Consider the following 98,046-nt stretch of genomic DNA (forward strand, 5'->3'; position numbering starts at 1 on the left):
GCGCCGGCGGCGGCGAGGGCTCCGACCAAGTACTGAGGATCATCTTCGCCACCCTGCTGCTCGTCGCCCTCCACCCCACGGCCGCCGTCGAGCGCCTGGGCCTGTGGTTCCTGGCCCTGCAGGCGTGCCTCGCCTACTTCGCCTCCGGCATCTACAAGGTCACCTCCCGCCCCTGGCAGGACGGCACCGCCCTGACCGGCATCCTGAGCACCCGCTGCTACGGCCACCCCGGCGTGGCGACCTGGCTGACGGCCCACCCGACGACGACCACGTGGCTGTCGCGCGGGCTGAGCGCCGCGGAAACCCTCTTCCCCCTCGTCCTCCTCGCCCCGGCACCCCTGGTCCCGCTCGCTCTCGCCGCCGGCGCCCTCTTCCACGTCGCGTGCGCGGCGGTCATGGGCCTCAACTGCTTCGTCTGGGCCTTCACGGCGCTCTACCCGGCGGTGGCGTGGGCGGCACTGGGGCAGTAGGGCGGGGGCGGAGGACTGTCAGTGGTCGCCGCTAGGTTCACCGCATGAGTTCCGCACTGAGCGTGTACCTGCTCGACCTGACGAAGACGCGAGCTTTCATCGGCTCGGGCGACGACCGGCTCCTCGACGTCATCCGCACCGAATTCGGCGACCACCTGGCCGCCGACGACCGCTACTTCGACAGCGAGATAGCGCAGGGCGCCCCCACGGCGTACGAAGCCCTGCACGCCGTGGTGCACGGAGGCCCCTTCAGCGAGAACAAGAACCACGGCTTCCAGTACGCCTACGCGTACAAGCGGCTGTGCGAGCTGACGGGCCACTTCCTCGACAACTCCAACTTCTGCCCCTTCCGCGGCGACTGGCTCTCGGTCGTCGACCAGGGCCTGACGGCACTCGGCATCACCGCGGTCTCCGTGGTCTCCTTCGACCTCGGCTCCCTCCCCGACCCCCTGCCGTGGACCTACACCCCGGGGTACGGCGAATGGACCCCGGAACAGTGCGCTCAGGCGCTGGAACAGTTCGAGGAGACCAAGCGCACGGGCCACGCCCCGCCGCTGGAACCGGAGGTGGTGGAGGCGGTGATGGACTGCATCGGCTGGATGCGCCACGCGGCGAGCCGCCCGGGCTACGGGATAGCGGGCTTCCGGTCCTAGCGGGCGGTGCGGTCCTCGTACGGGCTGTGCATCGTCAGGTAGCGGATCTCCAGGTCGCGTTCCAGGTAGTCCATGCGGCGCTCCCAGAAGTCCTGGAGGTGGGGGAGGGCCAGGTGGGCGTCGAGGTCCTCCTTGGTGCGCCAGGCCTCGTAGAAGACGAAGACGCCCGGCGTGTTGCTGTCCTCGTGGAAGTGGTACTCCAGGCAGCCGGGCTCCTGGCGGGTCGGTTCGACGAAGGAGAGCAGGAGTTCGCGGAGTTCGTCCACGCGCTCGGGCTTGGGGTGGGCCGTGCCGACGAGGGTGAAGGGCTGGGGCATGGGGGCTCCAAGGCGGTAGGTACGGTTTCTTTCGTACCTCGCGGACGGTAGTGGCCGGCGAGGTACGATGCAACTCGTACCTGGGAGGTGATGGTGATGCCCGACGAGGAAGGGCACCCCGACGTGGCGGAGATGGAGCTGGGTGCCGTCCTGGCGGCGCTCGCCGACCCGTTGCGGCGGCGCGTCGTTGCGGAGCTGGCGGCCGGGCCCGACGGCGAGGCGCGCACCTGCAGTTCCTTCGCGCTGCCGGTCAGCAAGGCGACCGTCACCCATCACTTCCGCGTGCTGCGCGAGGCCGGGCTGGTCCGGCAGGTCGACCGGGGCAACAGCCGGATGGCCACCCTGCGCCGGGCCGACATCGAGCAGCGCTTCCCCGGACTGCTGGCCCTGCTCGTCGCCGAGGGCTAGCCGCGGGTCTCCAGTGCCGCGCGCCATGCCGGGCTGTCGACGTAGTGGTTGTCGAAGCGCTCGGAGGAGTCCTTGATCTCCTGGGGGCTCGCCTCTCCGCGCAGGACGCGGTTCAGGAGGCGGAAGTAGTCGAAGCGGCCCAGGCCGGGCGTGAAGGTGCACAGGACGTCGGCGTCGTGGCCAGGGGCGGCGCGGAAGGCGTGCGTCGTGTGCGGCGGGACGAGGAGGAAGTCGCCCGCGGTCAGCGTGGTGATCTCCTCGCCCAGCAGGACCTCCAGGGCGCCGTCGAGGACGTGGAAGAGCTCGCTCGCGCGGGTGTGGAAGTGGGCCGGGGCGCCCACCGCGCCCTTCGTGAAGCGCGAGCGGTAGGTGGTCACCAGACCGCCGGTGGTGTCGGAGTCCGCGAGGAGCGTCATGGTGCTGCTCGGATCGCTGACGGTCTCGGCCTCGGCGGCGCGGACGACGAGGGCGGCGGTGGGGTGCGTGCTGTTCATGTCATCGACCCTAGGCAGCAGGGAGCCCCCGTGAGGGGTGCAATTCCGGGGGGTTTTCGTGGGCCACTTGCTCAGTGCCGTGCCGTCGGCAGGCCCAGGGTGCGGAAGGTGACGCGCTGGTCGAACCACAGCAGCGCCGTTCCCGTCGCCGCCATCACCACGGCCAGCGCCAGGTGGCCCGCGGTCGAGGTGATCTCGGCCCCGGCGAGGGCCAGCGCGCCGTGCAGGCACACGCGCAGGGCGATCAGGCCGGCGGTGATCCAGCGGGTGCGGGAGTTCTTGAGCATGGCCTTGACCAGCTTCGTCCTGCCGCGCAGCACGGTCAGGCCCACCACGAGGTTCACCAGGCCCATGGCCGCCAGGATCATCCAGGCGTTCTCCCACGCCTTGCACAGGTCGTACGCCGCGCCCATCGAGCCCTCGAAGGCGAAGAACCAGGCCGGGAGGGGCTTGACGGACGTCAGGTCCGGAGCCGTCGCAGGGGCCGTGGTCGTGGTCTCGGTGGCCGTGGCGGTGGTCATTTCGGGTCCCCCGGGGTGTCGTGGCGTCTTCCTTCAACACCCACGATCCTTCCGGCAAGCCGCCCCGCGCGGCAGATGCGCGCGTCACCGGTGCGACAGGACAAATGTCAGGTACGCAGCGCCGGGTCGAGGACGACCTCCGTGTCCCGCGCGATGGTCGGCGGCTCCGGGAAGTGGCAGGCGGACAGGTGGCCTTCGGCGCTGCCCGCCGCCCGTACCAGCGGGGGCTCCTCCGTCGCGCAGCGGTCCGCGGCCTTCCAGCAGCGGGTGCGGAAGCGGCAACCGGAGGGCGGGCTCACCGGGGACGGTACGTCGCCGGCCAGCCGGATGCGCTCGCGCACCGCTCCCTCGGGCGGGGCGTCGGCGGCCTCCAGCGGTTCCGGCACCGCCGACAGCAGGGCGTGGGTGTAGGGGTGACGGGGGTGGCGGTAGATGTCGTCCCGGCCGCCCACCTCCACGATCTTGCCGAGGTACATCACGGCGACCCGCTGGGAGAAGTGCCGTACGACGGCGAGGTCGTGGGCGATGAAGACGAAGGCGATGCCGAGCTCGCCCTGCAGGGTGCGCAGGAGGTTGACGACCTGGGCCTGGATGGAGACGTCCAGGGCGGAGACCGGTTCGTCCGCCACGATCACCTTCGGCTCCAGTGCCAGGGCGCGCGCGATGCCGATGCGCTGGCGCTGGCCGCCGGAGAACTCGTGCGGGAAGCGGTTGTAGTGCTCGGGGTTGAGGCCGACCACCTCCAGCAGCTCCCGGACGCGGGCCTCCCGCCCGCCGGGCGGCGTGATGCCGTTGATCTCCATCGGTCCGGAGACGATACGGCCCACGGTCTGCCGCGGGTTGAGGGACGCGTACGGGTCCTGGAAGATCATCTGGATCTCGGAGCGGATCGGAGCCAGCTCCTTGCGGCCCGCGTGCGTGATGTCCTCGCCGCGGTAGCGGATCCGGCCGGCCGTCGGCTCCAGCAGGCGCGTCAGCAGCCGGCCTGTCGTCGACTTCCCGCAGCCCGACTCGCCGACCAGGCCGAAGCTCTCCCCGGACCGGACGGCCAGGTCGATGCCGTCGACGGCCTGGACCGCGCCGATCCTGCGCTTGAAGGGGAAGCCGGCCATGAGGGGGAAGTGCTTGGTCAGGCCCTCGGCGACGAGGACGTCGTCGGTCATGCGCCTGCCTCCCCGGTCTCCCGCAGGTGGCAGGCCGCGCCGTGACCCGTTCCGGGCGGCAGGTCCGGGCGCTGCGTACGGCAGCGGTCGCCGCCCACCTCGGCCGGGTACGCGCACCGCGGATGGAACGGACAGCCCGGCGGAGGGGCCAGCAGGCTCGGCGGGGCACCGGGAATGGGCGTCAGCGGCCGGTCCACGTCGGAGGTCAGGCGCGGCATCGAGCCCAGCAGGCCCCACGTGTACGGGTGGTGCGGCTCGCGCAGCACCTCGCGGACGGTGCCGCGCTCGACGGCCCGGCCCGCGTACATCACCAGCACCTCGTCGACGGTGTGCGAGACCACGCCCAGGTCGTGCGTGATCAGGACGATCGCCGAACCCGTCTGCTGCTGCAGATCCTTCAGCAGATCCAGGATCTGCGCCTGCACGGTCACGTCCAGGGCCGTCGTCGGCTCGTCGGCGATCAGCAGCTCCGGATCGCAGACCAGCGCCATCGCGATCATCGCGCGCTGCCGCATGCCGCCGGAGAACTGGTGCGGATAGTCGTCCACGCGCAGGGCCGGATTCGGGATGCCGACGCGGTGCAGCATCTCGATCGCCCGGAGGCGGGCGTCACGGCGCGAGGCGCCGGTGTGCTTGCGGAACGGCTCCGCGATCTGACGGCCGACGGAGTAGTACGGGGAGAGGGCGGTCAGCGAATCCTGGAAGATCATCGCCATCTTGTTGCCGCGCAGCTTTTCGAGGACGGACTCGGGGGCGGTGGTGATGTCCTCACCGTCGAGAACGATCTCACCGCGGGTCGTCGTCGTCCGCGGATCGTGCAGGCCGAGCACGGCGAGGCTGGTGACGGACTTGCCGGAACCGGACTCGCCGACGATGCCGAGGGTGCGGCCGCGGGGGAGGGAGAGGTCCAGGCCGTCGACGGCCTTGACGGTGCCGTCCTCGGTGGCGAAGTGGACGTGCAGGTCGCGGATGGAGAGGAAGGGGGCTGGGGCTGTCACGGGTGGCTCCCGGCGGGTCGGGGTGCGGGTGGTGCGCCTGCGGCGGGCCGAGCCCCGGTCCCGCCCTTTCACCGTTTCCGAGCGGGGCTGCGCCCCCTCGCACCCCCGGACCGGGCTTCGCCCGGTGTCCTCAAACGCCGGACGGGCTGAAAGCCCGCCGCGGGCGTGGGGGTTGCTCATGCCAGCCTCACCCTCGGGTCGATGAGGGCGTATGCCGCGTCCACGACGATGTTGGCGATCACGATCGCCGTGCAGCCCACCAGCATCACCGCCATCAGCGTCGGCAGGTCCGTCTCGCTGACGGAGGAGACCGCGAGGCGGCCCAGGCCGTGGAGGCTGAAGGTGGTTTCGGTGATGATGGCGCCGCCGAAGAGGGAGCCGAGGTCGATGCCGAAGATGGTGACGATGGGGGCGAGGGCGCCACGCCAGGCGTAGCGGAAGAAGACGGTGCGGCGGGAGAGGCCCTTGGCGCGGGCGGTGCGGACGTGGTCCTCGGCGAGTTGCTCGATCATCTGGGAGCGGGTCATCCGGCTGTAGTTGGCGATGAAGATGATGGAGAGCACCAGCCAGGGGATGAGCATGCCGGTGAACCACTTCACCGGGTCCTCGGTGATGGGGTGGTAGGCGGGGTTGTCCATCCAGTGCAGGCCGCTGACGAGGACGGCGAGGGCGATGACGCCGACGAAGTAGATCTGCAGGGCGTTGCCGAGGAGCGACAGGGAGCTGAAGAACTTGTCGATCCACGTGCCCCGGAAGGCTGCGGCGAGCATGCCGATGCCGACGCCGACGGTGAGGAAGACGACGGCACCGCCGAGGGTGATGGACAGCGTGGTCGGGAAGCGGTCGACGATGGTGTCCCAGACGGGTTGCTGGTTGGAGAAGGAGTAGCCGAAGCAGGGGGCCGGGCAGTGGCCGACGGAGAAGTCGCGGCCGGCGAAGATGCCGGCCATGTAGTGCCAGTACTGGACGGGCACCGGCCGGTCGAGGCCCAGGTTCTTGTTGATGACGGCCAGCGCGTCGGGGGTGCAGTTCTTGCCGCAGGACATCAGGGCGGGCTCGGAGGGCAGCGCGAAGAAGAGGAAGAAGGTGATCGCGCTGATGAGCACGGTGATGACGGCGGCCCCCAGGATGCGGCGGGCCAGGAATCTCAGCACGGTCGGTCCCCCTGCCCGCCGACTACTTCACGAAGACCGCGGTCGGGTCCACGGTTCCGTACACCGGGTGGTACTTCACGCCGCCGAGGTTCGAGCCCCACAGGGAGAACTGCCGGTTGTAGAAGGTGGGCACGCCGGCGACGTCCTCGGTGAGGATGCGGTCGGCGAGCTTCTGCCACTCGGGGGCGGCCATCTTCACGTCCGGGATGGCGGAGATGCGGTCGTCCTCCGCGTTGACCTTGGGGTTGTCGAGGTGGACGTAGTTCTGTGAACCGTCGGCGATCTGCCGGCCGTCGAAGAGCGGCGGTACGACGGTGGAGCTGATGGGCCAGTCGGCGCCCCACGAGTAGCGGTAGATGTCGAACTTGTTCTTCACCTCGGCGATGGCCGTGCGCCAGATGTTCGCGTCCACCTCCTTCTTCTGCACCTTGAAGCCGGCCCGCTCCAGGGCCTGGGTGACCACGACGGAGACCTTCTGCTGCACGTCGGTGTTGGCGTAGGCGTAGACGATCTCCTGGCCCAGCTTGCCGGCCTCCTTGAGCAGTTCCTTGGCCTTCTCCGGGTCGCCGGCGGGCTTGGCCTTCTTGCCGAAGGGGTCGGTGGGCCGGTAGCCGTCCATGGCGGGGGAGAGGTAGTTGGTGGCGACGACGCCGGCCGTGGAGCCGCCGTTCTGCTGCAGGATCTGGCCGTTGGGCATGGCGTACGCGAGCGCCTTGCGGACGCGGACGTCGGTGAGGCGGCTGGTGTTGAAGGCCATGTAGTCGACGTAGGGCTGGATCTCCAGCAGGCGCCGGGCCTTGGTGTCGGCCTGGGCGAGGACCTTCTCGGTCATCTCGGGTGCCACGGCGTTGGTGAAGGACAGCGCGTTCTTGTCGCCGCCCTGGTCGGCGAGGAAGCGGCGGGTGGAGTCCGCGTACTGGTGGCCGAAGCTGATCTCGAACCGGTCGGCGTACTGGTGGCGCACCGGGTCCGTCTTCGGATCCCAGTTCTCGTTGCGGACGAGGGTGAGCGACTTGCCCACCTTGTAGTCGCCGACCTTGTACGGGCCGCTGGAGAAGGGCGCGTTGTCGTACTTCTGCTTGGTGTCCTTCGCCGCCTTCACCGGCCCCATGTTGGGCATCGCGGTGGCGTACGGGGTGTCCGCGTGCGGCTGGCGGAAGTGGAAGACGACGGTCTTGTCGTCGGGGGTGTCCAGGACGGACGCCGGCAGGTGCTGCCCGTTGTACGGGCCGTCGGGCAGCGCCTTGCGGAAGTCGTTGGCCTCGCCGGAGAGCCACTGCGGGATGTACAGGGGGCCGTCGGTCTCGAAGGAGGCGTACAGGCGCTCGATGCCCCAGCGGACGTCCTGCGAGGTGATGGGCGAGCCGTCCTCGAACTTCAGCCCGTCCTTGAGGGTGAACCGCCACGTCTTCCCGCCGTCGGACGCCGTGCCCGCGTCGGTGGCCAGATCGCCGACGATCTTCACCCGGCCCTTGTCGTCGATCTTGTACGAGGTGAGGGTGCGGTTGTAGAGCATCTGGTTGGTCAGGGTGTCCGCGTAATAAATCTGACCGGGGTCCAAGTGGTTGAAGGCGTCTCGCTGCAGGACGGCGACCGTCCCGCCCTTCTTCGCGCCCGGCACCTCGGGCGCGGGGCCGGTGGAGTCGGCCTGGGTCCCGATCGAGTAGTTGCCCGAGACCGTCTTGTCCTCGCCCGCCTGCTGGCTCTCGCCGCCCTGCCCGCCGCCACCCCCTCCGCTGCTGCACGCGGTGAGCACCAGGGCCCCCGTGGCCAGGAAAGCGGCGATGCGCGCTCTCGGCGGAGCCGGACGGTGGCACGGGCGAATGGGCGTCATGGTCGAAGCACCTGCCTGTCGGTCGTCATCGTCTCGTCCTTGGGTCGAAGGCGTCCCGCACCGAGTCCCCGAGCAGGTTGAAGGCGACGACGAACGCGATCATCGCCAGCCCGGGGAAGAAGATGTAGGTGATGTCGCTCTCGTAGTAGCGGGCGCCATTGGCGAACATGCGGCCCCAGTCCGGGGTGGGCTCCAGGATCCCGACGCCGATGAAGGACAGACCAGCCTCTACGGTCACCATCGAAGGCAGCATCAGCGTCGTCTGGACGAGGATCGGCGTCCACAGGTTGGGCAGCAGCTCCCGGGAGATGATCCGCCACGGCGAGGCCCCGGTCACGCGCGCCGCCTCGACGAACTCCCGCTCCCGCAGGCTGAGCACCTGCCCGCGCAGCAACCGCGCCAGCCCCATCCAGCCCAGCACCCACAGCACGAGGATCAGGGTGACGACGCGCAGGGAGGTCGGCGTCTCCTTCTCCGGGCTCACGAAGAGCGCGTACACGACCGGGGTGAAGGCGATGAACGACAACTGCGCCGGGAAGGCGAGCAGCAGATCGATGAAACGACCCAGGAAGTAGTCCGTCCGACCGCCTGCGTAGCCGGCGGTCACCCCGACGAGGACGCCCGTCAGGACACACAGCACCGTCGCGGCGGTCGCGATCAGCAGGGAGGTGCGGATGCCGTAGGCGAGCTGGGTGAGCACGTCCCGGCCCAGCGTCGGCTCGATGCCGAACCAGAAGTCGGACGAGATGCCGCCGTTGGGGCGGACGGGATAGCCGTACTGGTTGAGCAGACCGGGGTCGTTCAGGCCGTAGGTGGTGGTGGGGTCCTTGCCGTACAGGGCGGAGATCAGGGGCGCGGCGAGGGCGACGAGGAAGAAGACGGCGACGACGTAGGCGGAGACCACGCCGGAGCGGTCGCGCTTGAAACGGCGCCACATGAGCTGGCCGGGTGAGCGGCCGACGAGCGCGTTGTCCATCGCCAAGTCCCCCGCGGATGCGTGTTGTTGCTGCGGACTGTGGCAACGGATGAATGCTGCAGTCAAGGGGGCGGGGGCAGGGGGTCCTGCCTCCGCCCCCTGCGACTACTTCCCCGCCGGCGGCAGCGAACGCCGCAGGAAGTCGACCTGCAGGAGCAGAAGGTTCTCCGCCACCTGTTCCTGCGGGGTCATGTGGGTGACGCCGGACAGGGGGAGGACCTCGTGGGGGTGGCCCGCGGCCAGGAGGGCCGAGGACAGGCGCAGGGTGTGGGCCGCCACCACGTTGTCGTCCGCCAGGCCGTGGATGATCATCAGCGGCCGGGCGGGGGCGATGGGGGCCGACAGGCCGGCGTCCGTGACGAGGGAGTTTCGGGCGTAGACCTCCGGGCGCTCCTGCGGCTGCCCCAGGTAGCGCTCGGTGTAGTGCGTGTCGTACAGCCGCCAGTCGGTGACCGGCGCCCCCGCCACCGCCGCGTGGAAGACGTCGGGGCGGCGCAGGACGGCGAGGGCCGCGAGGTAGCCGCCGTAGGACCAGCCGCGGATGCCGACCCGGCCGAGGTCGAGCGGGTACTGCCCGGCCAGCGCCTGCAGGGCCTCGACCTGGTCGTCGAGGGTGGCGCCGGCGAAGTCCTCGTGGATCGACTTCTCCCACTCCGGCGAGGTGTGCGGGGTGCCCCGGCCGTCGGCGACGATCACCGCGAAGCCCTGGTCGGCGAACCACTGGGAGGTCAGGTGCGCGTTGTGGGCGGCGACCACGCGCGGGCCGTGGGGGCCGCCGTAGGGGTCCATGAGCACCGGCAGCGGGCCGTCGGCCTCGCGGTAGCCGGTCGGCAGGAGCACGGCCGCGGGGATGCGGCGGGCGCCGGCGCGGGTCAGGCGCGGCCGGGCGGTCAGGACGGGGGTCTCGGCGTGGGAGACGACGGTGGCGACCTGCTTGCCGTCGCGCAGCACCCGCACCGCGGCGCCCGGTTCGCCGAGGGAGGCGGAGACCAGGACGGTGACGTCCCCGCTGCGGACGGCGGAGTTGCGGCCGCCGTCCGTGAGCCGCTCCACGAGGCCGTCGGCGACGCGGTAGACGTGGGACTCGCCGGTCGCGGCGTCGTTCTCGCCGGCGGCGGGCCCGGCGGAGGCGGCGACGAGCACGTCCTCGTCCGCGATGTCGAGAACGGCCTGGACGTGCAGCTCGGGACCGGTCAGGGCCCGGTCGCCGACGAGCAGGACGCGGGCGCCGTCGCGATCGGCGATGCGCACGAGTCGTCCGTCCGGTGTCCATGCGGGCACACCGTCGAACAGTTCAAGCCACTTCGGATCCTCTTCCGTCAGCAGCACATCCGTGGCACCAGTGGCCGGATCCAGGGTGAGGTACGCCTGTGCGCGCTGGTCGCGCGTCTGTACGAGCAGCAGCGGGCGGCCGCCGTCCGACCAGTGGACGCGCGCGAGGTAGGGGTAGCGCTCGCGGTCCCACTCGACGTCGGTGCGCGAGCCGTCCAGGCCCAGCACGGCCAGCGACACCGTCGCGTTGGGCGTCCCGGCCGCCGGGTAGGCCACCTCGGCCGGGGCGCTGCCGGGGTTGGCCGGGTCGGCGATCCACCAGCGCCCGACGGGCGCGTCGTCCGCGCGGGCCGCCAGCAGCGCGCTGCTGTCCGGCGCCCACCAGAAGCCGCGCATCCGGCTCATCTCCTCCGCGGCGATGAACTCCGCCAGGCCCCAGGTGACCGTCGCCGCCTCCGGCTCGGCCAGCGCCCGGTCGCCGCCGCCCTCGGCGTCCACCACCCGCAGGGCACCGCCCGCCACGTACGCCACGTGGCGGCCGTCGGGAGAGGGGCGCGGGTCGATGACCGGGCCCGGCACGGGCAGTTCGCGGGCCGTGCCGCTGCGCAGCTCGGCCACGAACAGCCGGCCGGACAGCGCGAAGGCCGCCAACTCCGCCGTGGCGTCCGTCGCGTATCCCACGACGCCCGCCGAGCCCTCCCGGACCCGCTCGCGGCGGGCCCGCTCCTCGGCCGACAGCTCCTCCTCGGAACCGCCCAGGAGCACGTGCGGGTCGGCGGCCGGGTACTCCCGGCCCTCGTCCAGGTCGAGCACCCACAGGACGTTGGCCCGGTCGGTGCCGGCGCGCGAGCGCAGGAACGCGACACGCGCGCCGTCCGGGGAGACGGTGAAGGCCCGCGGCGCGCCCAGCGAGAACCGCTGGGTGCGGGCGTACTGACGGGGGAAGGAGGCCGGTTCGCGGTGCTGTGCGGTCATGCGCGCGAGCCTACGTCCCCTACCATCCGGTTCACCCAGGTCGGCGAGAACTCGCCGTGCGCCCCGTGTTTGCTCCCGTGCTCCGAGTCATGCGCACACACGGAAAGTTATGATCGCTCGCGCATAGTGGGCACGGTTGTGGGTGTCCGGGTGCCCCCGGGCATTCGTATGTCTTTTGCCGTGCCGCCCGCGTAGTTCGCTGTGTGCTGTTCGCTGTTCCGCTGTACTCGTTGCCGAACCGTCCCGACCGCGCGTCCCTGGAGGTGAGCCGCTGTGGCGCTCTCGATTTCGGCGGTGGTGCTGCTGGCGATCATCGTCTTCCTGCTCGTCCGGAAGTCCGGACTGAAGCTGGGGCACGCGGTCGTCTGCATGCTGCTGGGCTTCTATCTCGCGAGCTCGTCCATGGGCCCGACCATCCACCAGCTCACCTCGAGCGTGACCGCGATGGTCAGCAACATCAAGTTCTGACCGGCGGCCCCGGCGGTCGGACCCCGGTCCGTACGACTCGTAGGCTGGTCCCATGACGGATCTTCCCGGCCGCCGGCTGCTCCTGGTGCACGCGCACCCGGACGACGAGTCGATCAACAACGGCGCGACCATGGCCATGTACGCCGCCGAGGGTGCCCACGTCACGCTCGTCACGTGCACGCTCGGCGAGGAGGGCGAGGTCATCCCGCCCGAACTGGCCCATCTCACCGCGGACCGGGACGACACCCTCGGCACCCACCGCGCGCAGGAACTCGCGGCCGCGATGCGGGAGCTCGGCGTCACCGACCACCGCCTCCTCGGCGGCCCCGGCCGCTACCGCGACTCCGGTATGACCGGTGCGCCCCAGAACGACGACCCGCGCAGCTTCTGGCAGGCCGACACCGACGAGGCCGCCACGTCCCTCGTGGAGGTGATCCGCCAGGTACGCCCCCAGGTCCTCGTCACCTACGACGCCGACGGCGGCTACGGCCACCCCGACCACATCAAGGCCAACCGGGTGGCCATGCGCGCCGCCGAACTCGCCGCCGAACCGGTCTTCCGGCGCGACCTCGGCGACCCCCACGAGATCGCCAAGATCTACTGGAACTGCGTACCGGCCTCCGCCGTCGACGCCGGCTTCGCACAGCTGCACGCACAGGAGGACCGGCACCCGGCCTTCACCGGCGTCGCCGCGCCCACCGACGTACCCGGCGTCGTCCCCGACGACGAGGTCACCGCCGTGCTCGACACCACCCGCCACGGCGACCGCAAGGCCGCCGCCATGCGCGCCCACGCCACCCAGGTCGTCGTCGACGGCGACTTCTTCGCCCTCTCCAACGGCCTCGGACAGCCGCTCTTCACCACCGAGTACTACCGCCTCGTCCGCGGCACGCCCGGCGGGCCCCTGCCCGAGAACGACCTCTTCGCGGGGGTGACGCAGTGAACGACGGCCTGCTCCGCCTGCCCGGCCCCGGACGCCTCGCCGCCTACCTCGGCCTCGCCGTACTCGGCTTCGCCGTCGGCGTCGCCGGAGCCCTCGTCCAAGGCGGCTGGTTCCCCACCGGATTGCTGCTGGCCCTGGCCGCCACCGGCGCCGTGTGCTGGGGCGCCGTCCTCCTCACCGGCGCCCGCGGCGGCGGCTACGCCGCCGGCCTCGGCTGGCTCGCCGCCGTCATGGTGCTCGCCGCCAACAGACCCGAGGGCGACTTCCTCTTCGGAGCCGGCATCGGCTCCTGGGGCTACCTGATCGGCGGAATGACCGCCGCTGTGATCTGTGCCACGGTTCCGAAGACGGCGCAACCGGACGGGCCTTCGGCCCGACTTGGCAAGTGACGTGACGATTTCTCCCCGACCGCCGTCCGGCCGGTCGGGGGAGTCCGCCAGCGGACGTCAATGACCGGCACGCGGTGCCCAGTATGGTGGTGCGCGCCGCCGAGCCTCCCCTGGCCTCCGGCAATGGGCGACCCCGAGCGAGGTCAACGAGGGCGGCAAAGAGTAACCGGGAGATCCTGCTTTGAGCCGTGCATCTGACAGTTCGTCCTCCGGGCCCAAGGGCCGCGGTGGCGCCTCGTACCCCTCGGGCACCCAGCCGTACGGGACCCCGACCGGGGAGGAAGCGGCCACTGGCGCCGCACCCGCATCGCCGGCTTCGGCGCCCGCCCAGGGCGAACCGAAGACCGAGACCACACTGACGACGCGGATCCGCATCAACATCCCGGGCTCACGGCCCATCCCTCCCGTCGTCATGCGCACGCCCGTCGGTGACGAGGCGGCCCCCGCCGACCCGGCCGCCGCGCCCGCGTCCGCGCCCGCCCCGGCGCCCGGCGGCGAGCCGCCGCGCAGCCGGGCGGGACTGCCGACGCGGCCCAAGCCGACGAAGAAGACCCCCGCCGCCGCGGCCGGCGCAGCGGCCGCGGCCGCATCCGACGGGACGCCCGCCGCCGGTGGTGCCGGCGGTGCCGGTGGCGAGAAGACCAGTGACTGGTTCGCCCCGCGCAAGTCGTCGGGCGCCCCGTCCGCGCCGCGCCGCCAGCCCCCGCTGCCGCGCCGCGACCCCGCGGGACGCCTGCCCCAGAGCGGCACGCCCACGGGTGCGGAGGCCGGTGCCGGTGCCGACGCCGGTTGGCAGGGTGACGTGCCGTCGACCGGCACGCCGGCCTGGACGGACACGGCGCAGGCTCCGACCGGTGCGGGCAAGAAGCAGCCTGCGGGCCGCAAGCCCGCGGCGGCTGACGCCGCGTCGACGGGTACGGGTGCCGGTGCCGCGTGGGACACCGGCCGGACTCCGGCCGGTACGGACGCCTGGGCGAACGGCGCCGCGCCGACCGGCACGGGCGCCGGCGTCGGCAGCGGTACGGACGCGTGGGCGAACGCCCAGGGCCAGAGCCAGGGCCAGGGCCAGGCCGCGGGCGGCAACGCCTGGGCCGGCGGCGCCGGCGCGGACGCGTGGGCGAATGGCCAGGGTCAGGGTCCGGCTGGTGTCGGGAAGAAGCAGTCTGCGGGTCGTAAGGCTCGTGGTGCGGCTGGGGCGCAGGCCGGTGGTGCTGCTCCTGCCGGTGGTGGCGCCGGTGCGTGGGCCGGCGGTCAGGGCCCGGCCGGTGCCGGTTCCGCGGCCGGTGTGGGCAGTGGTGCGGACGCGTGGGCGAACGGCCAGGGTCAGGGTCAGGGTCCGGCCGGTGCGGGGAAGAAGCAGCCTGCGGGTCGCAAGGCTCGTGGTGCGGCTGGGGCTCAGGCCGGTGGTGCTGCTCCTGCCGGTGGTGGCGCCGGTGCGTGGGCCGGTGGCCAGGGCCCGGCCGGTGCGGGTTCCGCGGCCGGTGTGGGCAGCGGTGCGGACGCGTGGGCCAATGGCCCGGCGCAAGCCGGTGGTCCGGCCGGCAGTGGCATGGGCCAGGGCCCGGCCGGTGGCGGCAGTGGTGCGGACGCGTGGGCGAACGGCCAGGGTCAGGGTCCGGCCGGTGGCGGTAGTGGTGCCGACGCGTGGGGCAATGGCCAGGCGCCCGCCGGGTGGGCCGATGACCCCGCGCAGGCGGGTGGGCAGAAGGCCAACCGTGGCAAGGGATGGGTGCGCGACACCGCGCAGCAGCCGCAGACCCGGCCCCCGGCCCAGCCGCAGGCTCCCGCGGCTCCGGGTGCTCAGACCACGCAGCAGTTCCCCGCCCCCAGCATCGGTGGGGTGCCCGCCGGTGGGGCCGCGTTCGCGGCCGGGCGGACGGACACGCCGCGTGAGGGCGTACCGGTCGTGCAGCAGCAGGCGCAGACGCAGGCGCAGGCCAAGCCCAAGGGCAAGAAGAAGGGCGGCGGGCAGAAGCCCGCCGGTGCCACCGCTCCGGCGCCCGTGCCGAACCCCGCGGGCGAGGCGCTGGTCAGCGGCGTGCCGCCGGTGCCGCCGGCGGGTGGCCCGGGTGGCAGGCCCGTGGACGGCGGTGCGCCCCGCGTCGCCGTGCCCAAGCCCAAGGGCGCCGTACCGGCCCCCGCTGCGGCCAAGCCGGCCGCCGGCAAGGCCGCGGCGAAGGCGAAGCCGGCACCCAAGAAGAAGGGCCGTTCGAAGCTCGTGCTCCTCGGCGGTGGCCTGGTGGGCCTGGTCGCCGTGGCGTACGGCGCGGGACTGCTGCTGGACCACGCCGACGTGCCCAACGGCACGACCGTGCTGGGCGTCGACATCGGCGGCAAGTCCAAGGACGAGGCCGTCAAGAAGCTGGACGCGGCGCTGGGCGGCCGGGCGTCGGCGCCGCTGAAGGTGTCGATCGGCGGCAAGTCGGCCGAGCTCAAGCCGTCGGTGGCGGGTCTGGCCATCGACACGCAGGAGACCGTGCGCGCGGCGGCCGGCCGGGACTACAACCCGGTCACCGTCCTCGGTTCGCTGGTCGGCAGCACGCATGCCGCCGAGCCGGCCGTGACCGTGGACGAGGAGAAGGTCGCGGCGGCGCTGAAGACGCTGGCCGGCGAGACGGGTGCGGCGAAGGACGGCACGATCAAGTTCGAGCCGGGCAAGGCGGTGGCGGTCTACGGTCAGCCGTACGAGGGCCTGGACGTGGACAAGTCGGTGCAGGCCGTCGCCAAGGCGTACCGCGACCGTGCGGCGAGCGGGCAGGACCGGCCGGTGACGCTGACCACCTCGGCCCAGCAGCCGAAGGTCAGCAATGCCGAGGTGGACCGGATGATGAAGGAGTTCGCGGTGCCCGCGATGTCCGGACTCGTCACGGTGCAGACGGACCCCGCGCACAGCATCCAGTTCGGTCCGGAGCGCTCCCTGCCGAAGATCCTCTCGGTCCGGGAGGTGGGCGGCAAGCTCGTCGAGACCTACGACCTCGAAGCGCTCAAGGAGCTGTACGGCACCAAGTTCAACGGTGTGCTCATCCAGCGCGGCGACGGCACCAAGAAGCCCGTCACCCCGCAGGACGTCGCCGGTGCGCTCGGCAAGGCGCTGCGCGCCAAGGGCGCGGCCCGCGTGGGGGTCATCCCGCTGAGCTGATGCCGCAGGGCACCCGACCGGTCCCCGTCGCCACCTGGGCGGCGGGGACCGGTCGTTTTCGGCCGTTCCGGGCAGGGTCACGGGGGCACCCATGACATCTGTCATGCCTGCCTGACGACGGCTGACACTGCCCGAAGCCGTGTTCGGCTTGGGATGATTCTTGCCATGACCACTACTGCAGGCACGTACACGGGGGAAGGGCGCCGCACGGGCGCTCCCGTGGTCAGCTTTTCGAATGTGAGCAAGAGCTACGGCACTGTGCGCGCCGTCGCCGACCTGAACCTCGACCTCTACCCGGGTGAGACCGTCGCCCTGCTCGGCCCCAACGGCGCCGGCAAGTCCTCGACGCTCGACCTGCTGCTGGGGCTGCGCAACCCCGACGCGGGCCGGGTGGAGGTCTTCGGCACCACGCCCGGGCAGGCCATCGCCCAGGGCCGGGTCGGCGCGATGCTGCAGTCCGGTGGTCTGATGGAGGAGGTCAAGGTCCGCGAGCTGGTCAAGCTCGCCTGCGACCTGCACCCCAAGGCCTTCCCCGTGGAGCAGGTGCTCGAAGCGGCCGACCTGACCTCCATAGCCGACCGCATGGTCAACAAGCTCTCCGGCGGCCAGGAGCAGCGCGTGCGCTTCGCGATGGCGACGGCCGGCGCCAACGACCTGATCATCCTGGACGAGCCGACCACGGGCATGGACGTCTCGGCCCGCCAGGCGTTCTGGAGCGTCATGCGCGAGCAGACGCGCCTGGGGCGTACGGTCCTGTTCGCCACCCACTACCTCGAAGAGGCCGACGCGATCGCCGACCGCGTGGTCGTGCTGCGCCAGGGCCGCGTCCTCGCGGACGGCTCCGCCGCCGAGATCAAGGCGCGGGCCGGCGGCCGCCGGATCGTCTTCGACCTCGACCGGCCGATCGGCGAGGGCGCGCTGCGCGAGCTGCCGTTCGTCAGCTCCCTGGAGGTCAACGGGCGCACCGTGCGCATCCAGTCCCAGGACGCCGACGCCACCGTCCACGCCCTGTACGGGCTCGGTCTCTACCCGCGCAACCTCGAGGTCGCGGGCCTCGGCCTGGAGCAGGCCTTCCTCGCCATCAACGACGCCGCGACCGCCGAGGAGGCGGCCCGATGAAGACTCTCATCAAGCTCGAAATCACGCGCACCCTGCGCAACAAGAAGTTCATGTTCTTCTCCGTGCTCTACCCCGCGCTGCTCTTCCTGGTCATCGCCGGTGGCGCCAGCGAGAAGCAGCTCGTCGAGGGCACGGACCTCACCCTGCCGCTGCTGATGATGGTCTCCATGGCCTCCTTCGGCGCCATCACCGCCGTCCTCGTGGGCGCCAGCGAGCGCATCGCCAAGGAGCGCGAGAAGGGCTGGGTGCGCCAGCTGCGCCTGACCGCCCTGCCGGGCCGCGGCTACGTGGGCGCCAAGGTCGCCTCCGCCGCCGTGGTCTCCCTGCCCTCCATCGTGGTCGTCTTCGCCGTCGCCGCGATCGTCAAGCACGTGCGGCTCGACGCCTGGCAGTGGGGCGCCCTCACGGGCGCCATCTGGGCCGGCAGCATCGTCTTCGCCGCGCTCGGCGTGGCCCTGGGCTACCTCGTCACCGGCGACGCCGTCCGCCCCGTGACGTTCATCGTCTACTTCGCCCTGTCCATCCTGGGCGGCCTGTGGATGCCCACCGCGACCTTCCCGGACTGGCTGCAGAGCATCGCCAAGTGGACGCCCACCCACGCGTACGCCGCACTGGGCCAGGCCATCGAGGTCGGCGACGCCCCGCACCTGAAGGACGTCTCGCTGCTGGCCGTCTACCTCGTGCTGTTCGCCGGTGCGGCCGCGATGCTGTACCGCAAGGACACCCACAAGTCCTGAACGGACGAGGCGAGCGAGGCGAGCGAGGAGAGACGGCCGTGGCCGCAGCCGAACGGCTCCGCACCGCGTGGCGGACCCTGATGGAGACGCAGGACACCCCGTCCTACGACAACACCATCGGGCAGGCACCGGAGAACCGGCGCCAGATGGTGATCAAGCTGATGTGGATCGGCATCTGGTTCGCCTACCTCGCCGCCCCCGCGGAGGACGTGCTCGGCCACCACCACGGCACCGCCGGCACGGCCGTCGGCGCCGTGGGCCTGCTGTCCTTCGTCGCCGCCTACCTCGTCCTGGTCTTCCGGCACATGGGCCGGGCCCTGCGGCGGCCCGTCGTCCTCTTCTGGCTGTGCGTGCTGCTCGCGCACGGCATGGCGCTCTCGCTGACGCTGGGCAGCCGGTGGCTGGTGCTCTTCGTCTTCACGAGCATCGCCTGCGGGGCCGTCCTGCCCGCCAAGCTCGCCCGCACGGCGATTCCACTGGTCACGGGGGTACTGGTGGCCGTCGCCATGGGCGCGCCCACCGCCGAGGGAACGCCGGGAACCTGGGGTGAACTCATCGTCGCCCTCGTCTTCCCGGCGCTCCTCGGCGGCTTCGCCATGGTCGGCGTGCGCCAGATGGCCCTGACCACCCGCGCCCTGCGCGAGGCCCGGGCCACCGTCGCCCACCTGGCCGCCAACGAGGAACGCCTGCGGCTCGCCCGCGACCTGCACGACCTCCTCGGGCACTCCCTCTCCCTCATCACCCTCAAGAGCGAACTGGCCGGGCGCATGCTGCCCGACCGGCCCGAGGCCGCCGCCCAGCAGGTCGCCGACATCGAACGCGTCAGCCGGCAGGCCCTCGTCGACGTCCGGGAGGCCGTCAGCGGCTTCCGCCGACCCACCCTCGACGCCGAACTCGCCGGCGCCCGCACCGCCCTCGCCGCCGCCGGCATCGCCGCCGACCTCACCCGCGCCCCCGGCAGCGGCCACCCCGACCTGCCCCCCGACGCCGAAGGCGCACTCGCCTGGGCCCTGCGCGAAGCCGTCACCAACGTCGTACGGCACAGCAGCGCCGGCCGCTGCGAAGTCGTCCTGGAGGAAGCCGGCGACACCATGTGCCTGACCGTCACCGACAACGGCAGCGGCGCGCCCGCCGGCACGTACGGCAACGGCCTGACCGGGCTGTCCGAACGGCTCGCCCTCGCCGACGGCCGCCTCACCACCGGCCCCGCCCCCGGCGGCGGCTTCCGCCTGCAGGCATCCGTCCCGCTGTCACGCCGGGCGGACACGCAGGACCCTACGCTGTCGCTGTGATACGAGTACTGCTTGCCGAGGACCAGTCGATGGTCCGGGAGGCCCTGGCCGCGCTCCTGGGACTGGAAGAGGACATCGAAGTCGTCGTCCAGGTCGCCCGCGGGGACGAAGTCCTGGACGCCGCCCGGCGCACGCCCGTCGACGTCGCGCTGCTGGACATCGAGATGCCCGGCATGACCGGACTGGACGTGGCGGGCCTCCTGCGGCGCGAGTTGCCGCAGCTCAAAGTCGTCATCCTCACCACCTTCGGCCGGCCCGGCTACCTGCGCCGCGCCATGGAATCCGGGGCGGACGCCTTCCTCGTCAAGGACGCGCCGGCAGCACAGCTGGCCGACGCGGTGCGCAGGGTCCTGCGGGGGGAACGCGTCATCGACCCCACCCTCGCCGCGGCCGCCCTGGCCGAGGGCGCCAACCCCCTCACCGACCGCGAACGGGCCGTGCTCACGGCCTCGGCGGACGGCTCGACGAACGCGGAACTGGCGAAGGGGCTGAGCCTGTCGCCGGGGACGGTGCGCAATTACCTGTCGACGGCGATCCAGAAGACGGGCGCGCGCAACCGCGCGGAGGCGGTGCGCATCGCGCGCGACAAGGGGTGGCTCTGACCTTCCGCGGCAAAGCCGCGGCCGTCAGTTCAGCATCGCCCGCGCCGCCAGGGCGCGATGGCGGACCGATTCCGCCGCTGCCGGTTCGACCGGGGCGATGACCTCCGCGTACTCCTCCATCTCGCGCGCCCCGCGCGCGAAGTCGCCGCGCTCCACCAGCAGCTCCGCCCGTTCGTAGCGCAGGCGCGCCGGGTGGGTGGGCAGCAGGAGGGAGAGTTCGACGGCCCACAGCTGGACGTCGCTGCGTTCGGGGCGGGCCGCCGCCCAGGCGCGGATGTTGTTGAGCATCCGCAGGATGATCTCCAGGGGTTCCGCCGGGGAGAAGGCCGCAGCGTCCAGGGGGGTGCCGGTGGCGCCGGCGACCAGGAGCCGGGCGTCGTCCTCGGACAGGACGCGTCCGCCGTCGAAGGGATCGGCCAGGACGTGGCGGCCCCACGGGTCGCCGAAGCCGACGACGAAGTGGCCGGGCAGGGCCACCCCGTACACGGGGGCGCCGGCGCGGCGGGCGACCTCCAGCCAGACCACGGACAGCAGGATCGGCAGGCCGCGGCGCCGCCTGAGGACCTCATGGAGCAGGGAGGACTCCAGGCGGCGGTACTCGGCGGGGGTGCCGTGGAAGCCGCAGCGGTCGCCGAGGAGCCGGGCGAGGGCGTCCGCCCACTGCCGGGGGTCGGCCGAGCGGCCGAGGGCGGGCAGCAGCCCGGCGAGCCGGTCCAGCTCGATCTGTGCGGCGTCGAGGTCGGCCTCCGGCAGCCCGTCCGCCGCCTCGGCGGAGATCAGCAGGCACAGCTGCGCCAGGTCGGGCCGGTCCTCGCGGGCCTCGGCGGCGAAGCAGCGCCGCCGGTCGGTGGTCTCGTCGTACATACCTGCCAGCGTCCTACTGCACCGGCCCGCGCCGGTAGTGGTAGCCGTGGTGAGTGGTGAAACCGAGCTCGTCGTAGAGGCCGGCGGCCGCGCCGTTGTCGCTCTCGACCTGCAGGTACGCCGCGGAGGCGCCCTCGTCGAGGGCGGTGCGGGCGAGGGCGGCCATGACCAGCGTGCCCAGGCCCTGCCGGCGCCGGGCGGGGCTGACGTGGAGGGCGGCGAAGCCGGCCCAGCGGCCGTCCACCACGCAGCGCGCTATGGCCGCCGGCCCCTCGCCTGCCTCCTCGCCGGGGACGGTCGCGAACCACACCGACGGCCCGCCCGTGAGCACGGCCAGGGCGGCGGCGGGGTCGCCGGTGCGTCCGTACGCCTCCAGCCAGGTGGCGTCCGGTTCGCGGCTCAGGCGTACGGCCGCGGCCTCGGCGGCCGGGACGGCGTCGGCGACGGGGGCCAGGGCCGCGGTGCGCAGCAGGGCGTGCCGTTCCGCGGTCCAGCCGTGGGCGGCCAGCTCCGCGTCCAGCCGCTCGTCGGCCGCGGCGTCCCCGGTGCTGACCTGGACGCACGGGGCGAGAGCACGTTCGGCGTACCAGGCGGTAATCCGTTCGAGGGCCTGCGGCAGGGGCAGGCCGCAGTCGCCGAGGGGCAGGACGGAGTTCGCCCGGTGGGTGAAGCCGCCGGCGGCGCGCAGGGTCCAGGCGCCCAGCCGGCCGGTGTCCGGGGCCGGCCAGCCGCGGGCGGCGACCTCGACGAGCTCACGGCGCCCGGCGGCCGGGCCCCGGCGCCGCGCGGGGGCCTGCGGAATCACCTTCGCCGCGACGAGCGTGGATTCCGCGACTTCCACGACCTCCCCGGAACGCCGTGTGATGCACAGCACACCCGCTGTCCACGAAGTGAGCACACCGACCGTGTCGGTGAATCGCTCGGGGGAACTCCCGGGGTCGTTCAGGCGCCGGATCGAGACCCTTTTTCCCACATCTGTGGCGCTGATCCGCACCGCCGGCCCTCCGCCCGTGGTGAATTCCACAGCTCTGCTCGCCCCTCTTGTTCGTCAGGTGCTCCGGGAGGGAGATACTAGGTGTGGGCATCGACGACGCCGCGCTCCCGCGCGAGATGAGCCCTACCGAGGAGGAACGACAGCGTGACCTACGTCATCGCGCAGCCTTGTGTCGACGTCAAGGACAAGGCATGCATCGAGGAGTGCCCCGTCGACTGCATCTACGAGGGCCAGCGGTCCTTGTACATCCACCCGGACGAATGCGTCGACTGCGGCGCCTGTGAGCCGGTGTGCCCGGTCGAGGCGATCTTCTACGAGGACGACACTCCCGAGGAGTGGAAGGACTACTACAAGGCGAACGTCGAGTTCTTCGAGGAGCTCGGTTCGCCCGGCGGCGCCTCGAAGCTGGGCCTGATCGAGCGCGACCACCCCTTCGTCGCCTCGCTCCCGGCGGACATCAACCCCGCCCACTGACCAGCGGAAGCCACCGGGCCCCGTACGGCCGAGCCGCCGTGCGGGGCTCCGGCGTTTCCCGGTGTTCCCCCCACTGCACCTGACGCACCAGCGCACGAGAGCGAGCCCATGAGCGCAGTCTCCTCCCGCCTCCCCGTCTTCCCCTGGGACCGGCTCGAGCCGTACAAGGCCACCGCCGCCGCCCACCCGGACGGCATCGTCGACCTGTCGGTGGGCACGCCCGTCGACCCGGTCCCGGCCCTGATCCGGCAGGCGCTGACCGACGCCGCGGACAGCCCCGGCTACCCCACGGTGTGGGGCACCGCCGCCCTGCGCGACGCGCTCACCGGCTGGGTGGAGCGCCGGCTGGGCGCCCGCGGCGTGGCGCACACGAACGTGCTGCCCGTCGTCGGCTCCAAGGAGCTGGTGGCCTGGCTGCCCACCCAGCTGGGCCTGGGCCCCGGCGACAAGGTCGCCTTCCCGCGGCTGGCCTACCCCACGTACGCGGTGGGCGCCCGGCTGGCGGGCGCCGAGCCCGTCGAGTACGACGAGCCGTGGGAGCTGGACCCGGCCGGGCTGAAGCTGCTGTGGCTGAACTCGCCGTCCAACCCCACCGGCCGGGTGCTGTCCAAGGAGGAGCTGCGCCGCGCCGTGGTCTGGGCGCGCGAGCACGGGGTGCTGCTGCTGAGCGACGAGTGCTACCTGGAGCTGGGCTGGGAGGCCGACCCCGTCTCCGTGCTGCACCCGGACGTGTGCGGGGGTACGTACGAGGGCATCGTCGCCGTCCACTCGCTGTCCAAGCGCTCGAACCTGGCGGGCTACCGCGCGGCCTTCGTCGCCGGTGACGCGGCGGTGCTGGGCGAGCTGCTGCAGATCCGCAAGCACGGCGGCATGATGGTCGCCGCGCCCGTGCAGGCCGCCACCGTCGCGGCCCTGGGCGACTCGGCGCACGTCGCCGAGCAGCGGGCCCGCTACGCCGCCCGCCGCACCGCGCTGCGCACCGCCTTCGAGGGCGCCGGCTTCCGCATCGAGCACAGCGAGGCGTCGCTGTACCTGTGGGCGACGCGCGAGGAGTCCTGCTGGGAGACGGTGGGCGAGCTGGCGCAGCGGGGCATCCTCGTCGCGCCGGGCGACTTCTACGGCGAGGCGGGGGAGCGGTTCGTACGGATCGCCTTCACCGCCACCGACGAGAGGGTGGAGGCGGCGGTCCGCCGTCTGGCCGAGTAGAGCTACGCACCGGCGTACGCGCCGAGGGTGCGGGGACCGCGCAAAGGGGGCCCGGAAGGTCATGTTCCAGGGCCCCCTTCGCGCGTATCGCGCGCCGGATCAGCCGAGGGGAAGCCCCTGGGTCGGCAGGCCCTGGGTGGGCAGGCCGGTCTTGGTGACGCTCTTGGCCGTCTCGCCCACGGCCTTGCCGGCGCCGCCCGCGACCTGGCCGACGGCCTTCTGCGCGGCCGGCACGTGCTCCTTGGTCGCCTTGCCGACCGTGCTGGTGGTGGTGTGGACGGCCTTGGCACCGACGCCCTGCGCCACGGACCCGGCCTGGTGGGAGGTCGAGTCGAGGTTGTTGCCCAGGTTGGCGCTGTCCACCGAGCTCAGGCCACCGAGGGCGTCGGGGGCCTTGACGAGGTCCGCGGCGCTCGCAGAGCCGGCCGCACCGACGACGGGAGCGGCACCCGCTGCGACGAGCAGGGCGACCCGGGCGATCCGACGCGTGAGGGGGAGGGACATGTTGCTCCTTTGACGGAGTGATGAGGTCGGTTGTGTCCGGCGTGCGGACGCAGTGACTACCGCGTGAGCCCCTCGAAGGTTGCGGTGGACCAAGGTAAAGAGTGGGCAATGCATCGCATTATCCACCCCCTCCCAACCCCGTCATACCGGGCAGGTCGTCAATCGATACGGAAGGCTGAAAAGCCTTTGAACGCAGGGAAGTTGCGGGCGGATCGAGAATGCGTACGGGTGTGACCGAGGGAGGCAACTCCGGTGGATCCGGCGTACTCCCGGAGAGGGGATCGTCGTACTCCTGAGCGGCTGCCGAATGCCTACCGGATGCCTGCCGAATGCCTACCGGACGGTGGAGATGCGCACCGCCGGCGAGCCGAACGTCTGCGCCGCCTCCGCCGATTTCCGCCAGCCGTCCGCGGAATTCTTCGCCGTCCACACGCGGCCGTCGAAGGAAACGCGGTCGATGCGCAGCTCCGCCGCGTGCGCCACCGCCCACGACGCCAGCGCCCAACCCAGGTGCGTCCCGTCCTGCGGCCCGGCCCCCAGGCCCGTCCCCTGCCCCACCGGCACCGTCAGCGTGCCCGCCCCGCCGGCGGCCCCCGACCGGCCGTCCGCGCCCGTGCCGCCCGTCACCGACGGCCGCACCAGCGCACCGAACTCGCGCACCAGCTTCGTGCGCACCGCGCCCGCGTCGCCCGCCTTGCCGTCCCCCGGACTGGTCGTGCAGCTGAACGACGCCGCCACCCGGCCGGTGAGCGCCGACGACAGCAGCGAGGCGTCCGGCTCGTGCTTGGCGTACGCCTGCGGGAAGCCGCTGCGCTGCACCCGCTGCGCCGCCACCGTCAGCGGCAGCCGCGAGTAGCCCGGCACCTCCACCAGGTGGTCGTAGAACTTGCCCGCCGCGTACACCGGGTCCGTGATCTGCGCCGCCGTGCCCCAGCCCTGGGTCGGCCGCTGCTGGAACAGCCCCAGCGAATCGCGGTCCCCGTGGTGGATGTTGCGCAGCCCCGACTCCTGCATCGCCGTGGCCAGCGCGATCGTCACCGCCCGCTCCGGCAGCCCGCGCGAGGAGCCCACCGCCGAGATCGTCGCCGCGTTCACGGCCTGCTCGGGCGACATCCCGTACGACTCCCCGTCCGCCCGCACGGTGCACCGCGGGGCGCCCGGCCCGCCCGTCACCAGTTGGACCACGAGATAGCCGATCAGCGCCAGCAGCACGGCGCAGGCGGCCACGGTTCGCAGCAGTCGGCCACGGCGGGTGACGGTGATCCGGGACATGCGGGTCACGTTACTTCAGAGACCGACCACCGGCCGCCCCCGGCGTCACCGGCGGCCGCGTTAGGCTCGCGGCATGGATCACACCGCACTGGACCTGTCCCTCGACGCCGCCGCCCTCACCGCACGGCTCGTCGACTTCCGTTCCGAAAGCGGTGCCGAGAAGGACCTCGCCGACGCCATCGAGCAGGCACTGCGCGCCCTGCCGCACCTGACCGTCGACCGGCACGGCAACAACGTCGTCGCCCGGACGAACCTCGGGCACACCGAGCGCGTCGTCCTCGCCGGCCACATCGACACCGTCCCCATCGCCGACAACGTGCCCTCGCGGCTCGACGAGAACGGCATCCTGTGGGGCTGCGGCACCAGCGACATGAAGTCCGGCGTCGCCGTCCAGCTGCGCATCGCCGCCACCGTGCCCGCCCCCAACCGCGACCTGACCTTCGTCTTCTACGACAACGAAGAGGTCGCCGCCCACCTCAACGGGCTCGGGCACGTCGCCGAGGCCCACCCCGACTGGCTCGCCGGGGACTTCGCCGTCCTCCTGGAGCCCACCGACGGCCAGGTCGAGGGCGGCTGCCAGGGCACCCTGCGCGTGCACCTGCGCACCACCGGCGAGCGGGCCCACTCCGCGCGCAGCTGGATGGGCTCCAACGCCGTCCACGCCGCCGCGCCCATCCTCGCCCGCCTCGCCGCCTACGAGCCCCGCCGCCCCGTCGTCGACGGTCTGCAGTACCACGAGGGCCTCAACGCCGTGCGCATCGAGGGCGGCGTCGCCACCAACGTCATCCCCGACGAGTGCACCGTGACGGTGAACTTCCGGTACGCCCCCGACCGCACCGAGGAGGAGGCCCTCGCCCACGTGCGCGAGGTCTTCGCCGACTGCGGGGTGAGCGAACTCGTCGTCGACGACCACTCGCCCGGCGCCCGCCCCGGCCTCACCCACCCCGCCGCACAGGCCTTCATGGCGGCCGTCGGCGGCACGGCCCGGCCCAAGTTCGGCTGGACGGACGTCTCCCGCTTCAGCGCCCTCGGCGTACCCGCCGTCAACTACGGCCCCGGCGACGCCCTCTACGCCCACAAGCGGGACGAACACGTGCGCACCGAACGGATTCTCCACTGCGAGGAGCGGCTGCGCACCTGGCTGACCGGCTGACACACCCCACCGGGGGCCTAGGCTGGAATGCCAACGATCTCTGCAGCGGAGGGAGCTCGGCATGGTCAGTTCCGAGGAGATGCGGGCACTGCGGGAGCAGCGCCGCGGGCCGGTCGTACGGCGCCAGAGCCAGATGCAGGCGGGCACCACCGACCAGCACCTGCTCGACACCCGCGGCACGGCGGACTGGGTGCACGAGGACCCCTTCCGGGTCCTGCGCATCCAGTCGGAGTTCGTCGAGGGCTTCGGCGCCCTCGCCGAACTTCCCCCCGCCATCAGCGTCTTCGGCTCCGCCCGCACCCACCCGGGCAGCGCCGAGTACGAGGCGGGCGTCGCCATCGGCCGCGGCCTGGTCGAGGCCGGCTTCGCCGTCATCACAGGCGGCGGACCCGGCGCGATGGAGGCCGCCAACAGAGGCGCCATGGAGGCCGGCGGCGTCTCCGTCGGCCTGGGCATCGAGCTGCCCTTCGAACAGGGGCTCAACCGGTACGTCAATCTCGGCGTCGACTTCCGCTACTTCTTCGTGCGCAAGACGATGTTCGTGAAGTACGCGAGCGGCTTCGTGGTGCTGCCGGGCGGCCTGGGCACCCTGGACGAGCTCTTCGAAGCGCTCACGCTCGTCCAGACCAAGAAGGTCACCCGCTTCCCGATCGTCCTCTTCGGCTCCGCGTACTGGCAGGGCCTGGTCGACTGGCTCAAGGGCACGCTCGTGACCGAGGGCAAGGTCGGCCTGCACGACCTGGAGCTCTTCCACGTCACCGACGACGTCGACGAGGCGGTGACCCTGGTGACGAAGGAGGCGGGCGCGTAGCGCCTGTCCGGCGCCCGGTAGGGGCGCGGGGAACTGCGCGACGAGCCACGACGCGCCCGTAGTGGGCCCCGGGTGGTGCGTCGACTGCGGGCCGTCGGTGGCCGATCGCGCCCACGCGGCGGCAGCCGCGGATCGATACCGCCCCGCGCCCCTCACGGGGCGCTAGGCCAGGCCGCGGCGGGCCACCGCAGGGGCGCGGTGGCCGGCGATGGAGGCGACCATGTCCAGCACCTGCTTCGTTTCCGCCACCTCGTGGACGCGGTAGACCTGTGCGCCCAGCCACGCCGACACCGCCGTCGTGGCCAGGGTGCCCAGCAGCCGCTCCTTGACCGGCCGGGCCAGGGTCTCCCCGACGAAGTCCTTGTTCGACAGGGAGACCAGCACCGGCCACCCCGTCCGCGTCATCTCCTCCAGCCGCCGCGTCGCCTCCAGCGAGTGGCGGGTGTTCTTGCCGAAGTCGTGGCCGGGGTCGATCAGGATGCCGTCGCGCCGCACGCCCAGCGCCGCCGCGCGCTCGGCCAGCCCCACCGTGACGCGCAGGATGTCCGCCATCACGTCCTCGTACTCCACCCGGTGCGGGCGGGTGCGCGGCTCCACGCCGCCCGCGTGCGTGCACACCAGGCCCGCGCCGTGCCGGGCCGCCACCTCGGCCAGCTTCGGGTCCACCCCGCCCCAGGCGTCGTTGAGCAGGTCGGCGCCCGCCTCGCACACCGCCTCGCCGACCTCGTGCCGCCAGGTGTCCACGCTGATCACCACGTCCGGGTGGCGGCGGCGCACCTCCGCCACGAAGCCCACCGTCCGGCGGGCCTCCTGCTCGGCCGTCACCTCTTCGCCCGGGCCCGCCTTGACCCCGCCGATGTCGATGATCGCGGCACCCTCGGCCACCGCCTGCTCCACGCGGGCCAGTGCCGGTTCGTCGCTGAAGGTGGCGCCCTGGTCGTAGAAGGAGTCCGGCGTGCGGTTCACGATCGCCATGATCACCGGTTCGTGGTCGGCGAACTCGCGCCGTCCCAGCCTCAGCATGTCCCCAGCTTCCTCTCCGTGGTCCGGCAGCGACCTTAACTGTCGGTGGGGCATGGCACGATCGGGGTGGACGGTTTGGCTGACGGATGACTGACGGGGAGACGGCCGTGTTCTGGTTCCTGCTCATCGCGCTGGTCGTGGTGGTCGCCGCGGTCACGCTCGCCGTGGCCGGCGGCGGCGACCGCGGCGTGCTGCCCGAGGCGGCGCCCGAGCGCATGGCCTGGCCCCTGCCCGGCAGCCGCCCGGTCGCCCGCGCCGACGTCGAGGCGCTGCGCCTGCCGCTCGCCCTGCGCGGCTACCGCATGGCCGAGACCGACGACGCCCTCGACCGCCTCGGCGCCGAGCTCGCCGAGCGCGACGCCCGCATCGCCGAGCTGGAGGCCGCCCTCGCCGGCGCGCAGGCCGCGGCGATAGGGGTGCGGGGGCTGCTGGACAAGGAGACGCGGGGCCCCGAGGGCCACGAGGAGGGGGCGTCATGAGCACCGCGAGCGCTGTCGTCGTCGGCCCGGACGGGCTGGCCCGCTGCCCCTGGGGCGGCCTGGACACCGAGTCCGGGGCGGACTACCGCGTCTACCACGACACCGAGTGGGGCCACGCGGTGCACGGCGACGACGCGCTGTTCGAGCGGATATGCCTGGAGGCGTTCCAGTCGGGCCTGTCGTGGCTGACGATCCTGCGGCGGCGCGAGGGCTTCCGGACGGCCTTCGCCGGCTTCTCCATCGCGAAGGTGGCCGCCTTCGGCGACGCGGACGTCGAGCGGCTGCTCGCCGACACCGGCATCATCCGCAACCGGGCGAAGATCACCGCGTCGATCGCGAACGCCCGGGCCGCGGCGGAGCTCGGCCCGGGGGAGCTGGACGCCCTCGTGTGGTCCTTCGCCCCCTCGCCGGGCCGCCCGGCGCCCAGGACGGCGGCGGACGTACCGGCGATCACGCCGGAGTCGACGGCGCTGGCGAAGGAGCTCAAGCGACGCGGCTTCCGCTTCGTGGGGCCGACGACGGCGTACGCGCTGATGCAGGCGTGCGGGCTGGTGAACGACCACCTGGCGGACTGCCACGCGCGCTAGCGCGCGTGGCAGTCAGGGGGATCTTCGTCGCGGGGCACCACGGCGCCCCTACGGGGCGCTGCGGCGTGACGGAGATCCGCTCGGCGCCGGCCTCAGCGGCCCGTGAAGCGGGGGCGCTCCTTGGCGAGGAAGGCGGCCACGGCGATGCCGTGGTCCTCCGTCGTGGCCGCGGCCCGCTGCAGCCGCTCCTCCGTGCCCAGGGTCTCCACCAGCCCGTGCGCGGCCCCGTACGCCAGGGACTCCTTGATCGCCGCGTAGGCGCCCGTGGGGCCCTCCGCCAGCTTCCGGGCCACGGTGCGCGCCCGCTCCGCGAGGTCCTGCGCCGGGACGATCTCGTTCGCGATGCCCAGGTCGTACGCCTCCTGCGCCGGCACGTTCCGGGGGAAGAGCAGCAGGCCGGCGGCGCGGCCGTGGCCGATGAGGCGGGGCAGGGTCCACGAGACCCCGGAGTCGGCGGTCAGCGCGACCCCGGCGAAGGACGTGTTGAAGGACGCGGTGTCCGCCACGACCCGGTAGTCCGCTGCGAAGGCGAAGCCCGCACCGGCTCCCGCCGCGACCCCGTTGACCCCGGCGACGACGGGCTTGGGCATGCCGGCGATCGCGGTGACGATCGGGTTGTAGTGCTCCTCGACCGTGTTCATGGCGTCGCGCGTGCCGTGCTCCCGGTCCGCGGCGAGTGCGCCGACGTGCTCCTTGAGGTCCTGGCCGACGCAGAAGGCCCGCCCGGTGGCGGTCAGCAGCACCGCCCGTACGGCCGTGTCCCCGGCGGCCTGCCGCAGGCAGTCGCGCAGGGCGACCTTGGTCTCGGTGTTCATCGCGTTCATCGCGTCGGGACGGTTCAGCGTGATCGTCGCGAGCCCGTCGGTCACCTCGTACAGCACGGCGTCCGCCATGTGCGGCCCCTCCTCCGTCGGCTCCGGATGGGGTGGCCCCCATACCGTTCTGGTTACGGGGGCCAGGATGCCGGAGATCATCCGCAGCCGATATGTGACCTGCGTCAAAGAATCGGCCACCGTGAGGGCCCCGAGAGGGACCCGCGAATACCGCGCGATCGCCGAATTGAGTGGTTTTGCGGCAGCGTGTTGCCGAAGGATTGCGGACCGATGTTGGTCATTGGGTCGCGCGATGCGGGATAATGGCCTGGAAGCAATGTGTTCGATGCCGGTGACACCTGGGTTGTCGGCTGCGACAAGCTGGTTTCAGGAAGGGGAACGAGCATGGCGGCCATGAAGCCGCGGACGGGCGACGGCCCGCTCGAGGTGACCAAGGAGGGGCGGGGCATCGTCATGCGGGTTCCGCTTGAGGGCGGCGGTCGTCTCGTCGTCGAGCTGACCCCGGATGAGGCCAAGGCTCTCGGCGAGGCCCTGGAGAAGGTCGCCGTCTGACGCACAGGCGCACAGGCCATTGAATGTCCCACCGCCCCGGTGGCCGGTTCCGTCCGGCCCCGGGGCGGTGGCATGCCCGGGGCCCGGTCGTACGGCGCCGTACGCGCCCCCCGCGCCGCCGCCGGGTCAGCCGCGCCGGACGGCGCACAGCAGGCCGTCCCCCACCGGCAGCAGCGACGGCACCAGCGCCGCCGACTCGCGCACCGTGCGCAGCAGTTCGCGCAGGTGCTGGACCTCGGCCGGCGGGAGGGACGCGTCGACGGTGCGGCCGTCGGCGAAGACCCCCTCGAAGCACACCAGCCCGCCCGGCCGCAGCAGGCGCAACGATTCGGCTAGGTAGTCCAGGCACTCCAGCCGGTCCCCGTCGCAGAAGACCAGGTCGTAGCCCCCGTCCGCCAGGCGCGGCAGCACCTCCAGGGCCGGGCCGGGGATGAAACGGGCCCGGTTGGCGGCGAAGCCGGCGGCGCGGAAGGCCTGCCGGGCGAACTGCTGGCACTCGGGGTCGCTGTCCACCGTGGTGAGCACGCCGTCGGGGCGCATGCCGTGCAGGAGGTGGATGCCGGAGACGCCCGTGCCCGTGCCGATCTCGGCGACGGCCTTGGCGTCCACCGCGGCGGCGAGCAGGCGCAGCGCCGCGCCGGTGCCGTTCGACACCGAGCGGAGCCCTGCGTCGTAGGCCCGCTCCCGGGCCCAGCGCAGCGCCTCGTCCTCGGCGACGAACACATCGGCGAACGCCCAGCTGGTCTGCTGGTTGCCGGTAATGGCCCTCTCCTGTCCCCGTAGTCGACGCAACGGTGACTGTATCCGCTGCCCCCGGGAACCCGCAGATGGGACCGGGCGTTGAGGGGGCAGGAGAGCACGGGCGCAGCCGGAACCGCCCGGGCCCGGAAGGGCGTCCACGAATCCGGTGGATCAAGGACAAAATCCGGGTCAAAAATGCTTATCCGGAGCTAACGGGCGAGGTGGATATGGTAGGGGCTCCACTGGACACCACCAGAGCCGACAGGGGAGGTGCGGCTGCGGTCGGCGACCGCCGCGGGTTGCTCCGGCTCCTGCGTCCGAGGTCCGCCGCCGAGCCGAAATCCGTGACCTACACCGCTGACCGTTCCACCGCCGCCGACGCCGCAACCACCGCGACCTTCGCCACCGATGCGGATCCGCAGGCCTGGACTCCCCCCAGCTGGGAGGAGATCGTCAGCACGCACAGCGCCAGGGTCTACCGCCTCGCCTACCGCCTGACGGGCAATCAGCACGACGCGGAGGACCTGACGCAGGAGGTCTTCGTCCGCGTCTTCCGCTCCCTGTCGACCTACACCCCCGGCACCTTCGAGGGGTGGCTGCACCGCATCACCACCAACCTCTTCCTCGACATGGTCCGGCGCAGGCAGCGCATCCGCTTCGACGCGCTCGGCGAGGACGCCGCCGAGCGGCTGCCCAGCCGCGAGCCCTCCCCGCAGCAGCACTTCAACGACACCCACTTCGACGCGGACGTCCAGCAGGCGCTGGACACCCTCGCCCCGGAGTTCCGCGCCGCCGTCGTCCTGTGCGACATCGAGGGCCTCTCCTACGAGGAGATCGCCGCAACCCTCAACGTCAAGCTCGGCACCGTGCGCAGCCGCATCCACCGCGGCCGCTCGCACCTGCGCAAGGCCCTGCAGCACCGCTCGCCCGCCGCCCGGTCCGAGCAGCGCGCCGTGGCCGCCGTCGCCACGGGTGGGGAGGTCGGACTCGCGTGACCACCTCCGGCGGTCAGTCCCCCGCCGAGCACCACCTCGGCGACCGCCTCGCTGCCCTCGTCGACGGGGAGTTGGGGCACGAATCGCGGGAGCGGGTGCTCGCCCACCTCGCCACCTGCTGGAAATGCAAAGCCGAAGCCGACGCGCAGCGCCGGCTCAAGAACGTGTTCGCGCAGTCCGCACCACCCCCCCTGTCCGACTCACTGCTCGCCAGGCTCCAGAGCCTGCCCGTCGCGGACCTCGGCCGGGAGGACGGTGACGGCCCGTCGGGCCCACCCGGCGGCGTCGCCGTCCTCCCGCTCGACCGCGGCTTCCGCATCCACCCCGTGCGCAACCCTGACGCACACTGCGAGACGGCGGACGCGGCAGCCGTCCGCGCCGCCTCCCGGGGGCGCCGCTTCGCCTTCGCCGCCGCCGGAGCCGTCTCGCTCGCCGCGATCGCCCTGGCCGGAGCACAGCCGCTGCAGACCGCCGTCGCACCGCCCCAGAGCCGCGGCGGCGGGCCCGGCACGGCCGCCAACACCCTCGCCGTCACCCCCGGCTACGCGGGCAACGAACGCGACCTCGCCCGCCGGGCCGGCAGCGAGCGGCAACAGCCCGCCAGGAGCGTCTCGCTGCTGCGGCCCTCCCCGGCCCCGGCCCTGCCACCCCTGGCCCGCGCCGGCCTCGCGGGGCCGGCCGCCACCGCTCCCTGAGGCCGCCCACCTCCCCTCCGCGTACGCGCGGGGACCTGGTGTAATCGTCCGTGGAGCGCGCCCGCCGCGCCCCACGGACGAACGGGGAGAGCCATGAGCATGGGCATGGACGACGGTCAGGCGCGCGCGTCCGCGCCGACGAAGCGCCGCCACTGGTGGAACCGCGGCCCCGCCGCCCCGACGCCCCACGCCACCCCCGAGCCGACGGCACCCATGCCGCACGGCACGGCTGCGCCGGGCGGCTCGTACGGTGCCGGCGTCCCGGCGGCGACCGGCAGTGCTGCGCCGCACGGCGGCTCGTACGGGGCCGGCGCCCCGGCACCCGCCGCCGATGGAGCGGTGCTGCAGGGTGGCTCCTACGGCGCCGGCGTCCCGGCGCAGCCGACGGCGCCCGGCGCTGCGGGTCCGGTGCCGCAGGGCGGCTCGTACGGTGCCGGTGTCCCGGCGGCGACCGCGCCCGGCACTCCCGCCGCCGATGGGGTGGTGCTGCAGGGTGGCTCGTACGGGGCCGGTGTCCCGGCGCAGCCGACGGCGCCCGGCGCTGCGGGTCCGGTGCCGCAGGGCGGCTCGTACGGTGCCGGTGTCCCGGCGGCGACCGCGCCCGGCACTCCCGCCGCCGATGGGGCGGTGCTGCAGGGTGGCTCCTACGGCGCCGGCGTCCCGGCGCCCGCCGCGCAGTCGCAGCGCCCGCTGCACGCGCCCGACCCGTACAGCACGCCGCCGTACGGTGGCCCGGGCCCGTGGGCCCCGGCCCCGCCCGTCCAGCGCCCCACCCTGCCCCAGCTCCACGTCCCGGCCCAGCCGGCGCCTCCGGCGATGCCGCAGACGGCTCCGCCCTCCGCGGCTCCGGTACCGGGCGCCCCGGTGCAGGCTGCGGACGAGGCCGCACCGGTTCCGACCGGCGGGCCCGCTCCCGCGTCGACGGCCGCCCAGGGCGCCGCGCAGACGGATGGCGGCGCCTGCGACGCTGCACCGGCGGCTGCGGCCCGGCCGGGAGCCGCTCCCGCTGCCCCCGTGCGGCTGGACAAGGCCGCGCCGGCGCAGCCGGCAGGCACGCCCCCGGCAACGGCGGACGCCCCCGCCGGCGGGGCGGCCGCGGGCCTGCCCGCCGGGCCTCCGGCAACGGAGGACGACGCTCCCGCCGACGAGGCGGCCGACACGGCGCCCGCAGGCGTGCCCGCCGGGCCCCCGGCGACCGCCGCCGGCGTGCCGGCCGCGCCCGTGGACACGCCTGTCGCGCCCCCGGCGGCCGCCGTGCCCGCCGGGGAGGCCAGGGCCGGGTTCGCGCCCGACCCGGGTCGGCCGGCCGAAGGCACCGGCGTCCCGTCGGAGGCGCCGGCCTCGGGCGTCGCGCCCGTGGGCGCGCCGGCCGGGCACCTGGCGCCCGGCGCCGCCGCGCCGCCGGCGCGCGGCGTGTGGGCCTACGACCCGTGGGCCGCTGCCGCCGTCGGCGGGGGTGGCGCTCCGCCGTCCAAGGACGGCAACCGCAGCCGCGCGCGGCTGATCGCCGGGGCCGTCGGGGTGGCCCTCGTCGCCGGTGTGGTCGGTGGGGGCGTGGGCGTGTACCTGGAGCGCAACGGGGCCTTCGAGAGCGGTGTCGTGTTGCCGCAGGCGTCCGCCGGGGGCGGGGAGCGCGCGCCCGGGAGCATTGCCGGGATCGCCGCCCGGGCGCTGCCCGGGGTGGTGACCATTCACGTGCGCGGTGGTGGCGGCCAGAGCACCGGTACCGGGTTCGTGCTGGACAAGAAGGGGCACATCCTCACCAACAATCACGTGGTGCAGGCGGCTGCCTCCGGCAGCGGGTCCATATCCGTGACCTTCAACGGCGGGCAGAGCGCGAAGGCGACCCTCGTCGGCCGGGACGGCGGCTACGACCTGGCCGTCATCAAGGTGTCGGGGATCGCGGGCCTGAGCCCGCTCGCGCTCGGCAACTCCGACTCCGTCCGCGTCGGCGACTCGGTCGTGGCGATCGGTGCACCGTTCGACCTCGCCGGCACGGTGACCACCGGGATCATCAGCGCCAAGGACCGGCCGATCACCGCGGGCGGTCACAAGAAGGGCGACGACGAGGACAGCAGTGGCGGCAGCGACGTGAGCTACGTGAACGCGCTGCAGACGGACGCCCCCATCAACCCGGGCAACTCCGGGGGCCCGCTGATGGACGCGCAGGCCCGGGTCATCGGGATCAACAGCGCCATCCGCTCGGCGGGGGACGGCAACGGCGATTCCGGCCGCAGCCAGGGCGGCAGCATCGGCCTGGGCTTCGCGATACCGATCAACCAGGCCAGGCGCGTCGCCGAGGAGCTGATCCGTACCGGGCGGGCCACCCATCCGGTGATCGGCGTCTCGGTGGACATGGGCTACTCGGGCGACGGCGCACGGGTGAACACCGACAGTGCCGGCACTCCGGGCGTGAGCCCGGGCAGTCCCGCCGAGAAGGCGGGCATCCGGCCGGGCGACGTGATCACGAAGGTGGACGGCGTGCCCGTGCACAGCGGCCAGGAGCTGATCGTCAAGGTGCGCAGTCACCATCCCGGTGACGGTCTGGAGCTGACCGTCGAGCACGACGGGGCCCGGCGCACGGTGCGACTGGTGCTGGGCTCGGCCTCCTCGGGCTGACGTGTGTTCGTCCTTTATTGGCGGACGTGTCTCCCGGGGGGACCGCCCGGCCAGGTACCGTGATAGGCGGCCGACCCCCGGCCGCCGACCCTCAAGGAGCTGTGCAACGTGCTCGACATAGGAGGCCTCGAGCTGGTCACGCTCGTCGTCCTTGCCGTGCTCATCTTCGGCCCCGACAAGCTCCCGAAGCTGATCCAGGACGTGTCGCGCACCCTGCGCAGGATCCGGCAGTTCTCCGAGAACGCCAAGGAGGACATCCGCTCCGAGCTGGGTCCGGAGTTCAAGGACTTCGAGTTCGAGGACCTCAACCCCAAGACGTTCGTGCGCAAGCACGTGCTGGAGAAGGACGAGCTGGGGCTGAAGGAGATCCGCAACGGCTTCGACTTCAAGGGTGACATGGCCGAGGTCGCGGACGCGGTGCACGGCCGCACCCCGGAGCCGGCGGCGCCCTCGGCCGGCACTCCGGACCTCCTGAAGAAGCGCGAGAACCTCCAGCCGGGCGAGCGACCCCCCTACGACGCCGACGCCACCTGACCCGGGTATGCGGGTCCCCATTGACGGGGGTGGCTATTCTCCCTGTGTTTGGAGTGCAGCCGACCGTGACGGTCGGCGCGCCCATGACGAGGGGCTACGAGGAGGCGCCGCGCAGATGGAGACGACGGGTCGGGTTGGGGCGCACGGGGGCGGCACTGCCGCCGGTACGGCCGATGCGTCCGCCGTTCAGGCGCGGGAAGGGGTCCCGGGCGATCCCGGGGACCGGCGCTCGGTGGACGGCTATCTCCTGGCGTCGTTCCCGTGGTACGGCCTGGACGGGGCCTACACCGGGCCGCGCTGGCTGATGCAGGTGGGTGCCGCGGCGGACGGCACCGTGGAGCACGGTGCGACCGGGCACGGCGTGGAGCCGCAGCTGCGGATGGGCCGGGTCGAGCACGAGACGGCCACCCAGCGGTTCGCGGTCGTGGTGACGGTGGCCAGCAGGCCGGTGCGGCGCAGCGCGGACGGTACGGGCGTGCTGGAGGCCACCTCGGTCTCCTCGGCCGCCTGGCTCGCCGGTTCGGGCCTGCTGGCCTGCACCTGGCCGTCCCAGATGGAGCGGGCGCTGCGGCAGGACTGGCTGGACCAGCAGACGGCGCTGGCCTGGGAGCTGGCCGATCACCTGGACGAGGCGCCGTGGTCGACGCTGTCGCTGCCGGTCGACGGGGTGCCCACCGACTTCCGCTACCGGGAGTCGGAGTACGGCTGGGTGCTGGCCGGTTCGCCCGAGGAGGGCGGGGTGCACATCGGCGCGTACGGGCGCGGGATGAGCGCGTACGGCATGGGCTTCGCGGTGATCAAGAACATCACCGACTACCAGTGACGCCGCACGAGGAGACGCCGCACGGGTAAGGGGCTGTCCTCCATGGAGGACAGCCCCTTACCCGTGTTCCTTCTGCGGCTCAGAACTTGTTGCGCGGCGTGATGCCCAGCGACATGCCCGCCAGGCCGCGCTGGCGGCCGCCGAGCTTGCCGGCGATGGCCCGCAGCGCGCTGCCGGCGGGGGAGTCGGGGTCGGTCAGCACGACCGGCTTGCCCTCGTCGCCGCCCTCGCGCAGGCGTACGTCGATCGGGATCGAGCCCAGCACCGGCACAGTGGTGCCCGTGGTGCGGGAGAGGCCGTCCGCGACCAGCTGGCCGCCGCCGGTGCCGAAGACGTCGACCATCTCGTCGCAGTGCGGGCACGGCAGCCCGGACATGTTCTCGACGACGCCGACGATCTTCTGGTGGGTCTGCACGGCGATGGAGCCGGCCCGCTCGGCGACCTCGGCCGCGGCCTGCTGAGGCGTGGTGACGACGAGGATCTCGGCGTTGGGCACCAGCTGGGCGACGGAGATGGCGATGTCGCCGGTGCCCGGGGGCAGGTCCAGCAGCAGCACGTCCAGGTCGCCCCAGTAGACGTCGGCGAGGAACTGCTGCAGCGCGCGGTGCAGCATCGGGCCGCGCCAGACGACCGGCGCGTTGCCGGGGGTGAACATGCCGATCGAGATGACCTTCACCCCGTTGGCCGACGGCGGCATGATCATGTTCTCGACCTGGGTGGGACGCCCGTCCGCGCCCAGCATGCGCGGCACGGAGTGGCCGTAGATGTCGGCGTCGACGACGCCGACCTTCAGCCCGTCGGCCGCCATGGCCGCGGCCAGGTTGACCGTTACCGAGGACTTGCCGACGCCGCCCTTGCCGGAGGCCACCGCGTACACCCGGGTCAGCGAGCCGGGCTTGGCGAAGGGCACCTCGCGCTCGGCCTGGCCGCCGCGCAGGGAGGAGGCCAGCTCGCGGCGCTGCTCGTCGCTCATCACGTCCAGCTCGACGCTCACGCCCGCGACGCCCTCGACGCGCGAGACGGCCTCGGTCACCAGGGAGGTGATCTTGTCGCGCATGGGGCAGCCGGCGACCGTCAGATAGATGGCGACCGCGACCGTACCGTCCGCCGCGATCTCCACCGATTTGACCATCCCCAGGTCGGTGATGGGTCGCTGGATCTCGGGGTCGTTGACCGTCGCGAGCGCGGCGCGGATCGCCTCATCGCTCGGCGCGGCGGAGCCTGGGGGTACCTCCCAGGCCGAAGGCTCTGGGGGAGTGTCGGTAGCCATGCCCCGATGGTACGGCGCGGCGGCGGGCCCGGGGAAAGCCTCTCAGCGGTCGCCTTCCTCACTCTCCGGTGGGAATACCCCGCGCTCCTCCAGCTCCTTGACCAGCTCCTGGAACTCCGAGCGGATCCAGTCCCGCGTCGCCACCTCGCCCAGGCCCAGGCGCAGCGCCGCGATCTCCCGCGTCAGGTACTCGGTGTCGGCGATGGAGCGCTCGTTCTGCTTGCGGTCCTGCTCCAGGTTGACCCGGTCCCGGTCGTCCTGGCGGTTCTGCGCGAGGAGAATCAGCGGCGCCGCGTACGACGCCTGCAGGGACAGGGCGAGCGTCAGGAAGATGAACGGGTACTGGTCGAAGCGCAGTCGTCCGGGCGCCGAGACGTTCCACACCACCCACAGGATGATGACGACCGTCATCCAGACGATGAAGCGCCCCGTGCCCAGGAACCGGGCGATCTTCTCCGACAGCCGCCCGAACGCCTCCGGGTCGTACTCCGGCAGCCAGCCGCGCCGCTTGGCCCGCGGCAGGTCCAGCCGTACGCGCGGCGCCGCCCGCTCGTGCGGGTGGACGGCCGCCGACTGGGCCCGGGCCCGCTCGGCCGCCCGCTCGGTGCGGCTGTGCAGCCCGAAGTCGCGGCCGCCGCGGTCAGTCCCGGCCACGGGTCGCCTCCGGCAGGTCGGTCATCCCCGGGACCCCGTGGTGCAGTTCGGTCTCCCGCCAGTCCTCCGGCAGCAGGTGGTCCAGGACGTCGTCGACCGTGACCGCGCCCAGCAGCGAACCGCTCTCGTCCACCACCGGCACCGAGACCATGTTGTACGTGGCCAGGTAGCTGGTGAGCGCCGGCAGCGGCGTCGTCGGCGGCAGCGGCCGCAGATCGGTGTCCACCAGCGAGCCCACCAGGGTGAAGGGCGGGTCGCGCAGCAGCCGCTGGAAGTGCACGGTGCCCAGGTACTTCCCGGTCGGCGTCTCGTCCGGCGGCCGGCACACGTACACCTGGGCGGCCAGCGCGGGGGACAGGTCCGGGTTGCGCACCCGGGCCAGCGCGTCGGCCACCGTCGCGTCCGGCCGCAGCACGATCGGCTCGGTGGTCATCAGACCGCCCGCCGTGTGCTCCTCGTACGCCATCAGCCGGCGCACGTCCGCCGCGTCCCCCGGCTCCATCAGCGTCAGCAGCCGCTCCTTCTCCTCCTCCGGCAGCTCGGAGAGCAGGTCGGCGGCGTCGTCGGGGTCCATGGCCTCCAGCACGTCCGCGGCGCGTTCCTCCTTCAGCTTGCCGAGGATCTCGATCTGGTCGTCCTCCGGCAGCTCCTCCAGCACGTCGGCCAGCCGGTCGTCGTCGAGGGCGGCGGCGACCTCGGCACGCCGTTTGGGGGACAGGTGGTGCAGGACGTTCGCCAGGTCCGCCGGGCGCAGCCGCTCGAAGGTGGCCAGCAGGTTCGCCGCGCCCTGACCGTGCTCCTCCAGCGAGAAACCGGTGACCGCCGACCACTCCACGGTCAGCGTCTCGCCCTTGCGGCGCAGGGCGCCGCCCTTGCCGCGGCGGACGAAGACCTTGTCGATCTGCCAGTCGCGGCGGGCCGGCAGCTGGGTGATCGACACGTCGAGGACGGTCACCTCCTCGTCCGACTCCACCAGCCGCACCCGGCGGTCCAGCAGCTCCCCGAGCACCATCGTCTCCGTCGGGCGCTGCTCGAAGCGGCGCATGTTCACCACGCCCGTGGTGATGACCTGGCCCGACTCCACGCCGGTCACCCGGGTCATCGGCAGGAAGATCCGGCGGCGGCTGACGACCTCCACGACCAGGCCCAGCACGCGCGGCGGCCGGCCGCCCACCCGCAGCATCGCCACCAGGTCGCGGACGCGGCCCACCTGGTCGCCGTTGGGGTCGAAGACGGCCACGCCCGACAGGTGGGAGACGAACACCCGCGGCGCGCCTCCTGCCATGGCCGCGCACCTCCTCACGGTTTCGTCGGTCCGGTTCAGGCTAACGTGACCCGGTTTGCCCCGGCACGGGAGAGAGGGCCGTACGGACTGCCGCGATCCACCGCGGGGGCGGCGGGTACGCTGCCGTATCCACCGGTAAGCAGGAGGCAGGGGCTCAAGGTGCGAACCCGTAACGCGGCTCTCGTGGGAGCGCTGTGCGCCGGCCTGACGGCCGTCCTCACGGCCTGCGGCACCGGGGGCGAGGACCCCGACGCGGGCACCAACGGCGTCGGCAAGCTCGAACCCGCCGCCATCCAGGACAAGGCCCGCACCGCGGCGAACTCCGCCGACGCCGTGCACCTGTCCGGCAACGTCGTCACCCAGGGCCGCACCTACCGCATCGACATGCGCCTGAAGAAGGACGGCGGCATCGGCCGCGTCTCGGCCGGCCCCACCGCCTTCGAACTGCTGCGCGTCGGCGACGACCTCTACCTCAAGGCCCCCGCCGCCTTCTGGACGCGCGGCGCCACGTCCTCGCCGGCGGCGTCCGTCTCGGCGGGCAAACTCGACGACAAATACGTCAAGGTGCCCGGCGACGACCCCTCCTACCAGCGGCTCAAGGGCTTCACCGACAAGAACGTCCTGCTCGACGGGCTCATCGGCCTGCACGGCAAGCTGGCGCGCGGCGAACACGGAGCGGTGGGCGGCGTACGGACCGTCCGCGTCACGGGCGGCGGAGGCAGCGGCGGCACGCTCGACGTCTCGCTGAGCGGCGCGCCGTACCCCCTGCGGGTGCAGCGGGCCGGCGGGGCGGGGCAGCTGGAGCTGGACGGCTGGGGCAAGGACTTCGCGCTGACCGCACCGCAGAAGTCGCAGACAGTGGACTACGGCAAACAACTGCAGATCCCCGGCGGCGTCGGCAGCCCGGTCGGCGGCTGAGCCGGCGCCTGCCGGTGCGGCCCACCGGGCCGCACCAACCCGCCGCGTCAGCGGCGCCGGCCGCGCCGCAGCAGCCGCGGCAGCGCCGCCGGCATGGCGCGCCGCGTCGTCGCCGGGCTCGGCAGCGGCGTCGCCGCCAGCGAGCCGTCCGGCAGGTCGCCGACCGCCCCCGACGGAGTCAGCCGCAGGACGCGGCACTGCTGCGCCCACCGTTCCTCGATCCGCTCCGCGTCCGGCGCGTTGAGCCGCTTGCCCTTGAGCTCGGCCACGGCCGCGGTCCACGCCTCCCCGCCCGGAGGCAGTTCGGCGACGGCGGCCGTCCACGTCACGAGCCGGCCGCCCTTGTCCTTGCTGCGCACGGTCACCGTGGCGGTGGCGCCGTCGGCGAGTCCGAGGTCGGCCACGGGCTGTTCACCGGCGCCGCCGCCGATGACGTGGGCGGCCCCGTCGTGCCAGACGTGCCACAGTGCCCGGCTGGGCCCGGTGGGCCCCTGCACCCAGATGAGACCGGACTTCTTGGTGGCCTCTTCGATCAGTGCCCGCGACAGCGGCTCCGTCATCGTCATGCGCTCTACCTTATGCGGGGCCTTGGCGCGCGCCGCGGCCACGGCGCCCCGGCAGGGGCGCGGGGCAGCGCCCGATCTGCGGCTGCGCCACGTCGACTGCGGGCCGTCGGTGGCCGATCGCGCAGTTCCCCGCGCCCCTGACGGGGCACTGCCCCGGCCCACGGCGCCCCATAGGGGCGCGGGGAACTGCGCGACAAGCCACGGCGCGCCCGCGGACGGGGGACGTGTCGCGCCCACTGCTTGTCCGCCGGGCAGACCCTAGGCTGGTGGGGTGACTGCCGCCCCCGCCCGCCGTGCCGCCGTATCGACGACCGCGCAGGTCACGGCGCCGGATTCCGCGGCCGTCGGCCATGTCCGCCTGGAGTTGCTGCTCCTGGCCGTGGCGATCGCCGGTGTGTCCTTGTCGGCGCCGCTGATCGCGGCGACGGCGGCGCCGGCGCTGGCGATCGCGTTCTGGCGCAATGCCATGGCGGTGGGGGTGCTCAGCCCGCTGGTGCTGCTGCGGCACCGGGCGGAGCTGCGCGGCGCGGGCCGCCGGGCCGCCGTGCTGGCGGTGGCGGCGGGGGCCCTGCTGGCCCTGCACTTCGGCGTGTGGCTGCCGAGCCTGCAGATGACGTCGGTGGCCTCCTCGACGGCGCTGGTGACCACGACGCCCCTGTGGACGACGCTGCTGCTGCGCCTGCGCGGGCATCGGCCGCCCGCGCTGGTGTGGGCGGGTACGGCGGTGGCGTTCGCGGGGGTGCTGATGCTGACGGGTGTCGACCTGTCGTTGTCGGCGCGTGCGCTGACGGGGGACGCCCTGGCCCTGGCGGGCGGCATGGCGGGGGCCGGGTACGTCCTGCTGGGGGCGGAGGTGCGGCGGACGCTGAGCACGGTGGCGTACACGTACGTCTGCTACGCGACCACCACCGTGCTGCTGCTGGGCGCGTGCCTGGTGGGCGGGGTGCGCCTCGGTGGTTACGGCGGGGAGGCGTGGCTGAAGCTGGCGCTGCTGACCCTGACCGCGCAGCTGCTGGGGCACTCGTTGTTCAACCGGGTGGTGAAGGGTCTGGGCCCGTCGGTGACGTCGACGGCGATCCTGCTGGAGACGCCGGGTGCCGCGCTGATCGCGGCGGTGTGGCTGGGGCAGCGGCCGCCGGTCGTGGCGTACCCGGCGCTGGCGGTGATCCTGGCCGGGCTGGCCCTGGTGGTCATGGCCGACCGGCGGGCCGGGCCCGGGGCGTAGGGCCTGGTCCGGCGCCCCCGGGGGCCGGCCGCTACAGCCAGCCGTTGCGCTTGAAGCCGCGGTGGATCGTCACGCAGATGGCCACCGTGACGACCATGACCGCCGGGTAGCCGTACTTCCAGTGCAGCTCGGGCATGTGGTCGAAGTTCATGCCGTAGATGCCGGCGATCATCGTGGGGACGGCGAAGATGGCCGCCCACGAGGTGATCTTGCGCATGTCCTCGTTCTGGGCGACGGACGCCTGGGCGAGGTTGGCCTGGAGGATGGAGTTGAGCAGGTCGTCGAAGGAGACCACCTGCTCGTGGACGCGCGCGAGGTGGTCGGCGACGTCCCGGAAGTACTTCTGGATGTCCGGGTCGACCAGCCGCATCGGCCGCTCGCTCAGCAGCTGCATCGGCCGGATCAGCGGGGTCACGGCCCGCTTGAACTCCAGCACCTCGCGCTTGAGCTGGTAGATCCGCCCGGCGTCGCCGCCGCGCCGGCTGCCCTTGCTGGGCTCGGAGAAGACGTCGATCTCGACCTCGTCGATGTCGTCCTGCACGGCGTCGGCCACCGCTATGTAGCCGTCGACGACCTGGTCGGCGATGGCGTGCAGCACGGCCGAGGGCCCCTTGGCCAGCAGCTGGGGGTCCTCCTGGAGCCGGTGGCGCAGGGCGCGCAGCGAGCCCTGGCCGCCGTGCCGGACGGTGATGATGAAGTCCTCGCCGGTGAAGCACATCACCTCGCCGGTCTCCACGACCTCGCTGGTGGCGGTGAGTTCGGCGTGCTCGACGTAGTGGATGGTCTTGAAGACGGTGAAGAGCGTCTCGTCGTAGCGCTCCAGCTTGGGCCGCTGGTGGGCGTGGACGGCGTCCTCCACGGCCAGCGGGTGCAGGCCGAACTCCCGGGCTATGCCCGCGAACTCCTGCTCGGTGGGCTCGTGCAGGCCGATCCAGGCGAAGCCGCCCTCGGCGCGCACCCGGCGCATGGCCTCGGCCGGGGTGACGTGGTCGCTGGCGCGCTTGCCGTCGCGGTAGACGGCGCAGTCGACGACGGCGGTGCTGGCCGAGTGGTCGCGCGTGGGGTCGTAGCCGCCGCCTCCGCCGGTGGTGGGCACCCGGCGCAGGGCGGGGCGGACGGCGGCGCGCAGGTCACGGATCATCGACATGGGCTGGCTCCTTCACGGGCCGGCCGTCAGCGGGGGCGCAGGGCGCAACGCAGCCGGAATCGCAGGCGTGCAGTCCGGCCGGGAGCGGCCGGGACAAGCCGGACAAGGACGACGGGACGTCCGCGAATCGGGCGGCGCTTCGTGCAGTGCGTACGGGCTGACGGCAGTTCGCGGGGCACTTCGCGGGGAAGGGCTCCGGCGGCGAACACGGAACAAAGCGAACGAAGGGCGCTCTTCCGTCAAGTGCTGCGGCGTGAAAGGGCTTCCGGGCCGGCCTGCGCAGGCGCACGGCCCCGGCTCCGAAAACTCTCAGATCACTGCGGTACGGCGCGTCCGCGGCGGGCTGACGGGAGAACTGTCGGTACTGCACGGTCGACTAGGATCCATCGCAGCCCCACCTCCTCCGGCCGGTCCCCGCTGGGGGACGATCGTCAAACCCCCGGACCGCAGGCCGAGGCGAGACCAGGCTAGCAGTCGCCCGGAGCGTCAAGGCCCCCCTTTGCCTGTTCGATACGCGTTCTATGCTCACTGCATGTCAGATGTGCTCGCGCTGGCCGAGGCCAGACTGCTGACCGCACTGGGCGAGCCGGACGCCCGCGCCGCGGTGACCTTCCTCGGCACGGACCGGATCGAGGTCCTGCGCTTCCGCGCCGCGGACGACGACGGCAGCGGCGCCGGGGAGATCGTGCGCTACGCCACCCTCGGCATGTCCGCCCATCCCATGACCGACCCCACCGCCGCCTTCGCCGACCCGCTGCGCGGGCCGCGTGCCGAGCTGGTGCTCACCGTGCGCGCCGGCCGCGCGGACACGGACAAGGTGCTCCGCCCGCTCGCCGTGCTCGCCGCGACCCCGCAGGTCGAGGGCCTGATCGTGGCGCCCGGCGCCTCGCTCGACACCGGCGAGCCGCTGTGGCCGGGCGCGCCCTTCACCTCCGTCCTGGTCGCCGAGTCCGGCGGCCTGGTGCCGGATCTGGAGCTGGACGAGCCGATGGACCCGGTGCGCTTCCTGCCCCTGCTGCCGATGACGCCGAACGAGGCCGCCTGGAAGCGCGTGCACGGCGCGGCGGCCCTGCAGGAGCGGTGGCTGCGCAGCGGCACCGACCTGCGCGACCCGCTGCGCGCCGGCGTGCCGCTGGGGGAGTGAGCCGCACGGCGGCGCCGTGATGTCCGGAAGGGAGGTCGGGCGCCGACTCCGGACGGGTGATCGTCCTTGACGGGAGGGCGGCCCGGTAGGACCGTTGGAGGCTATGAGGGGCGAACCCAGTTGCCCGAGGTGCGGTGGCCGGGTGCGTGCGCCCGGACTCTTCGCCGACTCGTGGCAGTGTGCCGTGCACGGCACCGTGCACCCTCTGCAGCCCGTCGTCCCGCCGAGCGTCGAAGCGCTGTCCGTCGTGGTCGGGCGCGCCCGGGTGCCGGTGTGGATGCCCTGGCCCCTTCCCGTGGGCTGGCTGTTCACCGGCGTGATCTGCGCGGGTGACGACCGCAGCGGCGGCCGGGCCACCGCCGTCGCCTGCTCCGGGCCCAGCCCGCTGGGCGGCCCGGGCGAGCTGCTGCTGGTCGCCGAGGAGCTCGGTGTGGGGCTCGGCGCCCGCTACGCCGGCGTCGACGGCCCCGACCCCGGCCCCCGGCTGCGCGTCGACGGCCCGCCGGACGCCAAGGTGCACGCGGCCGGCCGCCCCACCCCCCTCTGGCACGTCGAGGGCACCCCCGGCGACCGGGCGGTCTTCGCGGGCGAGGCCCGCGGCCTGTGGCTGTGGGCGATCGTCTGGCCGGAGCAGTCCGGCCTGCTGATGTACGACGAGCTGGTGCTCACCGACCTGCGCGACGCGGGCGCCGAGGTCGACCTGCTGCCCTGCGGGGCGCTCTCGCCCCGCATCATCTCGCCCTGATCCCGCCCGGCGGCCGCGGTCGGTCGCTGCGCCGGGGCGGCCCCGGCCGACGGTTATCCTGAACCGGTCCTCGCCCGTTTCAGAGCCGCCGTTGGGAGCCGTGCCGTGCGCATCGACCTGCACACCCACTCCACGGCCTCGGACGGTACGGACACCCCCGCCGAGCTGGTCCGCAAGGCGGCCGCCGCCGGGCTGGACGTCGTCGCCCTGACCGACCACGACGGGGTCGGCGGCCATGCGGAGGCCGCGGCCGCCCTGCCCGCGGGCCTGACCCTGGTGCCGGGCGCCGAGCTCTCCTGCCGCTTCACCGGCGCCGACGGCTTCAGCGTCCACATGCTGGCGTACCTCTTCGACCCGGCCGAGCCGGAGCTCGCCCGCGAGCGCGAGCTCGTGCGCGACGACCGCGAGCCGCGCGCGCGGGCCATGGTGGCCAAGCTCAACGAGCTGGGCGTGCCGGTGCGCTGGGAGCGCGTCGCCGCCCTCGCGAACGGCGGCGCCGTCGGACGGCCCCACGTGGCCTCGGCGATGGTGGAGCTCGGTGTGATCGGCAGCGTCTCCGACGCCTTCACGCCCGAGTGGCTCGCCGGCGACGGCCGCGCCTACGTCGAGAAGCACGAGCTCGACCCCTTCGATGCGATCCGCCTGGTCAAGGCGGCCGGCGGGGTCACCGTCCTCGCGCACCCGCTCGCCCTCAAGCGCGGCGCCTGCGTCTCGGAAGGGCAGATAGCCGAGCTGGCCGCGGCCGGTCTGGACGGCATCGAGGTGGACCACATGGACCACGACGCCGCCACCCGGGCCAGGCTGCGGGGCCTCGCCGCGGATCTGCGCCTGCTGCCCACCGGCTCCAGCGACTACCACGGCAGCCGCAAGAGCTGCCGCCTGGGCGAGTTCACGACCGACCCCGAGATCTACGGCGAGATCACGCGCCGCGCGACGGGCGCCTTTCCCGTCCCGGGCGCCGGCGGCTGACCTCTCCGCGCGTCGGGTTCGTATCCCGCGTCCACCCGCGGTGGCCGCAGGCGTACGCCCCTGCCCGTACCCGTCCGCGCCCGCGCCTGCCGCGGCCGTACGAGACGGGTCGCTCCCCGCACCCCCCTGTACCCCCCGCACCCTCCTGCTCCAGATCGCTCTCCTGCAAGGCTCCCCTGTGTTCGACGTCGCTGTCTTCGGCTCCCTCTTCCTCACCCTGTTCGTGATCATGGACCCGCCCGGGATCACGCCGATCTTCCTCGCGCTCACGGCGGGCCGCCCCGCCAAGGTCCAAAAGCGCATGGCGTGGCAGGCTGCCACCGTCGCCTTCGGCGTGATCACCGTCTTCGGCATCTGCGGCCGCCAGATCCTGGACTACCTGCACATCACCACCCCGGCGCTGATGATCGCGGGCGGCCTCCTGCTGCTGCTCATCGCGCTCGACCTGCTGACGGGCAAGTCCGAGGAGCCCAAGCAGACCAAGGACGTCAACGTCGCCCTCGTGCCGCTCGGCATGCCGCTGCTGGCCGGCCCCGGTGCGATCGTCTCGGTCATCCTCGCGGTGCAGCGCGCCGACTCCCTCGCCGCGCAGGTCTCCGTGTGGTGCGCCATCGCCGCCATCCACGTCGTGCTGTGGCTGGTGATGCGCAACTCGCTGCACATCATCCGCGTGATCAAGGACGGCGGCGTGGTGCTGGTGACCCGGCTCGCCGGCATGATGCTCTCCGCCCTCGCCGTGCAGCAGATCATCAACGGCATCACCCAGGTGATCACCAAGCACTGAGGCGCTGCGGCGCGCAACACGCGAAACGCCCCCGTACGGACCGGTGCCGTACGGGGGCGTCGTGCGTACTCGGAGGTGACGCCGGGCGCTACCGGACCGAGGAATCTGCTGGGCGGATGTAGATGCGCTGGCCGATGGAGGCGGCCTGCTGCACGATCCGGTTGACGGAGGCGGCGTCCACGACGGTGCTGTCCACGGCGGTGCCGTCGACGTCGTCCAGGCGCATGATCTCGAAGCGCACGGCTTCTCCCTTCGTCTGATCCTCCTGAGGAGAACTGTAGGTTTCACCCTGTCCAACGGGTTGAGGGACTCAAACATTCCCTACGCTAAAGAAATTTTTCTGCTGTCTAACGACTGCAGTCGCGGCCGCGCGCCGGAGTGCGCTCGGGGAGTGCGAGTGGAACCCTGACAGTGGGGCGGTCGCCGCATGGCCGGACGGCCTCCTCGCCACCTGTGGCATACCCGGAACAGAAGCGAGGCGATCGGCCATGTCCGCCACGGAGCGCACGGGGCTCGGCCAGCCCTGCTGGGTGAGCCTGCTGACGGCCGACCTCCCCGCCGCGCAGGACTTCTACAGCGCCGTGCTCGGCTGGACCTACCGGCCCGGCTCCCTCGGGGAGGGCTTCATGGTGGCACTCTCCGACGGCCAGCCCGTCGCCGGCCTCAGCGACGCCGCCCGCGGCCTCGGCGTCGCCGTCAACTGGACCTGCTACTTCGCCGTCGGTGACGCCGACCTCGTCGCCTCCCGCGTCCGCGAACGCGGCGCCACCGTCGCCGTCGGACCGCTCACCGTCGGCCGCGGCCGCGTCGCCCTCGCCGCGGACCCCGCGGGCGCCGTCTTCGGCTTCTGGGAGGGCGAGAAGCTCTCCAGCTGGAGCATCGGCGCCGGCTCCGCCCCCGCCTGGCTCGAACTGCGCACCCGCGACGCCTTCGCCGCCGCCATGTTCTACGGCGAGATCTTCGAATGGGCCGTCGAACGCCCCGACCGCTGCGAGGTCCGCTACGAGGACGACGCCGTCACCGTCGAATCCCACGGCCGCACCGTCGCCTGCCTGCGCGGCGGAGCCGTCGAGGCCGACCCCGACCCCCGCATCCGGCCGCGCTGGCACGTGTACTTCCGCGTCGAGGACGTCGAGAAGGCCGTCGAGGCCGCGCTCGCCGCGGGCGGCGCACTCGTCTCCGAACCCGCCCACTCCCGCGCCGGGCGCGCGGCAACCCTGCGCGACCCCGAGGGCGGCCTCTTCACCATCACCGACCGCGACGAAACCGGCTGCGCCCCGTAGGGGCGCGGGGAACTGCGCGATCGGCCACCTGCGGCCTGCAGCCGACGTGCCGCCCCAGGGGCCCGGGCGCGGCCCGGCACTCCGTCTGCGGGCGCGTCGCGGCTTGTCGCGCCCACGCGGCGGAGCCGCAGATCGATACTGTCCCGCGCCCCTACGGGGCGCCTAGGCCGCGGTCCAGAAGTCCAGCAGCGCGCGCGCCGTCGCCGTCGGTTGCTCGGCGTTGGGGGAGTGGCCGGCACCCCGCACCACCGTGCGCACCGCGCCCAGTTCCTCGGCCATCGCATCGATGTGCGGCACCGGCCAGGCGTAGTCCAGCTCGCCGGAGATCACGTGCTTGGGCAGCGGCACCCGCGCCAGCTCCGCCGTGCGGTCCGGCTCCTCGGTCAACTGACGCCCGGTCACCAGTAGTTGCTCCGGCACCGTGCCCAGCCAGCGCCGGTGCAGGAACTCCGTCACGCCGGGCGCGGGGGCGGCCACGTCCGTGTCCTCGGGCGGGTTCGCGGTGTCCTCGCGCTGCATCTCCCGCCAGATGCTCTCCATGTCCAGCACCGGCAGCGCCTGCAGCAGACGCCGGGTACGGGCCTGCTGCGACGCGGAGATCGCCCCCGGGCCGCTGCTCATGACCGTCAGCGACCGGAACGGTGCCGCGTCCTTCAGGACGGCCGCCCGCGCGATCAATCCGCCCAGCGAATGCCCGAGCAGATGCACCCCGCCGCCGACCGCCTCCACCTGGGCCAGCACGTCGAGGGCCAGCTCCTGCTGGTCGTACGCCGCCTCGTCGCGCGGCCCCGGCGTCTCGTACTGCCCGCGCCCGTCCACGGCCACGGCCCGGAACCCGGCCTCCGCCAGGGGTGCGAGCAGGGCGATGAAGTCCTCCTTGCTCCCGGTGAACCCCGGCACGAGCAGCACGGTGCCGCGCACGTCACCGCCCCCGGGGCGGGCATCGTGCACGGCGAACTCACCGCGGGCGGTGCGGAGGCGGTACGCGGAGGCGCACCCGGGCAGGGCGAGGAACGGGGGCCGGCTCATGCGCCGAGGCTAGCGCGGCCCCGCAACGCACGGTGCCGGCCACCCCCGAGGGGGTGACCGGCACCGTCACGGCGTGGCGCGAACCTTACGCCTCGGCCTTCTTTGCGGCCGCGCGCGTCCGCCGCGGCTTCGGCACGGTGGCCTCGGCCGTCTCGACGGGGGCCGCGGCGGCCTTCTTGGCGACGCGGGTGCGCTTGGGCTTGGCCTCGGCGGCCTCCACCGTCTCGACGACGGCCTCGGCGGCCTTCTTGTTGGTGCGGGTCCGCTTGGGCTTCTCCTCGGCTGCCTCGACGGTCTCGACGGCCTTCTTGGCCCGGGTGCGCTTGGGCTTCTCCTCGACGACCTCGGCGGCCTCGACCACGGCCTCGGCAGCCTTCTTGGCGCGCGTCCGCTTCGGCTTCTCCTCGACGACCTCGGCCGTCTCGACGGGGGCCGCGGCGGCCTTCTTGGCGACGCGGGTGCGCTTCGGCTTGGCCTCGGTGGCCTCGGCGGTGTCCACGACGGTCTCGACGGCCTTCTTGGCCCGGGTGCGCTTGGGCTTCTCCTCGACGACCTCGGCGGCCTCGACCACGGCCTCGACGGCCTTCTTGGCGCGCGTCCGCTTCGGCTTCTCCTCGACGACCTCGGCCGTCTCGACGGGGGCCGCGGCGGCCTTCTTGGCGACGCGGGTGCGCTTGGGCTTGGCCTCGGCGGCCTCCACCGTCTCGACGACGGCCTCGGCGGCCTTCTTGGTGGTGCGGGTCCGCTTCGGCTTCTCCTCGACCACGGCCTCGGCCGCCTCGACGGCGACAGCAGCCTCCGGCGCCGGGCGCGTGGTGCGGGTGCGGCGGCGGCGCGGCGCGGCCGGGGTCTCCGGGGCCTCGGTGGGGACGGCCGCGACGGCCTCGACGGCCTCCGTGGCCGCCTCCGCCTCCGGTGCCGTGGCGAGCGGCGTCGCCGCCGTACCGGCCGTGCTCAGCCCGCCGCGGGTGCGGCGGCGCCGGCGCGGGCGGGCCGGGGTCTCGGGCGCGCCCGGTGCGGTCGCGGTGGTCTCGGCGACCGGCGTCGCGTCCGCGGCCCCGAGCGGGGCCCCGCCGCGGGTGCGGCGGCGCTGGCGGGTGCGGGTGCGGGCCGGCCGCTCCTCGGCCACCGCCTCGCGGCGGTCGCGGTCGCGGTCGCGGTCACGGCCGCGGCGGCCGCGGCCGCCGGGCTCGCCGAGGTCCTCGATCTCCTCGGCCGCGAGGCCGGCGAGGGTGCGCTCGGAGCGGGGCAGGATGCCCTTCGTGCCGGCGGGGATGCCCAGCGCCTCGTACAGGTGCGGGGACGTGGAGTACGTCTCCTCGGGCTCGTCGAACGGCAGTTCCAGAGCCTTGTTGATGAGCTTCCAGCGCGGGATGTCGTCCCAGTCGACCAGCGTGACGGCCGTGCCCGACTTGCCCGCGCGGCCGGTGCGGCCGATGCGGTGCAGGTAGGTCTTCTCGTCCTCGGGGGACTGGTAGTTGACCACGTGGGTGACGTCGTCGACGTCGATGCCGCGCGCGGCGACGTCGGTGCAGACCAGGACGTCGACCTTGCCGTTGCGGAAGGCGCGCAGCGCCTGCTCGCGGGCGCCCTGGCCGAGGTCGCCGTGGACGGCGCCCGCGGCGAAGCCGCGCCGGGTGAGCTGCTCGGCGATGTCGGCGGCGGTCCGCTTGGTGCGGCAGAAGATCATCGCGCGGTTGCGGCCCTCGGCCTGCAGGATGCGGGCGACCATCTCCGGCTTGTCCATGTTGTGGGCGCGGAAGACGTGCTGCGCGATGTTGGCGTGGGTCTGGCCCTCGTCGTCCGGCGCGGTGGCGCGGATGTGCGTGGGCTGCGACATGTAGCGGCGGGCCAGCGAGATGACCGCGCCCGGCATCGTGGCCGAGAACAGCATGGTCTGCCGCTTGGCCGGCAGCATGGTGATGATGCGCTCGACGTCGGGCAGGAAGCCCAGGTCGAGCATCTCGTCGGCCTCGTCGAGGACGAGGGACTTGACGTGGGCCAGGCTCAGCTTCTTCTGGCCGGCGAGGTCGAGCAGGCGGCCGGGGGTGCCGACGATGACGTCGACGCCCTTCTGCAGGGCCTCGATCTGCGGCTCGTAGGCACGGCCGCCGTAGATGGCCTGGACGCGGACGTTGCGCACCTTGCCGGCGGTGAGCAGGTCGTTGGTGACCTGCTGGCACAGCTCACGGGTGGGGACGACGACGAGCGCCTGGGGGGCGTCGGTGAGCTCCTCCGGGGCCGCGCGGCCGGCCTCGACGTCGGCGGGGACGACGACGCGCTCCAGCAGGGGGAGGCCGAAGCCCAGCGTCTTTCCGGTGCCGGTCTTGGCCTGGCCGATGACGTCGGAGCCGGAGAGGGCGACCGGGAGCGTCATTTCCTGGATGGGGAACGGATGCACGATGCCGACGGCCTCGAGGGCCTCGGCGGTTTCGGACAGAATCCCGAGTTCGCGGAAAGTGGACAGAATCTTGCCTCTTCTGTGAGACGCGGCGCGAGGCGGCGAAGGGGGTCGTACGCAAGGGACGTACGGACCGCGCCGGGGTGGCGCACCGGCCACGGGGGGCCGGGGTGGCGCGGGACCACTGCCTTCGCTCGTGCACACGAGCCGCGAGCGGACCCTCCTGGTGTGCGTACGCCTCGTACGCACCGCGGGGAGGGCGGTCGGTTGTGTGGAAGCCGATCGGGCCACCGACCGGGCATCCGCTGGAGCCCTGGAGACTCGCCTCCAGAAGACACAGCATGAGTTGGGCCGGCCGAATACTCGGCTGGCCTCTTAGCACTGTACCCCGGAATCGTGCATCCGTGTCGGGACGATCCCGTGTCCGGATCGGTGCGAACTGTCTGACCAGGGGCTTCGTCGTGGCGCGCGGCGGGCTATCGTTCGCTGCATGGACACGCCCGACACGCCAGAGAACGTCACCGGTGCCCCTGCCGAGGACACCGGCATCGCCGCCCAGGACTGGGCCCAGGCCTCGGCCGACCCGCAGTACCGGGCGGCCGTCGTGGACCTGCTCGGCGCGCTCGCCTACGGCGAGCTGGCCGCCTTCGAGCGGCTCGCGGAGGACGCCAAGCTGGCGCCCACGCTGGACGACAAGGCCGCCCTGGCCAAGATGGCCGCGGCGGAGTTCCAGCACTTCCAGCGGCTGCGGGACCGCCTGGAGGCCATCGACGCGCCCCCGACGGCGGCCATGGAGCCGTTCGCGGCGGGCGTGGACGAGTTCCACCGCCAGACCGCGCCCTCGGACTGGCTGGAGGGCCTGGTCAAGGCGTATGTGGGCGACTCGATCGCCAGTGACTTCTACCGCGAGGTCGCCGTCCGCCTGGACACCGACACCCGGGCCCTGGTGCTGGGTGTGCTGGACGACACCGGGCACGCCTCCTTCGCGGTCGAAAAGGTCCGGGCCGCCATCGAGGCGGACCCGCGCGTCGGCGGGCGGCTCGCGCTGTGGGCGCGCCGGCTGATGGGCGAGGCGCTCTCCCAGGCGCAGCGCGTGGTGGCCGACCGGGACGCCCTGTCGACGATGCTGGTGGGCGGCGTGGCCGCTGGTTTCGACCTGGCCGAGGTCGGCCGGATGTTCTCGCGGATCACCGAGGCGCACACCAAGCGCATGGCCGCGCTGGGCCTGGCGGCCTAAGGGTCGGGGGCGCAGCACCGCGGGATCCGCAGCGGGCGCTCAGGCCGTCGCTGATCGGCGCGGCCGGCCTGCGGGCCGCAACAGCAGGGACAGCAGGGCCACGGTCACTCCCAGCGACACCCCCAGGGTGCCCAGGGTGTGGCCGGGGCCCAGCACCGTGTGGCCCAGCAGGGCGCCGAAGAGTGCGGCGACCGGGCCGGTGGCCAGGGCCAGCGGGCGGGAGCGGAACTGCCCGTAGCGCGCGGGAAGCCGGCGCAGGGCCGTCCAGGAGACGGCGAGTCCGATGAGGACCGAGCCGAGCGCTTCCCAGAGGATCATGTCGTCACCCTCCTGTGAGGTAGCCGAGAAGCGGGGTGCAATTCGGTCGTAGCGGTCCTACCCCGGGCCCGCCGCGGGCAACCCTCGCGTCCCGGCCGTGCACCACGACGCGTGAACGACGAAGCGTCAACGACGCCGTGCACCACGACGCGTGAAGAAAAACGGCGGGGCCCGGAGTGCTCGCGCACTCCGGGCCCCGCCGTCACGTCGCCGCGGCGACGCGTCGCATCACATCGCGCCGAAGCCGACCTTGCGGACCGTGGGCTCGCCGATCTCGACGTACGCCACGCGGTCGGCCGGGACGATGACCTTGCGGCCACGGTCGTCCTCCAGGGTCAGCATCTGCGCCTTGCCGGAGAGCGCCTCGGCAACCGCGCGCTCGACCTCCTCGGCAGCCAGTCCGCTCTCCAGAACGATCTCGCGGGGCGCGTGCTGCACGCCGATCTTGACCTCCACGGCCTGTCCCTCCGAAGGTATGCGGTCCCCCTGGCCCTGGGCCACGGGGAGGGGTGCGCGGCCAGCCGCGCCGTACGCTGCACACATTAGCCCGCGACCCGCCGGTGCCGGGCGCCCGCCCGCACGCTCGCAGCGAACACGGCGACGTGGCCGAAATCGCCCGTACCCGGCGTCAGTGCTGCTCGGGGGCGACCTTGGGGAAGCCGGCGATGCCGCGCCAGGCCAGCGAGGTCAGCAGCTGCACCGCGGTCTCGCGCGGCACCGTGCTCTCGCTGGAGAGCCAGTAGCGGGCCACCACCTGGGAGACGCCGCCCAGGCCCACGGCCAGCAGCATGGCCTCGTCCTTCGACAGGCCGGTGTCCTCCGCGACGACCTCGCTGATCGCCTCGGCGCACTCCAGCGACACGCGCTCCACGCGCTCGCGGACGGCCGGTTCGTTGGTCAGGTCGGACTCGAAGACCAGGCGGAAGGCGCCGCCCTCGTCCTCGACGTAGGCGAAGTAGGCGTCCATGGTGGCCGCCACGCGCAGCTTGTTCTCGGTGGTGGAGGCGAGCGCCGTGCGCACGGCCTGCAGGAGGTTCTCGCAGTGCTGGTCCAGCAGGGCGAGGTAGAGGTCCAGCTTGCCGGGGAAGTGCTGGTAGAGCACGGGCTTGCTGACACCGGCGCGCTCGGCGATGTCGTCCATCGCCGCCGCGTGGTACCCCTGCGCCACGAAGACCTCCTGGGCGGCGCCCAGGAGCTGATTGCGTCGGGCTCGGCGCGGCAGGCGCGTGCCCCGCGGGCGCGCCTCGGTCTGCTCGATGGCTGTCACGCCGCCTCCCATGAGTTCTTCCGTGCACGGTGTGCACCGCGTCCGCCATCGTACTTTTCGGTAACCGGGCCGTGCGTGGCCGGAGCGGAGAATTTCACGAACCCCCCGCTGTGGGGAGTCGACAAATCCGTGCAATCGGCACGATGCGTCCGGCGGCCGGGCCCCGCGGCGTGCGGGCCGCGGGGCCCGGTGCCCTCAGCGGTAGTCGTCCTCGTCCAGATCCACCACCCGGGCCTGCTCGGCGCGGTCCGCCTCGCTGGCCGAGGCCGGGTCGATGTGGGTCAGCGGCTCGTCCTCCTCCGGCCTGATGTCGGCGTGCTGCTCGGCGGCGTCCGCTTCGGGGGCCTCGACGTCGAATTCCATGTCCTCCGCCTCGTCCTCGTCCTCGAAGGTGTCAGGGTCCGTCGGATCGACAGGCATATCGGAATCCTTCCGGCATCCGGTGTGGGGTGCCCTCAGCACTCCTTGATACCTCTCCCTCACCGCAGCCTAGGAGACACCGCTCCGGGCCGCCAGGCGATCTGTGAGCGCCGCCACAAGGGTTCGTGCGTGACCCTCTCGTAACATTGCCCGCATGTCGTCGATCGAGCCGTCCGATGCCCGTGCCGTACCGGTGGTGCCGCCCACGCGCCCCGCGCGGGTGGCGCCCGGCGAGACGCTGCGCTCCGTGGCGCTGCCCGGCGCCACGCTGACCATGCGCTCCCGGCCGCCCGCCCGGCCGGGCCTGCCCCCGGCGCTGTTCGTGCACGGCCTGGGCGGCTCCTCGCAGAACTGGTCCCAGCTGATGGAGACCCTCGCGGGCGACGTCGACGGCGAGGCCCTGGACCTGCCGGGCTTCGGCTACGCGCCCCCACCGGACGACGGCGACTACTCCATCACGGCCTACGCCCGCGTCGTCATCCGCCACCTCGACGCGAGCGACCGCGGGCCCGTGCACCTGTTCGGCAACTCCATGGGCGGCGCGGTCGTCACCCGCGTCGCCGCCGTCCGGCCCGACCTGGTGCGCACCCTCACCCTCGTCTCACCCGCCCTGCCCGAGCTGCGCCCGCAGCGCTCCGCGGTGCCCACGGGGCTGATGGCCGTGCCCGGCCTGGTCTCGCTCTTCGCCCGCATGACCAGGGACTGGACCCCCGAGCGGCGCACCCGAGAGGTCCTCGCCCTGTGCTACGGCGACCCCGCCCGGGTCACCCCGGAGGGCTTCGCCCTCGCGGTCGCCGAGTACGAGCGCCGGCTGCAGCTGCCGTACTTCTGGGAGGTCATGGGCCGCTCCGCGCGCGGCATCGTCGACGCCTACACCCTCGGCGGGCAGCATTCGCTGTGGCGGCAGGCGGAACGCGTCCTTGCCCCTACTCTGCTCGTGTACGGAGCGCGCGACCAGCTCGTGTCCATCCGCATGGCCCGCCGGGCGAGCAAGGCATTTCGCGACTCGCGGCTGCTGACGCTTCTCGAAGCGGGACATGTCGCCATGATGGAGGACCCGGACGCGGTGGCCCGCGCCTTCCGGGAACTGCTCGCGGACACTGCCACGACATCTGAACGGAGCGCCCCGCCCCGTGGGTAAACACAGCGCACGCGCCGACCGGTCCCCCTCCGGGCCCGCCGCTGCCGCCCCCGGTACGGGCCGCCGCCGCGCCCACGACGGACCGGGGCAGCCGGCCCACGGCCACGAGACGGCACCGCCGCCCGTGCCCGGGCCGGGCCCGGGACGCCGGCGCGGCGGTGGCTGCGACGAGGAGGCCGCACGGCTCGCGGACGCCTTCGACTCCTTCGACCCGGGCCTCGCGCCCGGCCTCGGCGCGGCCGTCGACTCCGGCTTCGGGCCCGACTTCGACGCCGGGTACGACGCGGGCTACGGGGCCGGGCCCGGGGCCGAGGGCGGCACCCGTCCCTCCGCCCGCACCGGCCACCCCGAGCCGCGCGAGAGCGCGGGCTGGGGCGTCATCGGCGCCCAGCGCGACGGGGCCGCGGCCCCGTCCGCCCCCGCGGGGCCCACGTGCGCGACGACCGGCTTCCTGCAGGGCGCGCCCGCGCCCGTACCCGCCCCCGCGCCGCCCCCGGCCGCACCGACACGGGCATCCGCACCGGCGCCCGCACCGGCGCCCGCGCCGCCGCGCCGGGTCTTCGGCGGGGCGCTGCGCACCGCGACCGGCGTGGCCGCGGCGCTGGTGACCGCCGTGCTGGCCGTCGCCGTGGCCGGGCAGGTGCAGGAGAGCACCCAGAGCAAGGCGCAGGCGCGCGCGGCGGACCCCACCGGCCAGCGCGACGACCCCGAGGCGCCCTCGCGCTCGGACTCCCGGCCCACCCCCAACGGGGGCGCCCGGCCGCCCGCCACCTACGAGGAGGCGATGGCCAGGAAGTACCCGCTCGCCCCGGATGCCCGGGGATCGGGCGACTTCGTCACCATCGAGGGGCACGACCGGGCCCCCGGTAAGGGTGAAGTGCGGCGGTACCGCATTGACGTGGAGAAGGGGCTGCCGCTCGACGGCTCGCTCTTCGCCACCGCCGTCCACCGCACCCTCAACGATCCCCGCAGCTGGGGCCACGGCGGCAAGTACACCTTCGAGCGCGTCTCCTCCGGCGACGCGGACTTCGTGGTGACCCTCGCGAGCCCGGGCACCACGCACGTCTGGTGCGCCAAGTCGGGCCTCGACACCTCCGAGGACAACGTCTCCTGCGACTCCGCCATCACCGACCGGGTGATGATCAACGGCTACCGCTGGGCGCAGGGCTCGGAGACCTACGGCGACGCCATGCACGCCTACCGTCAGATGCTGATCAACCACGAGGTCGGCCACCGGCTCGGCCACGACCACGAGTCGTGCCCCGCCAACGGCGCCCTGGCCCCGGTGATGATGCAGCAGACCAAGTTCCTCAACACCGGGGACAAGGTCTGCCGGCCCAACCCCTGGCCCTTCCCCTGACCTGGCGTCATCTCTTCTTTCGGGATATCCGGTCTCGATTCGTGAGACGCCTTTGCCGCAAGGCGAAAATTCGTTCACCCTTCTTCGCATGTCGTACCGCCACGTCCCCACGCGCAACGCCGGCCTCGAGCTGGCGCTGATCGGCGTGGCCGTGCACGCGGTCGCCGACGTCCTCTGTCGCTGAACCCGCCTGTTCCGGCATCTTCCCCTGCGCCGTCCGCGCTGCCGCGGCGTTGCGCCCGGGGGCGGTACGGCGCGGTTCGCGCTGCAATCCCCGCGTACTCCTCGCGTACTCCACCGCCTTCACGGGTGCCGCCGTGCCTCCCGGCACTTCCGCCACCTCTCCACCCGTGAAAGGGCTGACCCCTCATGCGTCAATTGTCCGTCGTGTCCCGCAGTGTGGCCGCAGCCGCCGTCAGCGCGGCCCTGATCGGCGGCGCCGTGGCGTGCGGCCCCGAGAAGAGCGGCGCCGGCTCCGGCAGCGGCGGTGACGGCGGTGCCCCGAAGAAGGGCGGCACCCTCACGGTCCTCAACCGCGGGCCGCAGAAGCAGTTCGACCCCGCCCGCCTGTACACCTCCGGCGGCGGCAACCTGCCCTCCCTCGTCTACCGCACGCTGACCACCCGCCACCGCGCGAACGGCGCCGAGGGCACCAAGGTCGTCCCCGACCTCGCCACCGACACCGGCCGGCCCACCGACGACGCCAGGACGTGGACGTTCACCCTCAAGGACGGCCTGACGTACGAGGACGGCACGCCCATCACCTCGGCCGACATCAAGTACGGCGTCGAGCGCTCCTTCGCCCCCGAACTCTCCGGCGGCGCGCCCTACCTGCGCGACTGGCTGGTGGGCGGCGACACCTACCAGGGCCCCTACAAGGAGAAGAAGGGCCTCGACTCCATCGAGACGCCGGACGCGCGGACCATCGTCTTCAAACTGCGCAAGTCCGAGGGCGACTTCCCCTACTTCGCCACCTCCACCCAGTTCGCGCCCGTGCCCAAGGCCAAGGACACCGGCGTGAAGTACGCCGAGCACCCGGTCTCCTCCGGCCCGTACAAGCTGGTCAGGAACGTGGGCGACGGCCAGCAGATGCTCTTCGAGCGCAACGCCCACTGGTCGACGGACACCGACAAGGAGCGGCACGCCTACCCCGACCGCATCGAGGTGAAGTCCGGCCTGGACTCCGCCGTGATCAACCAGCGGCTGTCGGCCGGCCAGGGCGCCGACGCCGCCGCCGTCACCACCGACACCAACCTCGGCCCCGCCGAACTCGCCCAGGTCACCGGCGATGCCAAGCTGGCCGCCCGCGTCGGCACCGGCCACTTCGCCCAGACCAGCTACCTGGCGTTCAACCCCGAGGTCAAGCCCTTCGACAACCCGAAGGTCCGCCAGGCGATCGCGTACGCGATCAACCGCACGAGCGTCGTCAACGCCGCCGGCGGCTCCTCGCTCGCCGAGCCCGCCACCACCTTCCTGCCCCACCAGAAGCCGCTCGGGTACACGCCGTACGACCACTTCCCGGCGGGCGCGAAGGGCGACGCGGGCAAGGCCAAGGAGCTGCTGAAGGAGGCCGGTTACGAGAACGGCCTGGAGATCACCCTCACGCATTCCACCGCACAGAACTTCGAGACCAGCCCCGAGATCGCCACCGCCGTCCAGGCCGCGCTCAAGGAGGCCGGCATCGGCGTGAAGCTGGAGGGCCTGGAGGACAACGACTACGACGAGAAGATCCACAGCTTCGCGAAGCAGCCGGGCCTGTTCATCGCCCACTGGGGTGCCGACTGGCCCTCCGGCGGCCCCTTCCTCGCCCCGATCTTCGACGGCCGCCAGATCGTCAAGGACGGCGCCAACTTCAACACCGCCCGCCTGAACGACGCCTCCGTCAACGACGAGATCGACGCCATCAACAAGATCACCGACCATGACGAGGCCGCCCGCCGCTGGGGCGCCCTCGACAAGAGGATCGGCGAGCAGGCGCTGACCGTTCCGCTGTTCCACCCCGTCTACAAGCGACTGTTCGGCAAGGACGTCAAGAACGTCGTCATCAGCGACTGGACCGGTGTCCTCGACGTCTCCCAGGTCGCCGTCAAGTGAGCACGCCCGTCATCGTGAAGAACACGGAGGCGGGGGCCGGCACCCCCGCCTCCGGGGCCCGGCAGTTCCGGCGGCGGCTGCGCAGCCGCAAGGCCGTCCTCGCGGCCGCCGCCGTGCTCGCCCTTCTCGTCCTGCTCGCCCTCCTCGCCCCGCTCCTCGCCGCCCTCGAAGGCCAGGACCCGGGCACGTACCACGACACCCTCGTCGACTCCGCCCGCGGCGGCGTGCCGCTGGGCGACCTCGGCGGCGTCAGCGCCGAGCACTGGCTCGGCGTCGAACCCGGCACCGGCCGCGACCTGTTCGCCCGCCTGGTGTACGGCGCCCGCGTCTCGCTGCTCGTCGCGCTCGGCGCCACCCTCGTCCAGGTGCTCGTCGGCGTCGGCATCGGCCTGGGCGCCGCCCTCGGCAACCGCGTCGTCGAGTCCGTGCTCAGCCACGTCACCGACGTGATGGTGGCCATGCCGCTGCTGGTCTTCGCCATCGCCCTCATGGCCGTCGTCCCCGCCGACTTCCCCCGGCCCCTGCTGCTCGTCGTCGCCATCGGACTGCTGCAGTGGGGCGGCATGGCCCGCCTGGTACGCGCCCAGGCCCTGAGCCTGAAGAAGCTCGACTTCGTCGCGGCCGCCCGGCTCACCGGCGCCTCCACCCGGCGCGTCGCCCGCCGCGAGCTGCTGCCCTCGCTCGCCGCCCCCGTCATCACCTACGCGGCCGTGCTGCTGCCCACCAACATCGTGCTGGAAGCGAGCATGTCCTTCCTCGGCGTCGGCGTGAAGCCGCCGACCCCCTCCTGGGGCCAGATGCTCTCCACCGCCACCACCTGGTTCCGTGCCGACCCCCTCTACGTCCTGCTCCCCGCCCTGATGCTCTTCACCACCACCCTCGCCTTCACCGTCCTCGGCGACGGGGTGCGCACCGCCCTCGACCCGCGCGAGGCGTCCCGCCTGCGCGTCGGCACCGGCCGGCGCACGGCCCGGGAGCGCGGCGCAGGAGGCCCCGCATGACCGGCTACCTGCTGCGACGCGCCCTCGGCGCGCTCGTCGTCGTCCTCGTCCTGACCGCCGTCGTCCACGCGACCTTCTACATCGCCCCCGGCGACCCCGCCCGCCTGGCGTGCGGCCCGCGCTGCAACCCCGAGCAGATCGCCCAGGTCCGCGAGCAGCTGTCCCTCAACGACCCCGTGTACATGCAGTACTGGCACTTCCTGCAGGGCATCGTCACCGGCCACGACTACTCCACCGGCACCGGCACCGTGCACTGCGACGCGCCCTGCTTCGGGCTGTCGTACCAGAGCGACCAGCAGGTCACCGAGCTGCTGATCCAGCGCCTGCCCGCCACCGCCTCCCTGGCCACCGGCGCCATGGTCGTGTGGCTGGTGCTGGGCACCGGCACCGGCCTGCTCTCCGCCCTGCGCCGCGGCGGCGCCACCGAGCGCGCCCTGACCTGGCTGACCCTCGCCGGCACCGCCACCCCCGTCTTCATCAGCGGCCTGGGCCTGCTCATGCTCTTCTGCGCCTACCTGCAGTGGCTGCCCTTCCCCTCCTACGTGCCGCTGACGGACGACCCCGAACAGTGGGCGTGGAACATGCTCCTGCCCTGGGCCGCGCTCGGCCTGCAGGAGTCCGCCAAGTACGCCCGGCTCACCCGCAGCTCCCTGCTGGAAACCCTCGCCGAGGACCACATCCGCACCTTCCGCGCCTACGGCATCGGCGAGAAGTCCCTCGTCAGCCGGCACGCGCTGCGCGGCGCCCTGGCCCCCGTCATCGCCCTGACCGCCGCCGACCTCGGCTCGATGTTCGGCAACGCGATCCTCACCGAGATGATGTTCGGACTGCCCGGCATCGGACAGCTCATGGTGGGCGCCACCCGCACCGTCGACCTGCCCGTCGTCGTCGCCGTCGTCACCGTCACCGGCACCGCCGTCGTCCTCGCCGGCATCGTCGCCGACCTCCTGTACGCCGCCGCCGACCGAAGGGTGGTCCTGCGATGACCGCACCCGCCACCGAACCCCTGGTCTCCGTCCACGACCTGACCGTCGCCTTCCCCACCGGCGGCGACGGCGTCGTACGGGCCGTCGACGGCCTGTCCTTCGAGCTCGCCCCCGGCGGCGCCCTCGGCATCGTCGGCGAATCCGGCTCCGGCAAGTCCACCGCCGCCTACGCCCTGCTCGGCCTGCACCGCGGCACCGGCGCCCGGGTCACCGGCTCCGTGCGCGTCGCCGGCCACGACGTCGAGGCCCTCGACGAGCGCGGACTGCGCAAGCTGCGCGGCGCGGCCGCCGCCATGGTCTTCCAGGACCCCCTCTCCTCCCTCGACCCCTACCAGGCCGTCGGCGACCAGATCGCCGAAGTGCTGCGCGCCCACCGCCCCGGCACCACCCGGCGCGCCGCGCACGCCCGCGCCGTGGCCGCCCTGGACCGCGTCGGCATCCCCGACGCCGCCCGCCGCGCCCGCTCGCGCCCGCACGAGTTCAGCGGCGGCATGCGCCAGCGCGTCCTGATCGCCATGGCCGTCGCCTGCGAGCCGAAGCTGCTGATCGCCGACGAACCCACCACCGCCCTCGACGTCACCGTCCAGGACCGCATCCTCGCCCTCCTGCGCGAGGTGCGCGAGGAGACCGGCGCCGGCCTGGTCCTGGTCACCCACGACCTCGGCGTGGCCGCCGGCAGCGTCGACGAGCTGCTGGTGATGAAGGACGGCCGCGCCGTCGAGCACGGCCCCCTGCGCACCGTCCTCGACCGCCCCCGCGAGCCGTACACCCGCGACCTGCTGGCCGCCGTGCCCCGCGTCGACGACCGCCGCGAACGGCCCGCCCCGCCCGCGGACGAGGCCCCCGTGCTGCTCCAAGCCACCGGCCTGCAACGGCGGTTCGGCCGCGGCAGGCACGCCGTCACCGCCGTCGACGACCTCTCGCTGACCGTGCGCGCGGGGGAGACCGTCGGCATCGTCGGCGAGTCCGGCAGCGGCAAGACCACCCTCGGCCGGATGCTGGTGCGCCTCCTCGACCCCACCGGCGGCACCCTGCACTACCGCGGCCGGGACATCGGCGGGCTGAAGGACGGCGCGCTGCGCCCCTTCCGCAGCGAGCTGCAGATGGTCTTCCAGGACCCGGTCTCCTCCCTCAACCCCCGCCGCAGCATCGGCGAATCCATAGCCGACCCGCTGCGCGCCGCCGGCACCCTCGACGACGACGCCGTCCGCACCCGCGTGCGCGAACTGCTCGGCCGCGTGGGCCTGGACCCGGACGCCTACCACCGCCACCCGCACGAGTTCAGCGGCGGCCAGCGCCAGCGCGTGGGCATCGCCCGCGCCCTCGCCCCCGAGCCCCGGCTGATCGTGTGCGACGAGCCCGTCTCCGCCCTCGACGTCACCACCCAGGCCCAGATCGTCCGGCTGCTGGGCGAGTTGCAGCGCGAGCTCGGCCTGGCGCTGGTCTTCATCGCCCACGACCTCGCCGTCGTCCGCCAGGTGAGTGACCGGCTCGTCGTCATGCGCGGCGGCCGCATCGTCGAGGAGGGGCCCGCCGACCGCGTCTACGAGGACCCCCGCCACCCCTACACGCGCGGCCTGCTGGCGGCCGTACCCCGCGTGGGGGCCTTCGCCCCGTAAGGGGCGCGGGGCGGTATCGATCTGCGGCTGCCGCCGCGTGGGCGCGACCGGCCACGACGCGCCTGCAGGTGGGCTTCGCCCGGGCCCGGGGCGGCGTTCCGACTGCGGGCCGTCGGTGGCCGATCGCGCAGTTCCCCGCGCCCCTTCGGGGCGTAGCCCAGGGAAACGCCCCAAGGGGGCGGAAGTCACGCCCGTTCACCCCTTCCGGTGGCGCGACGGACAACCGTCCGCCGCGCCACCGGCGAGCCCGCATAGCGTGCTCCCGCTGCCGCAACGGCGGCTTCCGACAAGGGAGAACGGGGGTGCTTTCGTGCGTGTGGGCCTGCTTTCCGAGGGCGGCTATCCGTATGCCGCGGGCGAGGGCGGTGAGTGGTGCGACCGGCTCGTGCGCGGGCTGGCCCAGCACGACTTCGAGCTCTACGCCCTGAGCCGGACGGCCCGTCAGGAGGACAGTGGCTGGCCCGCGCTGCCCGGCAACGTCCGGCGCGTCCGGGCGGCCGCGCTGTGGGGCGTCCCCCCCGCCGGCGCCGCCGGGCGCGGGTACGGGCCCGGCGGCCGCGACCGGCGTCGGCGCTTCGCCGCCCACTTCGGGGACCTGGCCGCGGCCATCACCCTCCCCGGCGATCAGGCGTACCGTTTCACCGACGGCCTCAACGGCCTCGCCGACCTCGCCCGCGACGAAGGCGGACTCGCCACCGCCCTGCGGTCCGAGGACGCCCTGCGCGTCCTGGAGAACGCCTGCCGGGCCCCCGGCGCCCACCCCGCCGCCTACGACATCCGCGTCCCCGACCTCCTCCTCGTCACGGGCCATCTCGAACGCGCCCTGCGCCCGCTGTCCCTCGACTGGTACGGCACCGCCGACGGCGACCGGGGCCTGGCGGCCGTCGACCTGTGCCACGCCACCTCCGCCGGATCCGCCGCCCTCCCGGGCCTGATGGCCAAACGCTTCTTCGGAACCCCCCTGCTCGTCACCGAGTACGAGGTCGGACTGCGCGCCCACCACCTGGCCTCCCTCGACTCCGCCGACGACCTCTCCCGCCCCGTGCGCACCCTGCTCGCCGCCTTCCACCGGCAGCTCGCCGCCCTCGTCTACAGCGAAGCCGCCCTCATCACCGCCGGCGACGGCCAGGGCCGCCGCTGGCAGGAGCGTTGCGGCGCCGACCGCGCCCGGCTGCGCACCGTCCACCCCGGCACCGACGCCGGCCTGTACGAGACGGCCGGGGAGACCGAGGAGGCCGAACCCACCGGCGACCCCCTCCTCGTGTGGACCGGCGGCCCCACCGAACCCCACCTGTGGGAGGCCCTCGCCGCCCTGCGCACCGACCACCCCGGACTGCGCCTGAGAGTCGTCGGAGCACCCCCGGATACCGCCGACGGCGCCGACCGGGTCGAATACACCCCCGCCCGCGGCCCCGAGGACTACCCCGCCGGCAGCATCGTCCTGCTCTCCGGGGCCCAGGACGGCTTCCCCACCGCCCTCACCGAGGCCATGTTCTGCGGCCGCCCCACCGTCTCGCCCGACGTCGGCGCCGTCCGCGAGGTCATCGGCGGCACCGGCCTGGTCGTCCCCGCCCGCCGGGCCGGCCACCTGGCCGAGGCATGCCGGGCCCTGCTCGACGACCCCGCCCGCCGCGCCCGCCTCGGCGCCGCCGCCCGCGCCCGCGCCCTCGAACTGTTCACCGTCGAGCAGAACGTCGCCGCCTTCGGCGCCCTCTACCTCGAAGTCCTCTCCCGCGCCCCCGTCACCCACACCGCCTGCGACCCCGCCGTCCCCTTCTCCCGCGCCGCCGGCGACAGCACCCCCCTCGCCGTCTCCCCCCGCTCCGCCTCACCCACCTGGGCAGGACGCCCGTGACGGCACCCACCTCCTCCCTGCACCCCGCCGCCCCCGCCCCGGCCGCGATAACACCGGAGCCCACCCCGCCGCCCGCGCCCGCCGACCCCGTCAAGGCCCTCCTCGCCCGCCACCACGCCCTGTGCGCCCGCGCCGTGGAACCCCTGGAGATCGCCGCCGGGCTCGAAGCCCACGGCATCGACGACCGGCAGGCCGCCGAGTACCGCCACCGCGACGTCTTCTCCCTCGCCGAGGAGCTCCACGCCCGCGTCGAGCGCACCGACGACGACCCGCCGCCCACCCGGGCCCCCGCCCCGCACACCCCCGCGCGCCCGTACGCGACCTGCGCGGCCCTGCGCGGCCCGGGAACCGTCCCCGTCGCCCTGGCCTGCCTGTGGCTCGTCGCCTACGGCCTCCTCGGCGACTGGCTCGTCACCGCCCTGCTGCACGGCCGGCGCGCGCTCGGCGGCGCCACCCTGCTGTCCTCCGCCGCCCATGCCGCCGCCCCCACCGCCCTCGCCCTGGCCTGCGCCACCGTCCCCGCCGCCCTGACCGCCCACTGGTTCGCCGCCCACGCCCGCCGCGCCCTCGACGACCGCGACCTGGCCGGCTTCGCCCGCCGCGCCCGGCCCGCCCTGCTGCTGGCCGCCACCGCCTTCCTCGCCGCCCTGCTCGCCTTCTGGTGGCCCGCCCGCACCGGCCTGCCCGCCGGACCCCCGCAGACCGCCGGCCCCCTCGCCGGCGCCGCCCTCGCCGGCCTCGGCACCCTGCTCTACCTCGCCCTGCTGCTCACCGCGCACGGCCTGACCCGCCCCGCCGCCACCGCCCTCGCCGCCGCCGCCCTCGCCGAGGCCCTCGCCCCCGCCTCGCTGCTCGCCGCCCGGCTCCCCGGCTGCGAGGCCCTGCGCTGGCCCGTCGCCTGGGCGGCCACCGCGCACGGCCCCGCCGCCGTACCCCTCCTGGCCTGTGTCCCCACCGCGCTGGCCCTGCTCGGCCACGCCGTCCCCGCGCTGTCCCGGGCCTCGGTGCACGGGCGCCGCCCGCACCCCCGCCACCCGGCGGCCGCCGCCCCGCCCCGGGCGACCGGCGGCCGCCCGGGTGACCCCCCACCGTGTCAGAGGAGACCCACGAAGATGACACCGCAACCCGGCACCGCCGCCACCGTCAGCCGGCCCGAGCGGGGGCACGACCGATGAGAGTGCTGCTCCTGGGCGCCAACGGCTACATCGGCCGCTTCGTGGCCGACCGGCTGCTCGCCGACCCCGCCGTCCAGCTCACCGCCCTCGGCCGGGGCGACGACGCCGACGTCCGCTTCGACCTCGCCAGCGGCAGCCCCGGCGCGCTGACGCGCTTCCTCAACGCCGTGCACCCCGGCGTCGTCATCAACTGCGCCGGCGCCACCCGCGGCGGCGCCCGCGACCTGACCCGGCACAACACCGTCGCCGTCGCCACCGTCTGCGAGTCCCTGCGCCGCAGCGGCTGCGGCGCCCGCCTGGTGCAGATCGGCTGCTCCTCCGAGTACGGGCCCTCCCAGCCCGGCTCCTCCACCGCCGAGGACGCCGTGCCCCGCCCCGGCGGGCCGTACGGCGTCAGCAAGCTCGCCGCCACCGAGCTCGTCCTCGGCTCCGGGCTCGACGCCATCGTCCTGCGCGTCTTCTCGCCCGTGGGCCCCGGCACCCCGGCCGGCTCCCCGCTCGGCCGGCTCGCCGAGGCCATGCGGCGCGCCATGCAGAGCGGCGACAACGAGCTCAAGCTCACCGGCCTCGGCGTCCAGCGCGACTTCGTCGACGTCCGCGACATCGCCCGCGCCGTCCATGCCGCCTCCCTCTCCGCCGCGCAGGGCGCCGTCAACATCGGCACCGGCCGGGCCGTGCGGCTGCGCGACGCTGCCACCCTCCTCGCCCGCGTCGCCGGCTTCGGTGGCGCCCTGCACGAACTCGACGACCCCCACCTCGGCGCCCCGCCCGCCTACCCCTACCCCGACGGCTGCGGCAGCTGGCAGCAGGCCGACGTCCGCACCGCCCGCGACCGGCTCGGCTGGCGACCCCGCATCGGGCTGGAGGAGTCCCTCGCCGACATCTGGATGGAGGCCGCGTGTCGCATCTGATCCCCTCCGGCCACCGCCGCCCGCTCGCCGCCCGCCCCGCGCCCCTGCGCCTGGCCGTGCCCGGCTTCGCCCACCCGCTGGTCGCCCCCGCCGAGTGGGGCGGCCTGCAGCGGGCCGGCCTCCCGCTGGACTGGGTCACCCTCGGCAGCACCGCCCTGCGCGAGGGCGACGGCGTCACCGGCGGCCCCGGTGCCCGCCAGGACCCGTACTGGCTGGCCGCCGCCGTACCGTTGCGCACCGCCGGCGTCCGGCTGCTGGGCCACCTGGACCTCGCCCACGGCGCCCGGCCCTTCGGGGAGCTGCTCTCCGACGCCCAGCGCTTCCTGAACTGGTACCGCGTCGACGGTTTCCTGCTGGCCCGCTGCCCCGCCGACGCCGACGCCCTGCCCGAGGTGCGGCGCGTCGCCGGCGCCCTGCGTACCGTCCTCGAAGGGGCCCACCTCGTCCTCGCGCAGGGCACCCACCCCGGTCCCGGATACGCCGAATTCGCCGACCAGTTGGTCACCTTCGCCGGTCCCTGGACCGGCTACCGCTGGTCCAGGGCGGCCGAGTGGACCGCCGACCACCCGCCCGAGCGCTTCTGCCACCTCGTCCACGGGGTGCCGCGCTCCCACCTCCAGGAGGCGCTGCGCGTGGCCCGCTGGCAGGGGGCGGGCACGATCTACTTCACCGACCGCACCGACCACGGCGCGATCGACCCCTGGGAGTCCCTGCCCGGCTACTGGGACGAGATCGTCTCGACCATCGGACCCGGTCTCTCGGAATGAGACGGCGCGTGGCAGTGTTGCACCGAAGAACACTGCCTGCGTTCCCCGTCCCACGGGGATGACCCTGGAGTCGCCGTGTCGCTGCCACCCCTGGTCGAGCCAGCCGCCGAGCTCACCGTCGACGAGGTCCGTCGGTACTCCCGCCACCTGATCATCCCGGACGTCGGGATGGACGGGCAGAAGCGCCTGAAGAACGCCAAGGTGCTGTGCGTGGGCGCCGGCGGGCTCGGATCCCCCGCGCTGATGTACCTCGCGGCCGCGGGCGTGGGCACGCTCGGCATCGTGGAGTTCGACGAGGTCGACGAGTCGAACCTGCAGCGGCAGATCATCCACAGCCAGGCCGACATCGGCCGCTCCAAGGCCGCCTCCGCCCGCGACACCGTGCTGGGCATCAACCCGTACGTGAACGTCGTCCTGCACGAGGGCCGGCTCGAGGCCGACAACGTCATGGAGATCTTCTCCCAGTACGACCTCATCGTGGACGGCACCGACAACTTCGCCACCCGCTACCTGGTCAACGACGCCTGCGTGCTGCTGAACAAGCCGTACGTCTGGGGCTCGATCTACCGCTTCGACGGCCAGGCGTCGGTGTTCTGGAGCGAGCACGGGCCCTGCTACCGCTGCCTGTACCCCGAGCCCCCGCCGCCGGGCATGGTCCCCTCCTGCGCCGAGGGCGGCGTGCTGGGCGTGCTGTGCGCCTCGATCGGCTCCATCCAGGTCAACGAGGCCATCAAGCTGCTGGCCGGCATCGGCGACCCGCTCGTCGGCCGGCTGATGATCTACGACGCCCTGGAGATGACCTACCGCCAGGTCAAGGTCCGCAAGGACCCCGACTGCGCGGTCTGCGGCAAGAACCCCACCGTCACCGAGCTCATCGACTACGAGGCGTTCTGCGGCGTGGTCAGCGAGGAGGCGCAGGCGGCCGCGGCCGGCTCCACGATCACTCCGCGGCAGCTGAAGGAGTGGATCGACAGCGGCGAGAACATCGACATCATCGACGTCCGCGAGCCGAACGAGTACGAGATCGTCTCCATCCCCGGCGCCCGGCTGATCCCCAAGAACGAATTCCTCATGGGCAACGCCCTGCAGGACCTGCCCCAGGACCGCAGGATCGTCCTGCACTGCAAGACCGGCGTCCGCTCGGCGGAGGTGCTGGCCGTGCTGAAGTCCGCGGGCTTCGCGGACGCGGTCCACGTGGGCGGCGGCGTGATCGGCTGGGTCAACCAGGTCGAGCCGCACAAGCCGGTGTACTGATACTCGTGCGTCGAAGGCCCGCTCGCCGCGGTGGCGAGCGGGCTTCGTCATGCGGCATCACGGCGCCCCGCGCCGCTTACGGGCCGCAGGTCGTCCCGTCCGCCGGGACCTTGCCGTCCAGCAGGTGGGCGTTCACCGCCCTCGTCGCGCAGGAGCTCACCCCGTACGTCCCGTGGCCCTCGCCCTGCACCGTGAGCACCACGCCCACGCCCTTGCCGAGCTGCTCCGCCATGCTGCGGGCCCCCGCCACGGGCGTCGCCGGGTCGCCGGCGTTGCCCACCACCAGGATCGGCGGCGCGCCCGCGGCCCGGACGTCCGGCGTGCGCCACTTGCCCTTCACCGGCCAGTCCGTGCACGTCAGCAGCGACCACGCCGCGGACTCCCCGAAGACCGGGGAGGCCGCCTTGAACTCCGCCATCGTCCGGCGCACGTCGTCGACCGTGTAGCGCTGCTCGGCGTCCGCGCAGGAGATGGCCCGGTTGGCAGCCGTGAGATTGCTGTACCGCCCCTCGGGCGAGCGGCCGGACATCGCGTCGAAGAGCAGCAGCAGGGTGTTGCCGGTGCCTTTGACCATGGCCTCCTGCAGGCCCGCCGTCAGGTATTTCCAGGTGTCCTTCGAGTACAGCGCGGCCGCGATGCCGCCGGTGGCCTCGTCCTGGGTCAGCCTGCGGCCGCCGCTGGTGGGCAGGGGACGCTGGTCCAGGTCGCGCAGCAGCGTCGTGATCTGCCCGAGGGTCGGGCAGCCGGACGAGCCGCGGCAGTCCTTGAGGTAGTCCTCCAGGGCCAGCTGGAAGCCCTTGGTCTGGGCGATGTTGCCCTGGACCGGGTCCTGGGTGGGGTCCACGACGGCGTCGAGCACCGTCCGGCCGACGTTGCGGGGGAACAAGTGGGCGTAGACGCCGCCCAGTTCGGTGCCGTAGGAGATGCCGAAGTAGTTGAGCCTGGCGTCGCCCAGTGCCGCGCGGATGCGGTCCAGGTCGCGGGCGGCGCTGGCGGTGTCCACCTGGGGCAGGACCTTGGCGGAGTTCCTGGTGCAGGCGTCGGTGAACGCCTTGTTCGACGCCAGCGTCGCGCGCAGCTCGGCGTCGTCGTCCGGCGTGCCGTCCACCTGGTAGGCGGCGTCGAGCTCCTTGTCGCTCTGGCAGCGCACGCCCGCGCTCTCGCCCACTCCGCGGGGGTCGAAGGAGACCAGGTCGTAGCGGCGGTGCAGCGTGTCATAGGTGTCGGCGAGGGAGGGCAGCGTCTGCACCCCGGAGGCGCCCGGGCCGCCGAAGTTGAAGACCAGCGAACCGATGCGGTGCGAGGTGTCCGTCGCCCTGCTGCGGATCAGGGCGAGCTCGATCTTCTCGCCGTCCGGCCGGGCGTGGTCCAGCGGCACCGGGAGCTTCGCGCACTCCCACGCCCTGCCGGGCGCCTTGCCGCCGCCCTGGGCGGGCGTGGGGGCGGCGCAGCGCTGCCAGTGCAGGGCGGGGGAGGCGGCGGACGTGGCGTTCTTGCCGTCACCGCTGCCGGTGCCGCTTCCGCCGTTGCCGGAGCTCCCGTCGTCGCTGCCGCAGGCGGTGGCGGTGAGGGCGATCGCGAGGGCCGCGGAGGCGAGGGCCGCCGCCCTGGGCCGTGGCCGTGGCCGCTGGATACTCATTCCACCGACTCTACGGAGGAATGGGCCATTCCCAACGCACTGGCCCCCGGCGTACGGTCGCCGTCGGAGGGAGCGCAGGGGCGCACGGGCGACGGCGCGACCCGGCCGGTGGGCGGTGCGGCGGCCGTTGCGGGGGCGGGGTCGGTGGACCACCCGGGGGCACCGGTGGCCGGCGCCGGTAAGCCGCTGCTCCCCGCGGGCGTGCCCCGGCACTGGTCGGGCTGCTCGTCGAGCGGCCTGGACTGCGTCTGCCACAGCGCCATCAGGGCGGCCAGCAGCGCCGCTATGGCGAGGGCACCGGTGAGCATCCTGGACCTGTCGTCCGCGGTGTGCTCCGTGTCCGGCTCCACCTCGGCCCCCTCCCCGGGCGTTCGTACGACCTGTGTTACCAGTCTTATGTGTTACCAGTCTTACCCGTGTGAAGTGCTATGGGTGCTATGAGCACACCTTCCCGGGTGCCGGAACAGTACCTTCCAGCAGGTATGCGTCAACCGTGCTCTTCACGCACGCATTGCCGCTGTCGTACGCCCCGTGCCCCTCTCCCCGGTACGTCATCTCGACTCCGACGCCCTGGCCCAGCTCCTGCGCCATCTTGTGCGCTCCCTCGTAAGGAGTCGCCGGGTCACCGGTGTTGCCCACGACGAGGATGGGCGCGGCGCCCTTGGCGCTGACGTCCGGCGTCCGCCACTCGCCCTTGGCGGGCCAGCCGGTGCACTGCAGCAGGCTCCAGGCCATGAAGTCGCCGAAGACGGGACTGGTCCTGCGGAACTCGGCCGCCTTCTTCTGCACGTCCGCCACGGTGTAGCGCTGGGCGAAGTCGGCGCACGTGACGGCGTTGAGCGAAGCCTGCAGGGAGCTGTACTTGCCGTCCTGGCCACGGCCGTTCATGGTGTCGCCGAGGGCCAGCAGGATCTTTCCGTCGCCGTTCTCGGCGTCCTCCACGCCCTCGGTCAGGTAGTCCCAGAAGTCCTTCGAGTACAGCGACTGCGCGATGCCGCCGGTGGCCAGGGACTGCGTGAGGTCGCGGCCCTCGCCGCCCGGGACCGGCTTCTTCTCCAGGCGGTCGAGAAGGGCCGTGATCTGCTGCTCCGTCGGGCAGTTGTCGGACGTCTTCACGCACGCCGTCATGTAGTTGCCGAGCGCCAGCTGGAAGCCGCCGGCCTGGGCGAGGGCGCTCTGCACGGGGTCGCTCGCCGGGTCGACGACGGCGTCGAGCACGGCGCGACCGACGTTGTGCGGGAACAAGTGGGCGTAGACGCCGCCCAGTTCGGTGCCGTACGAGATGCCGAAGTAGTGCAGCTTCGCGTCGCCGAGCACCTGGCGCATCAGGTCCATGTCGCGGGCGGCGTTCGTCGTGCCGACGTAGGGGAGGATCTTGCCGGAGTGCTTGCGGCAGCCGTCCGCGTACGCCGCGATGCGGTCCTGGAGCTCCTTCTCCTGGCTCCGGGTGGTGGGGGTGGCGTCGGCCGCGTAGTACGCGTCGAGTTCCTTGTCGGACAGGCATGTGATCCCGCTGCTGCGGCCGACGCCGCGCGGGTCGAACGACACCAGGTCGTAGCGGGTGCGCAGGGTGCTGTAGTCGTCCGCGAACGCCGGTAGCGTCGTGACGCCGGAGCCGCCCGGGCCGCCGAAGTTGAACACCAGCGAACCGATGCGGTGGGCCTGGTCGGTGGCCCGGGCCCGGATCATCGCGATGCCGATCGTGTCCTTGTCGGGATGGGCGTAGTCCAGCGGGGCGCGCAGCGTCGCGCACTCCCAGTCGTTGCCCGGCGGGCGGCCGGCCGCGTTGCTGTCCTCGGCGCGGCTGGGCGCCGGGCACTTCTTCCAGTCGAGCTTCTGGGTGGAGAAGGGGGTCGGGGCCGCGCCCGAGGCGGAGCCGGAGCCGGAGGACGGTGCCGGTGCGGTCGTCGCCGCGTCGGCGGCGGGGCGTCCGCCGCCGGAGCAGCCCGTCGCCGTTGCCGCGGTGAGGAGCAGGAGCGCGGCTGCGGGGAGGGCTGCCGCCCGTGCGGATCTGGACACGGGGTCCATCCTGGGCGCGGGGGTGGGGGTGCGCCTGTGGGGTGGGGCGTACGGGTTACGTGGCTGGTTTACGGGGCCGGGTTACGCGGCCGGCTTACGTGGCCGGTTTACGTGGCGATGAACTTCACTTCTGTGGCTTTGGTCGTGATCCAGACGGTTCGGCCCTCCTTGAGGGACAGGTCGGCCACCGCTGCCGGGGTGATCTCGGCGATCACTTCGGCCTCGCTTCGTACGAGGACCCGGACGCGGCTGCCCTGGGGTGCCAGCTCGCGGATCGTGCCCTGCCAGACGTTGCGGGGCGACCCGGGGGAGGGGTGCGTCGTGTGCAGCGCCACGGCGGCGGGGGCGACCAGGGCGATGCCGGTCGTCCCCGGCGGGGGCGGGTCGGCCGGGGTGAGCGTGCCGCCGTCGTGGAGGTGCAGGGTGCCGTCGGGTGCCGCCGTGGCGTGCCACGCGTTGTGGCCCAGCATGCGGGCCGTCCACGGGGAGCGGGGGCGGCGCGTCAGCTCGGCGGGCGGTGCGTACTGGGTCGTACGGCCGTCCTCCAGGACGAGGACGTGGTCGGCGAGGGAGACGGCCTCGACGGGGTCGTGCGTGACGATCAGGCACACGCCGGGGAAGTCGGCGAGGTGCGTGCGCAGGGTGTGGCGCACGTGGGCGCGGGTCGACTGGTCGAGCGCCGCCAACGGCTCGTCGAGCAGCAGGAGTCGGGGACAGGCGGCGAGGGCGCGGGCGAGCGCCACGCGCTGGGCCTGGCCGCCGGAGAGGTGGGCGGGCCGGCGGTGGGCCAGGTCGCCGACGGCCAGGGCGTCCAGCCAGTGCCGGGCCTCGGCGAGGGCCCGGTGCTTCGGTACGCCCTGGGCGCGCAGGCCGTACGCCGTGTTGGCGAGGGCGGTCAGGTGCGGGAAGAGGGCGCCGTCCTGGGGGACCCAGGAGATGCGGCGGCGGTGGGGCGGGGTGGTCGAGCCGTCCGTGGCGCGGGTGGTGAGGCCGAGGAGGGCGCGCAGGAGGGTGGTCTTGCCGGCGCCGTTGGGGCCGACGACGGCGATGGTCGTGCCGGCGGGGGCGTCGAGGGTGGCGTGGACGGCGCCGGTGACGGTGGTACGCAGGGGGTGCGGGTCGGTGTGCGGGTGCGCGTGCGCGTGCGGGGTGGGTCGGGGGCGGGGCGGGGACGACCCTCCGGGGACTGCCATGTTCGCGGCCGTTGCCCCGTGTTGCTCGGAGTGCCCCGAACTTGGCCGCAAACATGGCTTTACGTCCCTCTCCGGGCCATCCCCGCCCCGCCCCCTCCGGCCCGTCGGCGTCTGCAGCCAGTTGCCGCGCAGGGAGAGCAGGACCGCTGTCGCGGTCGCCAGGAGGAGGAGGGAGAGGGCCGTGGCTCCTTCGGGGTCGTCCTGGAGGAGCAAGTAGACCTGGAGGGGGAGGGTTTGGGTGGTGCCGGGGAGGTTGCCCGCGAACGTGATCGTCGCGCCGAACTCGCCCAGTGCCCTTGCCCAGCAGAGCGCGGCACCGGCCAGGAGGCCCGGGGCGATGAGCGGGAGGGTGATCGTGCGGAAGGTGCGCAGCGGTGACGAGCCGAGGGTCGTGGCTGTTTCCTCGTAGCGGGGGTGGAGGGTCTTGAGCGCTCCTTCGATGCTGATCACCAGGAACGGCATCGAGACGAAGGTGGAGGCCACTACTGCTGCCGGGGTCGAGAAGGGGAGGGTGACGCCCAGTTGTGCGAGGGTGCCGCCCAGGACGCCGTTTCTGCCGTAGCCCTGGAGCAGGGCCACGCCCGCCACCGTGGGGGGCAGCACCATGGGCAGCATCACCAGGGAGCGGATCAACGCCTTGCCGCGGAACGTCCCCCTGGCCAGGATCCATGCGAGAGGGACGCCGAGGACGAGGGAGAGCGCCAGTGCCGTCAGGGACACCTTCAGGCTCAGCGTCAGTGCCTGGGTGACCGGCTCGCTCGTCAGGCGGGACGGCAGGGTGCTCCACGGCGTACGGGCCAGGATGCCCGCTAGGGGGATGAGCAGGAACGCCACCGCTACGGCGGCGGGGAGTGCGAGGGGCAGGGGGGTGCGGGCCCTCATGGCTTCTCGAAGCCTGCTTTTCGCAGAAGTTGCCGGGCCTCGTCCGACGTCAGCCACTTGATGAAGTCGTCGGCTTCTTTTGTGTGCTGTGCGTTCTTGAGTGTTGCCGCGGGGTAGGTCGCCACCGCGTTCTGGGGCGTCGGGATTTCGACCGTAGTTGCCTTGGCCACCTTGGCATCCGTTTCGTAGACGATGCCCGCATCGGCCTCCTTCATGGAGACCTTGCTCAGGACCGCGCGGACATTGGCCTCCTGCGACACCGGTTTCACCGTGATGTGCTGGTTGTCGAGGATCTTCTTGCTGTAGCGGCCCGCGGGGACCTCCGGGGCCGCCAGGACCACCTTGAGGTCCGGGCGGGCGAGGTCCGCGAGGGTGCGGATGTTCTTGGGGTTGCCCGGGGTGGTGACGATCGTCAGCTTGTTCCTGGCGATGGTGACCGGTGTTGTCGTCCTGCCTTCGAGGCCGTCCATCGTCTTGGTGTCGGCCGTCACCAGGGCGTCCGCCGGGACGCCCTGGCGTACCTGGGCGGCCAGTTCCTGGGAGCCGGCGAAGGAGAACGTGAGCTTCGTGCCGGGGTGCTTCTTTTCGTAGGTGGCTTGAGCTTCTTTGAAGACGTTCGTCAGGGATGCCGCTGCCAGGACTGTGACATTGGTTTCCTCTTCTTTGGCGCTGCAGGCCGCCAGCGTGATGAGCAGGGCTGCGGTCAGGGCCGCGCGGGTGCGGTGCATCGGGTCTCCGTCAGGCGCGATCGATGTGCACGTTGGTGGCCTTCACCCGGGCCACCGCTTCCATGCCCACCTCGAGCCCCAGCTCCTCGACGGCCTCGCGGGTCAGCAGCGAGACCAGGCGGTGCGGGCCCGCCTGGATCTCCACCTGTGCGGCCACGTCGCCGAGCTTGACTGCGGTGATGATGCCCGGGAAGGCGTTGCGGGCCGTGGTGTACGCCGGTTCGTCCTCTGCGGCGGTGAGGGTGACCGAGAACGCCGCCAGGTCCCTGCCGGAGATGTGGCGCTTGCCCGTTTCATCGCGGGTGGTGGGGATGCGGCCGGCATCCGCCCAGCGTCGGACGGTGTCGGGGCTGACGCTGAGCAGGCGGGCTGCCTGCCCGATGGTGTACGACCGCATGTGCGGCACGGTATGGGGTTTGGGGTTGCAGGTGCAAGCCTAGATGGCGGCTTTACGTGTCAGGTGCGTGAAGCAGGCCCAGCCGGGGAGGACGGGCAGCCACAGGGTCATCAGGCGGAAGAGGAGGACGGCGGGCGCTGCCTGCTCGGCCGGCAGGCCGGCGAAGGTGAGGGCACCGGTGAGGGCGAACTCGACCGCGCCGACGCCGCCGGGAGTGGGGGCCGCCGAGCCCAGGGCGTTGGCGGTCAGGAAGACCACGGCGATGCTCGCGTAGCTCAGCTCGCCGCCGAAGGCCCGGATCGAGGCGTCCAGGCACATGACGTTGGCGGCGGTCAGCAGCAGCATGCCGCCGATGCCGACGCAGAGCTTCTGCGGGCGCTGCAGGACGTCGAGCATGCGCGGGACGACGCCGGCGAACAGCGAGCGCACCCGGGTGGAGACGAACTTGCGCAGCACCGGGATCGCCGCCACGACCAGGACCAGGACGGCGGCGGTCAGCAGGCCGCCGATCACCGTGCGGGAGGGGCCGAGGGAGTCGCTGCGCTCGGTGCCGGTGATGTAGCCGAAGGACAGCAGCAGCATGATGTGGCAGGCCAGGCCGAACAGCTGGGAGGCACCGACGCTGGCGACCGCCAGGCCCGGGCGGATGCCCGCACGCTGCAGGAAGCGGGTGTTCAGGGCCACGCCGCCGACCGCGGCCGGGGCGACGATCTTGACGAACGAGCCGGCGACCTGGGCCAGCACGGTGCGGCCGAAGGTCAGCTTCTCCGGCACGAAGCCCAGCAGGCTCATCGCGGCGGCCACGTAGGTCAGCGCCTGGAAGGCCACGGCGACCGCGACCCAGCCCCAGTTGGCCTTGTCGACGAGGTCGCCGAACTTGATGTGGGTGAGCTGCGAGAGCAGGAAGTACGCGGCGATCGCGCCCGCCACGAAGCTGATCAGCGTGCGGGGCTTGATGCGCTCCAGGCGTACCGGCTCTATGGGGGCCTGGGGGCGGACGAGGAGCACCTGGCGGCGGATGTGCGCCAGCAGATCCTCCTCGCGGGCCTCCTCCAGCGCCTCCTCCAGGGCCTTCTTCTCGGCGTGCCGCTCGGCCTTGAGGGCCTTGCGGCTCTCCGGCTCGCGGGCCTCCTTCGCCGCCTTCAGGACGCGCTCGCGCTCGCGTTCGGAGCGCTCGCGGGCCAGCTGGCGCAGCGTGGCGCGGCTGATGCGGGTGAGGGCCAGGGGCTGCAGCAGGGGCAGGCTGTCGGCGATGGCGTCGGGGCCCAGGACCGCCACTCCGGTGGCGACCGCCCGTTCGGCGCCCACGCGCAGGCCCAGGGTGACCAGGAGCTGGGCGACGTCCATGCGCAGCACGAGGTCGCCGGCGGCGATCTCGCCGGAGCGCAGGTCGGTCAGGACGACATTGCCGGAACGATCCACCAGGAGGGCGTCGCCGTCGAGCCTGCGGTGCGCGATGCGGCGCGACTGCAGGGACCGCAGCTGGCGCCAGGCGGAGGTGAGCAGCTCATCGGTGATCTTGTCGTCCGGCACGGTGTCCAGGGGACGGCCGCCGGTGTGCTCGTAGACGAGCATCACCGCGTCCGGGCCGAGCTCGGAGGTGGCGATCAGCTTGGGGGCGTTGGCGCCGGCCGCGATGGCGGCGTAGGCGAGCAGCGCCTCCTGTTCGAGGGCCTGGCGCAGGGAGAGCAGGCTGCGGCGCTGGATCGTCTCGCGCAGCGCGAGGCGCTGCCAGACGCGGTAGAAGAAGCCCTGGGCCTGCTGCTCGCGGTCGACGACGGTGACGTCGAGGGGCGGGCCGTCCTCCAGGGTGACGATGTAGCGGCGGCCGCGGTCGGGGTGGGCCTCGTCCGCGGCGGTGTCCTCCGCGCGCAGGGCGCTCTCGGGGCGGAAGCCGACGCGCCGCAGCCCGGCCAGCAGGTGCCGGCCGGTGGGGCGCACGTTGGGGGAGCCGACGGCGTACAGGGTGCCGTACGCCACCGTCCAGCCGATCAGGACGGTGACGGCGATGGAGAACGGCGTGGTGTAGCCGTTGACCAGCACCGCGAAGGAGTCGAGCAGCAGGACGGCCCACATGGCCACCCGCCAGCGGGGCCGGCGGGACATGCCGACGGCGGTCATGTAGGCGATCACGGGCGCCAGGTAGCCGTGCACCGGGTCGGTCACGCCGCCGCTGGGCGCGCGCTGGGTGAGCGCGTCACGGATCGCGGCCGGGGCCGCCTCGGCCACCCACAGGGCGGTGGCCAGCGACACGCCGTGCGCGAGCACGGCGGCCAGCACGCCGTCGGCGATGCGCAGGCCGTCGCGTTTGACCAGGCGCTCGACGGCGAAGGCCACCGGGACGATGAAGACCGCGATGTTCGCCGTCAGGCCGGCGAAGTTCGCCAGCAGCTCGGGCACCGTGCCCGTGCTCTGCCGGATGTCCTGCGCCACTCCCTGGGTGGTCGAGTGGGCGAAGGCCGCGAGGGCGAGCACCAGGGCGATCCCGAGGATGCCCAGGAACAGCCGCACCAGGTCCGCGGGACGGTGGACCCGGGCGGGCAGCAGCGGCTCGTCGCCGGAGACCTTGTCGATACGGCCCTCCCCGTCCTTGGCGCAGTCCTTGTCCCAGGACAGCACTCGACGGGCGCGCGCCCCGTCATGAGGCTGCGCGCCCTGCTCGTCGTCCGTCTCGTCTCGGTCTCGTATCACCAGTCACCGCCCGGAAGATGGTGGCACGACCCGGCCGGGCAAGGGGGTATCAGGGTGCATTTCGGGGGCGCGGAGTGGAGATCGTACGCCCTGTGGTGCCGAGGTGCACTCTGGGTGATCTTGCGGAGGGCTGCTTCCGGCCCCCACCGGCACTGTCGGCGGCCTGCGGCAGTATGGACCGGATGAGCGAGCTTCCGGAGTACGCCGAGCGGGTCCTGTCGCTCGCCGAGCGCATCCCGCCCGGCAAGGTGATGACCTACGGCGACGTCGCGGAATGGCTCGGCGACGGCGGACCCCGGCAGGTCGGCCGCGTCATGGCCCTCTACGGCGGCGCCGTGCCCTGGTGGCGCGTCGTGCGCGCGGACGGCCGGCTGCTGCCCGGCCACGAACGGCGGGCCCTGGAGCACTACCGCGCCGAGGGCACCCCGCTGCGCGCGGGCGACCCCCCGCGCGTGGCCATGGCCACGGCCCGCTGGGACGGTGTGACGCACGACACGTGACCGGGACCACGGCCGCGGTGTTTCCCCAGTAACCCGAAGGGATGAGCCACCGGCCGCCGGACGGCGCCCCGCGGGACGCCCTGCGTCCCGGGTCGCTCCTGGCGTAGCGTCGGTGACCGCCCTGCGCACCGGACCCCTCCCGACACACCAGACCCACCAGGACCGGCACCACACGTGAGCTCCTCCACCTCGTCGCCCCAGCCCGCCCCGGGCGCGTACCGCCTGGTGCGCACCCGGCCGGGCCCCGCGGCCCCCCTTGAGCCGGACGCGGCCCAGCGCGCGGTGGTTGACCACGAGCGGGGCCCCCTGCTGGTCCTCGCCGGCCCCGGCACCGGCAAGACCACCACCCTCGTCGAGGCCGTCGCCGCACGGGTGCGGCGCGGCACCGACCCCGAGCGGATCCTCGTCCTCACCTTCAGCCGCAAGGCCGCCGTCGACGTCCGCGACCGCATCGCCGCCCGCCTCGGCGGCACGCTCGGCCCCCAGGCCACCACCTTCCACTCCTACTGCTACGCCCTCGTGCGCGCCCACCAGGACGCCGAGACGTTCGCCGAACCCCTGCGCCTGCTGTCCGGCCCGGAACAGGACGTCATGGTCCGCGAGCTGCTGGAGGGCGAGCTCGCCCTCGGCCGCGAGGGCCGCGGCCGCGTGCGCTGGCCCGACGAACTGCGCGCCTGCCTGACCACCCGCGGCTTCGCCGACGAGATGCGCGCCGTCCTCGCCCGCACCCGCGAGCTCGGCCTCGGCCCCGGAGACCTCGGCGCCTTCGCCCACCGCACCGGGCGCCCCGACTGGCGCGCCGCCGCCGCCTTCCTCGCCGAGTACCTCGACGTCCTCGACGCCCGCGGCGTCCTCGACTACGCCGAGCTCGTCCACCGGGCCGTCCTCCTCGCCGAACGCGACGACGTCGCCGCCGACCTCGCCCGCCGCTACGACGCCGTCTTCGTCGACGAGTACCAGGACACCGACGCCGCCCAGAACCGCCTCCTGCACGCCCTCGCCGGCGGCGGCCGCACCCTGGTCGCCCTCGGCGACCCCGACCAGTCCATCTACGCCTTCCGCGGCGCCGACGTCGGCGGCATCCTCGACTTCCCGCACGCCTTCCCCACCGCCGACGGCACCCCCGCCCCCGTGGCCGTCCTCACCACCTGCCGCCGCTCCGCCGCGAACCTCCTCCAGGCCACCCGGCTGCTCACCCGCCGCATGCCGCTGACCCGCCTGCCCGCCGACGCGGTACGCGCCCACCGCGACCTGACGGCCGTCCGCGACGGCGGCCGCGTGGAGACGTACACCTACCCGACGGCCGGCGCCGAGACCGACAACATCGCCGACATCCTGCGCCGCGCCCACCTGGAGGACGGCGTCCCCTGGCAGGACATGGCCGTCCTCGTCCGCGCCGGCACCCGCTCGATCCCCACCCTCCGCCGCGCCCTGACCGCGGCAGGCGTCCCGGTGGAGGTCGACGGCGACGACATCCCCCTGCGCCACGAACCGGCGGTGGCCCCCCTGCTGACAGCCCTCCGCGTGGCCGCGGAAGCGGCCCTACGGGACGCGGCGGGGGCCGCGGAGGCCGCGGAGGCGGCGGGGGTGGCGGACGGCATGAGCCCGTCGGGGCCCTCTGTGGAGGCCGAGGCCGCCGGGGCTGCCGGTTCTCCTGCGGCGGCCGGGTCCGCCGGGTCCGGCGGGTTCCCCGCGGTGGCCGAGGCCGCCGGGGCTGCCGGGTCTCCTGCGGCGGCCGGGTCTGCCGGGACCGCGGGGTCCCCCGCGGTGCCCGGGGGCGCCGACGCGTCCGTGGCCGCCGAGGGGGCCGTCGTCGGGGGCGCCCCCGAGCCGGAGGCTCCGGGGTGGCTGGGCGCCGAGACGGCCATCGCGTTGCTGACGTCGCCCCTCGGCGGCATGGACGCCGCCGATCTGCGGCGGCTCGGGCGGGCCTTGCGGGAGGAGGAGCGGGCTGCCGGGGAGGTCGCTCCGAGGCCGTCGGACGAGCTCATTGCGCGGGCGCTCGCCGAGCCCGAGCGCCTCGTCGCGCACGACCCGGCGTACGCGCGCGCCGCCCAGCGCCTGGGCGGGTTGCTGCGGGACGCGCGCGCGATCCTGGTGCGCGGCGGTACCGCCGAGGACGCCCTGTGGGCGTTGTGGGACGGCACGCCGTGGCCCTCCCGTCTGCAGCGGGCGGCGCACCGCGGCGGTCCCGCGGGCCGCAACGCCGACCGTGATCTCGACGCGGTCTGCGCGCTGTTCGAGACGGCCGCCCGCGCGGAGGAGCGCACCGGCGGGCTCGGTGCCCTCGGTTTCCTCGACGAGGTCGAGGCCCAGGACATCGCCGCCGACACCCTCACGCGCCGTCCGGTGCGTCCGGACGCCGTACGTCTGATGACCGCGCACCGTTCCAAGGGTCTGCAGTGGCGGCTGGTCGTCGTCGCCGGTGTGCAGGAGGGGCTGTGGCCGGACCTGCGCCGCCGCGGTTCCCTGCTGGAGGCCGACCGCATCGGGCGGGACGGTCTCGCCGAGCCGCTGCCCGCGGGTGCCCTGCTCGCGGAGGAGCGCCGCCTGTTCTACGTGGCGGCGACCCGTGCCCGCGAGCGGCTGGTCGTCACCGCCGTGCAGGCGGCCGCGGAGGACGGCGATCAGCCGTCGCGGTTCCTGGCCGAGCTGGGCGTCGAGCCCGTGGCCATAGCGCACCGTCCGCGCCGGCCGCTGGCCGTGGCCGCGCTGGTGGCCGAGTTGCGCGCGACGACCGTGGATCCGGCGGCGACCCCGGCGCTGCGCGCCGCCGCGGCCCGCCGCCTGGCCGCCTTGGCCGCGCTGCGGGACGAGGACGGCCAGCCGCTCGTACCCGCCGCCCATCCCTACCGCTGGTGGGGGCTGCACGAGACGACGCACAACGAGACCCCGCTGCGCGATCCCGAGCGGCCGGTGGCCCTGTCGCCGTCGGCCGTCGGCCAGCTGACCGGTACGGGCTGTTCGCTGCAGTGGTTCCTGGGCCGGGAGGTCAAGGCGGACGCCCCGGCCACGGCGGCGCAGGGCTTCGGCAACGTCGTCCACGTCCTGGCCGACGAGGTCGCCTCCGGCCGTACGCCCGCGGACCTGGCCGTGCTGATGGAGCGCCTCGACGGCGTGTGGGACGCCCTGGCCTTCGACGCGCCGTGGAAGTCGCAGCAGGAGAAGGAGACGGCCCGCGCCGCCCTGGAGCGTTTCCTGCGCTGGCACGTGATGGAACGCGGCCGGTACCCGGTCGCCACCGAGCACCCCTTCGACGTGACCCTCAAGGCCGAGCAGTACCTCGTGCGCGTGCGCGGCTCCATGGACCGCGTCGAACGCGACGACCACGGCCGCGCCTATGTCGTGGACTTCAAGACCGGCAAGAACGCGCCGACCGCCAAGGAGGTCGCCGTCCACCCCCAGCTCGCCGTCTACCAGCGTGCCGTCGCCGAGGGTGCCGTGGACGACGTCTTCGACGGCCGCCGCCCGGAGCCGGGCGGCGCCGAGCTCGTCCACCTGCGCCAGGGTGCGGCCAAAAAGGACGGCGGCGACGCCCTGCCCAAGGTCCAGGCGCAGGACGCCCCGGACGGCGAGTGGATCGGCTCCCTCCTCGCGGAGGCCGCCGGCCGCGTGCTCGAGGAACGCTTCGCCCCCCGCCCCGGCCAGCACTGCACCCACTGCACCTTCCGTGCCTCGTGCAGTGCCCGGCCCGAGGGCCGTCACGTGGTCGAGTAGGGCAGGGCGTGATGTCAGTGGCCCCCGGTAGCGTTCCCGGCGTGACCCCGCGCCTGACCGATCCCGAGGAGCTCAAGGAGCTCCTCGGCATTCCGTTCACCCCGGAGCAGACGGCCTGCATCACCGCGCCGCTCGCCCCGCAGGTGATCGTGGCCGGTGCGGGTTCCGGCAAGACCACGGTCATGGCGGCCCGTGTGGTGTGGCTCGTGGGCACCGGGCAGGTGGCTCCCGAGCAGGTGCTCGGCCTGACGTTCACCAACAAGGCCGCGGGCGAGCTGGCGGAGCGTGTCCGCAAGGCCCTGGCCGCGGCCGGTGCGGTGCCGGAGGAGGCCGACGGCGAGCCGCGCATCTCGACGTACCACGCGTTCGCAGGTCAGCTGCTGAAGGAGCACGGCCTGCGCATCGGTCTGGAGCCGAGCGCCCGGCTCCTCGCGGACGCCACCCGCTTCCAGCTGGCCGCCCGCGTGCTGCGCTCCTCCCCGGGCCCGCACCCGGCCCTGACCCGCTCGTTCGCCGACCTCGTGGCCGACCTCCTCGCGCTCGACGGCGAGCTGGCGGAGCATCTGGTCACCCCCGCCCGCCTGCGCGCGTTCGACCAGGGTCTGCTGCGGGAGCTGGACGGGGTCCGGCTGACCAACGCCGACCTGCGCAAGATCCCGGAGGCCGCCCGCGCCCGCGGGGAGCTCCTCGGGCTCGTCGAGCAGTACCGCCGCGAGAAGCGCTCCCGCGATCTGCTCGACTTCGGCGACCAGATCGCGCTGGCCGCCGAGCTCGCGGGCACCCGGCCGGAGGTCGGCCGCATCCTGCGCGAGCAGTACGCCGTCGTCCTCCTCGACGAGTACCAGGACACCTCCGTCGCCCAGCGCCTGCTCCTGGCCGGCCTGTTCGGCGCCGGCAGCGGCCACGCCGTCACCGCCGTCGGCGACCCCTGCCAGGCCATCTACGGCTGGCGCGGCGCCTCCGTCGCCAACCTCGACGACTTCCCCCGCCACTTCCCGCACGCCGACGGCACCCCCGCCCGCCGCCAGGCCCTCAGCGAGAACCGGCGCAGCGGCGGCCGCCTCCTGGAGCTCGCCAACGGCCTCGCCGCGCCCCTGCGCGCCCGGCACGAGGGCGTGGAGGCCCTGCGCCCGGCCCCCGGCGCCGAGCGCGACGGCCTCGTGCGCTGCGCCCTGCTGCCCACGCACGCCGAGGAGCTCGACTGGCTGGCCGATTCCCTCGCCCACCTGGTGCGCACCGGCACCCCGCCCGGGCAGATCGCCGTCCTGTGCCGTACGGCCACGGATTTCGCCGGCATCCAGGCCGCCCTCGTCGAGCGCGACGTCCCCGTCGAGGTCGTCGGGCTGTCCGGGCTGCTGCACCTGCCCGAGATCGCCGACCTGGTCGCCGTGTGCGAGGTCCTGGACGACCCCACGGCCAACGCCGCCCTCGTCCGCCTCCTGACCGGCCCCCGCTGGCGCATCGGTCCCCGCGACCTCGCCCTGCTCGGCCGCCGCGCCCGCACCCTCGTCCCGTACGCGGGCACGGGCACCGATCCCGGGCGGCGGCTGGCCGAGGCCGTCGAGGGCACCGACCCCACCGAGACCGTCTCGCTGGCCGACGCCCTCGACACCTTCCTGACCACCGCGCCCGACGACGGCCTGCCCTTCTCCAAGGAGGCCGCCGTCCGCTTCGCCCGGCTGGCGGCCGAGCTGCGCGACCTGCGCCGCAGCCTGGCCGACCCGCTCATGGACGTCCTGCACCGCGTCCTGGCGACCACCGGCCTGGAGGTCGAGCTCTCCGCCTCCCCGCACGCCCTGGCCGCCCGCCGCCGCGAGACCCTCACCCGCTTCCTGGACGTGGCCGCCGGGTTCGCCGCCCTCGACGGGGAGGCGACCCTGTCCGCCTTCCTGGGGTTCCTGCGCACTGCCGCCCAGTACGACAAGGGGCTCGACGGGTCCCTGCCCGGCGGCGAGGACACCGTCAAGATCCTGACCGCGCACAAGTCCAAGGGCCTGGAGTGGGACGTCGTGGCCGTCCCCGGTCTGGTGGCCAAGAGCTTCCCGAGCGAGCAGGGCCGCGAGGCGTGGACGGCCCAGCCCAAGGTGCTGCCGCATCCCCTGCGCGGCGACGCCGCCACCCTCCCGGAGCTGGCCGGCTGGGACGCCAAGGGCATGAGCGCGTTCAAGGAGGCGATGAAGGAGCACCAGCACACCGAGGAGCTCCGCCTCGGCTACGTCACCTTCACCCGCCCCCGCTCCCTCCTGCTGGCCTCCGGCCACTGGTGGGGCCCCAGCCAGCGCCGGCCCCGCGGCCCGTCCGTCTTCCTGGAGGCCCTGCGCGAGCACTGCGAGGCGGGCCACGGCGAGATCGAGGCGTGGGCCCCGGCCCCGGAGGAGGGCGAGGAGAACCCCGCCCTGGCCGAGGACGAGCGCGAGCACTCCTGGCCCCTGCCCCTGGACGCCGCCTCCCTCGCCCGCCGCCGCGCGGCCGCCCGCGCCGTCCTGGACCACCTCGCCGCCGAGGGCACCGGGGCGCAGCAGGCGGAGGAGGACGAGCTGCTTCCCGAGGAGGCCCGCGCCGTCGCCTCCTGGGACCGCGACCTCGACGCCCTCGTCGGCGAGCTGCGCCGTGCCCGCGCCACCGTGCGCGAGGTCGAGCTGCCGGCCGCCCTGACCGCCTCCCAGGTCGTGCGCCTGGCCGCCGACCCCGACGGCTTCGCCCGCGACCTGGCCCGCCCGATGCCCCGGCGCCCGCAGCCGGCGGCCCGCCGCGGCACGCGCTTCCACGCCTGGGTCGAGTCGCGCTTCGAGGCGCTGCCGCTGCCCCTGCTCGGCCCCGACGAGCTGCCCGGCGGCGAGGACGACGATCCCCGCATCGCCGACGAGCGCGACCTGGCCGAGCTGAAGGAGGCATTCCGCCGCACCCCGTACGCCCACCGCACCCCCTACCGCGTCGAGGCGCCCGTCCAGATCACGCTGGCCGGCCGGGCCATCCGCGGCCGCATCGACGCCGTCTACCGCACCCCCGCCCCGGACGGCGGGTACCACTACGAGATCGTCGACTGGAAGACGAGCCGCCAGAGCGACGCCGACCCCCTCCAGCTCGCCGTCTACCGCGTGGCCTGGGCCGAGCAGCACGGCATACCGCTGGAATCCGTCGGCGCCGCCTTCGTCCACGTACGCGACGGCCTGACCGTCCACCCGCCGGGCCTGCCCGACCGCGCCGGCCTCGAAAAGATCATCCTGGGGGAGGAAGTGTGAGGAAACCCGCTCCGAGCCGGTCCGCGGCTCCCGATAGGCTCGATGCATGAGCAACACCCCGGACACCGTCGTCCGCGCGTACCTCGCCGAGCACCGCGCCGCCTTCCTCCAGGACCTGGCCGAGTGGTTGCGCATTCCCTCCGTCTCGGCCGACCCGGCCCACGCCCCGGACGTACGCCGCAGCGCGCAGTGGCTCGCGGACAAGCTCACCGAGACCGGCTTCCCCGTTGCCGAGGTATGGGAGACGGGCACGCCCGGGGCCCCCGGCGCCCCCGCCGTCTACGCGGAGTGGCCCTGCGGCGACGCCGCCGCCCCCACCGTCCTGGTCTACGGGCACCACGACGTGCAGCCCGCCGCCCGCGAGGACGGCTGGCACACCGACCCCTTCGAGCCCACCACCGTCGGCAACCGCCTCTACGCCCGCGGCGCCGCCGACGACAAGGGCCAGGTCTTCTTCCACGCCCTCGGCGTGCGGGCCCACCTGGCCGCCACCGGCCGCACCGCGCCCGCCGTCAACCTCAAGCTGCTGATCGAGGGCGAGGAGGAGTCCGGCTCCCCGAACTTCCCCGCCCTCCTGCACGCCCACCGCGACCGCCTCGCCTGCGACGTGGTGATCGTCTCGGACACCGGCATGTGGTCCGAGGACACCCCCACCGTCTGCACGGGCATGCGCGGCCTGGCCGAGTGCCAGATCGACCTGTACGGCCCCGACCAGGACATCCACTCCGGCTCCTTCGGCGGCGCGGTGCCCAACCCCGCCACCGAGGCCGCCCGGCTGGCCGCCGCCCTGCACGACGAGGACCGCCGCGTCACCCTCCCCGGCTTCTACGACGGCATCGTCGAGCTCACCGACCGCGAGCGCGAGCTGATCGCCGAGCTGCCCTTCGACGAGAAGCGCTGGCTGGGCGCCGCCCACTCGCACGGCACCCTCGGCGAGAGCGGCTACAGCACCCTGGAGCGCATCTGGGCCCGCCCCACCGCCGAGGTCAACGGCATCGGCGGCGGCTACCAGGGCCCCGGCGGCAAGACCATCGTCCCGTCGAGCGCCCAGCTGAAGCTGTCCTTCCGGCTCGTCGCCGGCCAGGACGCCGAGCGCATCCAGGACACCCTGCGCCAGTGGGTGGCCGACCGGCTCCCCGCGGGCATCCGCCACGAGATCACCTTCACCGGGTCCACCCGCCCATGCCTGACGCCCCTGGACCACCCGGCCCTGACCTCGCTCGCCCGCGCCATGGGCCGCGCCTTCGGGCAGGAGATCCGCTTCACGCGCGAGGGCGGCTCCGGCCCCGCCGCCGACCTGCAGGACGTCCTGGGCGCCCCGGTGCTCTTCCTCGGCATCTCGGTGCCCTCCGACGGCTGGCACGCCCCGAACGAGAAGGTCGAGCTGGACCTGCTCCTGAAGGGCGCCGAGAGCGCCGCCCACCTGTGGGCCGACCTCGCCGCCACCTACGCCGGCGGGCCGGCCTCCCGCGCCTAGCCGCGCACGCCGCCCGCCGCACCACACGCCACCGGCGCCGGCCCGGCCACCGGCCCGTACCGCGGCACCAGCCGCAGCAGCACGACCACCGTCAAGAGGGGGAGTTGGAAGCAGCCGTGACCATGACCGACTGGACCGATCTCACAAGCACCCGGCCCATCACGCTCAGCGGCGCGAGCGGCATCGACAGAGCCGCCCACCACCGGCTCGACGAAGCCTGGCTCTCCGCCGCCTGGAGCCACCCCACCACCCGGGTCTTCGTGGTCTCCGGCGGTCAGGCGCTCGTCGACGACACCCCCGACGGCCGTACCGAGCTGGTCATGACGCCCGCCTTCGAGGCGCCCGTCACCGAGACCCACCGCTACTTCCTGGGCCAGGACGCCGACGGCGTCGCCTACTTCGCCGTCCAGAAGGACAGCCTGCCCGGGCGCATCGACCAGTCCGCGCGCCCCGCCGGGCTGCGCGAGGCCGGGCTGCTGCTCTCCCCCCGCGACGCCGGGCTGCTGGTGCACGCGGTGGCCCTGGAGAACTGGCAGCGCCTGCACCGCTTCTGCTCGCGCTGCGGCGAGCGCACCGTCATCGCCGCGGCCGGCCACGTCCGCCGCTGCCCGGCCTGCGGCGCCGAGCACTACCCGCGCACCGACCCCGCCGTGATCATGCTCGTGACCGACGAGCAGGACCGGGCCCTGCTCGGCCGGCAGATGCACTGGCCCGAGGGCCGCTTCTCGACCCTGGCGGGCTTCGTGGAGCCGGGGGAGTCCATCGAGCAGGCCGTGCGCCGCGAGGTGGCGGAGGAGGCCGGCGTGAGCGTCGGCGACGTCGAGTACGTCGCCAGCCAGCCCTGGCCCTTCCCCTCCAGCCTCATGCTGGGCTTCATGGCCAGCGCCACCTCCTGCGACATCCAGGTCGACGGCGAGGAGATCCACGAGGCGCGCTGGTTCTCCCGCGACGAGCTGCGGGCCGCGTTCGAGTCCGGGGAGGTGCTGCCTCCCACCGGCATCTCGATCGCGGCCCGGCTGATCGAGCTCTGGTACGGCGAGCCCCTGCCGTAGACCCCTGCCGCAGAGCCTGCTCAGACCCCGCTGAGGCTGCCGATCTTGGCCTTGACCTGGGCGAGGGAGGGGTTGGTGAGCGTGGAGCCGTCCGCGAAGAGAACGGTGGGGACCGTCTGGTTCCCGCCGTTCGCCTTCTCGACGAACGCCGCCGAGTCGGCGTCGAGCTCGATGTTGACCTCGTTGTAGGCGATGCCCTCGCGCTCCATCTGGCTCTTCAGCCGGCGGCAGTAGCCGCACCAGGTGGTGCTGTACATCGTCACGGCGTTCGACATGCGACCCGCGCTCCTTCTGATCGGTGCTGCTCCGAGGGAGCAACCTGGTGTTTCCGGACGGTCAACGCGGACCGACGATGGCGCATTCCCGTCGCCCCGCCGCAGTGGCGCACAGCACGTCCCGACTTGTACGACCGGTGGGTCACCCCTGTGGACAACATTCCCGCTCGCCCCGGTGGACCTGGCAGCATGGCGGGGTGACAGCAGCAACGCACTCCCCCCTCTTCTCCCAGGGCTTCCCCCAGGTGCCGGAGACGGCCGACGCGGTGCTCGACGGGCTCGACCCCGAGCAGCGCGAGGTGGCCACCGCCCTGAGCGGGCCGGTGTGCGTCCTCGCCGGTGCCGGCACCGGCAAGACCCGGGCCATCACCCACCGCATCGCCTACGGCGTGCGCTCGGGGATCCTGCAGCCCGCCAGTGTGCTCGCCGTCACCTTCACCAACCGGGCTGCCGGGGAGATGCGCGGCCGGCTGCGGCAGCTGGGCGCCGGCGGCGTCCAGGCCCGTACGTTCCACTCCGCCGCCCTGCGCCAGCTGCAGTACTTCTGGCCCAAGGCCGTCGGCGGGGAGATGCCCCGGCTGCTGGACCGCAAGGTCCAGGTGGTCGCCGAGGCCGCCGCCCGCTGCCGCATCCGCCTCGACCGCAACGAGCTGCGCGACGTCACCGCCGAGATCGAATGGGCCAAGGTCACCCAGACCGTCCCCGAGGACTACCCGGCCGCCGCCGCCAAGGCGGGCCGCGAGGCGCCCCGCGACACCGCCGAGATCGCCCGCGTCTACGGCATGTACGAGCAGCTCAAGCGCGAGCGCGGCGTGATCGACTTCGAGGACGTGCTGCTGCTGACCGTCGGCGTCCTGCAGGACCGCCACGACATCGCCGAGACCGTGCGCCGGCAGTACCAGCACTTCGTCGTCGACGAGTACCAGGACGTCAGCCCCCTGCAGCAGCGGCTGCTGGAGCTGTGGCTGGGGGAGCGCGACACCCTGTGCGTGGTCGGCGACGCCAGCCAGACCATCTACTCCTTCACCGGTGCCACCCCCGACCACCTGCTGAACTTCCGCACCCGGCACCCCCACGCCACGGTGATCAAGCTCGTCCGGGACTACCGCTCCACCCCCCAGGTCGTCCACCTCGCCAACGGGCTGCTCTCCCAGGCCCGCGGCCGGGCCGCCGAGCACCGCCTGGAGCTGGTCTCCCAGCGCGGCCCCGGTCCCGAGCCGGCCTACGCCGAGTACGCCGACGAGCCCGCCGAGGCCGAGGGCACCGCCCGCCGGGTGCGCGAGCTGATCGCCTCCGGCGTCCCCGCCAGCGAGATCGCCGTCCTGTACCGGATCAACGCCCAGTCCGAGGTCTACGAGCAGGCCCTGGCCGACGCCGGGGTGCCCTACCAGCTGCGCGGCGCCGAGCGGTTCTTCGAGCGGCCCGAGGTCCGCGAGGCCGGCCTGCTGCTGCGCGGCGCCGCCCGCGCCGGCGGCCACGGCGACGCCCAGCTCGCCGACGCCGAGGACCTGCCCGCGCAGGTGCGTGCCGTGCTCGGCACCCGCGGCTGGACGCCCCAGGCCCCCGCCGGCTCCGGAGCCGTCCGCGACCGCTGGGAATCCCTGGCCGCCCTCGTGCGCCTCGCCGAGGACTTCGCCCGCGCCCGCCCCACCGCCACCCTCGCCGACCTGGTCGCCGAGCTGGACGAGCGGGCCGCCGCCCAGCACGCCCCCACCGTCGAGGGCGTCACCCTCGCCTCCCTGCACGCCGCCAAGGGCCTGGAGTGGGACGCCGTCTTCCTGGTGGGCCTCACCGAGGGCATGCTCCCCATCACCTACGCCAAGACGGACGAGCAGGTGGAGGAGGAGCGCCGCCTCCTCTATGTCGGCGTCACCCGCGCCCGGGTCCACCTGACCCTGTCCTGGGCGCTGTCCCGGGCCCCCGGCGGGCGCCCGTCCCGGCGCCCCACCCGCTTCCTGGCCGGGCTGCGGCCCGGCACCACCGCGGCCCGCGCCGGGCACGCCGCCCCCGCCCCCGGGCGGGGCGGCATCGAGCGCGGAGTGCGGCGCAAGCGCGGTCACGCGCGCTGCCGGGTCTGCGGGCGGACGCTGACCGACGCCGGGGAGATCAAGCTGATGCGCTGCGAGGACTGCCCCTCGGAGCTCGACGAGGCGCTCTACGAGCGGCTGCGCGACTGGCGGGCCGAGCAGGCCCGGCTGCTGGGCCAGCCCGCGTTCTGCGTCTTCACCGACAAGACGCTGCTCGCGATTGCCGAGGCCGTTCCGGGAACCGAATCGGAGCTGGCGTGCATCTCAGGTGTCGGAGGACGAAAGCTCGACCGGTTCGGGTCCGACGTCCTCGCCCTGTGCGCAGGCACGGAGCCCTCTTCGGATGTGTCCCAGGACACCTCCGAAGAATCTCCGGAAAAATAGTTTGCGCCCGCGGAGGCAGTGCCCATAGCCTTCCGAGCAGGGAAACGACGGGTCCTTTACGGATCCGCCGGGTTCCTGCTGCACTCAACCGAAGACGACCGCTCGCAGCGGTCCCCGAGACGCCGAGAGGAGGCGGAGAAAATGATCAGCTTCAACAGCTTCGACAAAATGACCGATCGGCGTATCGGCTCCGCCATGCTCGGCTCCGGCTTCGGCTCCGTCCAGGGCACCGGTCTGTCCGGTGCCGGTCGGATCGTCCTCATCGAAGAGCGACCGACCAAGGCGTCCGAGGTCATGGCAGCAGCACAGGCACAGGCTCCGGCCTATGCCTTTGCGCCGGCGGCCAATGGCGCCGAGGCGGTCACCGTCCAGCAGCAGCACCTTCCCAAGACGTGGGCCTTCCGTGGGCTCGAACCCTGGAGAGATCCAGCCTGATCGGCGCGATCAGGTCGGCACCTTCCAGGGCCGCGGAACCCACACCGGGATCCGCGGCCCTTCGCTTTGCCCCCAAGCCGGGGGACACCACTCCGGCCACCCGCCGGAACAACAGACGAGGAATCACACACCGTGCAACTCAAGGCGCACACCCCGTCCGTAGCCACCGACTTGATCCCCCCGCCCGTCCCCACGGAGGACTCCTTGACCGCCCTGACCACCCTGACGGACCTCGACGAGGCCATCGAGAACCTCGGCGTGCCGGTCCCGTGCCGCTCCTACGACCCCGAGGTCTTCTTCGCCGAGTCGCCGGCCGACGTCGAGTACGCCAAGTCCCTGTGCCAGACCTGCCCGCTGCGCGCCGCCTGCCTCGCCGGCGCCAAGGACCGCCGCGAGCCCTGGGGCGTCTGGGGTGGCGAGCTGTTCGTCCAGGGTGTGGTCGTCGCCCGCAAGCGTCCCCGCGGCCGCCCGCGCAAGAACCCGGTCGCCGCATGATCACCGCAGGCACCATCGACCGCCCCTCGACGCACGACCCCAAGAAGCAGGACCCGACCATGCAGCGCCCGACCCCCGAGCCCTTCGTCTCCCACGAGACCGCCACCGAGCATCGCCAGAACAGGAACCACGCCATGCAACTCATCCCAGAAGCCCTGGCCAGGGCTCATGTGCACGACAGGCTGCGCGAGGCCGAGTCCCAACGCAGGGCCGTGCGCCTGGCCGCCGCCCGGCGCATGCAGCGCCGTGCCGAGCGCGCCTCGCTGCGCGCCCGTCGCGCGCTGGCCATGGCCGTCATGCAGTGAGCGCCCGCGGGGCCGGTCCGAACGGACCGGCCCCGCGCCGCGTTGGGTGCGCCACCCGCACCCCGCCCGCTCGCGGGGCTATCGTCGGGGGCGTGGCCTCCAAGACGCATGAACCCGTGCAGTTGGGCCCCGAGCCCGCCGAGCCGGTCACCTGTGCCCGCTGCGGAACCCCGGCCCCCGGTGGCACCCCGCCCCCCACCTGGACCTGCTCCGTGGAGAACGGCAGCCGGCAGTACTTCTGCGACGCCTGTGCCCGGGCCAACATCCGGGCCATCGAGGGCCGCCTGGACTCCGCCTGGTGGTGAGGGCCCGGTCAGGCGGAGGTGTCCCGGCTGCGGGCGCTCGGCGCGAAGCCGGGCACCCATGCCTCCATCTCCTCCCGGAGCCGGACGGTCGCGCCCAACTGGCAGAGCACCCCTATCGTGCTCATCGTCACCCGGTGGATCAGCAGATACGACGGCGGCAGGTTGAGCTGCCGCGCCAGCTGATAGGCGGGGGAGCGGGGGTCGGCGATGCGGGCCGCCTGCGAGCGCAGCCAGTCACGTGTGAAGGTGAACTCCTCCACCTGGGCCGGCTCGATGATGGGCACCAGATAGTCCAGCACCGCCTTCGGGTCCAGCTCGATCTCCGGCTTGACGAACCCCTCGGACCGCAGCAGCTCGTGCACCGCGGCGGCGTCGCCCTCCAGCGCCAGCCGCAGGGCCGCCCCTATCTCCACCGGCAGCCCGCGCGGCAGCCGGTCGACCGTGCCGAAGTCCAGCACGCCCAGCTGCCACTTCTCCGGCGGGCCGTCGGGGGAGCCCTCGGTCAGCAGCCGGAAGTTGCCCGGGTGCGGGTCCGCGTGCAGCAGGCCCGTGCGGGCCACGCCGGAGAACAGGAAACGGGCCAGCAACTGACCGGCGCGGTCGCGCTGCTCCCGGGTGCCGTGCGCTATCACCTCGGACAGCGGCACCCCCTCCAGCCACTCGGTGACCAGCACCTGATCGCCGTGGTGCACCACATCGGGCACCGCCACGTCGGCATCGCCCGCGAACTCACGGGCGTGCTCGCCCTGCGCCCGCGCCTCCAGCCCGTAGTCCAGCTCCTCCGAGACCCGGTCGCGCAGCTCCGTGATCAGCGGCTTGATGTCCATGCCCGGCACCAGCGGACCCAGCAGCTTGGCGAATCTGCCCAGTTGGGTCAGGTCCGACAGCAGGGCCTCGCCCGCGCCCGGATACTGCACCTTGACCGCGACCTCGCGCCCGTCGTGCCAGACCGCCCGGTGCACCTGCCCGATGGAGGCCGCCGCGGCCGGCTTGTCCTCGAACTCCTCGAACAGATCCCGCCAGTCCTCGCCCAGCCGGTCCGCCAGGGCGGCGTGCACCGACTTCACCGGCATCGGTGGCGCCGCTTCCTGAAGCTTGGTCAGCGCCGCCCGATAGGGCCCGGCGACCTGCTCCGGAAGGGCCGATTCGAAGACGGACAGCGCCTGACCGAGCTTCATGGCACCCCCCTTGAGCTGCCCGAGCGTCGCGAAGAGCTGTTCGGCCGTGCGCTGCTGCAGCTCCGCGGCGATCATCTCCGCCGGCCGGCCGCCGATGCGCTTCCCCAGCCCGAGCGCCGTGCGCCCTGCGAACCCCAGCGGCAACGCGGCCAACTTGACGGTACGGGTGACCGCCTTGCGGGGTAGATCAGACATGCGCCCCTCCAACTAGCTGAACAGCCACGCCGCGGACGGCGGTTACCGGGTCATTGTCCCGTGCGGGCCCGACGCGGCCCCGGCGTTCTCCGCAGGCGCGAAGTCCGCCGCTCCACACAGGCACCGCGGATGCGGCTCGACGGGGCGCGGGTCCCAGGTGGGCCCCGGCAGCGCCAGCTCCAGCCGTACCCCCGCGCTTGCGACGGGCCCACCGTCGAGGAAGGCCAGCGCCCGCGCCACGGTCAGCCCCGCCACGACCGTGGCCAGTGCCATGTCGCAAGACGGTACCCCCGCGGCGCGCCCCGACCGCCACTGGGCGAGCATCCGGGGCCAGGCCGGGTCCCGGTCGGCCCGGGTCAGCTCCACGCAGCCCGCGCAGGCCGACCGCCCCGGCAGCACCAGCGGCCCCACCACGCCGGTGGCCTCCAGTACCCCCGCGTACAGGTGCGGGGTGCCCAGGGCGAGAAGGTCCTGCGCGGCCGCGGGATCCGGGGCGTAGGCCGCGAGCCCGTCGCGCGGGGCGAGGATCACCAGGGCCGGTGCCGGCTCCGTCTCCTGATCCTCCCGGACCCAGGAGGCCCCGGCCGCCCGCGCCCGCGGCGGCGGCACCGGCACCGCCTGCTGCACCACGCGCCGGGCGGCGATGTCCCGCCGCTCGCCCGTGCGCTCGGGCCCCACCCCGCCCGGCGCCACGTCCCACGGCTCGACACGGCCCCCGTCCTGCACCTCGACGCGACCCACCCCCGAAGCGGACAGCAGCGCCGCAACGGCCGCGCCCACCCTGCCCGCCCCGCGCACCCGCACCCGCGTCTCCTGGCGGGCCGCCAGCACCCGTAGCGCCGCCCCCGGCCCGGGGTGGAGCACCGACAGCGACGCCAGGTCCGGGCGCAGCCGCTCCAGGCCCCCGCCCCGGCTCCGCAGCGCCGCGGCCCCCGCGCCGCCGCCCCGCGGGTCGTCGATCAGCCCGGCCGCGGACAGCCGCGCCACCAGGTCGTCGGCCCGGCCCTCCGGCAGCCCCATGCCCCGGGCCTCCTCCCGCAGCAGCTCCAGGCCGCGCGTCCCGTCGAGCAGGCCCATGAAGCAGCCCGTCGCGGTGTCCACCGGCCCCACCACCACCGCGTGCGCGGGGGCCACCCCGAACTGCACCGTGTCCCGGTTGCGCCAGGCCCGGCGCAGCGCGGGCTTGAGCATCGGATGCGGCCCGAGCGCCGCCGCTTGCCGTGCTGCCTGCTGTGCCGTGTGTTGTTCCGCTTGCTGTGCTGTTTGCTGCGCCTCTTGCTGTGCCGTTTGCTGTGCCGCTTGCCGTCCCGCTTCGCGTTCGCGTTGCTGCATGGTCTCCCCCTCGTCCGGACCCCAGCATGCCGACGGCGGCGCGGGCCCGCCCGGAGTTGTCCACAGGGCAGGGGGGATAGTCATACAAGCCGTGCGCCCTGCGGGTGGTTCCCCGACAACCGACCCGGGGGCGGGACTTCCCGCGCCGCCAGCGGGTAACGTCGGGGCGTGCCCGTCGACCCCCTGAACAGCGCCCCGAGGCCGCCGCGCAGTGCCCCGAGCCCGCTCACGCGGGCGGCACAGACCGGTCCGGTCGAGGTCCGACGGAGCGCACGCCGCCGCAGGACGGTCTCCGCCTACCGCGAGGGCGACCGCACCATCGTCCTCATCCCCGCCCGCATGTCGGAGGCGGAGGAGCGGCGCTGGGTGTCGGTGATGCTGGACAAGCTCGCCGCGCAGGAGAGCCGGCGGATGCTGGGCGACGGCGAGCTGCCCGAGCGCGCCCGGCGCCTGTCCGAGCAGTACCTGGACGGGCGGGCGCGGCCGGCGAGCGTGCGCTGGGTCACCAATCAGAACACCCGCTGGGGCTCGTGCACCCCCGCCGAGGGCAGCATCCGCCTCTCGCACCGCCTGCAGGGCATGCCCGAGTACGTCGTGGACTACGTCCTGCTGCACGAGCTGGCCCACCTGCTCGTGCCCGGCCACGGCGCCGACTTCTGGCGGCTGCTGGAGGCGTACCCCCGCACCGAGCGCGCCCGCGGTTACCTCGAAGGCGTGGTCGCCGCCGACCGGCTGCCGCACCTGCCCGCCGCCCGCGGCGAATAGGGCGCGAGGCGGCGAACCGCCCGTCGCCGTGTAACGGTATGCAGCCGTCCCGTACCGGAATCGCCCCGGGATCACGGGCTGTCGCCGGCAGCGGTTAGCCTGGCGCAACGCGACGCGCCAGCAGGGCGTCCGCGGCAACGCCTTCGCACGGTACGGATGGGGGACGGTCGTCACGCATGTCCAGGGAATTCCAGCGCGGCCACAAGGCCAGGGTCAGTGACCTGACGGCGGGCACCGATCTGTACGTGGGAGTGCAGGTCGCCGGCCCCGGTCTGACCTTCGACATCAGCTGCTTCGGTCTCGACGCCGACGAGCGGCTCTCGGACGACCGGTACTTCGTCTTCTTCAACCAACCCGCCTCCCCCGAGGAGGCCGTCCAGCTGCTCGGCCCGCAGGCCGGGGACACGGAGTCCTTCCGCGTCACCCTCGACCGCGTCCCCTCCCACATCCGCAAGCTGACCTTCACCGCCACGCTCGACGGCGACGGGCAGATGGGGCAGATCGGCCCGGGCTACCTGCGCCTGGTCGCGGGCGGCGTGGAGGTGGCCCGGTACGCGTTCACCGGCGCGGAGTTCAGCACCGAGCGCGCGGTGATGCTCGCGGACCTCTACCTGAAGGACGTGTGGCGCTTCGCCGCCGTCGGGCAGGGCTTCGACGGCGGCCTGGAGGCGCTGCTGAGGAACTTCGGCGGCGAGGTCCTGGAGGAGGAGTCCGCCCCGGCGCAGGCCCCGGCCGCGCCCGCCTTCGCGCCCCCGGCACAGGCCACCGCGCCCGCGCCGCCCGCCTTCGCGCCGCCGGCCGCCTCCCACGACCCGGCGCACAAGCCGGCCGCGGCGGCCCCGCAGCCCGCCCCGGCCTTCGCGCCCCCGCCCGGAAGCACTCCTCCGCCCGGCGGCACAGATCGG

The 98,046-nt window shown here is 73.6% G+C and carries 93 protein-coding genes (1 of these 93 running past the window's edge); 55 read left to right on the forward strand and 38 right to left on the reverse strand.

What is annotated here, in order from left to right; all coding sequences use genetic code 11:
- Both AC27L3_RS15185 and AC27L3_RS15190 read left to right on the forward strand, forming a co-directional pair.
- Positions 1–470, forward strand: partial view of a hypothetical protein gene (locus AC27L3_RS15185; RefSeq protein WP_487234541.1) — the 3' portion only. 331 nt of this gene lie to the left of the window's left edge; only the last 470 of its 801 coding nucleotides appear in the window; its start codon lies beyond the left edge, outside the window; its stop codon occupies positions 468–470.
- A gap of 44 nt (positions 471–514) precedes the next feature.
- Positions 515–1,123: a DUF7691 family protein gene (locus AC27L3_RS15190; RefSeq protein ID WP_487234542.1), complete on the forward strand. Its 609-nt coding sequence runs from the start codon at positions 515–517 to the stop codon at positions 1,121–1,123.
- On the opposite strand, the gene AC27L3_RS15195 is transcribed toward AC27L3_RS15190, so the two are convergent.
- The gene (locus AC27L3_RS15195; RefSeq protein WP_487234543.1) at positions 1,120–1,440 is read right to left on the reverse strand and encodes a putative quinol monooxygenase; all 321 of its coding nucleotides are present in this window, start codon (positions 1,438–1,440) and stop codon (positions 1,120–1,122) included. The two genes, AC27L3_RS15190 and AC27L3_RS15195, sit on opposite strands and share 4 nt — an antisense overlap.
- A gap of 96 nt (positions 1,441–1,536) precedes the next feature.
- On the opposite strand from AC27L3_RS15195, the gene AC27L3_RS15200 reads away from it, so the two are divergent.
- Complete coding sequence (locus AC27L3_RS15200) at positions 1,537–1,848, forward strand: ArsR/SmtB family transcription factor (protein WP_487234544.1); 312 nt, start codon at positions 1,537–1,539, stop codon at positions 1,846–1,848.
- Here AC27L3_RS15200 and AC27L3_RS15205 read toward each other — a convergent pair.
- The 8 genes from AC27L3_RS15205 to AC27L3_RS15240 form a co-directional block, all read right to left on the reverse strand.
- Entirely contained in the window at positions 1,845–2,342 is a 498-nt protein-coding gene (locus tag AC27L3_RS15205) for a cupin domain-containing protein (protein ID WP_487234545.1), read from the reverse strand. The two genes, AC27L3_RS15200 and AC27L3_RS15205, sit on opposite strands and share 4 nt — an antisense overlap.
- Before the next feature lie 71 nt (positions 2,343–2,413).
- On the reverse strand, positions 2,414–2,863 hold the full coding sequence (locus AC27L3_RS15210; protein ID WP_487234546.1) for a hypothetical protein: 450 nt from the start codon (positions 2,861–2,863) through the stop codon (positions 2,414–2,416).
- Between the two features lie 107 nt (positions 2,864–2,970).
- Positions 2,971–4,026: an ABC transporter ATP-binding protein gene (locus AC27L3_RS15215; RefSeq protein ID WP_487234547.1), complete on the reverse strand. Its 1,056-nt coding sequence runs from the start codon at positions 4,024–4,026 to the stop codon at positions 2,971–2,973.
- A complete protein-coding gene (locus AC27L3_RS15220) occupies positions 4,023–5,024 on the reverse strand; it encodes an ABC transporter ATP-binding protein (protein ID WP_487234548.1) in 1,002 nt (333 codons plus the stop codon). Before AC27L3_RS15220 ends, AC27L3_RS15215 begins: the two co-directional genes overlap by 4 nt.
- A gap of 176 nt (positions 5,025–5,200) precedes the next feature.
- Positions 5,201–6,178 (reverse strand): ABC transporter permease, encoded by a 978-nt coding sequence (locus tag AC27L3_RS15225; protein WP_487234549.1) that lies wholly within the window; start codon positions 6,176–6,178, stop codon positions 5,201–5,203.
- A 22-nt stretch (positions 6,179–6,200) separates the two neighbouring features.
- Positions 6,201–8,012, reverse strand: a complete 1,812-nt coding sequence (locus AC27L3_RS15230; protein ID WP_487234550.1) for an ABC transporter substrate-binding protein — start codon at positions 8,010–8,012, stop codon at positions 6,201–6,203.
- A 25-nt stretch (positions 8,013–8,037) separates the two neighbouring features.
- Positions 8,038–8,988 (reverse strand): ABC transporter permease, encoded by a 951-nt coding sequence (locus AC27L3_RS15235; protein ID WP_487234551.1) that lies wholly within the window; start codon positions 8,986–8,988, stop codon positions 8,038–8,040.
- Positions 8,989–9,093: 105 nt separating this feature from the next.
- The gene (locus AC27L3_RS15240) at positions 9,094–11,235 is read right to left on the reverse strand and encodes a S9 family peptidase (RefSeq protein WP_487234552.1); all 2,142 of its coding nucleotides are present in this window, start codon (positions 11,233–11,235) and stop codon (positions 9,094–9,096) included.
- Positions 11,236–11,508: 273 nt separating this feature from the next.
- Here AC27L3_RS15240 and AC27L3_RS15245 point away from each other — a divergent pair, with 273 nt between their 5' ends.
- From AC27L3_RS15245 to AC27L3_RS15280, 8 genes are all read left to right on the forward strand, one after another.
- Positions 11,509–11,703: a hypothetical protein gene (locus AC27L3_RS15245; protein ID WP_344439842.1), complete on the forward strand. Its 195-nt coding sequence runs from the start codon at positions 11,509–11,511 to the stop codon at positions 11,701–11,703.
- 52 nt (positions 11,704–11,755) lie between these two features.
- A complete protein-coding gene (mshB, locus tag AC27L3_RS15250; RefSeq protein ID WP_487234553.1) occupies positions 11,756–12,646 on the forward strand; it encodes an N-acetyl-1-D-myo-inositol-2-amino-2-deoxy-alpha-D-glucopyranoside deacetylase in 891 nt (296 codons plus the stop codon).
- Positions 12,643–13,035, forward strand: a complete 393-nt coding sequence (locus AC27L3_RS15255) for a DUF6113 family protein (protein WP_487234554.1) — start codon at positions 12,643–12,645, stop codon at positions 13,033–13,035. Before mshB ends, AC27L3_RS15255 begins: the two co-directional genes overlap by 4 nt.
- Positions 13,036–13,216: 181 nt before the next feature.
- Positions 13,217–16,174, forward strand: a complete 2,958-nt coding sequence (locus AC27L3_RS15260) for a peptidoglycan binding domain-containing protein (RefSeq protein WP_487234555.1) — start codon at positions 13,217–13,219, stop codon at positions 16,172–16,174.
- Between the two features lie 165 nt (positions 16,175–16,339).
- Complete coding sequence (locus AC27L3_RS15265) at positions 16,340–17,293, forward strand: ABC transporter ATP-binding protein (protein ID WP_487234556.1); 954 nt, start codon at positions 16,340–16,342, stop codon at positions 17,291–17,293.
- The gene (locus AC27L3_RS15270; RefSeq protein WP_487234557.1) at positions 17,290–18,030 is read left to right on the forward strand and encodes an ABC transporter permease; all 741 of its coding nucleotides are present in this window, start codon (positions 17,290–17,292) and stop codon (positions 18,028–18,030) included. The genes AC27L3_RS15265 and AC27L3_RS15270 overlap by 4 nt, the downstream gene beginning before the upstream one ends.
- 80 nt (positions 18,031–18,110) lie before the next feature.
- Positions 18,111–19,322 carry a sensor histidine kinase gene (locus tag AC27L3_RS15275; protein WP_487234623.1) on the forward strand — a complete coding sequence of 404 codons (1,212 nt, stop codon included), beginning with the start codon at positions 18,111–18,113 and terminating at the stop codon, positions 19,320–19,322.
- Complete coding sequence (locus AC27L3_RS15280) at positions 19,319–19,924, forward strand: response regulator (protein WP_487234558.1); 606 nt, start codon at positions 19,319–19,321, stop codon at positions 19,922–19,924. The genes AC27L3_RS15275 and AC27L3_RS15280 overlap by 4 nt, the downstream gene beginning before the upstream one ends.
- Positions 19,925–19,948: 24 nt before the next feature.
- On the opposite strand, the gene AC27L3_RS15285 is transcribed toward AC27L3_RS15280, so the two are convergent.
- Positions 19,949–20,788, reverse strand: coding sequence for a transglutaminase family protein (locus AC27L3_RS15285; RefSeq protein WP_487234559.1), 840 nt, complete (start codon positions 20,786–20,788; stop codon positions 19,949–19,951).
- Positions 20,789–20,801: 13 nt separating this feature from the next.
- Positions 20,802–21,812, reverse strand: a complete 1,011-nt coding sequence (locus AC27L3_RS15290) for a GNAT family N-acetyltransferase (protein WP_487234560.1) — start codon at positions 21,810–21,812, stop codon at positions 20,802–20,804.
- A 114-nt stretch (positions 21,813–21,926) separates the two neighbouring features.
- On the opposite strand from AC27L3_RS15290, the gene fdxA reads away from it, so the two are divergent.
- Complete coding sequence (gene fdxA, locus AC27L3_RS15295; RefSeq protein WP_487234561.1) at positions 21,927–22,256, forward strand: ferredoxin; 330 nt, start codon at positions 21,927–21,929, stop codon at positions 22,254–22,256.
- A 108-nt stretch (positions 22,257–22,364) separates the two neighbouring features.
- Positions 22,365–23,462 carry a succinyldiaminopimelate transaminase gene (gene dapC / locus AC27L3_RS15300; protein WP_487234562.1) on the forward strand — a complete coding sequence of 366 codons (1,098 nt, stop codon included), beginning with the start codon at positions 22,365–22,367 and terminating at the stop codon, positions 23,460–23,462.
- A 99-nt stretch (positions 23,463–23,561) separates the two neighbouring features.
- Here the strand turns inward: dapC and AC27L3_RS15305 are convergent, their stop codons facing one another.
- Entirely contained in the window at positions 23,562–23,966 is a 405-nt protein-coding gene (locus AC27L3_RS15305) for an ATP-binding protein (protein ID WP_487234563.1), read from the reverse strand.
- 333 nt (positions 23,967–24,299) lie between these two features.
- Entirely contained in the window at positions 24,300–25,238 is a 939-nt protein-coding gene (locus tag AC27L3_RS15310) for a VldE C-terminal domain-containing protein (protein WP_487234564.1), read from the reverse strand.
- A gap of 73 nt (positions 25,239–25,311) precedes the next feature.
- Here AC27L3_RS15310 and dapE point away from each other — a divergent pair, with 73 nt between their 5' ends.
- Both dapE and AC27L3_RS15320 read left to right on the forward strand, forming a co-directional pair.
- Positions 25,312–26,391: a succinyl-diaminopimelate desuccinylase gene (dapE, locus tag AC27L3_RS15315; protein ID WP_487234565.1), complete on the forward strand. Its 1,080-nt coding sequence runs from the start codon at positions 25,312–25,314 to the stop codon at positions 26,389–26,391.
- Between the two features lie 61 nt (positions 26,392–26,452).
- Positions 26,453–27,202, forward strand: coding sequence for an LOG family protein (locus AC27L3_RS15320; protein ID WP_487234566.1), 750 nt, complete (start codon positions 26,453–26,455; stop codon positions 27,200–27,202).
- A 162-nt stretch (positions 27,203–27,364) separates the two neighbouring features.
- On the opposite strand, the gene folP is transcribed toward AC27L3_RS15320, so the two are convergent.
- Positions 27,365–28,225 (reverse strand): dihydropteroate synthase, encoded by an 861-nt coding sequence (gene folP / locus AC27L3_RS15325; protein ID WP_487234567.1) that lies wholly within the window; start codon positions 28,223–28,225, stop codon positions 27,365–27,367.
- A 107-nt stretch (positions 28,226–28,332) separates the two neighbouring features.
- Here folP and AC27L3_RS15330 point away from each other — a divergent pair, with 107 nt between their 5' ends.
- Both AC27L3_RS15330 and AC27L3_RS15335 read left to right on the forward strand, forming a co-directional pair.
- Positions 28,333–28,704: a DivIVA domain-containing protein gene (locus AC27L3_RS15330; protein ID WP_487234624.1), complete on the forward strand. Its 372-nt coding sequence runs from the start codon at positions 28,333–28,335 to the stop codon at positions 28,702–28,704.
- Positions 28,701–29,291, forward strand: a complete 591-nt coding sequence (locus AC27L3_RS15335; RefSeq protein ID WP_487234568.1) for a DNA-3-methyladenine glycosylase I — start codon at positions 28,701–28,703, stop codon at positions 29,289–29,291. Before AC27L3_RS15330 ends, AC27L3_RS15335 begins: the two co-directional genes overlap by 4 nt.
- Before the next feature lie 92 nt (positions 29,292–29,383).
- On the opposite strand, the gene chcB is transcribed toward AC27L3_RS15335, so the two are convergent.
- The gene (gene chcB / locus AC27L3_RS15340; RefSeq protein WP_487234569.1) at positions 29,384–30,184 is read right to left on the reverse strand and encodes a 2-cyclohexenylcarbonyl CoA isomerase; all 801 of its coding nucleotides are present in this window, start codon (positions 30,182–30,184) and stop codon (positions 29,384–29,386) included.
- Between the two features lie 324 nt (positions 30,185–30,508).
- Between chcB and AC27L3_RS15345 the strand changes: the two genes are divergently transcribed.
- Entirely contained in the window at positions 30,509–30,676 is a 168-nt protein-coding gene (locus AC27L3_RS15345) for a DUF3117 domain-containing protein (protein ID WP_079123638.1), read from the forward strand.
- A gap of 126 nt (positions 30,677–30,802) precedes the next feature.
- Here the strand turns inward: AC27L3_RS15345 and AC27L3_RS15350 are convergent, their stop codons facing one another.
- Positions 30,803–31,468 (reverse strand): O-methyltransferase, encoded by a 666-nt coding sequence (locus tag AC27L3_RS15350; RefSeq protein ID WP_365969410.1) that lies wholly within the window; start codon positions 31,466–31,468, stop codon positions 30,803–30,805.
- Positions 31,469–31,644: 176 nt separating this feature from the next.
- Here AC27L3_RS15350 and sigE point away from each other — a divergent pair, with 176 nt between their 5' ends.
- The 5 genes from sigE (at position 31,645) to AC27L3_RS15375 (ending at position 37,083) form a co-directional block, all read left to right on the forward strand.
- Positions 31,645–32,412: an RNA polymerase sigma factor SigE gene (gene sigE / locus AC27L3_RS15355; RefSeq protein ID WP_487234570.1), complete on the forward strand. Its 768-nt coding sequence runs from the start codon at positions 31,645–31,647 to the stop codon at positions 32,410–32,412.
- Positions 32,409–33,107, forward strand: a complete 699-nt coding sequence (locus AC27L3_RS15360; RefSeq protein ID WP_487234571.1) for a zf-HC2 domain-containing protein — start codon at positions 32,409–32,411, stop codon at positions 33,105–33,107. Before sigE ends, AC27L3_RS15360 begins: the two co-directional genes overlap by 4 nt.
- A gap of 93 nt (positions 33,108–33,200) precedes the next feature.
- Positions 33,201–35,726, forward strand: a complete 2,526-nt coding sequence (locus tag AC27L3_RS15365; RefSeq protein ID WP_487234572.1) for a S1C family serine protease — start codon at positions 33,201–33,203, stop codon at positions 35,724–35,726.
- Positions 35,727–35,834: 108 nt separating this feature from the next.
- Complete coding sequence (locus AC27L3_RS15370) at positions 35,835–36,260, forward strand: sec-independent translocase (protein ID WP_344438305.1); 426 nt, start codon at positions 35,835–35,837, stop codon at positions 36,258–36,260.
- 115 nt (positions 36,261–36,375) lie between these two features.
- Positions 36,376–37,083 carry a hypothetical protein gene (locus AC27L3_RS15375; protein WP_344438304.1) on the forward strand — a complete coding sequence of 236 codons (708 nt, stop codon included), beginning with the start codon at positions 36,376–36,378 and terminating at the stop codon, positions 37,081–37,083.
- Between the two features lie 79 nt (positions 37,084–37,162).
- Here AC27L3_RS15375 and AC27L3_RS15380 read toward each other — a convergent pair whose 3' ends face one another.
- From AC27L3_RS15380 to AC27L3_RS15390, 3 genes are read right to left on the reverse strand one after another with little or no spacing between them, the layout of a single operon-like run.
- Positions 37,163–38,353: an Mrp/NBP35 family ATP-binding protein gene (locus AC27L3_RS15380; protein WP_487234573.1), complete on the reverse strand. Its 1,191-nt coding sequence runs from the start codon at positions 38,351–38,353 to the stop codon at positions 37,163–37,165.
- A 42-nt stretch (positions 38,354–38,395) separates the two neighbouring features.
- Entirely contained in the window at positions 38,396–38,971 is a 576-nt protein-coding gene (locus AC27L3_RS15385) for a DUF1003 domain-containing protein (RefSeq protein WP_487234625.1), read from the reverse strand.
- Between the two features lie 22 nt (positions 38,972–38,993).
- Positions 38,994–40,292 carry a magnesium transporter MgtE N-terminal domain-containing protein gene (locus AC27L3_RS15390; RefSeq protein ID WP_365969417.1) on the reverse strand — a complete coding sequence of 433 codons (1,299 nt, stop codon included), beginning with the start codon at positions 40,290–40,292 and terminating at the stop codon, positions 38,994–38,996.
- Positions 40,293–40,451: 159 nt separating this feature from the next.
- Here AC27L3_RS15390 and AC27L3_RS15395 point away from each other — a divergent pair, with 159 nt between their 5' ends.
- The gene (locus tag AC27L3_RS15395) at positions 40,452–41,210 is read left to right on the forward strand and encodes a hypothetical protein (RefSeq protein ID WP_487234574.1); all 759 of its coding nucleotides are present in this window, start codon (positions 40,452–40,454) and stop codon (positions 41,208–41,210) included.
- 47 nt (positions 41,211–41,257) lie between these two features.
- On the opposite strand, the gene AC27L3_RS15400 is transcribed toward AC27L3_RS15395, so the two are convergent.
- Positions 41,258–41,776 (reverse strand): hypothetical protein, encoded by a 519-nt coding sequence (locus AC27L3_RS15400; RefSeq protein WP_487234575.1) that lies wholly within the window; start codon positions 41,774–41,776, stop codon positions 41,258–41,260.
- A gap of 271 nt (positions 41,777–42,047) precedes the next feature.
- Here AC27L3_RS15400 and AC27L3_RS15405 point away from each other — a divergent pair, with 271 nt between their 5' ends.
- Positions 42,048–43,001, forward strand: a complete 954-nt coding sequence (locus tag AC27L3_RS15405) for a DMT family transporter (RefSeq protein WP_487234576.1) — start codon at positions 42,048–42,050, stop codon at positions 42,999–43,001.
- Between the two features lie 31 nt (positions 43,002–43,032).
- On the opposite strand, the gene corA is transcribed toward AC27L3_RS15405, so the two are convergent.
- Positions 43,033–44,148, reverse strand: coding sequence for a magnesium/cobalt transporter CorA (gene corA, locus AC27L3_RS15410; protein WP_487234577.1), 1,116 nt, complete (start codon positions 44,146–44,148; stop codon positions 43,033–43,035).
- A gap of 532 nt (positions 44,149–44,680) precedes the next feature.
- On the opposite strand from corA, the gene AC27L3_RS15415 reads away from it, so the two are divergent.
- The 4 genes from AC27L3_RS15415 to AC27L3_RS15430 all read left to right on the forward strand — a co-directional run bounded on the left by AC27L3_RS15415 (position 44,681) and on the right by AC27L3_RS15430 (position 47,790).
- On the forward strand, positions 44,681–45,292 hold the full coding sequence (locus AC27L3_RS15415; RefSeq protein WP_487234578.1) for a suppressor of fused domain protein: 612 nt from the start codon (positions 44,681–44,683) through the stop codon (positions 45,290–45,292).
- A gap of 103 nt (positions 45,293–45,395) precedes the next feature.
- Entirely contained in the window at positions 45,396–46,037 is a 642-nt protein-coding gene (locus tag AC27L3_RS15420) for a DUF6758 family protein (RefSeq protein WP_487234579.1), read from the forward strand.
- A gap of 105 nt (positions 46,038–46,142) precedes the next feature.
- Complete coding sequence (locus AC27L3_RS15425) at positions 46,143–47,006, forward strand: PHP domain-containing protein (RefSeq protein WP_365969424.1); 864 nt, start codon at positions 46,143–46,145, stop codon at positions 47,004–47,006.
- Between the two features lie 178 nt (positions 47,007–47,184).
- Complete coding sequence (locus tag AC27L3_RS15430; protein ID WP_487234580.1) at positions 47,185–47,790, forward strand: MarC family protein; 606 nt, start codon at positions 47,185–47,187, stop codon at positions 47,788–47,790.
- An 88-nt stretch (positions 47,791–47,878) separates the two neighbouring features.
- Here AC27L3_RS15430 and AC27L3_RS15435 read toward each other — a convergent pair whose 3' ends face one another.
- The gene (locus tag AC27L3_RS15435) at positions 47,879–48,031 is read right to left on the reverse strand and encodes a hypothetical protein (RefSeq protein WP_164737832.1); all 153 of its coding nucleotides are present in this window, start codon (positions 48,029–48,031) and stop codon (positions 47,879–47,881) included.
- 247 nt (positions 48,032–48,278) lie between these two features.
- On the opposite strand from AC27L3_RS15435, the gene AC27L3_RS15440 reads away from it, so the two are divergent.
- Positions 48,279–49,073, forward strand: coding sequence for a VOC family protein (locus tag AC27L3_RS15440; RefSeq protein WP_487234581.1), 795 nt, complete (start codon positions 48,279–48,281; stop codon positions 49,071–49,073).
- Positions 49,074–49,235: 162 nt separating this feature from the next.
- Here AC27L3_RS15440 and AC27L3_RS15445 read toward each other — a convergent pair whose 3' ends face one another.
- Positions 49,236–50,102 (reverse strand): alpha/beta fold hydrolase, encoded by an 867-nt coding sequence (locus AC27L3_RS15445; RefSeq protein ID WP_487234582.1) that lies wholly within the window; start codon positions 50,100–50,102, stop codon positions 49,236–49,238.
- An 85-nt stretch (positions 50,103–50,187) separates the two neighbouring features.
- Positions 50,188–52,479 carry a DEAD/DEAH box helicase gene (locus AC27L3_RS15450; RefSeq protein WP_487234583.1) on the reverse strand — a complete coding sequence of 764 codons (2,292 nt, stop codon included), beginning with the start codon at positions 52,477–52,479 and terminating at the stop codon, positions 50,188–50,190.
- Positions 52,480–52,993: 514 nt separating this feature from the next.
- Here AC27L3_RS15450 and AC27L3_RS15455 point away from each other — a divergent pair.
- On the forward strand, positions 52,994–53,740 hold the full coding sequence (locus AC27L3_RS15455; protein ID WP_487234584.1) for a ferritin-like fold-containing protein: 747 nt from the start codon (positions 52,994–52,996) through the stop codon (positions 53,738–53,740).
- 39 nt (positions 53,741–53,779) lie between these two features.
- On the opposite strand, the gene AC27L3_RS15460 is transcribed toward AC27L3_RS15455, so the two are convergent.
- The 4 genes from AC27L3_RS15460 to AC27L3_RS15475 form a co-directional block, all read right to left on the reverse strand.
- A complete protein-coding gene (locus tag AC27L3_RS15460; protein WP_344438273.1) occupies positions 53,780–54,058 on the reverse strand; it encodes a hypothetical protein in 279 nt (92 codons plus the stop codon).
- Positions 54,059–54,286: 228 nt separating this feature from the next.
- Positions 54,287–54,514, reverse strand: coding sequence for a DUF3107 domain-containing protein (locus tag AC27L3_RS15465; RefSeq protein WP_487234585.1), 228 nt, complete (start codon positions 54,512–54,514; stop codon positions 54,287–54,289).
- A gap of 172 nt (positions 54,515–54,686) precedes the next feature.
- Positions 54,687–55,325, reverse strand: a complete 639-nt coding sequence (locus tag AC27L3_RS15470) for a TetR/AcrR family transcriptional regulator (protein ID WP_365969935.1) — start codon at positions 55,323–55,325, stop codon at positions 54,687–54,689.
- Positions 55,326–55,520: 195 nt separating this feature from the next.
- Entirely contained in the window at positions 55,521–55,745 is a 225-nt protein-coding gene (locus AC27L3_RS15475; protein ID WP_487234586.1) for a hypothetical protein, read from the reverse strand.
- A 154-nt stretch (positions 55,746–55,899) separates the two neighbouring features.
- On the opposite strand from AC27L3_RS15475, the gene AC27L3_RS15480 reads away from it, so the two are divergent.
- The 12 genes from AC27L3_RS15480 to moeZ all read left to right on the forward strand — a co-directional run bounded on the left by AC27L3_RS15480 (position 55,900) and on the right by moeZ (position 69,908).
- Positions 55,900–56,886 carry an alpha/beta fold hydrolase gene (locus tag AC27L3_RS15480; protein WP_487234587.1) on the forward strand — a complete coding sequence of 329 codons (987 nt, stop codon included), beginning with the start codon at positions 55,900–55,902 and terminating at the stop codon, positions 56,884–56,886.
- The gene (locus tag AC27L3_RS15485) at positions 56,879–58,246 is read left to right on the forward strand and encodes a DUF3152 domain-containing protein (RefSeq protein WP_487234588.1); all 1,368 of its coding nucleotides are present in this window, start codon (positions 56,879–56,881) and stop codon (positions 58,244–58,246) included. The genes AC27L3_RS15480 and AC27L3_RS15485 overlap by 8 nt, the downstream gene beginning before the upstream one ends.
- An 88-nt stretch (positions 58,247–58,334) precedes the next feature.
- Positions 58,335–58,430, forward strand: a complete 96-nt coding sequence (locus AC27L3_RS15490) for an Ms4533A family Cys-rich leader peptide (RefSeq protein ID WP_487234589.1) — start codon at positions 58,335–58,337, stop codon at positions 58,428–58,430.
- A gap of 185 nt (positions 58,431–58,615) precedes the next feature.
- Positions 58,616–60,340: an ABC transporter substrate-binding protein gene (locus AC27L3_RS15495; RefSeq protein WP_487234590.1), complete on the forward strand. Its 1,725-nt coding sequence runs from the start codon at positions 58,616–58,618 to the stop codon at positions 60,338–60,340.
- Positions 60,337–61,341 carry an ABC transporter permease gene (locus AC27L3_RS15500; RefSeq protein ID WP_487234591.1) on the forward strand — a complete coding sequence of 335 codons (1,005 nt, stop codon included), beginning with the start codon at positions 60,337–60,339 and terminating at the stop codon, positions 61,339–61,341. Before AC27L3_RS15495 ends, AC27L3_RS15500 begins: the two co-directional genes overlap by 4 nt.
- A complete protein-coding gene (locus AC27L3_RS15505; protein ID WP_487234592.1) occupies positions 61,338–62,327 on the forward strand; it encodes an ABC transporter permease in 990 nt (329 codons plus the stop codon). The genes AC27L3_RS15500 and AC27L3_RS15505 overlap by 4 nt, the downstream gene beginning before the upstream one ends.
- Positions 62,324–63,946, forward strand: coding sequence for a dipeptide ABC transporter ATP-binding protein (locus AC27L3_RS15510; protein WP_487234593.1), 1,623 nt, complete (start codon positions 62,324–62,326; stop codon positions 63,944–63,946). The genes AC27L3_RS15505 and AC27L3_RS15510 overlap by 4 nt, the downstream gene beginning before the upstream one ends.
- A 310-nt stretch (positions 63,947–64,256) precedes the next feature.
- Positions 64,257–65,801: a DUF3492 domain-containing protein gene (locus AC27L3_RS15515; protein ID WP_487234594.1), complete on the forward strand. Its 1,545-nt coding sequence runs from the start codon at positions 64,257–64,259 to the stop codon at positions 65,799–65,801.
- The gene (locus AC27L3_RS15520; protein ID WP_487234595.1) at positions 65,798–66,976 is read left to right on the forward strand and encodes a hypothetical protein; all 1,179 of its coding nucleotides are present in this window, start codon (positions 65,798–65,800) and stop codon (positions 66,974–66,976) included. The genes AC27L3_RS15515 and AC27L3_RS15520 overlap by 4 nt, the downstream gene beginning before the upstream one ends.
- Complete coding sequence (locus AC27L3_RS15525) at positions 66,973–67,887, forward strand: NAD-dependent epimerase/dehydratase family protein (protein WP_344438247.1); 915 nt, start codon at positions 66,973–66,975, stop codon at positions 67,885–67,887. Before AC27L3_RS15520 ends, AC27L3_RS15525 begins: the two co-directional genes overlap by 4 nt.
- Positions 67,884–68,654: a spherulation-specific family 4 protein gene (locus AC27L3_RS15530; RefSeq protein ID WP_487234626.1), complete on the forward strand. Its 771-nt coding sequence runs from the start codon at positions 67,884–67,886 to the stop codon at positions 68,652–68,654. The genes AC27L3_RS15525 and AC27L3_RS15530 overlap by 4 nt, the downstream gene beginning before the upstream one ends.
- 75 nt (positions 68,655–68,729) lie before the next feature.
- Positions 68,730–69,908, forward strand: coding sequence for an adenylyltransferase/sulfurtransferase MoeZ (gene moeZ, locus AC27L3_RS15535; RefSeq protein WP_487234596.1), 1,179 nt, complete (start codon positions 68,730–68,732; stop codon positions 69,906–69,908).
- A 76-nt stretch (positions 69,909–69,984) separates the two neighbouring features.
- Here moeZ and AC27L3_RS15540 read toward each other — a convergent pair whose 3' ends face one another.
- The 7 genes from AC27L3_RS15540 to AC27L3_RS15570 all read right to left on the reverse strand — a co-directional run bounded on the left by AC27L3_RS15540 (position 69,985) and on the right by AC27L3_RS15570 (position 79,457).
- Complete coding sequence (locus tag AC27L3_RS15540; protein ID WP_487234597.1) at positions 69,985–71,547, reverse strand: alpha/beta hydrolase; 1,563 nt, start codon at positions 71,545–71,547, stop codon at positions 69,985–69,987.
- Positions 71,544–71,897 carry a hypothetical protein gene (locus tag AC27L3_RS15545; RefSeq protein WP_487234598.1) on the reverse strand — a complete coding sequence of 118 codons (354 nt, stop codon included), beginning with the start codon at positions 71,895–71,897 and terminating at the stop codon, positions 71,544–71,546. The genes AC27L3_RS15540 and AC27L3_RS15545 overlap by 4 nt, the downstream gene beginning before the upstream one ends.
- A gap of 85 nt (positions 71,898–71,982) precedes the next feature.
- Positions 71,983–73,575 carry an alpha/beta hydrolase gene (locus AC27L3_RS15550; RefSeq protein ID WP_487234599.1) on the reverse strand — a complete coding sequence of 531 codons (1,593 nt, stop codon included), beginning with the start codon at positions 73,573–73,575 and terminating at the stop codon, positions 71,983–71,985.
- A gap of 98 nt (positions 73,576–73,673) precedes the next feature.
- Complete coding sequence (locus AC27L3_RS15555; RefSeq protein WP_487234600.1) at positions 73,674–75,641, reverse strand: ABC transporter permease; 1,968 nt, start codon at positions 75,639–75,641, stop codon at positions 73,674–73,676.
- Entirely contained in the window at positions 75,638–76,369 is a 732-nt protein-coding gene (gene modA / locus AC27L3_RS15560; RefSeq protein WP_487234601.1) for a molybdate ABC transporter substrate-binding protein, read from the reverse strand. Before modA ends, AC27L3_RS15555 begins: the two co-directional genes overlap by 4 nt.
- A 10-nt stretch (positions 76,370–76,379) precedes the next feature.
- A complete protein-coding gene (locus AC27L3_RS15565) occupies positions 76,380–76,766 on the reverse strand; it encodes a TOBE domain-containing protein (protein WP_487234602.1) in 387 nt (128 codons plus the stop codon).
- A 39-nt stretch (positions 76,767–76,805) separates the two neighbouring features.
- A complete protein-coding gene (locus AC27L3_RS15570) occupies positions 76,806–79,457 on the reverse strand; it encodes a lysylphosphatidylglycerol synthase transmembrane domain-containing protein (protein ID WP_487234603.1) in 2,652 nt (883 codons plus the stop codon).
- Between the two features lie 182 nt (positions 79,458–79,639).
- On the opposite strand from AC27L3_RS15570, the gene AC27L3_RS15575 reads away from it, so the two are divergent.
- From AC27L3_RS15575 to nudC, 5 genes are all read left to right on the forward strand, one after another.
- The gene (locus AC27L3_RS15575; protein ID WP_487234604.1) at positions 79,640–79,957 is read left to right on the forward strand and encodes an MGMT family protein; all 318 of its coding nucleotides are present in this window, start codon (positions 79,640–79,642) and stop codon (positions 79,955–79,957) included.
- Positions 79,958–80,131: 174 nt separating this feature from the next.
- Positions 80,132–83,674: an ATP-dependent helicase gene (locus AC27L3_RS15580; protein WP_487234605.1), complete on the forward strand. Its 3,543-nt coding sequence runs from the start codon at positions 80,132–80,134 to the stop codon at positions 83,672–83,674.
- A gap of 41 nt (positions 83,675–83,715) precedes the next feature.
- Positions 83,716–86,916 (forward strand): ATP-dependent helicase, encoded by a 3,201-nt coding sequence (locus AC27L3_RS15585; RefSeq protein WP_487234606.1) that lies wholly within the window; start codon positions 83,716–83,718, stop codon positions 86,914–86,916.
- A 46-nt stretch (positions 86,917–86,962) separates the two neighbouring features.
- A complete protein-coding gene (locus AC27L3_RS15590; RefSeq protein ID WP_487234607.1) occupies positions 86,963–88,393 on the forward strand; it encodes a dipeptidase in 1,431 nt (476 codons plus the stop codon).
- A 122-nt stretch (positions 88,394–88,515) separates the two neighbouring features.
- The gene (gene nudC, locus AC27L3_RS15595) at positions 88,516–89,445 is read left to right on the forward strand and encodes an NAD(+) diphosphatase (protein ID WP_487234627.1); all 930 of its coding nucleotides are present in this window, start codon (positions 88,516–88,518) and stop codon (positions 89,443–89,445) included.
- A gap of 20 nt (positions 89,446–89,465) precedes the next feature.
- Here the strand turns inward: nudC and AC27L3_RS15600 are convergent, their stop codons facing one another.
- On the reverse strand, positions 89,466–89,720 hold the full coding sequence (locus AC27L3_RS15600) for a mycoredoxin (RefSeq protein WP_365965340.1): 255 nt from the start codon (positions 89,718–89,720) through the stop codon (positions 89,466–89,468).
- A 197-nt stretch (positions 89,721–89,917) separates the two neighbouring features.
- On the opposite strand from AC27L3_RS15600, the gene AC27L3_RS15605 reads away from it, so the two are divergent.
- The 5 genes from AC27L3_RS15605 to AC27L3_RS15625 all read left to right on the forward strand — a co-directional run bounded on the left by AC27L3_RS15605 (position 89,918) and on the right by AC27L3_RS15625 (position 93,671).
- On the forward strand, positions 89,918–92,131 hold the full coding sequence (locus AC27L3_RS15605; RefSeq protein WP_487234608.1) for an ATP-dependent DNA helicase UvrD2: 2,214 nt from the start codon (positions 89,918–89,920) through the stop codon (positions 92,129–92,131).
- 141 nt (positions 92,132–92,272) lie between these two features.
- Complete coding sequence (locus AC27L3_RS15610) at positions 92,273–92,566, forward strand: hypothetical protein (RefSeq protein WP_487234609.1); 294 nt, start codon at positions 92,273–92,275, stop codon at positions 92,564–92,566.
- 132 nt (positions 92,567–92,698) lie between these two features.
- On the forward strand, positions 92,699–93,061 hold the full coding sequence (locus tag AC27L3_RS15615) for a WhiB family transcriptional regulator (RefSeq protein ID WP_344438215.1): 363 nt from the start codon (positions 92,699–92,701) through the stop codon (positions 93,059–93,061).
- Complete coding sequence (locus AC27L3_RS15620; protein ID WP_365965337.1) at positions 93,058–93,366, forward strand: hypothetical protein; 309 nt, start codon at positions 93,058–93,060, stop codon at positions 93,364–93,366. Before AC27L3_RS15615 ends, AC27L3_RS15620 begins: the two co-directional genes overlap by 4 nt.
- A gap of 92 nt (positions 93,367–93,458) precedes the next feature.
- The gene (locus AC27L3_RS15625) at positions 93,459–93,671 is read left to right on the forward strand and encodes a hypothetical protein (protein ID WP_365965336.1); all 213 of its coding nucleotides are present in this window, start codon (positions 93,459–93,461) and stop codon (positions 93,669–93,671) included.
- Positions 93,672–93,679: 8 nt separating this feature from the next.
- On the opposite strand, the gene AC27L3_RS15630 is transcribed toward AC27L3_RS15625, so the two are convergent.
- Positions 93,680–95,044 (reverse strand): ABC1 kinase family protein, encoded by a 1,365-nt coding sequence (locus AC27L3_RS15630; RefSeq protein ID WP_487234610.1) that lies wholly within the window; start codon positions 95,042–95,044, stop codon positions 93,680–93,682.
- Positions 95,045–95,086: 42 nt separating this feature from the next.
- Positions 95,087–96,235 (reverse strand): ThiF family adenylyltransferase, encoded by a 1,149-nt coding sequence (locus tag AC27L3_RS15635; protein ID WP_487234611.1) that lies wholly within the window; start codon positions 96,233–96,235, stop codon positions 95,087–95,089.
- A gap of 309 nt (positions 96,236–96,544) precedes the next feature.
- On the opposite strand from AC27L3_RS15635, the gene AC27L3_RS15640 reads away from it, so the two are divergent.
- Together AC27L3_RS15640 and AC27L3_RS15645 are read left to right on the forward strand one after the other, a co-directional pair.
- Entirely contained in the window at positions 96,545–97,141 is a 597-nt protein-coding gene (locus AC27L3_RS15640) for a M48 metallopeptidase family protein (protein ID WP_487234612.1), read from the forward strand.
- Between the two features lie 176 nt (positions 97,142–97,317).
- Positions 97,318–98,046 (forward strand): TerD family protein (locus tag AC27L3_RS15645; protein WP_487234613.1); only part of this gene is annotated, 729 nt, incomplete at its 3' end.

The organism is Streptomyces sp. PKA51 (genome assembly GCF_057552455.1).

What these genes read in the sequence shown, in the direction of transcription:
- AC27L3_RS15190 (WP_487234542.1), top strand. Translation starts at nt 515, where the DNA reads ATGAGTTCCGCACTGAGCGTGTACCTGCTCGACCTGACGAAGACGCGA.
- AC27L3_RS15195 (WP_487234543.1), bottom strand. Translation starts at nt 1,440, where the DNA reads ATGCCCCAGCCCTTCACCCTCGTCGGCACGGCCCACCCCAAGCCCGAG.
- AC27L3_RS15200 (WP_487234544.1), top strand. Translation starts at nt 1,537, where the DNA reads ATGCCCGACGAGGAAGGGCACCCCGACGTGGCGGAGATGGAGCTGGGT.
- AC27L3_RS15205 (WP_487234545.1), bottom strand. Translation starts at nt 2,342, where the DNA reads ATGAACAGCACGCACCCCACCGCCGCCCTCGTCGTCCGCGCCGCCGAG.
- AC27L3_RS15210 (WP_487234546.1), bottom strand. Translation starts at nt 2,863, where the DNA reads ATGACCACCGCCACGGCCACCGAGACCACGACCACGGCCCCTGCGACG.
- AC27L3_RS15215 (WP_487234547.1), bottom strand. Translation starts at nt 4,026, where the DNA reads ATGACCGACGACGTCCTCGTCGCCGAGGGCCTGACCAAGCACTTCCCC.
- AC27L3_RS15230 (WP_487234550.1), bottom strand. Translation starts at nt 8,012, where the DNA reads ATGACGCCCATTCGCCCGTGCCACCGTCCGGCTCCGCCGAGAGCGCGC.
- AC27L3_RS15235 (WP_487234551.1), bottom strand. Translation starts at nt 8,988, where the DNA reads ATGGACAACGCGCTCGTCGGCCGCTCACCCGGCCAGCTCATGTGGCGC.
- AC27L3_RS15240 (WP_487234552.1), bottom strand. Translation starts at nt 11,235, where the DNA reads ATGACCGCACAGCACCGCGAACCGGCCTCCTTCCCCCGTCAGTACGCC.
- mshB (WP_487234553.1), top strand. Translation starts at nt 11,756, where the DNA reads ATGACGGATCTTCCCGGCCGCCGGCTGCTCCTGGTGCACGCGCACCCG.
- AC27L3_RS15265 (WP_487234556.1), top strand. Translation starts at nt 16,340, where the DNA reads ATGACCACTACTGCAGGCACGTACACGGGGGAAGGGCGCCGCACGGGC.
- AC27L3_RS15270 (WP_487234557.1), top strand. Translation starts at nt 17,290, where the DNA reads ATGAAGACTCTCATCAAGCTCGAAATCACGCGCACCCTGCGCAACAAG.
- AC27L3_RS15275 (WP_487234623.1), top strand. Translation starts at nt 18,111, where the DNA reads ATGGAGACGCAGGACACCCCGTCCTACGACAACACCATCGGGCAGGCA.
- AC27L3_RS15285 (WP_487234559.1), bottom strand. Translation starts at nt 20,788, where the DNA reads ATGTACGACGAGACCACCGACCGGCGGCGCTGCTTCGCCGCCGAGGCC.
- dapC (WP_487234562.1), top strand. Translation starts at nt 22,365, where the DNA reads ATGAGCGCAGTCTCCTCCCGCCTCCCCGTCTTCCCCTGGGACCGGCTC.
- AC27L3_RS15305 (WP_487234563.1), bottom strand. Translation starts at nt 23,966, where the DNA reads ATGTCCCTCCCCCTCACGCGTCGGATCGCCCGGGTCGCCCTGCTCGTC.
- AC27L3_RS15310 (WP_487234564.1), bottom strand. Translation starts at nt 25,238, where the DNA reads ATGTCCCGGATCACCGTCACCCGCCGTGGCCGACTGCTGCGAACCGTG.
- dapE (WP_487234565.1), top strand. Translation starts at nt 25,312, where the DNA reads ATGGATCACACCGCACTGGACCTGTCCCTCGACGCCGCCGCCCTCACC.
- AC27L3_RS15320 (WP_487234566.1), top strand. Translation starts at nt 26,453, where the DNA reads ATGGTCAGTTCCGAGGAGATGCGGGCACTGCGGGAGCAGCGCCGCGGG.
- folP (WP_487234567.1), bottom strand. Translation starts at nt 28,225, where the DNA reads ATGCTGAGGCTGGGACGGCGCGAGTTCGCCGACCACGAACCGGTGATC.
- AC27L3_RS15335 (WP_487234568.1), top strand. Translation starts at nt 28,701, where the DNA reads ATGAGCACCGCGAGCGCTGTCGTCGTCGGCCCGGACGGGCTGGCCCGC.
- chcB (WP_487234569.1), bottom strand. Translation starts at nt 30,184, where the DNA reads ATGGCGGACGCCGTGCTGTACGAGGTGACCGACGGGCTCGCGACGATC.
- AC27L3_RS15345 (WP_079123638.1), top strand. Translation starts at nt 30,509, where the DNA reads ATGGCGGCCATGAAGCCGCGGACGGGCGACGGCCCGCTCGAGGTGACC.
- sigE (WP_487234570.1), top strand. Translation starts at nt 31,645, where the DNA reads ATGGTAGGGGCTCCACTGGACACCACCAGAGCCGACAGGGGAGGTGCG.
- AC27L3_RS15365 (WP_487234572.1), top strand. Translation starts at nt 33,201, where the DNA reads ATGAGCATGGGCATGGACGACGGTCAGGCGCGCGCGTCCGCGCCGACG.
- AC27L3_RS15375 (WP_344438304.1), top strand. Translation starts at nt 36,376, where the DNA reads ATGGAGACGACGGGTCGGGTTGGGGCGCACGGGGGCGGCACTGCCGCC.
- AC27L3_RS15380 (WP_487234573.1), bottom strand. Translation starts at nt 38,353, where the DNA reads ATGGCTACCGACACTCCCCCAGAGCCTTCGGCCTGGGAGGTACCCCCA.
- AC27L3_RS15390 (WP_365969417.1), bottom strand. Translation starts at nt 40,292, where the DNA reads ATGGCAGGAGGCGCGCCGCGGGTGTTCGTCTCCCACCTGTCGGGCGTG.
- AC27L3_RS15400 (WP_487234575.1), bottom strand. Translation starts at nt 41,776, where the DNA reads ATGACGATGACGGAGCCGCTGTCGCGGGCACTGATCGAAGAGGCCACC.
- corA (WP_487234577.1), bottom strand. Translation starts at nt 44,148, where the DNA reads ATGTCGATGATCCGTGACCTGCGCGCCGCCGTCCGCCCCGCCCTGCGC.
- AC27L3_RS15415 (WP_487234578.1), top strand. Translation starts at nt 44,681, where the DNA reads ATGTCAGATGTGCTCGCGCTGGCCGAGGCCAGACTGCTGACCGCACTG.
- AC27L3_RS15420 (WP_487234579.1), top strand. Translation starts at nt 45,396, where the DNA reads ATGAGGGGCGAACCCAGTTGCCCGAGGTGCGGTGGCCGGGTGCGTGCG.
- AC27L3_RS15440 (WP_487234581.1), top strand. Translation starts at nt 48,279, where the DNA reads ATGTCCGCCACGGAGCGCACGGGGCTCGGCCAGCCCTGCTGGGTGAGC.
- AC27L3_RS15445 (WP_487234582.1), bottom strand. Translation starts at nt 50,102, where the DNA reads ATGAGCCGGCCCCCGTTCCTCGCCCTGCCCGGGTGCGCCTCCGCGTAC.
- AC27L3_RS15450 (WP_487234583.1), bottom strand. Translation starts at nt 52,479, where the DNA reads ATGACGCTCCCGGTCGCCCTCTCCGGCTCCGACGTCATCGGCCAGGCC.
- AC27L3_RS15455 (WP_487234584.1), top strand. Translation starts at nt 52,994, where the DNA reads ATGGACACGCCCGACACGCCAGAGAACGTCACCGGTGCCCCTGCCGAG.
- AC27L3_RS15460 (WP_344438273.1), bottom strand. Translation starts at nt 54,058, where the DNA reads ATGATCCTCTGGGAAGCGCTCGGCTCGGTCCTCATCGGACTCGCCGTC.
- AC27L3_RS15475 (WP_487234586.1), bottom strand. Translation starts at nt 55,745, where the DNA reads ATGCCTGTCGATCCGACGGACCCTGACACCTTCGAGGACGAGGACGAG.
- AC27L3_RS15480 (WP_487234587.1), top strand. Translation starts at nt 55,900, where the DNA reads ATGTCGTCGATCGAGCCGTCCGATGCCCGTGCCGTACCGGTGGTGCCG.
- AC27L3_RS15490 (WP_487234589.1), top strand. Translation starts at nt 58,335, where the DNA reads ATGTCGTACCGCCACGTCCCCACGCGCAACGCCGGCCTCGAGCTGGCG.
- AC27L3_RS15495 (WP_487234590.1), top strand. Translation starts at nt 58,616, where the DNA reads ATGCGTCAATTGTCCGTCGTGTCCCGCAGTGTGGCCGCAGCCGCCGTC.
- AC27L3_RS15505 (WP_487234592.1), top strand. Translation starts at nt 61,338, where the DNA reads ATGACCGGCTACCTGCTGCGACGCGCCCTCGGCGCGCTCGTCGTCGTC.
- AC27L3_RS15510 (WP_487234593.1), top strand. Translation starts at nt 62,324, where the DNA reads ATGACCGCACCCGCCACCGAACCCCTGGTCTCCGTCCACGACCTGACC.
- AC27L3_RS15525 (WP_344438247.1), top strand. Translation starts at nt 66,973, where the DNA reads ATGAGAGTGCTGCTCCTGGGCGCCAACGGCTACATCGGCCGCTTCGTG.
- AC27L3_RS15540 (WP_487234597.1), bottom strand. Translation starts at nt 71,547, where the DNA reads ATGAGTATCCAGCGGCCACGGCCACGGCCCAGGGCGGCGGCCCTCGCC.
- AC27L3_RS15550 (WP_487234599.1), bottom strand. Translation starts at nt 73,575, where the DNA reads ATGGACCCCGTGTCCAGATCCGCACGGGCGGCAGCCCTCCCCGCAGCC.
- AC27L3_RS15555 (WP_487234600.1), bottom strand. Translation starts at nt 75,641, where the DNA reads ATGAGGGCCCGCACCCCCCTGCCCCTCGCACTCCCCGCCGCCGTAGCG.
- modA (WP_487234601.1), bottom strand. Translation starts at nt 76,369, where the DNA reads ATGCACCGCACCCGCGCGGCCCTGACCGCAGCCCTGCTCATCACGCTG.
- AC27L3_RS15565 (WP_487234602.1), bottom strand. Translation starts at nt 76,766, where the DNA reads ATGCGGTCGTACACCATCGGGCAGGCAGCCCGCCTGCTCAGCGTCAGC.
- AC27L3_RS15575 (WP_487234604.1), top strand. Translation starts at nt 79,640, where the DNA reads ATGAGCGAGCTTCCGGAGTACGCCGAGCGGGTCCTGTCGCTCGCCGAG.
- AC27L3_RS15590 (WP_487234607.1), top strand. Translation starts at nt 86,963, where the DNA reads ATGAGCAACACCCCGGACACCGTCGTCCGCGCGTACCTCGCCGAGCAC.
- nudC (WP_487234627.1), top strand. Translation starts at nt 88,516, where the DNA reads ATGACCGACTGGACCGATCTCACAAGCACCCGGCCCATCACGCTCAGC.
- AC27L3_RS15600 (WP_365965340.1), bottom strand. Translation starts at nt 89,720, where the DNA reads ATGTCGAACGCCGTGACGATGTACAGCACCACCTGGTGCGGCTACTGC.
- AC27L3_RS15610 (WP_487234609.1), top strand. Translation starts at nt 92,273, where the DNA reads ATGATCAGCTTCAACAGCTTCGACAAAATGACCGATCGGCGTATCGGC.
- AC27L3_RS15620 (WP_365965337.1), top strand. Translation starts at nt 93,058, where the DNA reads ATGATCACCGCAGGCACCATCGACCGCCCCTCGACGCACGACCCCAAG.
- AC27L3_RS15630 (WP_487234610.1), bottom strand. Translation starts at nt 95,044, where the DNA reads ATGTCTGATCTACCCCGCAAGGCGGTCACCCGTACCGTCAAGTTGGCC.
- AC27L3_RS15635 (WP_487234611.1), bottom strand. Translation starts at nt 96,235, where the DNA reads ATGCTCAAGCCCGCGCTGCGCCGGGCCTGGCGCAACCGGGACACGGTG.